A 115,343-nucleotide genomic window follows, 5' to 3' on the forward strand; every position below is an offset into this window, starting at 1 on the left:
AATACTGGGAACCCGTCGGTCTAGATGAAATGAGATCGGAACCTGCGGAGGACGAACCACTATCCACTGCTTCATCGTCGCACCTGCCAGCGGGTCAGATAGATAAAGAAGGGGGCTCCCAACAAGGGCATGACTAACCCCACGGGCAGCTCTTGGGGCTGAATTACTAACCGTGCTCCAATATCAGCGATCAGCAATAAGATGGCTCCGACAATGGCGGCATAGGGCAGAATCCAGCGATAATCGACCCCCACCCAGAACCGAACGATATGGGGAACGATTAGGCCCACGAACCCGATCGGACCTGCGATCGCAACAGAGCCACCTGCCAGCAAAATAATGCTCACTGCCGCAATTCCTTTGACCCAGGTGGTCTTTTGACCTAAACCTTGAGCAATATCTTCCCCTAGGCTGAGAGTAGTGAGCTGTTTACCCATAACTAGGGCAATCACCATGCCCACTGCCAGATAGGGTAAAACCTGAACCACTAAGTCTAAATCCCGCCCTGCGACAGAACCCGCGAGCCAAAACCGGATCTCTTCCAAGGTTCGTTGACTCAGGATCAGAATCCCGGTCGTCAGGGAGGTCACCAAAGCTGAAAATGCAGCCCCTGCAATCGTCAAATTAAGCGGTGTCAGTCCACCTCGCCCTAAGGAACCGAGAGCATAGACGGTAATGGCAGCGATTGCAGCGCCCAGCAAGGCAAACCCTGCATAAACCTTAAGAGACGTTGTACCTAACCAAAATACTGACCCCACAACGGCCAGCGCGGCCCCGGAGTTAATCCCTAAAATACCGGGGTCAGCGAGGGGGTTGCGTGTGAGTCCTTGCATAATCGCCCCTGCCATTGCAACAGCGCTACCGACTAATAAGGCAGTAAGGGATCGTGGAATTCTAACGGTGCGAATAATCAGTTGATCCGTCGATCCATCAAAGTCTGTCAGAGCTTGATACACCGTTTTGAGGCTGATATCAGCAACTCCTAGCCCTACACTGGCCATAAAACAAACCAATAGTAGTCCTATTCCTAAGACCAATCCCAATCCCAGGGGAATAGGGGACTGGAGCAACTGACGCCGAGCAGGAACAATAGACACTGACCAATTTATTGATAATTCTTCTTAGTAATACTACATGTATGTGCCTAAGATTTCTATCTAGGAACTATGAGAAAAGCTTGCTTTGCAAGCCTTTTAGGTTGACTCGTGGCTTCATGTCCGTATATTACAAAAGCGATAATTGGAGACTATCTTCAGCCTAGAGTTAAGAAACTTCTCAATAACGAAACCAGAACTGGGTTGTCCAATCCCTTCTAGCCGCGTTTTGTATTGCTCCGCAAATGGTGTGGATGCAGACTCGACCTCTATCACTTTAGACAGGTGTGACTGCACACCAATTAATCCACTTTTTTTGTGATGACTAAACTGCCTCGATGGTTACAAGGATTAGAAAATCCGGTCTGTGCCAGACTCTACTTGGCACAGACTATCAACCTTATGGGAGATGCTTTCACCTAGTTGGGCTTGGCACTCTTAGCTTTTGAGTTAGCCGGAGAACAAACAGTCAGGCACCATTCTGGCTGGCGCATTAACGCTACGAGTAACCTGTGGCTGGATCCATGGATTCGATATGCGCTAGCTCTGCAATTTATTGCTGCGATCGCAGGGGCTCAAATGCTGGTGAATACGGTCGGTTATGTTCAAAGCACCTTGCAACTGGGTAAAACAGAATATGGATGGGCGATGGCTGCTTTTAGCATCGATTGGTTTAGGACATTTCAGGAATAAATATCATCCCATTAGCCTAATCACCCTGGGGACTCTGTTGATTGTCTTGGCGCTCTTACCTGCTCATGAAGTTTTACTCGGTGGATTGTTGTTGCTTTGGGGCATTGCAGGTATCGGCCAAACCCTGGTCAATGTCACTACACAAACCGTTATTGCTGACCGAGTTGCGGTGGAGGTGCAAGGCCGTGTGTATGGGGCACATTTCGCGTTAAGCCATCTGTGGTGGGTTTTTGCCTATCCAGTTGCAGGTTGGATGGGCAGCTCTCTTGCGTCCTATTTTTTCTACAGCAGCCTGTTCGGTTTAGGGCTGTTCGTGATGATGTTCACCATATTTCGCCCCCATCAATTAATGCAGCTTAAGAGAGGTTTATGGCATGAACATGACCACGACCATAGCGACCCATCCCATCACCATCATGCCTACTCAGCCACGCAGCACACCCACCTTCACTTCCATCCCGCGCCATAATTGAGTTATGGTTTGCTTCTCAACCCAATGTTTAAGCCTGATCAGCAATGGCCTAGATTTCAAAAGAGGTGCGCTATTGTGAATGTATCGGTCTATTGTGCCGGAAGCACCTAGATGTTGTGCCCTTCCCTAACAGTCCTGAGTGCTTCACTTCGCTACCAATGGTGAGAAGTCCACTGGTGAGTTAGGTATCTGAGCTGCCTATTGTAAAATCTGCTGCATTAGGGATTGGTAAAAATCTACCCTGATTTGGTTCTGTTCAGATCGGAGATCCCTTTGAAGGTCAATTTATCACCGTTTTTGATCGGTTCCGTATCGTCTTAGCGATCGCTTCTTCAATACCCATCTGCGGATCGAAGTTCAAAGCCTATAGACCCAAGACTATATTCGTTTACTGCTCACGACTAAAGAACGTGACTGCTACGGTCATCACACTGTCTTCTCGTCTTCTCAATTACTGCGAAGTAATCAACGCAAAAAAATCGTCAAGTTGTTTGTCTAGCTTGATGAGCAAATTGATCAGATATCAGGCCGGCACAATACGTTTTCCGTCGACTCAGAGTTAGCCGGTGCCCTGAGCAGTACTTCAGAGCAAGAAATTCAAATTCGCATGGTCACAGAAATTGACGCATTGGTGGATTGGGCAACACATCACTATTCTGTGAGCCAACGGGAGTGACCTTTTCTCGGTCAGTTGAGTTAGGAATGATCCCAATCTGGCTTAAATAGCTTGCGACTATTGAGAAAGCGATCAATCGCCATGGCGGCCACACACCCATCTCCAGCTGCAACCACCGCTTGCTTAAAAGGGGTATTGCGGATGTCTCCAACAGCCCATACACCGTCTACACTGGTTGCCATCAGTTCATCAACCTTGACCCCACCATCGGGATTGAAGTGAACTTGATCGCCTACAAAATCAGTAATAGGTTTGGAGCCATTTTGATAGACAAATACCCCATCCACTTCTAAACCTATCGGTTCATCTTGATCTCTGACCTTTACCTGTACCCCTGAAACTCCCATGGCGCTACCCTGAATTGATAGCAGCCTGGACCGACTCCAATGTTTCACATTGGGTAAACTCAGCAAATCCTGAGCATGGGTATCTTCCGCTGGCGGGGTCTTTACGGTTACCCAGTGAACCATAGACGAAAATTTAGTGAGGACTTGAGCTTCCTCGATTGCTTCCCGATTCAGCCCTACAACTGCAACAGGCCGATCCTTGTAAAAAGCGGCATCACAGGTGGCGCAGTAGCTGACTCCTCGACCTAAAAACTCAGCTTCTCCATCAAAAGATGCCTTGCGACCCATTGCCCCTGTGGCTAAGACAATCGCTCGGCCCACAAATGTCCCTTCAGGGGTGTAAACCTTTTTTTGGGCACCGGTAATATCTAGACCAAAGACTTGTGCTTGCTGATAGTGCGTGCCAAACTCCATGGCTTGCTCTCTCATGACAGTCAGGAGTTCTTCGCCACTGATATCACCGGCAACGCCAGGATAGTTGGCAATTTTATGAGTGATGGCCAAAGCACCCACAGCAGGGTTTTTGTCTAAAATAACCGTCTTGAAATTCGCTCGCGATGTGTAGAGGGCACAGGTACAGCCTGCAGGACCACCACCAATAATCACAACATCAAATTCATAGGTATCCAAGGTCTTTAGTCTCCAGGAAGTAGGGCAGAATGATTCATTTCCTTGCATAACAGCTTCATCATGAGCTGTTCATGGGTGGAGGGTAGGCGAGGCATACTTGAGACCTGTTGCCAAAACTCCAGAATGATTTGGCTGGTCCGACGTGGATGATCATAATGGAAAAAATGCCGTCCTTGAGGACAGCTCCATAATCGATCGCCTGCTTTAAGCCAGGGTTGCCACTGGGCATGAGCTTGCGGGTCAACCACAGCATCATGTTCTCCATGACATACTAACAAGGGAGACGCTACTCCTCCAGGCGCTAACTCATTGCGATGGGCTAAAGAGTGGGGAGCTAATTCAGTATCTAGGATCGTTGCCAAGAGTGACGCCAATGTCATGGCTCGATGGGTGTTCATCACGCCAAACAGCATGGTTACCATTTGAAATAAAATCGCCTCTCGACTACAGGGTAAACGTTCTCTCATCTTGTAGTAATGGGCATGCCAACCCACGGATGGATTTGCCCCAACGGAGAGTAGCGTTAATGATTTAACTGCTTGGGGATGATAACGAGCATAAAGTAACCCCAATGTGCCGCTGAGACCATGCCCCAGCAGATGAATTGGCTGTGATTGCCGTTGAATATCTTGGTGGAGCAATGTTAAGGCAGTTTGTATAGAGCAAGGTTCATCCGCCGTTTGATGGTAGCTCCAAAATTTTACATTCGTACATCGCTTGAGCTGTTGGCATAAACTCCAGTCAAACCGTTTGAGACGGGGGTTAGCACATAACCAGAGTGCATCAAAAGTACTCACAAGCTAGGGGTCCATAAACTTAAATCAATAAAGGTATCTTGATGTCAGTAATAGTGAGTATCACTCCACCACCTATCTAAGATCCGGAATATGACCAGCGGCTATAAATATAGGTAGTCTAGAGCTGAGCTTCTATGCTGGTGTCAAGATAATTATTGATTAATATTCTCAACTACAGTACAGCATTTTGGCTGCGAAAGATATGGTGCGTCAAGGTTGGGGTGGACGGAATAATGCGGGATTTGGATCGCCTAAGTCATTGAGAGCTACCAAAGTGCTCTTGCAGGGTTGTGACATCCCTAGCTGATTATGCGTTGTATTCTATGGTTTCCCTTGGTGGAGGGTCTCAACAAAATGGACACAATATCGAACAGATTATTGACCATCTAAAATATTGGCTGTTCAAAGTACCGAAATCCTTGAAGGCAGAGCATTTGCTTCGAGATTTAGCGAAGATTCTTAGAGCTTAAACATCGTTTGGAGCTACACCGCAGGCTAAGCGGACGTCTTATCGTTAATACTCAATCTCAGCTTAGTGGTATAGAAAGCTAGAGCAACTGACTCAATAGATGCTTAAGCATTTTATTGCAAATGAGTATTAATAACAATATAGAGTCATGCCTAAGTTTTTTGCTAAATCATCTTGATAAAAGCCTACTCAAAAAGAATTTTAGGCTTTATGGCGTCTTCCTGTATGTATATTACAAAAGCAATAATAAGTATCTAAATTCAACGTAATATAGGAAAAATTGTAGTTAATGTAGCAGAAAAATGATTTCCTATACCTATTTCGTTAACTGACCACATTTATGTAAGTGTTAATGCTAAGGCTGACCCAGAAAGATTCAAACTTGACGGGTGGTGTTCCTGATGTGTGCAAATTTTCTTTTGAATGTTGCTACAAACGATACAAATTGTTGAGCTATAAAGCGACTGTCTTGAATCGTTTTAATAAAGAATATTTGAGTAAATTGATGAATGAATAGTCAAAGTCCATAAAATCATTTATTTATAGCTTTTTATTCTGATTTTGAAAGCTATATCTGAAAAATGCTAAATATCCTTGATTTTATCTCCTCAGCGTTGGGGATTCGATGGCAGGGAATACCGATTTAGTAAATCACTAGCTAATGATTCGAAATAATGTAAAACAACGATGTCAAATATCTATCGTGGAATTGTCCTGCCTGGGGAGACGGGCTTTGCTAGGTGTAACAAACAATGGTGTTTTGAATCTTTGAAAACCTATTTCCGATGGGGACAACGAGAATTCGGACTACGGGTTTACTATCCCCATTGGCTACAAGGGCGGCAATATCAAATTGATGTTGTAGATTGGGTGAATCAGTTCTATCACGTCTATACCTACCTGTACTGTTGCCAAGACGGTAGCGCTCTCACCGACCCGAACCCATGGACAGGGGATTATCCTGATGTTGATGAAGATGAAAAACTTAAACTTGTTCAGCTGAGGACCTTTGCTAAAACCAAACATGGCTTTTATCTGGGGACCGTTCGAGATGCCTATGAACTGCTACAACAAGGCATTACCCACTGTGAACCCTATGATTATGATACGAGTCTATTCCCTCAGTCTCGACAGATGAGCAAGATCTGTTCCATTGGGTCTGATGGAGAACGGTGGGCTGCCTTCACGGATCATGGCTTTCAATGGGTCGATATTGGGCACGTCGTCCAAGCAGGTGATCCTGGAACAAACGTTCAAGAATTTCCTACCGTAATGCAGAAATTTACTGAGAAGAACTCTCTTTCCCTTCCTGTGGGATTTAAAGTTAGGAATGTTTTAGATTCAAAGCGAGTCGCGATCGTTATTGCTTGGAGTATGAGTGAATCAATCTGAAGATATTGTTCAATCACAGATCACGATGGGGAAATGCTGATAGAAAATATTTGAGCAATGTCATCTAGGATTTGATTGGCAGCCAGAATATTACGGCCTGCTGTCCACACTTCGCTATTAACTTCATGAATTTTTTGGTTCTGAACAGCACTCAATTTTGACCAAAGCGGATCAGACACAAAGCCGTCATAGTCAAAGCTGCCTGATATTTGAGGACTATGGATTAAAATGAGCAGATCGCCATCCAAGCTCTCCAAGTCTTCTCGAGAAATTTGGACGACATATCCCTTAGTGTTCTTTTGCTTCGAAGACCGATCAAATCCTATATCTTCCAGCACTGAGCCTGAAAAGCTGTTCGACGTGTATAAGCCAATCCGGCCTTGACCTGTAGCAACCACTGAAACAACGGTTTGATCAACCTCTTCTAACTGCTGCTGTAGAGCTTTGACCCGTTGTTGATAGTCTGTCAAGACCTGCCGTCCTTCCGACTCCTTATTTAAGGCTTTGGCAAATAAGCGAAAATTGTCGTGCCATTCTCCATCCCTGCCACTTCCTTCAGTTAAAACCGTTGGTGCAATTCGGTCTAAATGTTTGTAAATTTTGCCGGAGCTGATCTTACTGCCTAAGATTAAATCGGGCTTCAGGCTAAGGATGGTTTCTAAATTCGGTTGAGTCCCTTCTCCTACGGATGCGATACCTTCTGTTTGGTCTCCCAAATAGGCAGGGAATTGACTATAAATCACGGAACCAACAGGTTTAACACCTAACGCTAAAGCGGCATCTAATGCCGCTGTATCTACTGTAATCACTCGTTGAGCTTGGATAGGAACTTGGCTGGTTCCCATCGCATGTTCTATGGATAAAAAAGTGCCCTTAGTGAGTGGGGAACGTTGTTGAGGAAGGTTCGGTAACGGATCCGATGCACAACTCATCAACAGGCTCAGGAGCAGGCAGGAAGAAACGCTGAGCCAAAGAAACCGTCGAAACCCAGGTATACATAGCCGCCGAATTCCGATTGCAAGGCTTGTCGCTAGCACTAGCCATAGTAGCAACATGATGATGAACTCCCACCAAACTGAACATTTAAGCAACTGGGTGCTGGTTTGAACTGGACTTAAAACTCAAAACTATAGCGAATGCTATAGGTCCGGCCTTGACCGGGGAAACGGCGTAGCTCTTGAATACCCAAGCGTTCTTGGGAACTCACGGGTACATATTGGGTATCAAAGACATTTTGGATAGCGAGCTGCAGTTTCCCTGGCCCTAGGTTGACCGTACTGAAGACATCAAACACCGTGTAACCTTCGACTCGAAACTGATCGACCGCGTCATTAAAGGCACGATCTCGTCCCCCGACAAACAACGCTTGAATTCGGTTTCGCCAACCAGGTAGGGTCTCATTCTCAACATAGACCGTTGCGTGAATGGGCTGGACATCCAGGGAGCTAAGGGCTGTAAAGACACCATCATCGTCTGGATCCGATTCGCCCTCATTCCAAGTAAAGACTGTCCCTAGTTTCCATGTATCGCTGGGTTGCCAATCCGCAGTGAATTCAATGCCATAGTTCCGTTGTGGAGCCCGCACAATAGAGGTCAGCCCCACGTTATCAACGACCAGAGAAGAACCAAGAGAGGAGGTACTCAAAAAGCCCGCTAGACTGAGCTGAACCGTATCAAAGTTGGCTTTTACCCCCAGCTCATAGTTATTGACTTTCTGAGGTTCTAAATTGAGGCTGTCAACCACGCTATTGCCAAATCGAGCTAGCCCTAGGGTTACCCCAACACCAGGAATCGAAAATCCTTGGGCAAAGTTGGCATAGATGCTAACTTCTTCAGTCGCTTTAAACACTGCACCCGCATTAAAAACCACGTCATCGGTTGTGATTACTCCGCCTTGGATTTGTGCCGGTGGCGCAATCCCAAAATTCGCAAAAGGGCTAGCAGCATAGTCATCGACGGACAAGCGAATATTTTCATATCGAATCCCTCCGGTGAGGGATAGCTGATCCACCACATCCCAGGTTAACTGGGAAAAAGCACCGATGCTGCGTACGGTATAAAACGGGGATTGAGTGGCCGTACCGATGATGCGGGCACGGCGGTTGAGATCAAAATCGACTGGATCTAGGGAATTGAAAAACTGCTCATTCTCTTCATAGGAAAGATCCGCACCCCACAGAATCTTGAAGCGATCTGTAATGGGAGTATCGAGCTGAAACCGTCCACCGACCTCTAAAGAATCTAAATTAGTTTGAGAAATGACAGGCAAAAATGGGGGTGTCCCCATAGGAAAGAGATTACGAATATCACCTGGAATTTGGGTTAGATCAGTTTTCCGAAAGTAAGCCTGAGTCCGTAATTCAGCACCTAATAAATTTTGATGGCGATAGGTCAAATTGACATTATGGATAGTCTGGGATGGGCTGTCATCAAAGGTAAACGGTCCCACTCTCAAGGCTTCAGCATCTTGCTCCCCTGGGATACCTAAAACAATCGGATCGGAAATGAAATCGCTAGCAAAATCGTTTTGAAAGAAGTTGTAGGAGATTTGTAGGCGCTGATCATCAGTGATATCAATCCCCGCTTTTGTAAACAGGTTAAAGGTGTTGTTGTCTGTGGTTAAGCCATCGGGCGGAATACGATCTCCTTCTCCATCAAAGATGGCACCATCTAAGTCAAAGGCTGCTCCAACTAGAAAATCGAATTTTCCTTGCTTACCTGACAGACTGGCATCCACTTTGAAGCCAAAGCCATTCTCAGATAAATGTTCAAAATCGGGACGAAGGGTGAGTCCTACTTGCCCTTGCACCCCTTCTTCGACGGGGGCACGAGTCAGAATATTAATAACCCCACCAGTTGCACCATCTCCAAAGACTGCGCTGGGTCCTCTGACCACTTCAATCCGTTCAATGACGGATGGATCAATAGCTGACAACTCCGTACCAAAGGAGGCATTGCCAGTTTGGGGGATGCCATCAATCAAAATTTGTGCAGGGCGACCTCTCAAATCTTGAACACGGGTGCGACCATCCGCTGTGGGTGGTCCAAAGCCAGGCACAAATTTACCCAGGGTTGAAGTCAGGTCATTCCTTAACAGGGCTTCTTGCTCTATCTGTTCGCGAGTAATGATGGTGACAGCACGGGGGACATCTGCGAGGAGCTCTTCCGTCCGAGTGGCTGTGACGACAATTTCTAAATCATCTTCTTCACCCTCCGCTGTGGGAGTATCCGCAGGTGGAGTCTCTGGGGGTTCTTCCGCCTCAGCTAACGTCTGGGTATTGATACTGAAAACGAGGGTCTGAGAATCGGGTTGAATTTGGTGACTTAATTCTGTCTGATCACCAATTACGGTCACCCGCACGCGATTCACATCAACAGGCATGACAGAGACTGAGCGTATACCTGGGCTTGGGTTGTCTGCTTCAAAGGTTTGCCCAGTGGGTAAATTGAGTAGGGCATTCTCAATATCAGCGATAAAGGTGGCCCCATCACCAGAAGGCGTCACCTGCAAGGTATCACCGTTAGCAACCGTCAGCACAATATTGGCCCCGCCCTCTGTAGGCTCAAGGGTCACCTGCGTAATTTCGGCTATGAGCAGAGCCTCTACTTGGGCAACACGATATTCGGACTTATGTGGATATAGAACGATAGGTTCAACTTTACGGATCCTACGGTCCGTTTGGTCAGAAATAAGCTGGAAAGGGTTTGACGAAGACTGAGCTGCTTGGGCCGCACCCAGTGTTCCTAGGAATGTCCCCAGAGCACCCAAACAGATATAAATGATGTTTAATGACGGTCTAGTACTCATTCCCCACACGGTTGCAGACGGCAAATGGCAAAGGCTCTTGAATATCTATGACCCACGTTCAACGGTGGGCTAGATAGATAGTAATTAAGAAAACTTCTCAATATAAATTACTAGAGTGGGATGTCGCTTTTTACACACTGCTGTCTTGCAAACGGACTTTTTCTGTCTGAAAGCAGGACTATTTTTTAGAAGTCAGAAAATCAAGGTATTGATAGTTGCCTTTTCAAAGTCAATGCGGGACATCGTTAAGGACGATACGTATTAGGGCTCACCTTAAACTGCTTGGTAAAGGCGGCGACAAAGGCAGTTCGACTGGCATACCCCACGGCATGGGCAGTTTCGGTCACATTCCATTGCCCAGAAGTGAGCAGCTGGCGGGCTTTGTCCATACGGTATTGGTACAAATAGTTAAATACAGACGTGCCAAAGACATCGCGAAAGCCTTGCTTGAGTTTGCGATCGTTAATACCCACTTGACGGGCTAATTCCATTAAGGATGGAGGGTTTAAATAGTTCTGAATCAAGATGTAGCGGGCTTTGTGGATCTGTTCAACATCAGTGGGATGAAGGCAGGCTGGTAGCGAAGCCTGGGGCGTGATGATTGCTTCCAACTGCAAGCCCAGAAGTTCAAGAGCTTTACCCGCCAGATAAATATTTCTGGCAATCCCTTGCAAGGAGCAAGTCGCCAGTTGTTCAAGCACTAAGTGCATTCTAGGGGTCGTTGGATTCTCACAGTACAGCTTATGGGGAGTGTAGATGGGGGTGCTTAAATTTGATGACTGGGTTGCGAGTTGTTGGAGATTAAGCTGCGGAAAATGGTCTAAGTCAAAATACAGCTTTAAACAACAGATCCGCTGATTGGCGTGATATTCCTCAATTTCAGCAGTTTGAGGTAAATGGTACAAATAGTTATTCCCAGCTCGTTCAGTCTGGGGGGTAGGCAAGGCTTCATTGGTGACAACGGCCTGACCCGATAAGTAAAAACTAGCGGTCAAGGGCATCTGGGGGGAATGTAACTGAATGCGGTTGACATGGTTGTAGTTCAGCTCAACATCTGCAATATCTAAGATCAGCCCTGGCTGTAAGAGATGTCTTCGGATATATCCACTGCCAAACTGGGCTGGGAGGGCAATACATTGTTCATCGTGGTCGGTATTGAGAAAGGTAGAGGCGTCACTATTATTCTGTAGAAAAGCAATAATATCGGCATTGGTGAGGGTTTTAGGCATACCCATTGCAGAGGCATTCATCAGAGTGTCTACACTCAAGTCTAATGTAATAAGAATAATTCCTATTTATCAAAATAGATTTTGGGCCTGATGCTGCGAATTCAGGCGTTAAGTGTCGTACCGCACAATTTGTCTAACTTCATATTGCCAATGGTCCTGGAGAGTCAGGGTGTCGTCAGGTTTTGCAGCTGATTTCACTGCCGTTTTAACCCTGCCCTTGGTCGCTAGCCGGACCCGATAACAACTGATTTGTGTGGCTTCAGGCAAGACAAATTGGAGGTTCACTTCAACCCAATTGGCTTCTTGTGTCCATTGCTCCAACCACATCTGCAACAAGTTTAAGGGAATCAACCGCAGTAAAGGATATAAAAACTGCTTGATCCCTTTCAGACCTTTCTTTGTGGTCCGTCCTGCTTTGGGATAGTCTAACCAAGCCCATCCTTCTCTCTGCCAGATTTCTCCTTCCGCCATCTGTTCAAATTTCTGTAAGCCAGACCAACCCCGATAATAGGGGCGCAGGCTGGACACCTCTCCTTGCCGTTCTACGAGGGTGGGCAAGATGGCTGGCTCAAGATGTCCCCAGAATTGTCCTGTAGGCAAATCTAGCAAGGTCGGGGCAAACTGATGACCGCCAAAATGAGTGGCTTGCCAGACTCTGAGAGAACTAGGATTGTGGCCATAGTCTTGCCTAAGTTGGCGATAAATAGGGGTTCCATAACGACCACAGGCCAAATCCACTTGGGTATGGGTACAGATCAATAGCTCCCGAATCTCGCTGGTGTTTTGCTGATACTTTCGGTAATGCTCAAAATGATTGGGTTGCTTTAGTAAGGATTTCAACAAAGCCATGGTGAAGTTGAGCCCTTCGGCTTCGGGGATGAGAAATTCCTGTTTGGCATACTGGGCAAACTGAGAACTGGGGCGATAGTAGTAGAGCACCCGTGTCCAGCCTGTTTGGGAATAGTCGTGATCGGTTGCGATCGCAGTCGGTCTGATCAAGATTCCTCTGCGAAAAATCAATTTCTTGAATAAGGGAATCAAGGGTTGAACTTGAGGATGCTCAGTTAATGAATGGGACCAGGGCTGTTTCATCTCAGTAATCAGCCAGTGGTCAGCTTTTGCCGCTGTACCGAGGGGATCGACACCATTCGCTTTAGCAATATCTGCACAATAGCGGCAGTTCATTGACTGTTGATCCATAGCGGTATGGTCTGACACAACAAACCTATATCTATTCTCAATAATTGACTTAAAAATCGATAGATATTTTCTATATTGAGAATCTTGGTAGAAAAATGAGTCTGGGTTTTGCAAGCATGATAGTGAACTGAGACCCTGTAGACCCTCATATCCTAACTCCTATGACCGAACGTAATTGCTTGGCTCTACGGGGAAAATTAGGTCGTAAAGCTGATCAGCATATTAGCTGAAGTGTATGAATTTAAAGCACTTTAAGGATTCCTTGATCTCATCATGCTTCGATGAGTTGGTGAAACTGATCTATTCAGCCCGGTATTTATTTTTTATGAAAACATAAATAAATATTGAGATTTAACAGTTTTTCTTTGACTTTTACTCTTCAGATTTTCATGAAACGCAAGTCCTGATAAATTGAGAATTAATCTCAATAGAATATGCAAGATTAGTCTGGAGAATAATCTTTATGCAAACCTATGGACAGCCCAAAGTTAACTATCCTTGGTATGCGGGAAATGCTCGTTATACCGGGTTTAGTGCCCAATTCCTGGCTGCACATATCGGCCAAATTGCGTCGATGTGTTTCTTCGCAGGAACCTTTACCATCTATGAACTCTCTCGCTACGATCCCGATTTGCCGTTATACAGTCAAAACTTTGTTTGCCTTCCTCAATTAGCTCGTGAAGGGTTTGGGGTCGGGTCTGGCGGGGTCATCGTAGATACCTATATCTACTTTGCCATTGGTATGATTCACCTGTTTGCAGCCGCTGTGTTTGCGTCAGGGGCTTTGTACCATATTGTGACTGGACCGAAGAACTTTGCAGATAGCGAGTTCCCAGGTATCAGGAGATTTCATTTTGAGTGGGATGATTTTGCTTCCCAGGGCAGAATTCTGGGACATCATCTGATCTTTTTAGGGCTAGGGACCTTTTTATTTGTGGGCTGGGGAGCCACTCATGGCTTCTATGATCCAAGTATTGGCGAAGTCAGACCCGTGGTACCTGAATTTAATATTGTCAGACTGTTCAAATATGGATGGGCTGTTCCGGGGTTCAATCCTTTCTTTGTAGACAACCTGGAAGATGTGCAAATGGGGCACCTGTTTGTCGGCTTTCTCTATACCCTAGGTGGCGTTTTTCATATCTTGGTTAAACCTTGGCCCTATACAGATCGGCTCTATCGCAAAAACGCGGATGCCATTTTAGCCTACGCTTTGGGCGGACTAGCCTTCTTGGGCTTTATTGCCTGTTACTTTACAGCCGTTAATGAAATCACCTTCCCACCTGAATTCTTTGGCCCTGTTCTAGAGCTAAGGTTTGTCTTTTCTCCTTACTTTGCGGACATTATTGATACAGCAAACGGCATGCATACCTCCCGTTTCTGGATTTGTAATTTCCATTTCTATTGGGCGTTCTTCTGTTTGCAAGGTCATCTCTTTCATGCCTTGCGGGGCATGGGCTTTGACTTCCGCAATCTTCCCAAATATTTCGAGCAATTCGCGCCTGAAGTTTAGGTGTGGATGAATCGGCCCCACATTTGACTAGGGCTGTTTGAAGAGTCCATCTTTATGATGCTCATCGTCAACCCAGTGTTAGCTATTTTCTCTAGCTTGTATTGCTTACAGTGGACAGATCTTTTGCTTGATAAGAGGCTTTGGCCATCTCTTGTCTGCGTGATGATGGCTGAAACGCTGAGAACGACAGGTTCCGAATACCCCCAATGTTTGATTTTTAGTAACTCTTTACCCTATCGAGGATTTAATTTATGACAGCATCTTTAACCAGACGCGACCCGATGGACAGGTCCGAGCTGACTGCGGGTACAGCGAGCTTGAGCGGTTATGAAGCGGAATGGTGGGCAGGCAATGTCCGCAACACCGATCTTTCTGGCACGCTTCTGGGTGCCCACTTATGCCATGCAGCTCTGATGAGCTGTGTTCCCGGCGCTTTTATTATTCAAGAAGCCGCTCGTTTTCAACCCGGCATACCACTATCTGAACAAGGGATGGTCTTTATGCCCCACCTGGCAGGCTTAGGGATAGCCGTGGGCTCAGGTGGAGAGATCTTGAGTACGTATCCTTATTTTGTGATTGGCGTTTTACACTTCTTTGTGGCGGCATTCTGTTGTGCGGGTGGACTATTCCACACCATTGCTGGAGAAGCGAAGCTAGGAGATTACCCTGAAGGTAGCTGGGCGGCTCAATTTGATTATGATTGGGACGACTTTGAGTCCCTCTCTTCTATTTTAGGCCATCACCTGCTTTGTTTAGGGGTCGCTTGCCTTCTATTCGCATGCAATGCAGCCTTCGGTAATGGCTTATATGATCCATTAGTGGGTGAAGTGCGACAGATTACCCCCAACCTCAATCCGATTACCCTACTGGGTTACTTATTCGGATTTGCCAATGGCGGATGGACACCTTTGGGAATGGCCGCAGTCGACAATATGGAAGACCTTGTTGGGGGACATTTCCTCGTCGCCATTGTTGATATTGCAGGGGCAGCCTTTCATATCATCAACAAAAAGCCGACAGCCTTTTTCAACAATCGGCTGATCTTTTCTTTCCCCAATGGTGGGGTGACGCGTGCTGGCATTTGCAATAGCGAAGCGATCCTGTCTTATAGTGTGGCTTCCGTGGGTTTTATTGCCATTAGTTCTGCCATTTTCACCCAGTATTGCGATATCGCCTTTGCCCCTGAGTTCTACGGCATTGATCGGTCTGGGGCCGCCTCCATCCAGCTGATTCTGGGATTGAACTGGATGGTCTTTGGTGGCCTATGGCACAGTATTCGTGGCGAAAGGCTCCATGCCCTTAAGAATAAATAGTTCTATGGGCCAGCATTGAGATGTGATGTTGTCCGCATTCAGGATAGCCCTCTCTAATGCTGGTCTATGGTTTTTGTCAGTCACTCATTTCTCTTATCGCCTGACTCATAAGCTGAGGGCATGAGAGTAGAAATATAGATTTTCACATTCATTTGTCGCAAGGAATGCCGTAAAGCAGTCGTTCTTGCTACATAGCTCCTTTTGAGCCGTTATTAATTATTTTTTGAATAGAACCATGCAACTCAATATCAATCAATCTGAGTTTCCTTGGTATCAGGGCAATAGTCGTCTGATTGATCGCTCGGTACAAGGCAAATGGTTAGCTGCACATATTTTGCAGATGGCCATCATCATGTTTTGGGTCGGTATCAATACCTTGTCTGAGAATCAAGTGTTTGATCCAGGCTTGCCCATGTATGACCAAGGCTTAGTCCTAATTCCGCATTTGGCCGCTGAAGGCTTTGGTGTCGGTGCTGGTGGAGTGGTGACTAACCCAGGAGTGTATGTCCAAGTTGCCTTAGTGCATATGGTGGCCAGTGTGGTGCTGTTTTTTGGTGCTTACTACCATGCCCAAATTGGACCTGCTGATCTGTCCCAAGGGGGTCGGGGAAACACAGCAAAATTTTCTTTTGAATGGGATGATCCAAAACGGTTGGGGTATATCCTGGGCAACCATTTAATTTTTATTGGTTTTGCCTCCTTGATCTTTGTGGGCTGGATGAAATATCACGGTCTGTATGACCCTACTATTGGTGAAGTCCGTGCGGTTACGCCTGCGATGGAGAACTTTACCAATGTCTATAAATATGGGTGGTCAACCCCTGGGTATAATCCATTTTTTGTTGATAACTTGGGTGACTTAGCGGCAGGTCATTTTCTAGTGGGCTTACTGGATATTGCCGGTGGTATTTGGCATATTCTTGTTCCTCCATTTCAGTGGGAACAACGCTTGGGGGCTCGACAAGATAATTACAGCGCCGATGGCTTGATTGGCCTTTCTCTGGGTGGCGTTGCCATTATGGGGTTTATCTCGGCTTATTTCTGTGCAGTCAATACCTTCGTCTATCCAGTGGAGTTCTATGGCCCCGCTTTAGAGGTAAAGTTCAACCTTACCCCTTACTTTCAGGACACGGCGGATTTTGCTGATGGTGTGTTTAGTTCGCGGGCTTGGTTGGCCAATATCACTTATTATTTGGGATTCTACTGTCTGCAAGGGCATTTATTCCATAGTCTAAAAGCCATGGGTGTGAAGTTTGAAGAGATCCCCAATGCCCTCTCACAAACTTTTGTCCAAGAGCCATCGATTATTACAGGGGCAGCTCCAACGACTGATGCTGCTCCAGAAATAAAGGAAGCGCCAGTAGAGGAGACAACTTCCATGGACTCTACCGAGTCAGTGCCAGCTGCTGAGGCTTCTCAGGCTAACGGATCGGACAGTACAGAATCACCTCAAACTTAAACAACAAGCGTTGATTTTGTAGCCTGTGGAGACGAGGTTTTTAAGAGAGGAGCGGTCAAAGTACAAGATTCCTGGATTTGACTGTACTGATTCAAAAACCTCTCCCCACTAGCATTTATTCTTGTGACTTAGCCAAGAGGTGCTGGAAGAAGATGGGGGTGCCTAGATTATGCAGGGCTGTTTTTGCGCCACCACAGGATGCCATGGAAAATTGCTCCAGCGATAAAGAGCATAAAGGCCGGAACATTGTAGAAAGGGATGTGCTGTGCTGCGGTCCCAAAGCCAAATGCCAGGGTAAAAACGAGCCAAATATACCAGAGCCCCAGTGTATATAAAACACTCAGTCTTTTTGGAACATGGGCTTGATATAGATAATCAAAAATTTCGGGTTTTACCACTTCTGTGACTGAGAACAGCACCATAATGATCCAGAGTGGAGCCGTCACTAGCCATGTTGTCCAAGAGCACGTTTTCCCTAGTTGGTAGTACAGAACAATTTGGTAGAGATGGATGAGGTGGGATATGGTCAGGGCCAGCCACAGATAGCTGCGATTGCTTTTGAGCCATTGCCCCAGTTCATCCGTTGTGGCGGTGAGGGGCTTGGTTACAAACACGAGCAAGAATGGAATAGCGGTTGTTAATGAACTCAACCTTAGAGCAGTGAGAATGTTTGCGCTGGTGATCTTGGGATAAAGGGCCAAACCTGATGCTAGCAGCATAAATACTGTCGAGATAAAGACACCAGTCCACCCCAAGAATGACTGTTTTTGGGTTCTCATAGCTTTGACTGTAGATAAAATCGACCGATAGTTTTGTTTAAGCAATGATATTGGCTTTTGAAACCTCTATCGTACCGTTTTCTCTTGTTATAGCGAAAAAGCTGCTGATTAAAGTCTAGTCAATCGGTTGAGAGTAGGGGAGTCCTGTGGTGAGTTGCGATGGTCTCCGACCGGCCTTTGGCCATCGCACAATTGATACCCTCCTTCTCTCGTTGCTATCGTTCTGCAGCAGTAGCAACTTTAGCTGTAAATCATCCACACTCAAATTCGCGCTTGATAAAGAATACCCGCAGAATCTTCCATTCAGTAGGATTATGCGGGTAGAAGCTTATGAATTGAGAAAGAAATTCGAAAACGTTGAAATGATTAAAAATCACTTGTACTGGTGTGGATTTAGCCTTGAACCGTAATGGTACCAGTCATTCCTGCGCCTCTATGGGGTTCACAGTAGTAGGCATAGGCACCGGGAGCAGCATCGGCAGGGAAAGTCACATCAAATCCACCTGACATGGCAAAACCTTGGTGAGATAAAGTCGCAATATCACCTGCAGAATTACCCGGATCAAACACCACATTATGGGGAGGGACACCGGCCACTTCATAATGCACGGTATCTCCTGGGGCAATGGTCACTTCGGCTGGCTCAAACACTAGCATGCCCGTAGACGACCCCATTTGAACGGTAGTCGTTGCAGCCAGAGCCGTTGAAGATCCTGGCAAAAAGCCACCGATGACCAATAGCACTGCCATTACGGTAGTTGTGAGCCCCAACAGTAAGGGTTTAATGTAGCGCATTGGTTTTCTCCAAAGCTGAAATGAATAAGTATGACAGCTTGTCATACTTAAACTGTAGCATCCCTTTTAGTAATTGAGAATTAATCTTAATTATTTAAATGTCAAGAGTAGAAAAAAGTGGTTCCATCTCTGACTGACTCAGGTGTAAAGGGTTGGCCTGGGTGCTGCTGAAGCTGTCCGCACTTCCAGAAAAGTCCAACTGGAATTAGCATGGAGAAGACGGGTGAACATTCTCTATAACGCCTAATGCGTGTAGCTATCAGCAGGCATTACTTGAGCCAAGGATTAGAGAGACTTCTCAGAATTATCTGGGTATCTGAACAAAGCATAAACATCCTGAAAAAATTGCTCTAACTTTTTTCTAGCCAGTAATGTTGGGGGCGATATACCATCAAAGTCCCAATCATCCGTGGTAGAGCGGCATCGCCAATAGGGTTCGGTATGGGTATAGCCCATGGATTCAATATCAATAATACGAGCATCAGCCGATTTAGGATTCTCTGAAAAGCGAATTTGAGTTAGAACACAGTGACTATGGCATGTGGGATGCCACCCTGGAAAATGGAAGCAGAGATCAATCGAGTGAGGATCGATCAAGTATCGAAGGGCAGGATCATAGATCCAGGGACTTAGATCAGGATGGGCATCCAGAAATTGCTCTTTAAATAGGGAAACAATTCGAGAGATCTTACTGAGCATTTCATAGGTCGCAGTATGGTCGGTCGCATTCACAGCTCATCACTCCTGCCAATAATTTATGAGATTTATTCTTAGGAAATAAAGTTCATCTTTTTCCTGATTCAAATAGTTAAGTCTAAATTTCATGCAAAAATTTTGTTATTTTCAGCATTTTTAGAGGCTTTTTGAGGGTCAAATGAAGATAAACACTCTCTCTTGATTCAGTCATTGATGGATGAGATGACTTGACAATCTTGCTTATTGACATTATATATCAATAAGCAAGGCAATTTTTATTCTGTCTCTGCTCTACTTAGGAGGTTCGATATGAGTACCTATGCCCAAGAGTTAAAAGCCACCGCTAAAGCATTGGTGGCAAAAGGGAAGGGCATCTTAGCAATTGATGAGAGTAATGGCACTTGTAATAAGAGATTTGCTCAGCTAAACATTCCGACGACGGAAGAGAATCGTAGAACTTATCGAGAGTTAATCTTAACAACACCTAAGCTTTCTACTTACATCAGTGGTCCCATTTTGTTTGATGAGACCATTCGACAATCCACTAGAAACGGTAAACCCTTTGTACAAGTCATTACTGAAGCGGGTATGCTTCCGGGGATTAAAGTGGACACGGGAGCTAAAGACTTAGCCGCCCATCCGGATGAAAAAGTCACGGAAGGTCTAGATGGCTTGCGAGATCGCATTGCTGAGTACTACAGCATGGGCGCTCGTTTTGCGAAATGGCGGGCTGTGATTACCATTGGAGAAGGTATTCCGAGCCAGACTTGCATCAGTGTGAATGCCCAAGCTTTAGCCCGCTATGCGGCCCTGTGCCAAGAAGGGGGTCTCGTTCCCATCGTCGAACCTGAAGTCTTAATTGACGGTGACCATACCTTAGAACGGTGTTATCAGGTGACGGATCGCACCCTTCATGCTGTGTTTAGTCAACTCTATAGCCAAGGCGTCGCATTTGACCAAATGATTCTTAAACCCAGCATGGTGGTTGCGGGTAAAGAGTGCCCACAACAGCCTAGCGTTGATGAGGTTGCTGAAGCGACCATCAATTGTCTACGCAAAAACGTGCCTGCTCCGGTTGCAGGAGTGGCCTTTTTGTCGGGTGGCCAAAGTGCAGAACGATCCGCTGCCCACCTGAATGTCATGAACGCTCGCTATGCCGATATCTGTCCATGGCCAGTTACCTTTTCCTATGCCCGAGCGATTCAGCAGCCAGCATTGGAGCATTGGCGGGGTGAGAGCCAGCGGGTATCTGAAGCTCAACAGCGACTGTTGCATCGCGCCAAATGCAATAGTGCCGCCAGTCTGGGTGAATATAGTCCCGAAGTCGAGCGAGAACTAGCCCTCGTCTAAATCATTCTCTTCTTACGCAGATCACACTGATCCTTAACACAGTCTACGTTCCCTGAGGAGTAACCGCATTTCTCAGGGATTTTCTTCTATCATGACCCGTTAACACTAATCATTGCTGTTTCAGTCTTTATCCGAGGAATGATTATGGCCGACTCTATCAATACTCTTTTTGGATTCTTGGGCGGTACCATCCTGGCGGTGAAAGGCGGCTATAAAGTGTTGCCGCAAACGCCTTCAGAAAGAATCTTTAATCGCCTGTCAGATGCTAAATGGTTTTTGGCACTGCGGTGGTGTGAGCAATGGTCAACACCCGCAGGGATTTTGACCAATGTCAGCCAAATTCCCTTCCATAATGAACAGGCTTTAACCCTGGGAGCAGATGTGTTTATCCCCCTAGAATATCGACCCGCTATCTTTAAACTTTGTTTGCCGCTAGCTCCTTTAGAGACAGCTCAGTATAGTATTCCCGTTGAGCATAGTATTGCCTGTCGCACCCTCGAAATTCAAGGGATTGAGATTGACCCTCGCTATGGCAAGGTTGCTCTGGTCCGAGAATGTAGCGTGAATGGTTTTGCAGTTGCGATGGCCGGTCGGAGACCATCGCAACTGCACTGTGAGACTTCACATCTTCCATCCTGGTAAAGCATTGAGACACTAGACCGTGCTAGTCCCCATAAATTCTGAATGTCGTTTCAGATGATTTATCTTCTCTCTGGGCAATGGTCCTCAGCGTGAGAGAAGCCAACTGTTTCTAACTAAGAATGGAAGCCAGTGTCTATCTGTGTATCATCAATCGTTTTTAGCTCATTTCTTCCGTGGACGAGAGGCACCCAAACTGGAGGTTTATATGCCATCTACCCAATCTGTAAGTGCAACACAACTTCGAGGTGTTCCTGAAACATTGATGATCACCCTCTATGCTCGCGCTATGGAACACCAGCGGGTTAACCCTATCCTTCGCGATGCCAAAGCAGCAGAAATTATTCAACAGCTCGATTACGATTTTTCTAAGTTCGAGCAAGGCTGGTCATCGCAATTAGGGTGTGTGGTTCGGGCTAGACAGATAGATCAGATTGTCCAAAACTTTATCAAAACCCATCCTTATGCCGTGATTGTCAATTTAGGGGCAGGTTTGTGTACACGATTCTCACGGTTGCAAACGGCTCATGTCCATTGGTATGACATTGATTTTCCTGATGTCATTGATCTGCGCAAACAGGTATTTGCCGCCTGTGGGGGCCAAGACGGAAGCGAGCACACCCATTTAGTCCCTAAATCTATCTTGGACTTTACCTGGATAGATGAGATTGACCGTGAGCCAAAGCAACCGATGATGGTGATTTATGAAGGGGTGGCTATGTATCTAACGGAAGCGGAGAATAAAACTCTCCTGCAGCAGATTCAAGCTCAATTAGGCTCTATTGAAGTTTTATTTGATGTGATTAGTCAACAAACTGCCCGGAGTACTGCCAAACATGACACGGTCTCTAAGACCAGTGCTGAGTTTAAGTGGGGCATCAATCAATCTCTAGATCTAGAGCATTGGGGGTTAGGCTTTATCCTCAAGCGGGAGGAGTTTTATCTACAGCATTTCTTGGATGATTTACAGCGATTACCTACCGTTTGGCGTTTGATCAGTCGAGTTTTTCCAGCTTTACCCATGATGCTATTCAAAAATTCAGGACGGATTGTGGGACTCCAAGTTGGGCTGTAGTAACTACATTGGACGAGTGGTGACGATGGCGTTACGTTGGTTTTATCTAATAAGACTCTCATGTGCCCATAACCAAAGTTATAAGCTGCTAACCGTTTAAGTAAGCGTTCTACGGTAAATATATGGATCAGTATTCTGACGAAACACGATTGTTGTGGAATCGCGTCGCGGATGACTGGGATAGACAAGTTGGTGATGATGGGGATAGCAATCGTATCCTCAATTCCGACCCCGTTCTCTGGCAGTTTGTAGGGGATGTGGCTGGTATCACTATTCTCGATGCAGGTTGTGGCACGGGGTATCTCTCACGCCAACTACACGAAAGAGGGGCTCACGTTCTTGGTATCGATTTTTCTGACGAGATGATCCGGATCGCCCGCTCGAAAGCAGCTCATATTGACTTCCGCATTGACTCTATTTCAGAATTGCATACGGTGACGGATGGATCGATTGATATTGTCATTTCGAACTACGTCTTGATGGATACCCCGGATCTGACTGAAACTGTGCAAGCTTTCTTTCGAGTACTGAAACCTGGAGGATATGGGGTAGTCGTTTTCTCCCATCCCTGTTTTCCTCAGGAGTACGCCATAGGGACAGATAGTGACGTTGCTGTTACCTACCAGTGGAATTTTCCGTATTTCCAACAACAAAAATGTATTGGACCGCCATGGGGGCACTTTACATCGGAATTTATCTGGTTTCATCGACCCCTATCCGATTACTGGAAAGCATTCCGTGAAGCAGGGTTTGAGGTCGTTGATTTCGAAGAGCCCAGGTTATCAGAGGAGCGATACCATCTCGCTAAAAATGAGCGGCAACTGAATAACGGTAAGAACCGGCCTTATTCAGTTGCGTTCAAACTGCAGAAGAGAGAGCAGTAGAACTTGTTACTGCAGAGGACACCACATCAGGATGTCCACTGAGTCTGAGCTTTCTAGATGGGATCACTAAACGAGAGCAATCACTCTATCCACTGCTGACAGTTACTGCTCAGGCTTTAAATTATTATGTTTAGAACTAAAGCCTGATTGCAGCCCTAATCACTGATCAAACTGCCGATCAAAATACTCTAATAAGAACAACGTAGAATAGGTGGCTAATGCCAAAGGCGCTAAAACGATTGAAAAACGGGGATCTAATAGTAAGTCAACAAAAATATGCATGGGATTTACTCCTGTTTATTGAGTTAACCCACTTGAGCCTTTTTTGGAAAAGAGAAATAAAATCTTAGTCAGTCATCAAGACGCCATAAAACAGTGAAAAACCATCAGAGGATTAAACTTTAAGCACTTAATGATTTAGGTTGCAACTGACTGAAAAACTGTTGGGCCTGTTCCGTAGCTTGTTTAACAACAGCCTGAGCTTTGTCAGATTGTCCTAACTGTTGATAAAACTCATAGGCTTTTAGGCTGACCATTTTTAAAGCTTTCGCCGCCTCAAAACGCAGACACTGCGAGTATTGTGTAGAACACATTGAGTCAATCACTTGATCTAGTGCTTGCTGCATGGTCGTCTCTGCCGCCGGGAACTCATCAGATTTCAGCAAATTGTCAGCTAAATTATGACAAGCAATAACATAGGCATGAATCGCCTCAGGGTGACGACGTTCTTGTTTCGCCGTCATCAACATTAGTTCTGCCAGGGAAATCGCTTTCCGATAAGCTTGCTGAGCATCTGCATACATGCCTGCCTGAAAACTTTGATTTCCTGCTTTGCTATGTAACTGCCAGCCCAGTTCATAGGATGAATAGGTCTGAGGGTCGTAGGTCATTGTTTCAAAGAATGGTCTTGAGCTGTAATTAGTTAGTTGTCCATTATTTATCAGGAATAATTATTAATTGAGTATTCATTCGATAGATTTTGAAGCTAACTGTGATTGGTGATGTCCGTCTACAAGTCAGCGGTGAAGTAGCATCTTTCAGTTTATAGATAGAAAAATCTAGCCTGATCGTTTTGTATAAAGCGTTTGATATAGAACACGATGGATTTTTTGATGTACTTGAAATTCACTCAAGTTGTATTGTTGCATAATTGAAAATTATTCTCAATAATTTTTGTGATGGCATTTACGAAATCTCTGTCAGCCTTTTTAAGATTATGTTGCTTGACATCGGCTCAACAGGCTGTTTGAGAGGTCTAGGTTCGTAGGTTTAGTCCCTTGAAGACAGCTATACCGATCTCAAGAGGCGATTCCCATAGCCACCGATGGCAATGAGCATTCCGCAGAGAGCAAAGATGGAAACCTGCAATGCCATCCCTGCTCCCAATCCTGTGCCAAACATAGATCCAAAGAGACTTACTAATGCTCCATCGGGCTGCATGGCTGGCTCAAAGAAATGATCGGCTAACGGACCTGCGATCGCATATCCGATTGGACTACTCAACTGGGTCAGCAAAAATTGCGTTGCAAACACTCGCCCTTGCACTTCCGGCTCCACCTTCGACATCCAAATTGCTTGGCTAGCACTCTCTGGAAATGGCGAACAGAATCCACAAACTAGCGCTGTGCCAATCTTAGTCACCGTTTGCTGTGCAAGAGCCAACACAATAATGCCGAACTTCCACAGGGCACTGGCAATCAGAACGCCGTGAATACGCCGTTTTGGTCCGCCGCTAACACTAATGGTGAGTCCGCCCAGCAAACCGCCCATGCCAAAGAAAGCCAGAAGCGTTCCCCAAATTAGCGGGTTATTATTGCTCCGAGCTAAAACCATCGCGGGCAGAATGGCGAATATCGTACTGCCAATTAGGCTATTGATGATCCAAAAACCCAGTAGAGCCATCAGGCTAGGCCGAACCCAGAGATACTGTAGACCAAAGGCTAAGGAAGACCAAGACGTTTTTGGTTTAGTCGGCTGTTCTGATGGCTGAGGGATTTTGACCAAAACTAGACTGGTGATCGCCATGCCAAAGGTGACAATATCGATGCTGAGAACCCCCGTTAACCCAGTGGTAGCATAGAGAGCACCCGCTAAAGCCGGAGCCAAAACATAACTCCCTGACATTTGGACAGAGCCTAGGGCAGTAGCACGGGCATAATTTTTTTCGGTCACGATTAAGGACAGAGAAGCCGAATAGGCTAGCCCTTGGATATAGCCGAATAAGCCGTTAATGGCCCCAGAAATATAGAGATGCCACACCTGCAATTGATCCATGAGAAACAGCATCAGCAGGGCGATAGTAGACAGTCCGGCGACGAGATCGCCTAACAGCATTAAGAACTTACGAGAGTAGCGATCTACCCAGATTCCGGCAAAAGGGGAAACCAAAAGTTTGGGAATCTGAGTGCACACCATAATCAAAGACAAAGGGGTCGCTTGTCCGGTGATTTCCCAGGCCCACAAAGTGATGGCAAAGTTGGTTAGTTCTGAACCCAGGAGTGATACAAACTGTCCAAGCCAGATGATCAGAAAGGTGCGCATAGGTCCTGGCATTCAGAAAATGGAACGACGAATAGATCAGAATTTCAATCGGATTAAACTGCAGGGAGGTGATAGAGATATCGAGGCGAACTGATCAGCCAGACGCCATCAGGTGGAGTCAGAATTGAGGTTAAAGGTCTCAAAAAGACTCTAAAAGTATTGGTAGTTGTTGTTTAAGCGTTGAAAGCTGTCGGACATGAATGAGTCGTTGATATCCTCCAGTTCAACTTCAAGACCTGAATCGAGCGGGGATATAGCTGGTTTTGATTTGTGAGGGTGATAGCTGTTGGTAGAGATCCTTGAGAAAAATTTCAGTGCCAATAGGCCCCAAGAGGGCATGGCATAGGTATACAGGGATGAAATAGACCTTACCTGCTTTGCTGGGTGGTAGTGATTGTGCGATCGCATTCTCGCTCCACTCGGTTTTGATGGCTTTGACCTGCTGTTTTTCTGGGTTAGGCGTTTTAGCAATATTTTGGCTAGAGAAGCCTTCGATCAATATCCAGTCCATATCCAGATTGGTCAACGATTCCAAAGAAATCACATGACTCGGTTCCTGGGATTGGCTCAAAGCAGCCGGGACTACTACCTCAAAACCAACGTCTTCAAGCAAGGCCCCACAGGCACTATTCGCGGTTTCTAGGCGCACGCCCTGACTCAGTTGCTCAGACAATAGCAGCAAGACTTTGGGATCTTTAGCCACAATAGGCTGTAACTCTTGCTTGAGTTTGGCAACCTGTTGCTGAGACTCCGCTACCACTGCGGTGGCTTTTTCAGATTTCTGGAGGGCTTGGCCGAGAGCTTTCAAATCGGTCTGCCACGCAGACCCTGCACCACTGTAGTCAAACAGTAAGGTGGGTGCAATTTTAGACAGTAGTTCATACTCATCTTTATTCTTAATGCTGTCTGCCAAAATCAAATCCGGTTTCAATTTTGCGATCGCTTCTAGGGATGGGCTTTCGGCAGTCCCCACATTGTCTGGCTGTCCCGTCAGGTACTTGCCCAAATAGGGAATTTGCTGATCGGGCTGATCAAATTGACGCTTAGGGAATGGAAAGTACTCGGCATGGGCAATTGGTTGTACCTCAAGGGCCAATAAGAGTTCCAATAAATTAGGACCAATGGTCACAACCTTTTGCGGTTGACCACAGATTTCTGTTTCACCCAGGTCATGGGCAATGGTCCGACAGTCAGTATCCGTTGAGGTGGGAGGAGATGGACGGGTACAGGCTTCGCCCGCTATCGCAAGGGCCATCAGTAGGACCATCATTTTCAATTTCAGTTGTGCCATACGCTAGCGTTCCTACAGGGGAGGGGTGGGGCTTATGGAGTTGGATCGGACACTGAAGGCAGTAAATCAGCTTGAAATTGTTCGAGCAACAGCTCGGTGCCGATGGGACCTGGTAGGGCGCGACAGACATAGGCACTGTGAAAGTACACTTGGTTCGATTTGCTTGCGGGTAACGATTGTGCGATCTCATTTTCCTGCCACTGTTGCCGAACGGCTGAGATCTGCTGCTTTTCTAGATCAGGCCCTGCATCACTAAAATCGGTATTCCAGGCTAGGAACAAGATCCAGTCAGACTTTAACTTTGGCAATAGCTCTAGGGAAATATTGTTGCGTCCTGGCCCCTCAGTACCGATATTTTTAGGCGCTAGCAACTTAAACCCCAGATTCTCTAGTAGTCCACCACAGCGACTGCCGCTGTTTTCAACTGCGAGTCCCTGTTCAAGTTGCTCAGATGCCAGCAACAAGACTTGTGGATATTTCTGGACAGTAGGTTGAAGTTTTTTGCGGGCCTCGGCTACCAATTGATTATGGGTAGCAATTACCTGCTCTGCCTTTTCAGAACGGTTTAATACCTTAGCCAGCAAGCGAAGCTGTGTCTGCCATCCCTTTTTGGCTCCATAGGAAAACAGCAATGTAGGAGCAGCTTGAGATAACAGTGAGTACTGCCCCTGATTCGCTAGAGTACTCCCGACAATTAGGTCCGGCTTGAGTTTCAAAATGGCTTCCAAGGAAGGACTATTCCAAGTGCCTACTTTTGTGACCTGGCCCGTTAGCCGTTCCCCCAGGTAAGGAATTTGGGATTGTGGTTGGTCAAAGTCTGTAAACGGCAGGGCATAGTAATCTGCATAGCCCACAGGTTGTATATCCAAAGCCAATAGCAACTCTAAAACGTTGGGGCCAATGGCAACAATGGTTTGGGGTTGCCTGCAAATCTCAGTTTCACCTCCATCATGCTTAATGCGTTCACAACCACTTGTTGGCGTGGATGCATCAGGCCGGTTACCCGTTGTGCCGCAGGCTAGAGTTAGAGCACCAACTAGTAGCCCAAGAGATAGAGCCTGGACAACGGTGACCATTACAACTCCACAGAGATAGAGCCTCGAATAGTGAACGGCTCACCTGGATAGATACCTCTGGCTCTCCCTCCATCCACAGAACGGATAAAATTAACATCGAATAGGTTGTCAATGTTGATTCTAAAATCCCACTTGTCACGCCGATAGAAAATAGCAGCATTCGTCAAGAAATAGCTATCGGCCCTAAAGCTGTTCTCCAAATCGCCAGCCCGATCATCAACGAAATTAAAGCCCAATCCAAACCCCAATCCCTGAGCGTCCCCAGATTGGATTTCGTAGGATGTCCAGAGACTAGCGCTATGCTCAGGGACGCCGCTTAGGTCATTGCCGATGGGGAAGGTATTATCTTGCGTTACTTTGGCATCAATATAGGCATAAGAAGCAATCACATTCCAGCCCGGCAAAATTTCACCGGAGATATCAAAATCAATCCCCCGACTGTTTTGCTCACCTGTCGTGACAGAAGCAAAAGGGATGACCGGATCGGCGGTGGCGACGTTTGATTTAGTGATATCAAAAAAAGCAAGGGTGGCTGACAATCGGTCTTTGATCAACTCCGCCTTAATACCAACTTCAAACCCCTCTCCTCGCTCTGCATCAAGAATTTCTCCCGTATCATCCCTTTCAAAAGTGGGATTAAAAGATTTGGAATAGTTGGCATAGAGGGCCAGATAATCCGTCGGCTGAAAGACCAAGCCAACCCGAGGGCTAAACGCTTCGTCTACCTGGGTTTCTTCAATCCCTGTGACAATACTGATATTAGAGCGATCGACGATATCATAGCGGATACCTCCCACCAAGATCAGGTTATCCAGCAGGTAGATTTGATCTTGCAGGTAAACCCCCAACCGATTGACCGAATTGTCATTGCCAAAAGCAATCGGCACCGTATCAAACGGAGGTTTTGGATCGTATACGGGGTTAAAAATATCCAGAAAGCTGAGAAACTCAGGGGTTGGCGAAAACCGTGTTGCCCCATTGTTGTCTGCACGGGATAAATCGACCCCAGCGACGACATTGTGCCTAATCGAGCCTGTTTCAAATTCGCCTTGAAGACTGGTATTGAGATTGAAAAAGGTATTCTCGTTAAACTGAGCCGCAAAAACCCGCGTCAACGTTCCAGTTGGTTCGTCTAGGCTAAAAGGCAACGCTAGAACACCATAGTCATATTTGTCGTAGATATAGCTAAACTCGTTGCGGAGTTTCCATTTGTCATTAAACCGATGCTCTAGGTTGTACCCCACCTTCAAAAAGGTTTTATCCACCGTATCATCAGGATTATTGGTCACCTGTGATAGCGGGATATTAGCAATACCATCACCAAAGGCCAGGGTCCCAAAGTCGGCAGGATTATCCTCCTTGATGTATTCCAGGCTAAAGGTTACGTCCGTTTGATCACTGATATTCCAGGTTAAAGAGGGACCGACGAAAAAACGATCAAAACTGCTTGTATAGTCTCGAAAACTATCTTCGCGACGATAAAGGGCATTGAGACGGTACAGCAAGTTGCCGTCTTTATCCAAGGGACCGGATAGATCAACACTTGGACTGACAAAACCTCGGTTCCCCCCTTGAATTTGCAGCTTATAGAACGGTTCCGATAAGGGTTTCTTGCGGATCAAATTAATCAGTCCACCGGGTTCTGACTGCCCAAACAAAATCGAGGCAGGTCCTTTCAAGACTTCTACCCGTTCTAAATTAGCCACTTCTGGCTCTACGGAGTCACCTCCAAATAGACGAAACCCATTTTGCAAAACAGGCACATTATCAAAGCCGCGAATAGAAAAATTGAGTCCTCGACTATCTTGATTGCCTAAAAAGGTGACGCCGCCCACATTCTCCACCACCTCTTCTACGCCAATAGCCTGCTGATCTTCAATGATCTGCTTGGGAATGACCTGAATGGATTGAGGAACATCCCGAATGGGTGAGTCGGTCCGCGTTCCCACGCTGGCAGTGGATGGAGCATAACCTTCTTCAGGATTGGCCGTCACTGTAATTTCCACTTCTTCATCTTCAGCCAGAGTGTCCGGGGTAGCAGCAATAGAAAAAGTGAGCCCTGAGTCTACATTGCTCACCGTCGCAGTGGGGGCAGCCTTAGCCCCTATGATTACGACTTTCACCTGATCATCAGCCAGGTTCGTGACGCTAATTTGCGTGATCTCAGGCGTTGGGTTAGCTTGCTCAAAGCTGGGACCTTCTGGCAAGGCCAATACTGCATTGGGAATAACAGAACTGAGACGATTTCCCTCGGTGGTGGGGGTGGGAATACTAAGCTGTCCTGTCTCAGATTCCAAAATAATATTGAGTCCTTCTGGGCTGGGTTCTACTCGCACAGCCGTAATCTCAACAATGGATGCCTCAATCTGGGCCTGCCATTCCTTGACACTAGTAGCGGGTTGGGAAGAAGGGGGTGTAGAGAGCTTCGCGAGATCAATATCTGGAATCTCAGGTACTCCGGCAGCTTGTTCAGCCCGAACGGGAATCGAAGCTAAAAGGCCCAAGGTAGCAATCACAGAAGGAAGGCCATAGGCAAGCAATTCAGGCAACATCGCCTTCTGAGTCAATCTTCGATACCGCTTAGACATGATTGCTTCGCCCACAGAGTCGTTATTAACTAGAAATCATAGGGGAGCAATTTTCTCGCCGTCTTTGCGATCTGGACTTTTTTCTTCGCGATCTGGACTTTTTTGGACTTTTAGGTTCGACAACTCAGTTGATACGCTTTAGGGCTTACAGAAAATTTTCGGCGAAAGGCCGTGCTAAAAGCTTCAGGATTGCGGTAGCCCACGGACAACGCCACAGAAGCAATGGACAAGTTGGCATCTGCCAAAAGTTGCTTTGCTTGTCCCATCCGATAGTCCTGTAAATACCCAAAAACAGTGGTGCCGAATAGTTGGCGAAACCCTTGTTTTAACTTGCGATCGTTCAATCCCACTTGATGGGCTAAATCAATTAAGAGAGGAGGATTATCCGATTGTTGAATCAACAGATCCCGCGCCTGATGCAAACGTTCGATATCATCTTTTCGTAAGGTAGGTACATTTAGATACTGCTGCTTCCAAGTTTCTAACTGCAGCGTGAGCAACTCTAATGCTTTACTTTCAACATATAAGGCTTGGGTTGCACCTGTGTAAGGACAGTCCACCACCTGTTGAAGCAACTGCTCCATTTTGGGAGAGATTGGGCCTAAGGACTGGTGAAAGCGATGCTGCGCCTGTCGGCCATGAAAAATATTGCGTAAAGGGGTGGGAAGTGTCTGATCATCCTGTAGAAAGTGAAAGTAATCGGTGTTGGCATAAATCATGACCACGTGGATCGCTTCTCCGCCATACCATTCTTCAATTTCTTCTAAGTCTGGCAGGTGATACAGGTAGTTAAACCCTTTACGTTCCAAATAATCTGGCTGAATACCTTGAATGCCGGGGGTCTCCACCCTGGCAGATCCAGCTAGAAAAAACTTAGAGGTTAACGGAAAGACGGGTTCATGAATTTGCTCAATCCGGAGAGTTTCTTGTAGTACGCCCTCCCGAATTTCAATCGTTAATCCACCGCGCAGGTTTAACTGGCGATAAGTGCCTTGGCCTAAGCTTCTGGGCAGCAGAGTTGAGCGATCTAATCCGGTACCAGACGAAGACTCTATTTGACCCTGCTGACAAAGCTGGGTGAACTCTGCTGCCTTCAGAAAAAGTGCCATATGCCTAGAATTCAAACGTCAGGCCAACCCCGAAATTAATGCCAGGTTGGGTAATGCGAGCCCGCCGCTGACCAAACGTTGGATCGGTGGTGGTATTGTTTGTTTCATTGTTGAGTCTGCGAGCATCTGCATAGCGCACATACTCTGCATCAAAGATGTTGTAGATGCCGCCTCGGAGGCTGAGGTTCGGGGTAACTTTGACAAAGCCCGTCAAGTCAACCACTGCAAACCCTCCCGGAATAAAATCATCCGGTTCGGAATCTACACGAGCAGTGCCCACAAAGGTGCCAATCAATTCAGCCCCCCATTGATCTTCTGGGGCTCGATACCCGAGGCCAACCACTGCTTCAAAGGGATTCACAGTTTCTAAAGGCTGATTATTTTGGTCGTCATCGCCAATAATCCAGGCTAGCCCCCCAAAGATACGGAATCCATGAGGCTCAGAGCTGAACCGATATTCACCTTGGGCTTCAATGCCATAAATACGGACCTGCTCCAGGTTTTGAGACTGGAACACCTGCACACAGCCTGGGGTAAAAGGCGGGAAGCATCCGGCAGGTTCTGTGCCTGCGGTGCTACCTTCCGCAGCCCCAAAGATAAAGTTGTCATAGATGCTGTAGAACCCAGTAACGCCAAAGGTCCCTCGTGGAAAGGCTCCTTTAACCCCTAACTCAAAGGTATGGCTGGTTTCCGGCTCTAGATTAGGGTTAGAAATGGTGCGATATCCGCTTTCTGGGTTAGAAAAACCGCTATTGATTTCAATGTAGTTGGGTCCCCGAAACCCCCGAGCATATCGACCCACTAAGGCAATCTCTGGGGTGACCTTATAAACCAAACCTAAGCTGGGAGACAGGGCCGAATCATTTAAGTCCGTCGCCTCAGCACCAGGATTATTAAAGAAGAGGGCATCCGGTTGGGTTGTCAGACTGTAGTAGTCAAAGCGCAGACCCGGAATAACCGTAAATCGGCCTTCGCCAAATTCAATCTCATCTTGTAGATAAACCCCGATGCGCAGGGTGTCGGAATCAGGAAAGTCTTTGATTGGAAACGCATCCGGTCCAACTCGGTTGGAGATGGCACCCGTATCTAAGTTAATGCGCTGTCCATCTCGGATCCGTTGGTTAAAGGTGCTAGAAATATCTAATCCATAGGTGAGTTTATGAGCGACGCTGCCCGTGCGAAAATCACTCCGCAACTGGATATCGCCACCGATAATATCTTCAACGAACAGGTTATTTAACTCTCGAAACCGTCGGGCTGGGGGCGGGGTGAAGGGCGGTGGTACAAAGGGATTAGCGAAAATATCATTTCTGGTTCGGGTCTCTTGGTAATCCGATTCTTGGTAGTAGAACTGGACTCGACCAAATTGTAAGAAACTCTCACTCTCAGGATTGTCAAATTTGTAAGCGATACTAAAGCGCGATCGCGTCGTTTCCGTATCGGTATCATCGTTCAGAATGGTCGTACCCGGAAAGGCTAAGACCAAGTTCAGGTTATCCGCCGCCGTATCGAAGTCTCCCGCTTCATTGAAATATTCACCCGTGAGTAGGACGGTATTATGGTCATTGATCTTAAATTCCAGCTTGCCCAACACATTATTGGTCACCCCGAAAAACGGATCTTCAAATCGATCTTCGGCATTGTTATCTCGTTCAGTATTTTCGCGATGGGTAAAGCGCACCAAACCAGACAGATCGTCCGTGGCCTGGAAGGCAACGGTTCCCGTACCTGAAAACCCGGAATTTGAACTCCGAAACTGGGTAGAACCGCTAATGTAGTAATCGCGATCCGTTAATGCCAATAGGTCACTGGGGTCTGGGGTCAGGTAGCTGACCACCCCCCCCAAGGCATCACTCCCGTAGAGGGCAGAGGCGGGGCCTCGAATAATTTCTGTCGTCTGCACCGAGCCCACATCGACAAAGTCGCGCCCTAAAATCGAACTGCCAAATTCAAAAAAAGTGGGGAGTCGAATCCCATCCACCTGCAGCAAAATCCGGTTACGCTCTAAGCCACGAATATTGTAGTCCGTTGCCCCATAGGTCCCATCTTCATTGACGCTCACCCCTGGCTCATAGCGAATTAAATCCCGAATATCTTGGCCTAGCTGACGTTGTAACTCCTCTGCTTTGATCACCGTGATATTAGCAGGAGAGAGTTGAACGGCCCGTGGCGTCCGAGTACCAGTCACCGTAATTTCCAGCTCTACTTCTTCATCCACGGTGTCGGTCGGTAATGCCTCTTCTTCTGCAGAAGGGCGATCGGCTTCATCAGGACCCTCTTGAGATAAGAGTTGGGCATTCGATAGAGGCAGATCTATTTCTGTAATGTCAGGAATACCCTCAGCCGTAATAACCGTTGGGACGGGTGGTTCTACTCCAGGCGTAACATCAGCAGTGACATCCAGGGGACAGTCATCTGAGGTTAACAAACAGCGTGTTTGGTTTGACTGTTTTGTTCTGTCTAACGGTTTATCTTCAACTTGGGACAAGACTGGCTGAGCATTAAGCATACCAGCACCTGTAAGGAGTAAGGCTAGAGAGAAAGCTGAGGCATGAAATCGAGTCATAGTCATCCAAGGAGGTTAAGAGATAGCAGATTTAAACCTTTTGAGAGGGGAAAACGTTACCTTTAAAGGCAAAGCTTGAAGCCAAACGCCCACAGGCATCTCAATTCCAGAGAAAAAGAGATGTCCGTCTGCACGTGCCATTTTCTGAGAGAGGAATATTATGTCTACTGCTGTAGTTCAACCTTTCGGCCAGATAGCTGACAATCCAGTCTTGCTGGATCGGTCTGCTACTGAACCGATTTGCGAGGGTATGAATACTGCCCTGGCTAGTTTCCAGGCGTTGTATTTGCAATATCAAAAGCATCATTTTGTCGTCGAAGGGGCTGAGTTTTACCAGCTCCACAACTTTTTCCAAGAGTGTGGGGATGCCACCAAAAGCCATGTTCATGATCTTGGCGAACGTCTAAATGGTTTAGGAGGGGTACCCGCCGCTAGTTTTAGCAAGCTAGCGGAGCTATGTTGTTTTGAACCCGAAGCAGACGGTGTGTATAACTGTCGAACCATGGTGGAGCATGACCTAGCTGCTGAACAGGCTGTGATCAAACTACTTCGTAGCCAAGCGTCCCAGGCAGAAAGTCTAGGAGATCGCGGTACTCGCTACTTGTATGAGCAGATGCTGCTAGCGACAGAAGAGCGAGCCTACCATTTGGCCCATTTTTTGGCCTCTGACAAGCTGGTTGTGGCGTGATCCGGTAATCGTCATGGTTTCTTTGTGGCGGCAATGGCCAGCTTCGCACCTTCAATTTCGCGAATGCGGTCCATCACCGTCACAACGCGGCCATGCCCCACTTGCTCATCCGCATGGATGACCACTACGACCTTTTTGGCTGTTTCCGTTAAGTCTTGAACTTCTGTTGCTAAAGCATCCAGCTGGATCGGTTCTCGGTTGAGCGCTAAATCCCCCGTCTCACCAATGGTGACCGTCACCTTGGTTGATAGCTGCGGCTTCACTGTTTTTGCCTGGGGCAAATTCACAGGTAGAGCATCACTGCGGTTGAGGAATAACGTGGCAATGATAAAAAAGGACAGAATTGCAAAAATAACATCAATCATCGGCACAATATTGATCTGAGCCGGTGGATTGGGATCATCGGGTAAGCGCATGACTGCCTCTTTGTCGTTCATAGCGATGGCGATAGAGCAACTCCAACTGTCCCCCGTACTCTTGAATAAAAGCCAACTGTCGTTGATATAAACTGCGGAACGCATTGGCGAAAATAAGTGTTGAAATCGCTACAATCAACCCTGCAGCTGTTGAGATTAAGGCTGTACTAATCCCCCCCGTCACTCCTGCTGTTTCACTCCCCCCGATATTGCCCATATCGAGTGAAGAGAAGGAGTTAATTAGACCCAATACCGTTCCCAGTAGGCCAAGTAAAGGGGCAATGCTAATAATGGTGTCAAACACCGTGGTAAACCGCTTTAACGTAGGTAGCTCAGCTTGGGCTTCACTCTCCAACGCCAAACGGAATTCATCCGGTGTGGGCTCCTCTAACGATAGAGCTGCTAAGAAAATGCGCGCGATGGGATACTTTGTCTGCTCCTGCACATACCCCAACGCATCATAAATATTATCGAGCCGATAGAGCTGCAGCGTCCGCTTGACGATTCGCAGTTGATTGCGATTTAGCCTGGCCCAAAAGATCAATCGCTCAATCACCAGAGCCATGGCAATTAGTGAAAATACCATGAGAGGGAGCATTACAATTCCCCCCGCCGTAATGATTTGGCCAAATTGCATGTATGTATACCACTCCATACTGCGATAGGGAAGACCGATTGCTGTGACCGAAACCTGCACTGGCTCTAAAAAGCGCTAATCCTGTGAAGACTCACAACTAGAGACCCTGACACAGCAATCACCCTTGCTGAACCTAAGCCATCTAGTTCATTAGAGATGTCGGCACAATCAGCCATAGATGAGACCGTATCTTTAATGATATATATTGTCAAGTAATTAAAAGCAGATCGGGTAATAAATAGAAATTCCTTATTGATGGGATAAAGAAGCAAATTGCCTAAATTTTCCTGAAAACTCTATTTTTATGAGATCTTGAGAATTTTATTTACCTTGATAAAGTTCATAGATAACTTTCATTTACTAAGAATATTGTGTATCGTTTAAACCGATCTATTCTCAGTTATTCACATGAGTCTCAATCCGTTCTCTAGCACTCATAAAGAGAACGAAGAGCGCTTTGTCCGCACCGTTCTGGCATGTACTTTGCCAGGGTCCCTAGTGTTGCACTCTTTGTTTTTCGGAATTAGTGTCGGTTTACCCTCCTCTGAAGAGATTGATCTAGCCGAGGACGATGCCATTGAAATTGCAGTCGTAGATGCGCCAGTAGAAGAACTTGAAGAAGAAGACCCGATTCTGGAGGATCTAGAACCTGAACCGTTGGAAGAGCTGGAAGACCCAGATGCTGCTGAGCTAGTAGAGGATGTGCCGGAACCTGTGGCATTGAATTCAGTGCCTGAACCGCCGCTTCCAGAATCAGAAGAACGCCCAGAGCCACTGCAAGAATCTGAGCCTCCTGAAGAACCATCTGAAACGCCACCAGAAGGACCAGAAACTAGTGACACAACAGAGGAATCTCCTTCCACCGCCAAAACAACTGACCAGTCTGAACCCACGTCCTCTGCTTCAGAAGAAGATGCTCCGTCTCAGGCACCTGTAAAAACTGGAGAAGCTACGCCTGCCGATCCAGGCTCGTCAGCTGAGAAAACTGCAGCCAAATCGACCGCTAAGCCATTAGGAGCTGCGAAACGCAAAGTATCCAAATCTGGACTATCGACAGCCAAGACATCCAAGGGCAAAACGTCTTGGTCTAAGTCTAGACGAGGAAAAGCCAAACCGACTAAGGGGCCGAAAAAAACAGCGGTGAATACTCAACCCAAAGCCCCTATCAAGCCCAAAAAGGTACAGAAAAAAGGGCGCTCGAAAAAACTGGGCATTGGGTATAAAAAAGACGCGAAATCGAAAACGACCGCTGGGTTATCAGAACGGTTTATTCCAGTTCTCAAGAATGGCAAGGTGGTGGATCTACAGCTTGAGCGATCTACAGGCGATCCTGAACTGGATAAGGCGATTGAAAAGGATAAGAAGAAATTTCTTAAGCAGGTTAAGAAACAGCTGAAGTCTGTGCCAGAAGAAAGGCGGAGTAAACCCATTAAAATTCGGTTTGAAGCGAATGATTTGACGGCAAAAGAGCGAGAACAAGCTCGTAAAAATCGAGCTTTATCCCAGCAGCGGGCTCAAGAGCGAGCAGCCGCTAAAGCTCGTCGAGCAAGGCAGCAGGCCCCAGCTGCAGCCCCAGCTGCAGCCCCAGCTAGACCAGCAGATACACCAGTGAGTGCTCCGAGCACTCCAGCTCCGGCAGCAGCTACCGCTCCAATATCGACTCCGGCCCCAGCCCCAGCTCCAGTAACCTCTCCAGTGGCTGATCCGGCTCCAGGTCCCGTTCCGGAACCCGCTTCAGCCCCAGCACCAGCTCCAGTTTCTGCCCCAGCCCCAGCTCCAGTACCCGCTCCGGTTCCGGCCCCTGCCCCACCTCCAGCCCCGGCTTATGTACCGCCTGCTCCGGCCCCAGCCCCAGTTCCGGCTTATGTACCACCCGCTCCAGCTCCAGCATATGTACCGCCGCCCGCTTCGGCTCCAACCCCGGCTTATGTACCACCCGTTCCGGCTCCAACCCCAGCTTATGTACCGCCCGCTCCGGCTCCAGCATATGTACCACCACCTGCTCCAGTTTCTGCCCCAGCTCCAGCTGCTCCACCTCCTTTAGAGTAAAGAGATAAGCGCTTACCTTATGTTCAATTCACCCTCAACGTTTTAGGCGGACTCAAAAGCTGTGCAACGTGCTTCATTGATGGGCATCTTAGGTGCCGGACTCGTCATTACTATTTTGCTGTCCTTAGGCCAAGGCTCTGTGGATATGGGCTTGCAAGAAGTCTGGCAAGCCCTGTGGCACCAAGGACCTGAACTAAATCAAACCATCCTATGGGACCTGAGATTGCCTCGGATTGCCGCTGCACTTCTGGTGGGATCTGCCTTGGGAATGTCGGGAGCCTTATTGCAAGGAATGCTACGAAACGGTCTGGCCGATCCGTTTATCCTAGGGATTTCGGCAGGGGCTGGTTTGGTTGCGATCGCACTTCTTACCCTTAATATCTTCCTAAGCTGGTTGCCCGTCGCTGCCTGGGTTGGCGCTGTTGTGACTTCGGCCTTAGTCTATCGTTTAGGCCATACTGCCAACGGTATCGCTGTGGAACGTTTGGTCTTAGGTGGGGTTGCGGTTAGCTCTTTATTAGGTGCAGTACAAACCACCCTGCTGTTGTTGTCCGATGATGGTCGGATTCAAGCCGCTCTGAATTGGCTGATTGGCAGTTTGAATGGACGAGGCTGGACAGAAGTGGTGAATGCTGGCCCCTATATTGGCGGTGCGCTGATAGCAGGCTGTTTGCTGTCCCGCAATATTAATATCCTCAATTTGGGAGATGAACTAGCGGTAGGCTTGGGGGTATCGTTGACGCGATCGCGCCTCTTAATCGGTGGAATAGCCACCCTATTAGCCGCTAGTGCCGTCAGCATGGCGGGATTAATTGGCTTTGTCGGTTTAGTCGTCCCCCATGGTGTCCGCCTCTTAGTCGGCACAGACTATCGCTGGGTCGTCCCTTTATCTGCTCTTGGCGGAGCCTGGGTGTTGATTTTAGCCGATCTGCTGGCTCGGTTAGGATCCGTTGAACTGCCTGTAGGTGCAGTCACTGCTCTCTTAGGTTCTCCTCTGTTTATTTGGCTGCTGTATCGTCGTATGTCTCCGTTAGGAGTATGACCATGCTCCTAGACCTGCAAAAAATTAGCGGTGGTTATGGCCAAACCAGCATTGTTAAAGATATTGCTTTTACCTTGCAGGAGGGCGAGTGGCTGAGTTTATTGGGGGCGAATGGCTCCGGGAAATCGACCTTATTAAAACTGATCAGCCGCATGTTGCCCCTGCAAGCAGGCACCATTCTCCTGGATGGCAAAGCCATTCAACAGCAATCCACCCAGGCCGTCGCCCAACAGATGGCCGTCTTGCCCCAGCACCAAACGCTACCTGCAGGGCTAACCGTTCACCAACTGGTCTGCTTAGGCCGGACCCCCTATCAATCCTGGTGGCAATGGTCGCTGACACCCACAGATCATGAGCATATTAAACGAGCCTTGGCCCAAACGGGGATGTTGTCATTTCGCAACCGCCCCCTGGAAAACCTGTCAGGTGGCGAACGCCAGCGAGCTTTTTTAGCCTTGGCGTTAGCTCAAAATCCCAAAGTCTTGCTGCTAGATGAGCCTACGACTTTTTTAGATTTACACCATCAGCTCGAATTGCTAGAGCTTCTGAAATCCCTCAATCAAGATCGCGGGCTGACGATTCTGACCGTTCTCCATGATGTTAATCTCGCGATTCGCTATAGTGCTCGCCTAGCGCTGCTGAAACAAGGACAGCTCTTTGATTTGGGGTCTCCCCAACAAGTGCTCACCCCCCATAATCTGGCTCAAGTTTTTGGCATCACCGCTGCCCTGATGGATAGCCCTGTGGGCTTACAAATCTGTGCCATCCGCGCAGCCGATACACCTGTTCCTTCAACCGTTTCGTCCCATGACTAACCGTTCTCGGCTACTCCTAGCCGCACTACTGCTCAGTAGCCAACTGTTCGCTTGTTCTAGCCCACCTCCCTCTGCCAATAGCGAAAAACCTGCGACAGCGGATGCCACAACCAACGAATCGGTCAAGGTCGTAGCCTTGACTTCCCTCACAGCCGATATTATTCATCATCTGGATGACACCAAGCTGGTGGGAATTCCGGGTAGTCGATTAATTGGAACCGATCAGCGGTTTAAAGATCTCCCCCAAGTCAGTCAAGGACGAACCGCCCCTGATTTAGAAAAAATTGTTGCCCTGAAGCCGACGCTGGTGATTGGTGCGAAAGGGTTTCATGATCAGCCCCTCAGCAAAGTAGAGGATTTGGGCATTGCTACATTGACGACGGAAGTCAAAGGCTGGCAGGATTTAATCGCGTTAACGGAAGAGATAGCGGACCAAATCGGAGCCGATCCCGCCCCTTTATTAGCTCGCTATCAACAATGCCTGAGTAAATTACCTGAAGAATCAGCCTCAACCCTGGTTCTGGTCAGTCGACAACCAATCTTAGCTCCCAATAGAAATAGCTGGGCTGGCGATCTGCTTCAGCAATTTAAGGCCAAAAACCTAGCAGCAGATCTACAAGACCAAAGCCCAGTGGAAGGCTATGTTACCCTCTCAGCGGAAAAGGTGTTAGAGGCAAACCCCGATATTGTCCTGGTGGTGGACCCGGAGCAGGATCCCGTGGCAGCATTCGAAGCTGAACCGTTTTGGAGCAAGCTGAAAGCGACGCAAAATAAGCGGGTGCATGCCTTTGATTATTACGGCCTTGTCAATCCTGGCAGCATTAGCAAGATTGAGGCTGCTTGCACCCAACTGCAAGAGATTTTGCAGTGAGAACACCGTACTGAACGCTGCGATCGCAACCCTAATCCGGCAAGAGACAACCTGCGATGCCAGTGATGGTGTTCGCTTTGCCAAAATTCTATAGACACTTATTGCAATCAATTGATTTTATTTCTCAATAAGTGATATGGTATCGATTGAAATTTACGACCACCTGAGGTCCTTTACGATCAAAAGCTGTGGGGGATACAACAGCTCTATTTGATTTATTTTCTTCTTGGCTATCTTAAATAAATTTCACTTACATATACTGAACTGTTGCAAGTATATGGAGTGGTTTTGCACCTTGTCTGCAATCTATTTGCAGTGTCGTACTGATTACAGAGCCCATGATGATTTCTCCAAGACTTTCTCAAACCCTGAGTTGTTTGCTTTGCTGTTCCGTTACCTTGACGACCGTCGGTGTTGTCAATGCCCATCACCACGACAAGGCAGGTCGTCAGCAGACCATCGCTGCGAAAAATGTTGATCTCACCCCCTATGTAGAGAACTATGCAGAGGTCGTCTTTCGGAATTATCAGGATGCTCGTACCCAAGCGGCCATGATGCAGGTGGCAATCACAGCCTTTTTGAATAATCCGAATGAAACGTCTCATAAAGCCGCTCAAGATGCTTGGGTGCAAGCGAGACAGAGCTATCTGCAAACGGAAGCCTTTCGTTTCTATGAAGGCCCCATTGACTTTGTGGATGCCAAAACTGGAGAAGAAGGCCCCGAAGGTCGGATCAATGCTTGGCCAATGAATGAAGCCTTTATTGATTACGTCAAAGAAAAGCCTGACAGCGGTCTGATCAACAATCCCAAATTTGAACTTTCCATTGCTGCCATTATGGAAAATGACCAAGTCACAGATGAAGCGGATGTGACTACGGGCTGGCATGCGATTGAATTCTTACTATGGGGCCAAGACTTCAATAATGAAGGGCCGGGCCAACGCAGTTTTACGGACTTTGTTCCCAACCAAAACAATAACGATCGTCGTCGCCAATACTTAACCCTAGTCACTCAACAGCTGGTGAGTGATTTAACTTTCCTGGAAACAGAATGGAAGCCCAATGCTGAGAATTATCGGGCTAAGTTTCTGAAGGGCGATCCCAAAGCCACCGTGGGCAAAATTTTTACAGCACTGGCCACCTTAAGCGCTTTTGAAATGGCGTCGGAGCGGATGACGGTTGCCTTAGATAGTGGGAATCAAGAAGACGAGCACTCTTGTTTTAGCGACACCACCTACCAAGACTTTGTCTTTAATGCCAAAGGTATTAGTAATGTTTATTTTGGTGACTATGCAGGATATCAAGGCAAAGGCTTTGATGAGCTGCTGGCGCAAATGAATCCTGATCTGAACCAAAAAATAACGGCAGCCCTCACTACAACCGAAGAATCAGCTTCTCAAATCGATCAACCCTTTGATCAAGTTCTCGCTTCTGCCCAGGGCAGTCCTCAGCGAGCTGAAGTTGAAGCAGTAGTGACTGCTTTAGAGAACCAGGGAGAAGCCTTTAAAGAACTAGGCCCAGTACTCGGTACCTCTGTAGAAATCTTGGCAGAATGAAGTTTAAACGCCTATTCCTATTCGTCTGGGCTGTTTTCACAGCCCTGATGATTTTGATGGTTCAGGGAGGAGTAACTTCTCAAGAAGCCTTCTCTTCTGACAATCGCACTGAGCTGTCTGGTGGTACTGCCGCAACGGTGAGTAAAGCCACCAAAACGGCCTTTGCCCAACCGATTAAAAATCTGGATCGGAAGCGAAGGCGGGTTTTTGTCTTTGGCGATCACCTGTTCAATACCCAATGGGTGCAGGCCCCTAGTTCAGTGGCAACCCTGGATGGCTTGGGGCCGCTCTTTAATCGGAATTCTTGTGCTGGATGTCATGTGCGCGATGGCAGAGGTCGTCCACCCCTGCCCCATGAAAACCGTATGTTGTCCAAACTGATTCGGCTCAGTATTCCGGGGCAAACAGAAGAAGGGGGGCCTCTCCCTCATCCCTTGTATGGCGGACAACTCCAAGAACAAGGAATACTTGGTGTCCCCTCTGAAGGTCGCACTCAAATCACTTGGGAAGAGGAACCCGGTACTTTTGCGGATGGTAAACCGTTTAGTGTGCGACAGCCTAGCTATCAGTTCACAGATTTGGCCTATGGACCCCTAGGGGATGAGGTCTTATTCTCGCCCCGCGTCGCGCCAGCCGTATTTGGCCTGGGCTTGTTAGAGACGGTTCCCAAAGCAGAGATTTTAAAACAAACAGATCCTGAAGATCAAGATGGCGACGGTATTTCAGGTCGCCCCAATTATGTTTGGGATTTTGCCAAGCAAGAAAAACAATTGGGCATTTTGGGCTGGAAAGCCAATCAACCCAATTTAAAACAGCAAATTGCTGGAGCCTTTAATGGAGATATTGGTCTCACCACCTCCCTGTTCCCTAAACCCAGCTGTAATGCAGGCCAAGCTGATTGTCTCAAGGAACTCAAATTTGGCGAGCAGCCTGAAGTCAGTGACGAATTTTTGGATAAAATTACCACCTATATGCGTTTGTTGGCGGTTCCTGCCAGACGCAATATTGAGGGTGTCTCAGAGCAACGGGGTGAAAAGCTGTTTTACCAAGCGCAATGTGCCAGTTGCCATACACCCAAGCTAGTGACGGGCCAGACCTCGGAGCATCCAGAATTCAACAATCAGGTGATTCATCCTTATACGGACTTGCTGCTCCATGATATGGGGCCAGGGCTGGCAGATAATCGCCCCGACTTTGAAGCCGAAGGGCAAGAATGGCGCACACCACCCTTGTGGGGAATTGGTTTAGTTAAAAACGTGAATAAACATACGTTTTTCCTCCATGATGGTCGGGCGCGGGATCTGATGGAGGCGGTTCTCTGGCATGGAGGAGAAGCCCAAGCGTCGAAGGAGGCGGTTCTCCAGTTATCTGAAACAGAGCGAACTGACCTGATGGCCTTTTTGCAATCTCTCTAGTCCTTTTCAATCCATTTTTAGTCCACAAGCGTTACTAACGCTTGTGGGCTGTCGCTTTTTTGGCTAGAAGTGCTTTGCTGAAAAAAGATTGGGGGAAGGTCAAAACCTGGTGTTTGCAATAGCGCCATTTGAGGCTAGAAAGTTCTATTTTTTTCTACTTACTCTGAGCCAAATTTCCACTTAAGTTGACCTGGTTTTAGACTGACATGCTTGCCATCATATTGAACACTAACTTTGGGGGAAATGCAGGTCTCATTTGCCGAAATATGACTGCTAGAGCCCCAAAAGGCTTGCTTATCTCAAGTTAGTTTATTGGATATAAGCCTATGACTGCTGTGCACGCTACTTCGCTCAGTCCTGCGCCAACTCTTTTACCATTCAAACCCAAACAAGTGATTCCTGATGAGCCAGTGGGCCATTTATGGCGTATTGAGCAGGGAGTGGTTCGTACGGTCACTTGGGATGATGAAGGGGATTTAGTCACTTTAGGACTATGGGGGGTCGGAGATTGTATTGGGCAACGCTTTACCAGCATGGCCCCCTTTCAAATAGAAAGTGTGAGTGATGTTCAAGTTCGAGCAGTTCCAGTCTCCAGCCAAGAGTTGGGATTAGTGCTGCGATCGCATATTCGTTTCATGGAGGATCTCTTCCTCATCAATAGCTATAAACTCGCTCCCCAGCGCCTGCTTCATTTCTTAACCTGGTTGAGCCATCGATTTGGTCAGCCGGTGGAGCAAGGGCAACTCCTGGATATTGGTCTGACCCATCAACTGATTGCTGAGCTCACTGGGATTAATCGAATTACGGCCACACGCATACTGAACGAATTGGAACGAGAAGGACAGTTGATCCGACTTCCTAAGCAACGGCTCATTATATCGTCCATTGCTATGGGCAAAGCCCTGGGCTGCTGAATAAAGGTCTGACGAGTGCCCCTGGAACTATTGTTGACTAAAAAAATAGCGTGAGGAGTTGTACGTTCCTTGAAACTTTTGTCCTGACAGGCTAATAAGAGTTTTGTCCTGTGCTAAAGGTCCATGTCAATAGAGTCACCCATATGCGATCGCAATTTGTCGTAGGACTAAAATAGCAATAGTCAAGGCCATCACTGAGGATGCCCATGGTGCTTCAATACGACCCCAGACAATGTCTCCCCTCCTCAGCTGAGTTACCGGACTCAGACGATACGCCCGTTGATAATGAACTGCAAAATCTCATCCCCAATTTGCTCGACGGCATTTTGGCAATGGCATGGCCTCAACGAGTCGATTGGTTCTTTGGCGTAGATATGGGCATCTACTATGACCCCGACCAGCCAGCCATCGTGCCAGATGGCTTTCTTAGCCTTGGCGTTGAACGGTTTATTGGTGAAGATGTCCGTTTAAGCTATATGTTCTGGGAGGAGGATCACATTCCTCCGATTTTAGCCTTAGAGGTTGTATCAAAGACCTACGGCGGTGAATACGAACGGAAAAAGACAATCTACGCGGATTTAGGGATTCGCTATTACGCCGTTTATCTACCGAATCACAAGTCTCGACGGAAACGTCAGTCTCTTGAAGTGTATATTTTGGAGAATGGCACTTACCAACAATTAGATGGAAATCCAGTCTGGCTGCCCGAAATTGGCTTAGGGCTAGGGCGAGAGCGCGGCACCTATCTGGGGCGAGAACGAGAATGGCTTTACTGGTTTAATCAGGACGGCGATCGCTTACTCACGCCAGAAGAAAGGGTGGAGCAAGCCGAGTCGCAGGTGGAGCAAGAAAAAAATCGTGCTGAGCAGGCAAAGGCTCGGGTCGAGCGATTAGCCGAAAAGTTGAAAGCGCTGGGGGTGGATCCTGATTCTATTTAATCCAGCAGTCAAGCTCCATCTAAGGTGCCCCAACCCCAGCGGTTGATAGTAGAGATTAACCAGGGAATCCACGCCGTGCCGCTTGGTGTCGCTAGTGGGAATGGCTGGGATGGGGCAAACTACGGTGACTCGGCTCGTGGAAAAGAATGTGGACAGTTTCGCAGAGGGGTGTGGCGATCGCTTAACCTATCGTCTAACTTTATGGGCTGTAGGGATAAACTGCAAAAATCGTTCTGCAGGAATGGCCCAACTAGACTGTTTCATCACTTGATGTTCGGCAGAATTAGGTTTGGAACCATCTATAAAAATGTAAGGATCACCCCAAAGGGGGTAGGCATGCATTCCATTCATCGCAATCACCTGTCCCCAACGATTTAAAACAGGGCCACCACTCATTCCTTTCTGAATGGGATTGGTATAGCCAATCTGATAACCACCCTGCAATACCCGATCAGAGATCAGAGAGACCTGTCCTGATGTGAAGCGAAATTGAGGTTGGCTGGCTGAGGTTTGAGCAATGGGAAATCCGGCTGCAAAAACAGGAACTCCAGGGACTAGTGACAAAGAGGGAGCGAACTGAGCGACGGGATAAGCAACGTTAGGACTCTGAAATTTTAGTACCGCCAGATCGTTCTTTTCCTGGTTTGGGGATGGCCTTAGTTCGGCGTCATAACGCTGCCCATCTGCCAGCACCACTTGATAGCGTTTGCCAACGGCGACGACATGCTGATTCGTGATCACCGTGTAGGTCCGACCTTGGCGATGGACTAAAATCCCAGAACTCCATCGATCATCTACCCACACCGTTACGGTGATGGTTCGCGCATAACGGCGTACCCGTTCAACCGAGACGGTGTGCGGTTCAGTCTTCGCAGGAGCTGCGAGCAACGGCACCCCAGGGACTTGAGTACAAAGTTCAGCACTAGGGGGTATGCCCGGTAGCCATAGCGCTATGGTGCATAGGGAGTACAGACTTAACGTGGGAACCATGCTATCTAATTGCTTTACGTCCTGATTCATGACCCATATTGATAGCAATCATACGCTAGCGGCCATCGTCGGTGGGTTGATAGTCTAAGGCTATGCTGTAAGATCTGCTGTATCCAGCGTGAACCTCAGAACACTTGCTTGTAACCATCTGGTTGCTCTTAACCATAATTGGCCTCACCAGCGCTGCGCGTTAAAGACACAGCTCTTAAATAAGGCAAATGCAGGTTAACGCCAAGCTAGAGAAGCTCTCTTGCCCAGGTTAGCCTGCATTTATAGCTGTTATCTAAATCATCCGTGTCCAACCGGGATGGGCCACGGATTTAGAGGATTACCACAATCCCAAAGGCTTAGTTGCAGCAGGGGTGGTTGTAGAGCTTGGAGTCGTGGATTCAATCTTGGGTTGAGGGGTGCTTGGGGTTGCCCCTGCTTCTTTCTCAACCGGTGCCTTACTCAAGAAATCTTCCATGTCAATATAAACGCGGGCCGTAGACTCATTCAGAGGCCCTGATGCACCGACTCGAACGCTGAGAAGCTGTTGCAAGGTTCGCCCAGGATTGCTGCCTGGCTTGAGGGTAAACAATAACCCACTGCAAGGACCCCCGTTATAGTTCGCGACACAAACGACAGACTGGCGATTCATCCGACCAGTGGTGAGAAAGTTCAGGGTGTCCTTTTGATAATAGGAGTTGAAGCGATCCGAAACCTCGGCACAGCGAGCTTCTGGAGACCAACCGGAAGCGCCAAAATATTCAGAGGTCCAGCGAATGACGGGTACATAACCTCGCTTGGTTTTTGCCATGGTAGTAGGGGTGCCACTGCCTAGGGCACAACTGAATCGTGCTTCACCGGCTTGTGCAGGTTGAGCTCCCATAACTAAGGTTGCACCAGCCACGACGGACAACGCAATCATAGATGTGATCTGGTGGCGCTTCATAATGCCTTCAAAGCCTCATTGAACGTAAGAGTTACAATTCAGGTATATCACTCCTATCCTTAGTATGGCAAAACCTAGATCACAGCCTACTTCCCTCTTCGATCACACCGATTGATTTCAAGGCTTATACCAACCTTCTCTGCTCAGCAATAGACTCAGCTCAACCTTTTATGAAGCTACAGAAATCTTTAAATTAGCTACAGAAGTATCAAATGCAAACAGAATCATTTAAAACAATGCATCAGGCATGTTTTTAGCAACCATCATCGCAAACAGCTTGCCATTTCTGAAATAGATGACTGTGGAGAAAACTATGCAAGGGCTTTGGTTAGAAGACAATCAGCTTCGTCATCGCACGGATTTGCCCCTGCCCCAACCCCAAGCGGATGAAGCCTTGGTCCGAGTGCGACAAGCAGGCATTTGTAATACTGATCTGGAGTTAATCAAGGGCTATTACCCCTATACCGGTATTCTGGGCCATGAATTTGTTGGGCAGGTTGAACAGGGACCTGCTCATTTGCAAGGTAAGCGAGTGGTCGGTGAAATCAATGCAGCCTGTGGCAACTGTGACTATTGTCGTCGTCATTTAACGACCCACTGTGAACAACGGTCTGTTTTAGGTATCGTCAACCGTCATGGGGCTTTTGCCGAATATTTAACGTTACCTGTTGCGAATCTCCATCCTGTCCCCGATCATCTTCCCGATCAAGTGGTTACGTTTACGGAACCCCTCGCTGCGGCCTTAGAGATTCAGGAACAAATCGCCATCAATCCTTCCCACCGCGTGCTGGTTGTCGGTGATGGCAAGCTGGGGCAGCTGGTTGCCCAAACCTTAGCGCTGACGGGATGTCAACTCTTTGTTGTGGGACGTCATGCCGAGAAATTAGCGAATCTCTCAGCCCGAAATATTGCAACTGGCTTTGAACCCGATCTCCAGGCTCAGCTACGGTCTTTTGATATTGCCGTTGAATGTACAGGTAATCCTCAAGGGTTTGACCTGGCGCGTAAAGCTCTGCGTCCCCGAGGAACGTTAGTACTCAAAAGTACCTATGCTGAGCATTTAACCATTGATGCGGCTGCTATCGTCGTCGATGAGCTGACCGTGTTGGGGTCTCGCTGTGGACCTTTTGCCAAGGCTTTAGATCTATTGGACCAGTCAGCAGTAGACGTTACCTCTTTGATCCAAACTACCTTTCCCTTGTCTCAGGGCATTCAAGCGTTTGCAGTGGCGCAACAGCGAGGTACCCAAAAGGTTTTGTTATCGATGAACGATTAGAGGCGAATGGCTTTTCCCCTCGTCGCTTTTTAGGCCGTCACGATCACGGCACTTATAGCTGTAAACGGACATTCTCGCCTTTGACCCAACCTTGGGCTGTCGGCTTATCCTGCACTTTGACCGAATACCAAGCATAGCCATTGTTACCCTTAGTCTGTTTTAAAACCTCTACAGCTTGACCTGAGATGCCGCGAAGGGGCAACGCTGTTTTCTCAGTGGGCTGGGCATAAAAAGAAATGATCTGGCCTGGGGAGGCGCTCAACTTAGCCGCTTTGGGTTGGGTATAGCTCACCAGCCATCTCACCTGATCGCCACGAACCCACCCTTTGGCCTCAGCATTATCGAGAAACTGAACGTTGTACCAAGCCAATCCATCTTCGCCTTTGACCATTTTGAGGAGTTCAACGCTCTGGCCAGAACTAGCCCGATACTGAGTGGCGGTTTGCTGAGCTGGGGTCGTTTGGAGAGCGACAAATACACCAGGGGGGGACGTAATAGCACCTGGATTTTTAGGCGGAGCGGCTGTGCTTTGAGGCTGAGATTTTTGAGCGCGGATTTTGACAAAGTCACCGCGCATCCACCCTTCTGCTCCCAATCGAGTGAATTTCAGTTTGTACCAGGTATAGGAATCTTTGCCCAAGGTTTGTTTTAAAACCTCAGCAGGTTCCCCTGACTTAACGGCTAGCAAAGATTTTGAGTCAGTAGTGGGTTCTTCTCGGACATTAATGGCAACGTCTGCGTCCTTGGCAATCACCTCTGCCGTTCGTGGGGTTTTAGTAACTGGAGCCGCTAGAGGTTTTCCTTTGGGTGCTGAGGGTGTTGCTGGCGTTGAGGGCTTAGAGGGTTTTGAAGGGGACTCAGGGGGCGGTGAAGGCGGCGAGGCAGGTGGAGTCGGGGGCTGTGCTGCGGCAGGGGGTGGACCCTCTATCACCCGTAATGAAGCTTCAGGAATCCAATGGTCGCCTACTTTTAACCAAATTTGCCCTTCATTGCTAAAAACGCGCAGGGTTGGATTGAGAATGACCCCAGCTTTATATTCTCCAATCACTTCCCCAGAGTTTCTGGGCTGGGCAAAAATGCTGGCTCCCCCCGGCTTCACTTGCACTGTTTTGGGATAGGTCAGGGTTTCGGCTTGGCTATGTCTAATGGGAAGCACACCCGCAAGAACCATGACTGTTCCGCTTAGTAGTGCTGTGGACACCGATTTGAAACGCATCATCAGAGCCGCTCCTTAACTCTTGCAAACCTGACACAAAAGTCAGTCTGTCAAACTTTTGGGGGAGTTGCTAGAGAAGCACTAGAACTATTTATTTTTCTGATCGATTTTATCAAAGCGCACCATGTCGATTTTATTCACTGACTTCTGTGGGGAACCAACTGGCTCGCCATGCTGCTGTGGCTTCGGCAACCGTTTTTTCTCGCTGTTTTTTTTGAAAAGACTCTCGTAGGATTTTGAGCTGTTGCCAGAGCTGGCGAAGTTGATGTCGCTCATTCATGACTTCTGCATCGGTAAATTCTAAATCGGATAATTGCAGGAAGATGGCGACGACTGGATCGGAACGATCGTCCGATGAGTCGTCGTTTTGATCATCCATCAGAGCTTTGATTAAATGGGGAGCGCTTGTGATCGGTCGCCCTTGCTCAGCTGCTTTGCTGGCAATGTCAAACAGTAGATCCATGGAGGTGATGTTAACAATGCCATATTCCTGCAAGCACTCATTGGCCTGCTGAGAAATTTGACGTAAGGCATCTAGAATGGCCTGTTCCATATCTTGCAAGAGGTGGGACAAGTGTTCAGGGTCCACACTCTCTTGCTGAGTTATATCGGTTAAAGGTTGGGTGACGGCTTTTAACGCTTCCTGTAACTTGGTGCCCAGTCGCTGCACCTCTTGCTGCAGAGTTTGTTGTTGATTCAGAGACAGTTTCAAAAAGCTAGTTGGGTTGACCTGAGTACAGAGATGATAGCTAGCCTGAATGAGCTTCTGGGAGACGGCAGGGCCAAGCAGGGCTAAGTACTGCCCATACTGCTCATGCACTTTGTGAGTTAATTCAACGGTTTTTTGATCGAGCTGATCAAGGCTTTGCTGAATTTGCGTAATTTCTGGGACCATCATTACCAATCGGTGCGTAGCCACTAAAATAGCGAGTATCGCAGGTTGCGATCGCATCGTTATGCAATTGTACCCAGCTTCAATTGAGACCAAATATCAATCGCTGGATTATTTCACGTTGAAGAGCTAGATATCACCTTTTTTACGATGGTAGCAGCCTCAAACATGGAACGGCGGGCAGCACGCTGTAATCGCTCAAACTAAAAAGGTAGACCAAGGTCTACCTTTTTAGTTTGTTTACTTCTTCTTACCTTTTTTCTTCTTAGAAGTAGCCTTTTTGGCCGCAGGCTTCTCTTCGGCAGGTTTCTCTTCTACTTTAGGCTTGGTTTGGGCTGCCACTTCTTCGGCTAAGTTAGACTCAACTTTATCAATGCCTTCGCCTAGGACAAAGCGAGTAAAGCGACGAACCTTCATGTTCTCGCCCAGCTTAGAAATAGCCTGCTGCAGCAGTTCTTGGACTGTGATGCTTTGGTCTTTGATATAGGGTTGATGCAAGAGGCATAGCTCTTTTAAGGTCTTGTCTAACTTGCCTTGGACAATTTTTTCTTTAATATTGTCGGGCTTACCCTTGAGGGCGTCAGAGCCCATGGCCACTGCCTTCTCTTTTTCCACAAAATCCTGAGGGATTTCATCGGTATCAACATATTGGACATTGGGGCAAGCGGCGATTTGCTTGGCAATGTCTTGGACCAGTTCTTTAAAAGCTTCGTTGCGGGCTACAAAATCAGTTTCACAGTTGACTTCGACCAACACACCAATTTGACCACCGAAGTGGATGTAGCTATCAACGAGTCCTTCAGCAGTGACGCGACCGGACTTTTTACCCGCCTGGGAGAGGCCTTTTTTGCGCAGATAGGCAATGGCTTTTTCTTGATCGCCATCATTTTCTTGCAAGGCTTTCTTGCAGTCCATCATCCCTGCGCCAGTTTTATCACGCAGTTCTTTAACATCTTTTGCTGATATTGCTGCCATGGTCTTTTCTCGGTGTATCTATGATGGTGTTTATCTTGAAGCTAAAACGTTAAGGGACATCTAAGAGCGAGCAGTAGGCTTCCCTTAGATGTCCAGCAGGGTTCTGGTTCTATTCAGCCGCAGGCTCTTCTGCCTCAGCCGTAGGAGCAGCGTCTTCAGCAGGAGCTTCTTCAGGGGCAGCTTCAGCCGTAGGAGCTGCTTCAGCAACAGGCTCGGCTGCTGCGACTTCAGCGTCTGCTGCGTCAGCAACGGGTTCCGGCGTCTCATCCTCGAAGTCAATGGCAGAGGGAATGTCGTCGCCTTCGAAGGTTTCAGCACTGACTTGTCCATGCCGGCCTTCATAAATGGCGTCAGCGAGCTTGCCGATGATCAGTTTGATGGAGCGAATCGCATCATCATTGGCAGGAATGGGAATATCGACCCAATCGGGGTCGCAGTTGGTGTCTAACAAAGACACAATGGGTAGTCCCAATTTCTGACACTCTTGCACCGCGTTGTATTCCCGGCGGATATCGATAATCACGACCACATCAGGGATCTTATGCATCTGCTTCAGACCACCGAGGTACTTCTGCAATTTATCCAGCTCTCGGCGCAACATGGACGCTTCTTGCTTGGGCAAGAGGTCAAAAATACCGCTCTCGTAGCGTCTTTCCAAATCTTTGAGACGCTCAATTCTGGTTTTAATGGTGGTCCAGTTGGTGAGCATACCTCCCAACCAGCGCTGGTTGACATAGTAGCCACCGCATCGGGCAGCTTCTTGGGCAATAATGCCAGCGGCTTGTCGCTTCGTGCCTACGAATAAGAATTTCTTGCCAGATTCTGAGGCAGAGCGGACGTAGTGGTAAGCTTCATCCATCAACTGGGCGGTTTGCACCAGATCAATGATGTGAACCCCGTTACGCTCTGTAAAGATATAAGGGTCCATTTTGGGGTTCCAACGGCGAGCTTGGTGGCCGAAGTGAACTCCTGACTCAAGCATTTGAGCCAAACTAATAACAGGCATATTTTTCTCCTATTCGGGTTTCAACCTCCATCTGAGTGCATTTCTTGCGACCAATGATTTGGCGAGAAACACCCGAATTCTCAGATGTGTGAAGTGTTAACAGCCTTTACAAAATAGCACAACTCCCGAGGTCCCACATGGCTTTTTGTCGGGACTTGGCTGGATACATCAGCGACCCCCGCTTTTTGCAGTCTTAAGGAGGTGGGTCCCAGTGCGATAGCCCAGACATTGATCTGTTTAGGTTGACTAGAATGACAGGGGTGGAATAGAGCAAGATCGCTCCCTCCCTTTTTTTGGGTTTAATAGTTTTTATATACCCGTAGCGATAGTTGCCATCGCAAAATTTCCAATACCTTAGGTAAACCTAAACTTGTGGACCAGAGTACGGCCCAGTTGCAGCGGTTAGCGATAGCCCCTGAGCAACGCCAAAATCATCAGATTTATTTGACGAGCGATCAACAACATTATTTGTGTGATGTGTTGCGGTTGGGGCATGGTGATCGTTTTATTGCTATGAATGGCCAGGGACAACTCTGGTTAGCGGAGCTTCAGCCCGATGTTAGGTCAGCCAGGATATTGCACGCTTTAGGTGAACAGACTGAGTTGGCGATGCCGATGATGTTACTAGCTGCCCCTCCGAAAGGGAATCATTTTGACCAAGTGGTTCGGAGTGTAACGGAATTAGGGGTCAGCCATATTGTGCCGCTTATTAGCCAGCGAACGCTGCTGAAACCGAGTTCTAATCGTATTCAGCGATGGCAGCGGATTGCCACAGAAGCAGCTGAGCAGTCCCATCGGCAGATTATTCCTAAAGTGTTGGAGCCGGTCTCCTTTGAAAAAAAAGTGATGCAGGATGATCAGGGCGCCTGGCAACGATATATTTGTACTGTAGAGCCGTCAGCACCGAATTTCTTGCACTGTCTCAGCCAAGCTTTAGATCAAGAGAGCCAATCGGGTGTTGCTGTTATGGTAGGGCCCGAGGGCGGATGGACCGAGACTGAAACCCAGCAGGCCCAAACAGCCGGATACCAAGCAGTCTCTCTAGGCCAAAGAACCTTAAGAGCGGTCACCGCAAATTACATGGCAGTATCCATTGCGATCGCACAAATAGAACTACACACTGCGTACCCAGGGGGAAAAGTATGCACCAAGAAATCGCCATAGCATTGGATCGTCAAGACTATCAGATGGCGTCTCAATTGATTCAAGCCATCCCCACGAGCGATCCATGGGGCAAGCTCTATTTGGGGAAACTGCAAGCGGCTCAATCTGACCATGAGCAGGCCGAGCAGACCTTCCGTGCTTTATTACAGGAAGATTACGGTCCCAAAATTGCCCAAGCGGCTCGCGAAGGTCTCAAACAACTTCAAGATCATGCTCAAGCGTTACGAAAAGCCAAACTGAGCCAAGCGACTGCGAATCCAGAGCAAACGCAAATAGGAGCCCTGATTTTAGAACCCTTACCGACGGACGCTAAAACTGGAGCAGCTCTTAAATTTGCCAAAATCATGCAGGTTGAACCCTATACAGCCCGTATGTTAATCCCCAGCCGCGGGTGGCGTCTCTATCGGATTGGCCCGATTGGAGAGTTAGAGATGTATGGCCAAGACTTGCAAGCAGCAGGAATTCCTAACTTTGCGGTCACCATGGCTCAGGTTCAAACGCTTAAGGTCCATCAGGTCTGCTATATTCAATCCTCACAGCCCGCACCAGAAGTCCTGGTGTCTGATCATCACTCGCAACAAACGAGTTCATTCCGATTTCAGTGGTCTGATGTAACTCAACGGGTTGAAGGTCTAGTTCCCATTTTTGAACAGGTTGTAGATCGCGATCCGCGTGGCAAGCTACAGCGGAAAGAAAAGACGCAGGATCATGCTCAATTCTGCGATCTGCACTTGCCCCAAAAAGGCTGTATTTTGCGATTCTATGATGCAGCCTATCAATTCAACCAAGGCATCAAGCTCACGGAAGTAGATCAGGAAACTTCTTGGGCGAATTGGCGTGGCTTAACCACCTTGCTGACCCAAAACTTGCCCCATGCAACCACTTGGGCAGATTTCACCTCTTTTGCCGATACTGCGGTGGAACAGCTTGAACTATTGGGGGCGTTTGAGTCCTACATCAATTTGTTACGCCGAGAAGATAGTCAATGGGATCAGGCCTTCCACTTGTACAGTAGTTTAGCCATGCTTAAACAACAGGTCGATCAGCGTCTTGGGCAATCTAGGTAATCTGGTATGGACAAACATGACCTGCAAGACATAGAAGTTCTGCCATGGCCGGAGCCAATTCGACGTCGGTCACATCTGTATGTTGGTGATCTGTTGGATCCTGAGGTGTCAACTATGTTTCTGCTCCAATCGCTTTGCCATGCTATCGATGAAGCGATTGATGGACATTGCAGCACTGTAAAAATTTTAGTTCAAGAATTTGGTGCGGTTATTGAATATGATGCGGGGCTTCCCTTGCATCCTGTGCGAAATGGACAGGTTCCTGCTGTAGTTATATTGATGAGTGGACCGAGAGGATGCAGCAATATGAAGAAGCATATTGAAGTCGGTTCTGAATATTGTGAATTGGGGATAGCAGTACTCAATGCTTTGTGCTGCAACTTCTCCGTGGTGACCTATGCAAATGGGCAGCAAGCTACGTTGAGTTTTAAGTCAGGGAAACTCCAGCATCCGGTCAACTTACAGAAATCTGAACATGCTGACTTCACCCGCATGGCCTTCCAGCTAGATGACACAATCTTGCCAAGATTTACTTTCAGTGAAGAGGTTATCCGCAAGCGTGCCCGAGACATTAGTGTCAAATATGGCATTAGCATTGATGTTTCTATGGCAGGTTAAGGTTGTTTGATCTTCTTGGCTGGCAACCATTTAGAACGCCGTAGATGAAATAACTTTTTTAAACAGCGCAAACTATAGTTCCTTGTTTGCATTTAGGGCAAATGTCATTGCTCGCAAAGCTCAACTTTATCGTTCCTGAGAAGTTGCAAATAGGACAATGAACCTTAGCCAGATCGAGGTGTATCATCCCCTCTGTTTCCATCACGGAGATTGCGATTCCAGAGACCACCTCAGAAAGCATCGAATTCCAAACTTTATCGTTTTTCATTTGCATTAGAGCTAGCCTGAGTTTTTTCTTGAGTGGTTTTTTGGCGCGTTTGATGCGTCGTTGCCAGGCTTTTTGTTGAGCTTTATCAAATACTGGACGCTCAAAGGGCAAAGCTTGAGAATGCAAAAAACACAGCTTTCCTAATTGTGGATAGTTTAAATCCTCGCTGTATATAGGCAATAGAGTGAAACAGTGGGTACAAATCGATCGAAACTCAATAGCTCGATAGGTTGAGAGATCTACCACCCCATGACCACCCAGAAATTGAAAATCGCAGTGGTTGCATCGACAGTCCACATGAAGGCTCATAGCGTTTTTCAGCTAAAGCTATATGAATAAAGATTAACGTTCTCTTCTCGTGGTTTGTACATGCTGATAACTGATTTGCTCTACATAGGGTGAATCAGCTTAGTGACCTTAGGCTGATTCGTGGGCACAACGGGATGATGAGTATGACCAGCCTTTGTGAGTTTCTCTAGCAAGTTGATCTAGGATGAATAGGTGACTTGAAGGATGGATCCTTAGTGAGATATAGAGTTTAGTGGTCTCAGGTTCACACTTCCCCCTCTTGAGTTGAGTGAATGCATGAACGCTCCCGTTTCTAATTGCCCTGTGCCCCTTGAGCAACAGCCTCTGAATGAGTACCAAAGTCTGCAAGAATCCTGTTTTTTTCGATGGGCAACTTTAGAAGACGCAGCATATCTCAATAGAGGTTTTCAGTTAGGCAGTATTGCCAGTGTGATTGCTTCTCCCTTTGCGGCCAGTAGCTTCTCCTTGGCCGAATCCCTGGGCCAGTTTGTCTTGACGATCTCGGTTGTTGCCACAGGCTTACTGGTATTGCTGGTCTTGCGGTTGTATCTGGGATGGTCTTACGTGTGCGATCGCCTATTACGCGAAAAAATCTTTTATGAAGAAACTGGCTGGTATGACGGTCAATATTGGACCAAGCCTACCGATGTGCTGGATCGAGAACGGTTAATTGGGACTTATGAAGTACAGCCCATCCTAGAGCGTTTGCGGCGAAGTCTCTTAGGGCTAGGCTTAACTTTGGCAGGAGAATTTAGCCTTTGGTGGCTGATTACTGCTTACGCTTAACCCCCTAGTTAAAAATATATTTACCCAATCAGCATCTGATGCTAGAGTCTTACGCATGACCATGGGAAAACGCAATCATAGCCCTGCACTTGAGATCCATCTACTGCGGGAAGGGATTATTGAATCCAAGCATCAAGCTGAAGCCGTTGTCTGTGATACCAGGGGCAGAATGCTCTCTATTGCTGGGCAGACAGATACCTCTTGCTTTATTCGCTCCGCCTTAAAACCTGTGCAGGCCCTATCGGTTGTGACCAGTGGCGCAATGGAGCATTTTGATCTCAACGATCGGGATCTGGCGGTGATGTGTGGGTCCCACCACCATACTGTCGAGCAGGTGCGGCAAGTCTTTAATATCCTTTGGCACTGCGATATCGATCCGACAGCCTTGCAATGCCCGACTCCCCAAGGTTTAGATAGTCCTTTAGAACATAATTGTTCGGGTAAACATGCAGGGATGTTGGCGGTTTGCCAACAATGTCAGTGGCCCTTAAATACCTATATGGAGGCCCGGCATCAGGTTCAGCAGTTGATTCTCAACCAAATGGCGGAATTGCTGAAAATGCCAGCGGCAGAATTTATGCGCACCCACGATGACTGCGGTGTACCGACCTACTATATGCAGTTAGAGCAAATCGCGACCCTCTATGCCCATCTTAGTGCGGGTAATAATTTAAATATTGAGCGGGTGATGCGGGCAATGATTCACCATCCCACGTTGGTGGCAGGGCAAGGTCAATTTGATACGGATTTAATGACGTTATCTGCTGGAGAATTAGTCAGTAAATCTGGAGCTGAAGGTGTGCAATGTGTAGGCCGCATCGGTGAAGGCTTAGGCTTAGCGATCAAAGTTAAGGATGGGGCAAAGCGGGCGAAATATGCCGTCGCCATTCACTTGCTGCGAGAGTTAGGCTGGCTAGAACCCAGCCACGCCGATACCCTAGCCGATCGCTATTTATGTTTGAGCAACTATAAACGCCTAGAAGTGAATGGTGAGCTGGTGATGCTTTAGGCTAGATGAGTTTCAACCGCACTGACTAATCGGTCTGTCCAATGGTTGACCATTCCCATATTGCGGGCTTCTACCATGACGCGAATGAGAGGTTCTGTGCCGGAGGCCCGGACTAGAATTCGACCTTGATCCCCCATGTCATCTGTGGCTTGATCAATTAGGGTTTGGAGGGGTTGGCACTCTTGCCAGTTGCGCCTGCGATCGCGATCTTCGACGCGCACATTCTTGAGAAGTTGGGGATAAGTCTGGAAGCTGTCATCCACTAAACAGGAGAGGCGGGTCTTGTTTTGGCAAATAATGGTTGCTAAATGCAATGCTGTCAACAAACCATCGCCACTGACACCATAGTGGGGACATAAAATATGACCAGATTGCTCACCCCCTAACATGGAGCCGTGATTGAGCATCTCAGCATGGACATTTTGATCCCCCACGGCTGCTCGTAAGAGAGTGCCGCCTTGCTGTTGCCAAGCCAATTCGAACCCTAAATTAGACATTACGGTTGCCACAATCAAGTCATTGGGCAACTGATTTTGCTGCTGTAACGCTTTGCCCCACAGGTAGAGAATATAGTCGCCATCCACGGTTCGGCCTTGACAGTCAATCGCGAGCACGCGATCGGCGTCGCCATCAAAGGCAAAGCCGACATCAGCCTCATGTAAGTTAACGGCTGCTTTCAAGGGTTCTAAATGTGTAGAGCCGCAATTGACATTAATACGATCACCATCTGGCTGATCGTGTAAACAAATGACCTCAGCCCCCATGGCTTTAAAGACAGCAGGGGCTAACTGAGTGGCTGCGCCCCAAGCCAGATCCAGGACGACTTTCAGCCCTTGGAAATCGACTTGAGCGTGTAAGGGGGTCTGAATTGCATCGGTATAAGATTTTGTCAGTTCAGGCCGATGGAAATGATGTCCCCAGGTGCCCGAGGGCTGTTGTTGACCATAGGCTCGAATCCGTTGTTCAATTTTCCCTTGAGTGGCGGGAGGGAGCTTAGTACCGTTGGCTTGAAAAAATTTAATGCCATTATCTGCTGGCGGGTTATGACTGGCAGAGACCATCACGCCACCTACTGCTTCGGTGTGATGAGTTAAGTAGGCAACGGTGGGGGTTGGACATAATCCGATATGCCAAACATCTAGCCCAGCGGCGGTCAGACCTGCCGACAGGGCCATCGCTAACATATCGCTGGAGTTACGAGAGTCTTGACCCAGAATAAAAGGCTGACGGGGTGATGAATCTTGTCCCAACTCAAGTCCTGCACAAAAGCCTACTTGCAGCGCTAATTGAGGGGTGAGATGTTGACCGACATGGCCTCGAATCCCATCCGTTCCGAATAAGTTCACATCTTTTGCGGCTGCCACAACTTTGCGCGCTAGTTTGGCAGGTTGAACCGTGCGATCGCTTTTGATAACACTTTTCTGCTTAGATTGAGAAGTAACAGACATTGGACAATACACTCCACACCATGGCTGTACGATCCCCAAAGACGGAATACCTTATCTACGGGTGAGTAGATATACACAATGGATCCCTGCTTGGGTGTTCGTAAGCTTAACACTTAGGATAGAAAATAGCATGTTCACGGAAAGAGCTGCTGTACGCTTCTGGGATGTAATGGGCTAGAATATCGCGGTAGCCTTAGCTAGAGCTTTTTTTGAAGATTAGGCGCTTCCTACCGATGTCATGCGGATTATGCGAGTGTGCCCTATCCAATAGGATCAATGTCCCTTTCTAATCAATCATTTTCTTTACCACGACGTCAGCGTTCTCAACGCAGTGTCGGATCCGGCCCTCGAAAGTTTGTTTTTGGTGGCTTTATCAGCCTTTTATTGTTTGGAGCGATTGTTCCGCGCCTCAGTTTTTTGCAGATTACTGAAGGGGCACTGAATCTTCAGAGAGCCGAAGAGAATCGAGTTCGTTTAATTCCAAAACGGCCTGAACGGGGCAAAATCCTAGATCGTAAAGGCCGGATTCTGGCGAACAGCACCTATACCTATTCCGTTTTTGTTTGGCCCATTGCTCAAAAAGACGAAAAGTGGTCCCAAACGGTGGATGTCCTGTCTTCGATTCTTAAAATTCCTGAAGCAGAAATTCAGGAAAGAGTAGAGGTTGAAGGACATAACTCAACCTCTCTAGTCCGTGTGGCTCAAGGGTTGACCTTTCCCCAAGTGGTGGCGCTGTCGGAACGGATGAGCGACATTGTAGGTGTCGAAATTGATAAGGAGGCTATTCGCTATTACCCCCATGGTGAACTCGCTTCTCAAGTGATTGGCTATATCGGCGAAATTAGTGAAGAAGAGTTAGCCCGTAAACAAGACAAACCCTATCGCCTAGGAGATGTGGTTGGCCAATTAGGGATTGAAGCCTCCTATGAACAAAAGTTACGGGGCACGTGGGGAGGGAACCAAATTGAGGTGGATGGTGCAGGCCGGATTGTGCAAATCTTGGGCCAAAAATTGCCCATCGCTGGCGAGGATGTCAAACTCACCCTCGATTTAGAGGTGCAAAAGGCAGCCGAAAAGGCGTTAGGCAAACGGCAAGGGGCGGTGGTTGCCATCAATCCTAAGAACGGCGCTATTATTGCCATGGCCAGCTATCCAGGATTTAACCCCAACTGGTTTGCCAAGCGCGTCACAGAAAAGCAATGGCAAGAGTTACAGAATCGCAAATTCCCCTTTGTTAATCGGGCCATGCAGGCTTTTCCACCGGCGAGTACTTTCAAGATCGCCACTGCGATCGCAGGAATTGAATCCGGCAAATATTCTCCCAACGCCCTGGTAGCCACCTCAGCATCAGTGCATGGTGTGGGGGATTGGAATGGGGCAGGCTTTGGCGTGATTGGTTTTCAAACGGCCTTGCAGTGGAGTAGCAATACCTTTTTTGGCCGTGTGGGCGTGGGGACCAGTCCCAAAATTCTAATTGAGTGGGCTAAGCGTTTAGGGGTTGGGGAGAGAACGGGCATTGATATCCCCGGAGAATCTTCTGGGTTTATTCCTGATCCAGCTTGGAAAAAAGAGGTGTTTAAAGACGCCTGGTATCCTGCTGACACCGTTATGGTTTCTATCGGGCAGGGGGCAGTACAACTCAGTCCCCTCCAAGTCTCCCTCATTTTTGCTGCCATTGCCAATGGGGGGTATAAAGTCACCCCTCACCTATTCCAGTCCGATCAGCCCGATGACCAAGGGCGGACCTCCCTGAATTTAAAACCCAAGACCTTAAATACGATTCGTTCGGGTTTACGAGCGGTGGTCACCAGCGGTACAGGTCAGGCGTTAAATGTGCCTAGTATTCCCCCGGCAGCGGGCAAAAGCGGGACGGCTGAAGACCCCCCTCGTTCATCCCATACTTGGTTTGGGGCCTATGCTCCCTTTAATAACCCGGAAATTGTAGTGGTGGCCTTTGGTGAAAATACGGGCGGGGGTGGGGGATCTACGGCAGGCCCCATTGCCTTAAAAGTCTTGGAAGCCTACTTTAAGGCTCAGAAGAAATAGCCCTCATTAAGGATCGTTGACGACCATTGCCAGTTTTTTTTGGGTAACTCTACAATTGAGGGGCAATGATGTCGTCTTGCTTTGGCAAGGCAGGTAAGACTTATCGAAACGATTTACGGTAATCTCAAAGGCTTAAAGTCTAATCAAATCAAGCAGCTGCGGCGACTCTACCATCAGCGACTTCCGAGTGATCGCATCACGACTTCTGACTTTGCCCAACGATTAGCTGCCATCAGTACGGATATTCATCAGCCCATCAGCACCTATCTCAACCGTCGTGGCCAGGTGATTCGGGTGGGTGTGGGGTCTCCCCGGCAAACCCAAATTCCGCCTTTAGAACTGCCCCGATATGGTGCAGATCGCTTGAGCGGCATTCGCTGTGTTGCCACCACCCTTAAACAAGAGGTTCCTAAGGAGTCTGCGTTAACGGCGATGGCCTTACAGCGCTTAGATGCGTTGGCAGTGCTCACCATGACGGGCTCTGGTTTTGAGCGGCGCGGTGGTGGAGCCACGGGATATGTACGGTCGACCTACCTGGCTCATCTCGTGCCTGATCCAACCACCCCTTGGACCATTTCTTCCCCGTTGAGTCTCGAACAATTGGCTCAACAGAATTTGATGGATTTGGTGGAAGCCTTAGAGTCTGAATTTGGACGCTCTCTCAATACCCGCTCGTCAGGGACATCTGAAGCTGAGCAGGTGTTAATGGTTGGCGTTATTCCTCAAACCGTCTCCACAGAAGAGATGAAGGCTAATTTGGCTGAGGTGGCGCTCTTAGTGGAGAGTGCAGGTGGAGTCGTGGTAGAGACAATTCACCAAAAGCGCTCTCATCCCCATCCCCAAACGGTTGTGGGAGCCGGTAAAGTCAAGGAAATTGCCCTAAGGGCCCAAACCTTAGGGGTGACGCTCATTGTTTTTAATCTGGATCTTTCTCCGTCTCAGGTGCGTAATTTAGAGACCCAAATTGGCATTCGTATTGTCGATCGCACAGAAGTGATCTTAGATATCTTTGCCCAGCGGGCCCAATCCCAAGCGGGCAAATTACAGGTGGAGCTCGCGCAACTGGAGTATATGCTGCCGCGACTGGCAGGTCGCGGCCAAGCCATGTCTCGCCTTGGAGGTGGTATTGGCACCCGAGGACCGGGAGAAACCAAGCTGGAAACGGAGCGACGGGCCATTCAACGCCGAATCAATACCTTGCAACAGGCGGTCAACCAGCTCCAGGCTCACCGTTCCCGTCTGCGTCAACGTCGTCAGCATCAGCGAGTCCCATCCGTTGCTGTGGTGGGCTATACCAATGCTGGTAAGTCGACGCTACTGAATGTGTTGACCAATGCTGAAGCCTATACGGCGGATCAACTCTTTGCCACTCTCGATCCTACGACCCGTCGCCTTAGCATTCCCGATCCTGAAACTCATGAGATGCGAACTCTGGTACTAACGGATACCGTGGGATTTATCCATAACCTCCCTCCTCCGTTGATGGATGCGTTTCGAGCCACTTTGGAAGAGGTGACGGATGCTGACGCCTTGTTGCATGTTGTGGATTTGTCCCATCCCGATTGGGAAAATCATTTGCGGTCGGTGATGGATTTGCTAGGAACTATGCCGATTACACCGGGGCCGGGATTGATTGCCTTTAACAAGATGGATCAAGTCAGCAGTGAAGCCTTGGCGCTTGCCCAAGATCAGTTTCCCCAAGCTGTCTTTATTTCGGCGCAAGAGCGTTTGGGGTTGAACACTCTCCGACACAAATTGTTGGAATTAATCGATTATGCAGATTGTGCTATTTCGTCATTGTAATCATTAACCCCAATCGATTTATATGGATGGCTACCCAATCTGCTGCTTGAGATCCTGCTTGGCAAGCTATAGGGGATGATTCACGTGGTAACTGCTTCACTAGAAGACGAACTAATCAGGGCTATTTCCCATGAGAATTTTGCTGAAATTCAACGACTGTTGCAAATGGGTGCAAATCCAAATGTGCCAGCGAGCAATGGTATAACAGCTATCCATACTGCTGGCGAACATGATGTAACCGGTCAAATTGTGAGCATACTGGTTGATGCGGGGGCCAACATCAATCTTCAAAATTTACAGGGTTGGACTCCCCTGCATGTTGCGGTAGATATGGCCATTGATGGTGCAAATCAACAGAATCTCTCAGATATTGATTGGTCAACGGTAAAAATGATGCTTAATTTAGGTGCTGATCCTGATCTTAGGGATCACCATGGCGTAACTGTTGCTGATTTAGCATCAAGTTACGGTATCAAAGCGCTGAAATTATTTGAGAAATTGGTGGTTGAGTGCTCCCAAAGCCGCGATTAACGTGATCAATATCACTCGTCTCAACTCATGAGATCACTGAGTTATAGCTGCATTGGCAGGACACTAAGCTCAGTAATCACAACAGTCAGGGAGCAGACGATGTGGATTCGACGTAGCCGTTGGCAGGAAGAACAGCCTCAACTGCAAGTTCAAGCAGAGTGGACCCTCGTGGATGGACAGCTGCAGTGTCAGTGGCAGCCCGCTACAGTTTTTGCAGAAGTGGAACAGCCTCTTTCCATGCCTAGGCGACCCAAAGCTGCCTAACTCTCGTAGGATTTGTAATGATGGGAAGTGCTATGGCCCTGCTCATCGTTCTGTCCAAATTGGGAGTCTAGAAAGATGATTCAGCTGACCATTTCTGATATGGCCTGTTCAGCTTGTGTTGAAAGAATCGAGGCTGCGATCGCAGCTTTGGATTCACAAGCGATGATTGAAACTCATCTAGACAAAAAGCAGGTTCAAGTTACTTCTCAGCGATCAGAAGCAGACATTCGCCAGGCAATTTCCGCTGCCGGTTACACACCCACCTAGCTTTTTGGGCCTTTAGCTTACGGTGAGCACAAAGATGTTGAGGCAGATCGTTGCCATATCACTGATAAGTTAAGCAGATGGACAAAATTAATTACATAGAATTTCCAGGTTGTAAACTACCTGAGTCCTCTTTTTTACATCCATTGATTTGATGTCATTAGTCCGTCCTATCTCCACCGAAAGCTTACGCTTATTGCATCGGATTTATCACTGTAGTCGCCATCATCAGGTCAGACAACGCGCCCATTGCCTCATTTTGTCTGCCCAGGGTTGGAGTCCCTACACCTTAGCCTCCCTTTTTAGTGTGAGTCCTAAAACCGTGTACAACTGGCTTAAGGCTTGGAATAACCGTGGTTTTGCAGGACTCTATAATCGCCCAGGCCGAGGTCGAAAACCGATGTTTAATCCCGACCAACAACAGCAGATTTATGAGTGGACTCAGGCATCTCCCATCCAACTCAATCGGGTGCTAGCTCAGATTGAACAGCAGTGGTCAGTACGCGTGTCAAAGGCCACCGTTAAACGCGTCTTGAAGCAGATGGACATGAGCTGGCATCGCTTTCGCCAAGGGACATCAGGCCAGCCTTTATATGCCGACTACCTCGAAAAAAACAGCAGTTAGAACATCTCAAGAAACAAGAAGAGAAGGGAGACATCCACCTATTCTTTATGGATGAGAGTGGTTTTTCGTTAGTCCCCTGTATTCCCTATGGATGGCAACCCATAGGGACTTATCTGGAAATCCCGACTCGTTCAAGTAAACGCTTGAATGTTCTGGGGTTTTGAGTCGACGACAAGGGCTATATGCTTATACATCAGAACAGACCATCACCAGTGAGGTTGTCAGTCATTGCATTGATACCTTCTTTGCTGACGTGGAGTTGCCCACCGTCATTGTGATGGATCAAGCCCCTATCCATACGAGCCAAGCAATCTATGAGATGAAGGCAGAGTGGGCCGAACGGGGAATTACCTTGTTTGAGTTGCCAAGCTATTCTCCCCATCTAAATTTGATTGAGCGTCTGTGGCAATTCATGAAATATCAGTGGATTGAAATGAGTGCCTACTGGGGGTGGTCATCTTTGGTCGAATATGTGGAAAGAGTTTTGAAAACCTACAGCGATGATTATGTAATTAATTTTAGCTAAGTGCTTATTGGCGGGCATCGCCACGGTTTGGTTCAGGTACAGACCATGTTGGGTTGCAAGATGGCTGACTTCTGCTAACGATCGAATCCCCCATTCAGGATTACGATGTCTTAGAGACTGATCGAAGGCCAGATTACTAGGAGCGGTCGGCTGGTTTGCTTGGAAAAACGGCCCATAGAGATATAAAAATCCTTGGGGGGCAAGGAGGCGGGCAGATCCTGCTATTAATCCTTCTGTGGCTTGCCAAGGCGCAATATGAATCATATTGATATTAATGATAGCTACTACCTTAGAGTGCGTTAATCCATAGTGATCTAAGGTCTGAATAACAAACTCAGGCCAATGTGGCTGGCAAACATCTAGGGCAATCGGTTCATAGAGATTGGCCGCACGAGCTTGGTGTCGCCAAGCTGTGATACTAGTGAGAGATGCAGAAGACTGATCGCTGGGTAACCAGTCCAAATGGGGTAACTGTTGGGCCAAAAAAGCAGCATGCTCCCCTGTCCCACTCGCAATTTCTAAGACAATTCCTTGCTGGGGTAATACTTGTTTGAGAATAGTGAGGATAGGCTGATGGTTCCGCTGGAAAGCAGGAGTGTATTGCCGTTGATCACCATTGGGCATAGGTTTGCGTTGCCTCGGGCACTTTGATCCAGTGTGTGCGTCTTCAGTGGGTAGGTCAAAATGAAGTTGTGTAACGGCACTACCTTAACCCAGCTCTGAAATTGTCACAATTTCGACCAATCTACAGAAGGTTGGCTGTTAGGATATGCTAAAAAGAAAAGATTTTATTAAGTAATATTTACTCACCCTCTCTTTGTTCACCCTCAAGTCTTGGTTTAAATTACCCATGTCAACCCTTAAACGCTCCGTAAGACGTTTCGCCAGCATCGCTCTTTGTGCAGGTTCTCTGGCTGTTGGAGTGCCTTTAATTAGTGAGGCACAAACCAACCCCGGCTTCAGTTTTGTCTGGGGTGATGGTCCTTCCCAAAAGCAGCAGTTGGGTTATGTTCTAAGCTATGGAACCCCAAAACATTTGAGCGATCGCTGGCGACTCAAAATTAAGCGCCAGAGTGTGGCCATTGATCGCATCAATATTACCTACCCAGACTACTTTGATGGCAAATTCAAAGCAAAAAAGATTGAACTTCGCCATGCCCCCAAAAGTCGATTGTTTAATCTCAAAAAGGGCAAAAATATTCCTGTAGATTCTGTCACCGTCGATCCAGATGGTGGTGTCATTGAAATCATTCCTACGGAAGTCATTCCAGCTGATACGCCTATAGAAGTCGTCGCTTCAAATGTTAGGAATCCTAAATCTGGTGGGACATACTTTTTCAATTGTCGAATTTCATCTCCTGGAGATGTTGGCTTAATGAAACAAGTAGGCACCTGGATTATTTCTATTTATCGTAATTAATTTCAGGCATTAGCTAATTTAGCTACATGCTCTTTCCCCTTTCCATTGCAAGGTAACTCTTGCAATGGAAAGGGGTTATTAATGCTTGTAAAAATTGTGACGATTCTTTAACTGTCCTTGCCTATCGTCACAGGCTTACAATCTCTATATACAGTTATAAAATACTAAGAAAATCCATTTTGTGGTCGAATGAGTTTTCTGACTAAGTATTTAGCGTTTTTTAGTTGAATTCTGGCCTGAGATACTGCTGTGTCACCATCAGCAAAGATTACATCCATAACATCTTCCATTTCATATCCCTTTACTTCATTTATTTATTTCTTTGGGCGTTCGATTGTTATACCTGCTTATTTCAGCAGTATTAAAGTTTCGGGTTTAGAAAATTTTCCTCAAGAAGGGCCTGTTGTCATTGCACCTACGCATCGTTCTCGCTGGGATGGCATCATGGTTGGCTATACCTTTGGTCGACCTGTCATTGGTCGAGACCCCCGCTTCATGGTCACGGTCAATGAAATGAATGGGTTCCAAGGATGGTTTATTCGTCAGTTTGGTGGATTTCCGATTGATCCAGATCAACCTTCCATTGCGGCGCTGCGGCACGGACTTGATTTATTACAAGCCCATGAAGTCCTCGTTATTTTTCCTGAGGGAGACGTCATGCGCGATCGTTATGTCCAATACCTCAAACCTGGTTTTGCTCGCTTGGCCATTCAAGCTCAGAAAAAACTAAAAACTGGCCCGGCGATTAAAGTTGTGCCTGTAGCCCTTGACTACGGCTGTGAAGTGCCAAAGCAAGGCTGCGAAATTCATGTCAAAATTGGTTGCCCCCTCAGCGCCACTGACTATCCAGGGCCGACTAAAAAAGCGGCAGCCAACCTAAGCAGCGACCTAAAAGTTGCCCTCAATGGCTTACTGGAACATGCCACTCTCAATCCGGAAGTGACAACATCCGTATCGTCGTAAATAACTGCCTAGGCCAAGTTCATCTTATGACTCAGCCTAAGCCAGGTTCTCGAAAACTTAACGTGCAGCTGTTGCTTTACTTCTCTCCGTATACTTTGCTTTCAAACCGATAGGCTGTTGTGGATGTTGTAAAAGCATTAGCAGGGTGGCATTGGTTTTTAGTTCCCGCCTTAATAAGCCTTGGAGCTCTCGCTCAATATAGCTTTTAAGACCATCCCAGTCTATGGAATGGTCCGTCGATTGGCTAAACTGGTCCCAGCGGTTTCTCAAGGCCAATTCAACCGCGCTTTGTACCCACGCTTGCCATTTATCACTTGTAATTGTGGTGACGACTCCTCGCAAATGAACTTCAGGCGCTGTCAATAGTTGACCATCCAGTCCGATGGTGGCAGCGACCGTCACGAGCCCATCTTCGGCGAGGCGTTGGCGTTCTTCCAAAACATGCGCTTTTAAGATACCGGCTCGATCCATGAGCTCAATCCCAGAAGGAACCTTACCATCAATCTGAATGGAGTCAGGTGTCAAAGCCACCATATCTCCATTATTAATGATCACCATGTTTTCTTCGGGAATCCCCATACTCTGAGCAGTTTGAGCATGTTTGATTAACATACGATGCTCACCATGCACTGGCAAGAAGAATTTGGGGCGAGTTAAGTTCAACATCAGCTTTTGATCCTCTTGGCAACCATGGCCTGAGACATGAATGCCATGATGGCGACCATAGATAACGTTGGCTCCCTGCATCATCAACTGATCAATGGTGTTGACAACCGCAATAGTATTGCCGGGGATGGGGTTTGCCGAAAAGACCACGGTGTCACCTTGGCGAATTTGGATTTGACGGTGCTCCTTACGAGCAATCCGAGATAAGGCCGCCATGGATTCCCCTTGGGATCCTGTGGTTAAGATTAAAATCTTATGATCGGGAAGATTCCGAATTGCTTTTAAGGGCTCAAACAAACTATCGGGACATTTGATGTAACCCAGATTCCGAGCATGAGCAATCACATTCAACATGGATCGGCCAACGACGGACACTGTTCGCCCCTGTTTTTGAGCAATGTCTAAAATCATGTTGATGCGATGTACAGACGACGCAAACGTCGTCACCAACAAACGTCCTTTCGCTTGAGAAAACACCCGCTCCAAATTGGGATAAACCGAGCGTTCAGAAGGTGTAAAACCGGGGACTTCTGAATTGGTTGAATCGCTAATCAGGCATAATACGCCCTGCTCTCCATGTTCTGCCAACTTTTGTAAGTCGAAGTTTTCGCCATCCACGGGCGTGTGATCGATTTTGAAATCCCCTGTGAAAATCACCACACCAATAGGGGTATGAATGGCGACGGTAAAGCTATCAGCCATAGAGTGCGTATTGCGAATAAACTCCACAAAGAAGTGAGAGCCTAAGCGCACAATATCTCGGGGAGCAACCGTTTTAAGCTCTGTTTTACCCGCCACCCCTGCTTCTTCTAGCTTGCGCTGCAATAAGGCCATCGCGAGGCGGGGGCCATGAATGACTGGAATATCGATTTGCTTTAAGTGAAATGCAATGCCTCCAATATGATCCTCATGACCATGGGTCACAATCATGCCCTTAATTTTGTGACGGTTTTCACGCAAATAGGTCATATCTGGCAGCACAATATTGACCCCGTGCATACCATCTGTGGGAAATGCGAGCCCAGCATCTACTAAGATAATTTCATCTTCAAATTCAAAGACACAGGTATTTTTGCCAATTTCATGAAGGCCACCCAGAGGAATAATCTTGAGGGCTTGTTTCGTGTCAGTTTCCGTCATATGTTTCCTTAGCTATAAAGTCTTGTGCTATGTAGTGGGCAGACGGTGTAATGGACTGTCTGCATTGAAGTGCGATTGATTTTGTTGTGGAGCGTTGGGTTAGTAGAGGTGCTCCATGCCTATAGCAATGCCAAATCTGTTAGAGAGTTTTTCAATTTTTGAATGATGGGGTCAGGTGCTTCGGGAAGCGGTAAACGGGTAGAGCCCACTTGCCATCCTTGTAACCGAAGTGCGGCTTTGACTGGGATAGGATTAGTCGTTGCGAACAATGCTTTACATAAAGGGAGTAATTTAAGATGAATCTCTGTTGCGACTTGTGGTTCCCCTGATGCAAAAGCAATCACCATCTTTTGAAGCAATTCCCCTACCAGATGACTAGCGACGCTCACTACGCCTGCCGCACCAACGGATAGATAAGGTAAGGTCAAGGAGTCATCTCCCGAGTAAATGGAAAACTCAGATGGAGTTAAACGACGAATTTGGCTGACTTGATCAAGGTTGCCACTCGCTTCTTTAATGGCGACAATATTGCTAATTTCTGCCAGCCGAGCGACGGTATCAGCTTCCAAATTCTGCCCTGTACGACCCGGTATGTTATATAACATCAACGGGAAATCAGGAACAGCCTCTGCAATGGCCCGAAAATGTTGATATAAACCTTCCTGGGGTGGCTTGTTATAGTATGGCACAACTAACAAGGCACCATCTAGTCCTAACTTTTCAGCTTGTTTCGTAGCTTCAATGGCCTCTCGGGTGGAATTAGATCCAGTTCCAGCCATCACTTTAGCTTTACTGGCAACAGCTTTATGAACCACTCGAAACAGTTCATATTCTTCTTGCCACGTTAAGGTTGGGGACTCACCTGTTGTACCGCAAACTAAGAGTGTATCTGTGCCGTGATCGGCAAGATGAACGGCTAGGGTTTCGGCCACAGAAAAATTCATCTCCCCAGTGTCAGTAAAGGGAGTAACCATGGCTGTCAGAATCTGTCCGAAGAAGGTCACGCGCTGTCCGCTCCGATATTAAGGTTCAATGGGCTCATGTGAGTGAGAACTGGCAAACTCCAGTATTCATAGTTGATTTATCGTAACAAGCTGTATTGATGCTTTTAGTAATGTTGGCTCAGGTGGCTATCACTCTTGCCTCTTGCATAGGGGGGGTGTGTCGGCGGATTAGGCCTTCTTCTAGTTTTTGGCTATGAATTGGCGCGGCCCTATGCAAGGAGGGCAAACGGTTAGGCAGATGCCACAGCAGCGGGCCGTAAGAGTTGTCGTTTTACCAGTAATTCTGCAATTTGGACGGCATTTAAAGCGGCCCCTTTGCGAATTTGGTCGCCGCTTAACCACAACTCTAGGCCGTTGGCATGGGAAATATCTTGACGGATGCGGCCCACTAAAACGTCGTCTTGCCCGCTTGCATCGATGGGCATCGGAAAATAATTGGCTTGCCAGTCTTCAACTAACTTAACCCCTGGAGAATCCTGTAGAATTGACCGGGCCTTCTCAATTGGAAAAGGTTGGGAAAACTCAAGATTAATAGCTTCTGAATGTGCTCTAAGGACTGGGACGCGGACACAGGTAACAGATACTCTTAAGTCAGGTGCGTTAAAAATCTTGCGAGTTTCTTGCACCATTTTCATCTCTTCTGTGCAATAGCCATTCGCATTCAGATCAGAATTGTGCGGAAATAGGTTGAATGCGAGGGGATAAGGAAAGATTTCGGTGGGAGGGGAATCACCATTCAAGATTGCTTGGGCTTGGACTTTAACTTCTTCCATAGCCCGCGCGCCAGCGCCACTGGCAGACTGGTAGGTGGCAGCCAGAATTCGTTGTACAGGTTGCAATTGGTGTAGAGGCCAAACCACAACATTCATCAGAATAGTAGTGCAATTAGGATTGGCAATAATCCCTTGATGTTGAGTCACCGCGTCGGGATTGACTTCAGGCACGATTAAAGGAACCTGAGGATCCATACGATAGGCGCTGGAATTATCAACAACGACTGCTCCAGCCTGTACTGCCTTGGGTGCCCAAGCTTTGGAAACGCTTCCACCGGCTGAAGCTAGGACGATGTCAATATCCTGAAAAGCCGCTTCGCTAACCTCTTCAACCTGAATAGTTTCTCCCTTAAACGTAAGGGTTTGCCCAGCTGAACGAGGAGATGCTAAGAGTTTGAGGGTGGATAGCGGGAAATTCCGTTCTTCTAGTAGGGTGATGAGCTCTGCACCCACTGCTCCCGTGGCCCCTAATATGGCTACTCTGTATGCTTGACCCAAATTTGATTCCTCCAACGTCTGTAAAATTAAAGGGCTAATAAAATAGTTTGATGTGTATGTTCAGGATTTAATGATCTGAGACGATTGATTTGAAAAAGGCTCAGCTTTCAAAAAAGCGAGACCGTCTGCTCTGAAGCATGGATTGAGCTGGGCAGAAAAATTGGAGGGTTACGATAATGTTGCGTTTGGATTGAAGTAACCTCTTACTCTAGTTTAGAGCATCAACCTCCGGTCTTTGAAATTTTTGATTCATTTTTCGCTTTTAGGTCAATATATTTAGACAATGCCGCTAGGAACGTGTAGGAGGAAAGGCCAAGTGCTTCTACTCCACTAGGGTTCCCAGTTAGAGCTCATTATATCGTTTGCAAGGGAAGGATTAAGGACGTGAACTGGAGCAAAATTCGCTAATCTAGGTTTAGCTGCATTCACAACTTGAATTAGAATAGCTCTACCAATATCAAGCAATCCTGCTTGATTAGTCATTACATTTTTACTCACACATTATTTTTGGTCCGCTGGGAGAGGGAATCGATTTGTCTAAAACTAAAGAGCTACTAAAGGTAACACAGGAAAAGCTCCCTGGCAGTCAAATCAGTCTGGAAATAGAAATTTCTCCTGAGCAATCGCGTCAAGCGTATGAGCAAGTGATTACGAAGTTCATGCGATCGGCTAATATTCCTGGTTTTCGTAAAGGTAAAGTCCCCAAACAAGTTATTCTCCAACGGTTTGGCACAGATCAGTTAAAAGCCTCTGCGTTGGAAGATTTAGTTCAAAAGAATTTTGAAGCTGCGGTTAAGCAAGAAGAGATTGAAGCTTTAGGTAACGTTCAGTTCCGTTCGTCTTTTGATGAACTCGCTGCTGAGTTTGAACCCGGTAAGGCGATTGTATTTGCCGTTAGTGTCGATGTCCCCCCGGAAGTCACCCTTAAGAAGTATCAAGACTTTAAAGTTACGGCTGAAAAGATAGAATATGAGTCCTCTAAGGTCGATGAAGTGCTAGAAGAACATCGATCCTCGAATGCAACCTTGGTTCCTGTCGAAGATCGAGCTGCAGCGGCTAATGATGTTACTCTCGTCGATTTTGAAAGCCGATTCTTACCCGGTGAGTCAGGCGCTGATGAAGAAGGTGAGACGCCAGAGGGAGAGTCCGTTCAAGACTTCCAACTGGAGCTTGTGAAAGGGAAGTTTATTGACGATTTGATCGATGGCATCATCGGTATGCAAATTGGGGAAACCAAGAATATTGCAGTGACGCTGCCTCAAGAATATTTCCAAGATGAGTTGGCTGGCCGCTCTGCTGAATTTACTGTCAGTCTCAAGGATATTAAAGCGAAAGAGCTACCACCTCTAGATGATGATTTTGCCCAAGATGTTAGCGAATTTTCGACCTTGGCAGAATTGCGCCAGTTTTTAGAGGAGCAATATCAGCAAGAAGCCCAAGATAGTACGGATGCCAATGTGGAAGCAGCTCTTCTAGAGGCATTGATTGAAGAGCTAGACGTTGATCTGCCTGAAAGCATGATCGACGATGAGCTGAATGTCATGATTCGAGAAACGCTCAGTCGCTTGCAGTCTAATGGTTTAGACATTAACAAGCTGGTGACCAAAGAGATGCTCGGGGAGATGAAAGAACGCATGCGATCGGATGCAATTCCTCGTTTGAAGCGAACTCTAGCCTTGGCCGAAGTGGCGAAAGCAGAATCGATCACAGTTGAGGCGGATGCGATTGAAGATCGATGCCAAGAAATTCTAAAGGATCTGCAAGGACAAGATATTGATCGGGATCGCTTAGAAGCTGTTGTTGAAGATGAGTTGTTGCATAAGCAGGTGGTAGCTTGGCTAACCGAACACTCTGAGGTGGAATTGGTTGAGCCAAAATCTGAGGAGGATGCTGCAAAAGCGGAGGCCAAAGCAGAGGAAGAGGCTACTGCTGAAGAAGGAAAGCTATCTGAAGCTAAGAAATCGGCTAAATCAACAGCAAAAAAAGCATCTACAAAAAAAGCAAAGTCGGCTAAAGCAGCTGAGGAAGTCGCTGATGAGACTAAGGAAGAATCAGCTGCTAAGAAAACAACGGCTAAAGCTAAACGGTCAACGGCAAAAACCACTAAGAAAACGTCTACTAAGGCGAAAAAAACATCTGATAAGCCCAAAGCAGATGATTCAACCACTGATTCTGAATAGCCCGTTTAAGAACGGGAGCAGCTTTTTCCAAAGGAGTTAAGGCATAATATAACTGGTTGACCAGGTGAAAGGGTAATCGCCTTAGATCCCCACACCTAGATATCGCTAACACTACCCATTGATACGATTAACGTTGAGGTCCATGATCTTGTCTCATTCTTCTGATCACTTCTACCCTGGTCTGTCTGGTGAGTCCAGTCCTACCTATATGCCGCCTCGCAATATCGTACCGATGGTTGTTGAACAGTCTGGTCGAGGCGAGCGGGCGTTTGATATATACTCTCGCTTGCTCCGTGAGCGAATTGTCTTCTTAGGCGGAGGGGGCTCTGCCAATGGGGGCGGCATTGATGATGCTGTTGCTGATGCCATTGTGGCTCAGCTCCTGTTTCTAGAATCAGAAAACCCCGAACAGGATATTTACCTTTACATTAATTCACCTGGCGGTTCGATCACGGCAGGAATGGCTATTTACGACACCATTCAGCATATTCGCCCCGATGTTTGTACCATTTGTTTTGGTTTAGCAGCTAGTATGGGTGCGTTCCTTTTATGTGCAGGTACTGCAGGCAAGCGAATGGCATTGCCAAATGCGCGAATTATGATCCATCAGCCTTTGGGCGGTGCTCAAGGTCAAGCGGTAGATATTGAAATTCGAGCTAAAGAAATTTTGTACCTCAAAAATAATCTTAATCATCTTATGGCAGGCCATACAGGTCAGCCGTTTGAGCGGATTGAAGCAGACACCGAGAGAGATTTCTTTATGTCTGCAGAAGAGGCACAAAAATATGGTTTGATTGATCAAGTCCTCACTAGACAAAATCTTCCTAACCACTCTGAAGCCGTCAGTGAAGTCCACTAAGAGAAAGCCATGTCTAAATATGACTCCCATCTCAAATGTTCATTTTGTGGGAAATCTCAAGAACAGGTCCGCAAATTAATTGCTGGGCCGGGGGTCTATATCTGCGATGAATGCGTAGATTTGTGCAATGAAATTCTGGACGAAGAGCTATTCGATACGGCTAGTAGTATGCCTGCTGCCAGTAGAGCTCCGGTTGCAGAGCGTAAACGGTCTCAATCTGCTCCTCTGTCTCTCAACCAGATTCCTAAACCACGGGATATCAAGTCATATTTAGATGAACATGTCATCGGACAAGACGAAGCGAAAAAAGTCTTGTCCGTTGCTGTATATAACCATTACAAGCGTTTGAGCATTAGCCAAGCTTCGGCAGAGTCTGTTGCTGAATTGGATGATGCCATCGAATTACAAAAATCCAACATTTTGCTGATCGGTCCTACAGGATGTGGCAAAACGCTGCTGGCTCAGACATTAGCCCAAATGCTCGATGTTCCGTTTGCGGTGGCGGACGCTACAACCTTAACCGAGGCTGGTTATGTAGGCGAGGACGTTGAGAATATTCTATTACGACTCCTGCAGGTTGCCGATTTAGATGTAGAAGAAGCCCAAAGAGGGATCATCTATATCGATGAAATTGATAAGGTGGCTCGTAAGAGTGAAAACCCTTCGATTACGCGAGATGTCTCTGGCGAAGGGGTGCAGCAGGCTCTATTGAAAATGTTGGAAGGGACAGTGGCTAATGTTCCTCCCCAAGGTGGGCGCAAGCACCCTTACCAAGACTGTATTCAAATCGATACCACTAACATTCTATTTATCTGTGGTGGGGCGTTTGTTGGTCTCGATAAAATTATTGAGCAGCGGACGGGTAAAAAAGCCATGGGATTCATCCAAGATGGTGAACTCCGGGCAAAAGAACAGCGTACTGCCGATATGCTGAGAGATTTGGAGGCTGAAGATTTAGTCAAATTTGGGATGATTCCTGAATTTACGGGTCGGATCCCGGTGATGTCTGTGATTGATGCTTTGGATGAAGATGTGCTCTGTCAGATTCTGACGGAGCCACGCAATGCTTTGGTGAAGCAATATCAAAAGCTATTGCGGATGGATCGGGTAGAGCTCGAGTTTCAGCCCGATGCAATTCGCGCCATTGCTCAGGAAGCCTATCGACGTAGAACGGGAGCTAGAGCTCTGCGGGCCATTGTCGAAGAGATTATGCTGGATGTGATGTATGAGCTACCGTCCCAATCTCGTAAAGAGCTGACCCAATGCTTGATTACCCGCTCGATGGTGGAACAGCGGTCGACGGCTGAGTTGTTGGTGCATCCTTCCGCTATTTCGACCCCAGAATCTGCATAAGTTCGTTTCGGTCACATTTCATGCCTCAGGCTCTCATTCGCGGTCATGATCACTACTATGAATGGGTGACGCAAGACCCTCGTCAGTTGAGATCTGGGAAGCCTGTGATGGTGTTTCTCCATGGTTGGGGCGGCTCAAGTCGCTATTGGCGACCTATCGCCCAAGCGCTGGCTGCCGATTTTGATTGCTTACTGTATGACCTCCGTGGATTTGGGCAATCCCAAGATTCACTACGGGCGTCTAGAGCGGTCGAGACTTATACGATTCAGTCCTATGTTGAAGATTTAGAGGCTTTATTGAATGCTTTGGAGATTCCGACAGTGTGTCTCCAGGCCCATTCCATGGGATCGACAATTGGTGCCTTGTTTCTCAATCGATATCCTCAACGGGTGCAGCAAGCGATCCTCGCCTGTAGTGGGTTGTTTCAATATGATGAGCAAGAATTTCGTCAGTTTCATCAGGTGGGTGAGTGGGTGGTGCGATTACGGCCTCGTTGGCTGGCCCAGGTGCCCTTCTTAGATCGACTGTTTATGGCCCGCTTTCTCCATCGGCCCATTGCATCTGACCAACGTCGAGGGTTTGTGTCAGACTATGTGGGGGCAGATGCAGCCGCTGCGTTGGGAACCTTATTGTCCGCTGTGAGTGAGTCAGTGGCAACGGCCATGTCTGCAGAATTTGCCCAGCTCCAAACACCCACGTTAATTGTGTCGGGAGATAAGGATCAGATTGTCCCAGCGGACTCGGGGGAGGAGGCTGCCGCTTTGAATCCCAATATTGACTATGTGAGGATGGCCCAAACGGGACATTTCCCCATGCTGGAAGATACTTCCACCTATCTACAGCATATTCACCACTTTTTAACGCCGGTGACCTGCTGAGATGGTAGAGTGCGCCCCCGATCTTCAGATTCAGCCTCTGGGAACTAATTTGGTTCATCGGATTGCGGCAGGAGAGGTGATTGATTCCCTCGGGGCTGTCGTGCGGGAACTACTGGATAATGCCTTAGATGCTGGGGCGGATCGGATCAGTGTGTCCCTCTGGCCTCAAGATTGGCGGATTCAGGTGGTTGATAATGGTCAAGGCCTCACTGCTGCCGATTTATCCCAAGCTGCGACGCCTCACACCACAAGCAAACTGCAGCGGGAAGAAGATCTGTGGGATATCCAGACCCTGGGGTTTCGAGGCGAGGCCCTCCATAGTTTGGCTCAAATGGGACGGTTAGAGATTTGCAGCCGACCTTTGGGATCGGCTCAGGGATGCCGAGTTCGATACGATCACCAAGGTCATGTGGTGGCCCAAGAGACGGTTGCGATCGCAACCGGTACCGTTGTCACCGTGGCAGATTTATTCCAGGACTGGCCGACCCGCAAACAGGCCCTCCCCGATCCAGCGCGACAAATGCGGGGGGTGCAAACCATCATCCATGACTATGCCCTGTGCCACCCTCAAGTCACCTGGCAGGTGCAGCAAAATAATCGCCCGTGGTTTAGTATCGCCCCAGCTGAAGCCGCTCAAGATATTCTTCCCCAGCTCCTGGCGACCCTGCAGCCAGGAGATTTATGTCATCATCGCTGTCAGATTCCCGATTTGCCGGGAAATAATGCGGTGGAAGTGGTGTTGGGCTTACCCGATCGCTGCCATCGCCATCGTCCTGATTGGGTAAAGGTGGCGGTCAATGGTCGCTGTGTCCAAGTCAGTGGTGAAGATGCAGGCCAGTCTCACCCTTTGGAGCAAACCATCCTAGCGGCGTTTCGACAAACCCTACCCCGCCATCGCCATCCCCTGTGCTTTATTCATCTCCATGCTGACCCTCAGCATGTGGATTGGCATCGGCATCCTGCTAAAACTGAGATTTACCTGCGGCATTTAGACCAGTGGCGACCTGCCGTAACCACGACGATTCAGGAAGCCCTGCAAATTCCTGCCGATATTCGGGACTCAGGTCATACTCAGAAAATTCGCCAATTGATGAAAGTGGCAGAGGCCAAAGGAGTTTATCACTTACAGCAGCCCTCCCTGTTATCCCCCCAGTCTGAGCAAGCAGCAGGGGAGTCCGGCTTTAATGTCCTGAAGGCCATTGCCCAATTGCACCGGACGTATATTGTGGCAGAGCATCCTTCGGGAGTTTGGCTGGTGGAGCAGCATATTGCCCATGAGCGGGTTCTCTACGAGCAATTAGGCCAAGACTGGCATTTAGTGTCCTTGACCCCACCGATGATGCTGCGAGATTTAACCGAGAGACAGGTAGAGCAGCTCACGGATATTGGTATTGATATTACGGAATTTGGCCATCAGCTGTGGGCCATTCGCTCGGCCCCACAACGGCTAGCAGAACGCCCGGATTGCGAAGCGGCCCTGATTGAACTCAGTCAATGTGAGAGTATTGAAGCAGCCTTAGCCGCCACCGCTTGCCGGAGTGCCATTCGCAATGGCATGGCCCTTAACCTGTTGGAGATGCAAAACTTGTTGGATCAATGGCAGCAAACCCGTCATCCGCGCACCTGCCCCCATGGACGACCAATTTACTTATCGATGGAAGAAGCGGACTTATCTCGGTTTTTTCGTCGGCATTGGGTGATTGGTAAAAGTCATGGAATCTAGATACCAATGGTGCAAGTCAGTAAACAAGGATTGATTCTAGGATTAGGTCCGTTAGCCTTTGCCATCGCCTTTGGGGTGACCTATCTATCCGACCGCGATGCTCGGCGAGCTTCCGTGACAGGATTGGCAGCTCTCTCTGCGACCTATGCCACAGGACTGATTGCGACTGAAGATCGCCGCCGCCCTGCCGCCCTGGCGAATGCTGACTCTCTGCCAATGCAGGGTCTATCTCAGATGACTCCATCTCTGGTATCTTCGACCCCTGTGCCTGTATCTCAATCAGCGTCTGGCGAGGTCGCTGTGTTTTGGGATTATGAGAATGTCAAAATTGCTGCCCAAGGTATCCAAGCTCCTCTGGCTGAATCTTTGGTGGAGTATTCCCAATCTCAAGGTCATACGCGCCTGAAAATCGTCTACTCCAATTGGCGACGAGAAAAAGAATCTTTAGTGCAGGCCCTATATAGTCTAGGGTTTGAGCCTATTCATGTTTCCACGGGTAAAGAAAATGCGGTTGATGTTAAGTTGACCGTTGACTGTTTAAATACGGCGTATCAATATCCTGATGTCGGCCACTTTATTATTGTCACGGGCGATCGGGATTTTGTGCCTTTGGTGAATGCCTTAAAAACCTTGGAAAAGCGGGTGACCTTAATTGGTCGGGCTGAAGTGGCTAGCAATCAGCTGTTACTGAGTGCAGATGAATTTATTGATTTAGAAAAGCTAGATACTGAAGACACCGAAAAGGCCGCCCCCGCCCAACGGCTCACCCAAACGATTAGCTATGAGGATGCCGTTGCCTGCTTACTAGCGGCTATTAACCTAGCCCGGGATCAAGGCAAAAGCACCCGCTTTGGTGCGGTGGATCGCCTGATGCGGGCCAATGTTAAATACACCTATGCAGGGGTGGCTTCGATTACGCGCCCAGATGCTGCGCCATTTACGAACTTCAGCGCCTTTGTTGATGCAGCTGCTACGGCTGGACAAGTTCAAATTAAAACTCTGTCTGGATTTAAAGAACTGTTTTTGCCGGACGAAGATCCGGAGGCCGAGTCTGAATTTAGCTCTCAAGATTCGGGTCCTCTGACCCGGGAACAGTGGAAAATTATTCTGGATCAGGTACAAAGCGCCTTCAAAGAGACGGATCCGGAGCATAATTCCTATGGTCGGTTTATGTCTTTGTTCTTTTATGTCCGGTTGGCGAAGAAAGATGGTCGTTTGCCCCACAGCAATGAGCGACTGAAGCAATCCCTGAGTCGCTTGGTGGATCAAGGGATTCTAATGGAACAGGCCAATCGCAGCTTTCGCGTAGCGGAAAATTGGGAGGACAAAGCTGAGATTTGGCTTGACCAATTGATGCAACCAGAAGAGACCTCCTAAAAACGGGGCTTGGATCGGTTTGAGGGATTAAGCGTAGGTTAGAGAACAGGGTAAGGCAATCCCATATCCCTGAACATAGTCTATGCCCATACTCTGGAGCTGTTTCCGGGTGGAGAGATCGCCAACGGATTCAGCAATGGTTTGTAAGCCCATAACATGGCCAATGTGGTTGATTGACTCCACAATGGCCTGAGTGGCAGGGTCGTTGGCCATATCTTCAATAAAGTGACCATCGATTTTCAAATAATCGACGGGTAAGGTCTTTAAATAGGCAAAAGACGATAATCCACTGCCAAAATCATCCAGGGCAAATTTGCAGCCCAATTGTTTGAGTTCATTAATAAACGTAATGGCCTGATTGAGATTAGAAATCGCTGCCGTTTCCGTAATCTCGAAACAAATTTGGGGAGCAGCATGGGGATAACGTTGGAACTGCTCTTGCAGGAACTGCAAAAACTGCTCATCGCCAATACTGGCCCCGGAGAGGTTGATCATATAGGGTAATGGCTGATCGCCCCCAGTTTGCGCTATTTGGGGTGGGTTAAAGTGATCCACTAAAAACTGACTGATCACCCAACGATCAATTTCCGGCATCAGATTGTAGCGCTCAGCCGCAGGAATAAAGGTGGCGGCACTGATCACCTGATCTTGCTCATCCACCATGCGGAGGAGTACCTCACAGCACTGGTGAATCTCTGATTGCTCTGGGTCGGCGGGGACAATGGCTTGACCGTAAAGACGAAACCGATTCTCTTCTAAGGCCTGCTTAATGCGACGGCTCCATCGCTGGGTTCCCCGCTGTTGGACGAGCTCTAAATCATCGAGCTGATAGACATGGATGCGATTGCGGCCTCGCGCCTTGGCTGCATAGCAAGCGGCATCGGCTGCACTAATAAGACTAGACAGATTGTGGCTATCGTAATTAATGGCCACTAGGCCAATGCTGAGACCAATGCTAAAGGTCTGTTGATTCCAGTTAAACCGGAAGGTTTGTAAGCGTTGCCGGAGTTGTTCGGCAATGACTTGGGCTCGCTCTATGGAACATTGGTGCAGGAGTAACCCAAATTCATCTCCTCCTAAGCGAGCGATAATATCGGTGCTGCGAATGGTGTGCTTGAAGAGTTCTGCCACCTGCTGGAGCAGTTCATCCCCGGCGGCATGACCACAGGTATCATTGACAATCTTGAACTGGTCGAGATCGAGATAGCACAAGACATGCTGGAGCTGATCTCGATGGGCAGACTGTAAGGCTTTCTGGAGCAGCTGCTCAAATTGATAGCGATTGACTAAGCCGGTGAGGGAGTCATGGCTAGCTTGCCAGGTCATTTGCTGGGAGAGTTGACGAGATTGGCTAACATCACGAAAGACCACAACGATACCGAGGATCTTGGTGTTGCGATCGCGAATCGGTGCCGCCGAATGATCAATGGCATACTCTTGACCATCCTGAGCAATTAAGAGGGCTTGATGTTCGGAGATGGCAATTTCGCCGGTCGTTAAAACGGAATCAATCAGCTGAATATCTGGACGGCGCGTTGTTTCATCTACCACCTGAAATACATCATGAATGGGATGTCCTTGGGCTTCAAAACAGGACCATCCCGTCAGCTGTTCAGCCACGGCGTTGAGATGCCGAATTTGGCCCTGGGCATCCGTTGTAATCACCGCATCACCAATGGATTGTAGGGTGACCTGGGCGAGTTCTTTTTCTTGGAACAGTTCTTGTTCCATATACTTGCGATCCGTGATGTTATGGGCCACCCAGATGGCAGATGTTGGCGATAGGGGCGTAATACTGGCAACATACCAATCCGGTACCGATGCTGAGGGCAATTGATACTCAAAGGTGACGGTTTCTTGGCCGTTGATCGCGTGCTGAATATGCTCGTGAAAGGCTTGAGCTTGCTCATTCTCGAGAAGCAAGACTTCAGCCGTTTGATTGATCATCTCCACCATATCGGGGGAGACAAGGGAGGGGGGAATCGCATTAATCTGCTGAGTTTCCGTATCAAACACGAACACAATATCCGTCATGCCATCAAACACGGCTCGAATCTGAGCTTCGCTGGAGCGGACCTTATCTTCTAAAATCTTGCGCTCGGTAATGTCTACACAGGAACCGATATAGCCGATAAAGTCACCATTAGGCAAAAAACGGGGGGTACCCATATCGATCAGCCATCGATAGGCACCATCATGGCGTCGGAGACGATATTCCATACAAAAGGGTTCACGGGCATCAAAGGCAGCCTTACAAATGTCTAGAGAGGTTTGACGATCCTCAGGATGTATTCCTTCAGCCCAACCCTTGCCCAGCTCGTGGGCCATAGTCTGTCCCGTAAATTCAAGCCATTGTTGATTGAAAAACGTGCATTGTTTATCCACCCCTGACATCCATAGCAGCACGGGGGCACAATCTGCCATTTGCTGAAACCGTTGCTCACTCTCGCGCAAGGCAGTTTCTGCTTGCACCTGATCGCTAATATCTCGTTGAACCATCAAGATATAGGGCTCTTGACTGGCCGGATCTGTCACCACATTGCAGGAGCAATCGATAACTAAAGGAGTCCCGTTTTTGTGGATGAATTCCAGGGTTTGGTGATAGCTACCCTGGTCCACTAACTGGGCTACATAAGTCTCACAGGCGGTTTGACTGGCTTCACTCAAGTAGGTCTTGAGCACACTTCCCAAGAGTTCTGAGGCTTTATATCCAGATTGTTGAATCGCTGCCTGATTCACTCGGCGAATCACACCCTGGAAATCAACGACGAATAAGGCATCGGGAGCAGCATTAAACAACATGCGAAAGCGTTTCTCACTGGCTCGAAAGGCAGATATCCCCAAGGAAACTCGGGTTTCTAGCTCTCGATTCAGTTTTTGTCGTTCTAACTCTGCCTGTTTGCGATCGCTAATATCTTGCACCATCACAATGAAGTAATCGGGCGCCCCCGTGGAAGTTGTGGCGAGAGAGATGGTCAAATCTAACCAGGCTGAATGGCCCTGGGGATGTCGATAGTGATGTTCTAATTGAATTGCATCTTGCTGTTGGGATTGCAGTGTTTCCTGCCAGTTCCCTCCTGCATGGGGCATTTGCAGGACATCATGCATGGGAGTGTGGGTGACTTGGGCGGGGGTGCTATGTATGAGGTCACAGAACCGTGGATTGGCCAGCATCACTTGTCCCTGTAGATCAACATGGGCAATGCCGATCACGGCTTGTTCAAACATGACGCGGAAGCGCTCTTGGCAAAAATATAAGGTGGCTGCATCCGCCTCGACTTTTTTCTCGAGATTGAGGTTTTGATACTGGAGGGATAAGATGCGGTCGTCTCGGATCTGCTCTACCTGATGATGCAGAACCTCGGCGGTATGATGGGCTTCCGGCACATTGAGGGCATCTAAAATACTCGCTTGAGTCAAAATACCGGCTAAATCACCCTGCTGCCCCATCACCACCAGACGGCGAACCTGCATGTCTTGCATGGTTTGATGAGCGTCCCAAAGTTTGTCATCTAATTTGAGGCAGACCAAAGGTTGACTCATCACGGTTTCAGCCAAGGTAGTCTGGAGGTCGAGACTGAGCGCCTGGAATTTGACGATATCTCGCTCGGTGATAATTCCCAAAGGCTGAACCCGGCTGGCTTGAGACTGCTGCTGGGCAATCACCACACAACTCATCTGGTGCATGGCCATCCGCTGAGCCAATTGCTGAATCGTGTCTGAGGGAGGAGCTGTGACCACCGTTGGGGTCATCACTTCACTGACATGCCGCAATTTCAGCAACATGGTCGGTTCTAAGACTTTACGCAGGCTCTCGGTGGTAATAACACCGATCAGCCCACCCATCTCGTTTAGAACTGGTAAATGGCGGATGTGGTGCGTTTGGAGGAGGGTCAGCGGGGTGAGGATATCTTGCAGTTCAGTCTCTAGCAGGGTATAGAGTTCCGTACTCATGACCTCACTGGCGCTGACCTGACTAAAGTCTGTTGGGGTTGTACTGAGCTTAACGATGTCTCGCTCTGTCAAAATGCCCACTAACTTCTGCTGGTGTTGGACAAGGACATAACTAGAGCGCTGGGGTCGAGCGGCGTTCGCTTTGCCTTCCCGCCCTAGGCTCATCAACAAGACCACCTCTTTTAAGCTGGCTTGGGGGGTGACAATTAGGGGATGACGCTCCAAACTGGCTTGCACAGCCGCAAGGCTTAACCAGGGCTGTTTCACCTGGGTGCTCGGTTGCCTCGTCATAAATCGCAATCCTCAGCAGGGGAAATCAAGTCTGGGAATTAGGTTAGACGCTTAATTTTCACACAAAATACCCAGAAAATGCCCTTTTAGGTTGCCCTAAATCCTTGTGAGGCCTAACATTCGATTACAAAACATCAAGGCTTTCTGTTTGAGTGGTTAAAAGGCTACAACCTCAGACACCACAATAAGCAATGGTTACGCCTTTCCCACCATCAGCCTGCTCGGCAAATTCATAGCGAGAGACAAGGGGATGTTGCGATAGATAGGTTTGGACGCCTTGACGGAGTTTACCGGTACCATGACCGTGGATAATCCACAGGGGCCCTTGAGCCTTTGCGATCGCATCTTCAATCACCACTTCGGCATCGGCGACTCTAGACCCCCGGATATCTAGGGTGTTCTTGGAGGTGCGAACCATGAGGGCCGAATTGTTAGGTGTATTGTCTTCTTTTTTAGGTGCGCTATCCGTTTTCTTGGGGGGAGGGGTGACCTTCTCGCCCGTTAAGGACTCCACTTCCGTGGGCTTGACGGTCATTTTCATCATCCCAAACTGTACCACTAGCTCGTTGGTGGGCGTAATCTTAATCACGTCTGCCTTCTGGCCAATGCTGGGAATGCGAACCCGATCCCCTACTTGAGGTTGAAATCCTGTGGGAGGCGGCGCTTTGGGCTTAGTGCGAGAGGGGAGTCGCTGGCTGGCAATTTTTTCTAGACGTTCGGTGGCAACCTGGGCAGCAGGGGCGGACTTGGGCTGTTGTTGGAGGTCACGAATCACTTGTGCGATCGCTTGCTTGGCCCGGCGAATTTCTTCTTGGATTGCTTTTTCTTGCTGCTGCCGCAGTTTTTGCTCTCGCACTTTTAGATCTGAGGCCTTCTTTGCCACTTGCTGATGCAGTTGCTCCGTACTCTGCAGTAGCTTGGCGGCGGCTTGAGCCCTAGTTTCCTGCTGCCGTCGCTCCGTTTCTAATCCGGCAATCACCTGATTAACATCATCCGTCTCGCCGTCCATCTGGGCTAGGGCTTGGGCAATCACCTGCTCATTCAGCCCCAACCGCTGGGCAATAATCAAGGCATTGGAGCGCCCCGGAATTCCCCAGAGCAACCGATAGGTAGGCTGCAAGGTGGCATCATCAAATTCCACCGAGGCATTTTCAAAGCGGGCATCGGTGTACTTCAAGGCTTTGAGTTCACCAAAGTGGGTAGTGGCAATGGTGAGCTGAGCCTGATCGGCCAAATATCGAAGTAGGGCAATGGCCAGAGCACTTCCTTCTAAGGGGTCAGTACCTGCACCCACTTCATCCAGCAGCACCAAAGATTGGTCAGTCAAGGCGGCAATAATCTCTTGAATTCGGCGAATATGACCAGAGAAGGTGGACAAACTTTGCTGCAACGACTGTTCATCGCCAATATCGGCCAAGACCTGATCAAACCAAGGTAGCTCTACGGGTTCTTGGGCAGGAACAAAGAGTCCCACCTTGGCCATCAGAGTCGCCAATCCTAGGGTTTTCAGGGTAACGGTTTTACCGCCAGTATTCGGACCTGTAATTGCCACCACGCGGATCTCGGGTTGAATGGTTACATCAATGGCCACCACTTCGGGGCCTTGCTCATGGTGCTGCTGCCAGACCAGTAAAGGGTGGCGCAAACGTCTCAGGGTAAGGGTTTCCGCTGCGCGGTTAACAAATTGAGGGCGATTGGCCCCTAACCAATAGCTATACCGGGCGCGGGCAGTGGCGAGATCCACTGCTGTCACAATTTGGAGCAGGGCATCTAAGTCTTCCTGTACCTCCGCCACTTTTTCGGTGAGGGCTTGGCGAATGGCTTCTGCTTCTGCTTGCTCTTGGCGAGTGAGTTGGCGCAGTCGATTATTCAGCTCTACCGTCGCCTTCGGTTCAATATAAAGAGTGGCTCCACTGGTGGAAGCATCATGGACAATACCGGGGACAGCATCTTTTTGAGGCGCTTTGACGGGTACCACAAATCGATCGCTACGCTGGGTAATCAGCCGCTCTTGCAGCGCCGCTCCCTTCCGCTGTAAAATTCGCTGCAAAATCGTTTGGACGTCATTGCGGACCTGCCGCTGCCGCTCGCGAATCACCATTAATTTTTCGCTGGCCCGGTCAGCCACTTCTCCCTGCTCATCGATACAGTGGCGAATCTCTTGTTCTAATTCAGGGTAGGTCCGCAGGTCAGCGACCAACTGATTGAGGCTCACTAGTTCGGGATAACGGTTGATGAGGCGACGGAGGTTGCGGCTGCCTAACAGGGTTGTGGCAACCTGCAGTAGCTCTTCACCACTGAGAATGCCTTGACGTTGCGATCGCACCAATGCTGCTCGAATATCATGAATCCCCTCAAAGGTCAGTGCAGTCAAAAGCTGAGTTTCTAGGTCATACACCTCTTGGGTCTGCTGCAGTAGGGTTTCACTGCCCTCAACCGTTGTCGGAATCGGCAGCTCAATTGCTGCGGCTACCCCTAACTTGGTTGCCGCAAAAGTGGACAGATGCTGGCATAATCGCTCCCACTCCAGCAGTTCTAGGGTTTTTTCAACAATCACAACGTCTTAATTTCACGGGTCATTCTCCACTACTGTCATCGTAACAAGCAACTTCTCTTATGCGGCTTCGAAGTGGGTGGGGCAACAATTGGTGTTTGCTTGGGTGCGGGCTGGTCGCGTTTATTATGACTTCCACCATGAGCCAATAGAACAGTAGTGCCGTCTTGCTCGAAACCATAGGGGGTAGTCATCGTATTTATCTCCAAAGGATAGGGAGTAGATGCGGCTTACACCTCAGCTAAAGAGAACGCTGGATTCCCAAGGTGACACGTACATCAGGAGAATCACTAGTGAGTCCCGCACCTGCTCCTACAGAAAATACCGTCAAAGGATCCAGTTGATGTCTTATGCCTAATTCCAGTAAATAAGCATCTGTATCAGCGTCTTTTTCCTGTTCAAATACCAAGTCTGACACCAGCATGGTATCGGAATTAATGCGGCGACTATAGCCCAAAATGGCAGAAAATTGATCTCGACGCTCTCCGGCTTGAGGCGCAAAGTTACGGCTATAGCCAAGATTTAAGTGCAGGCGATCCATATTGGCATTGCCAATTGTCTTAGTGGCAAGTAGCCGAACAGTGGGATCAACACTGGCACTCTCTGGTCCTGTCGGTAAATCCGCGCTCACAGAAATAGCAAAAGCTGGGACCGAAACTGACTCCGTGTTGAAGTTATAGAACAGTTCTACGCCTACATCTTCAATATTGTCTTCGCCCCCATCCCCAAATGAAAACGGGACCGAGATACGGGCTTGGGTATTCGGAGCAATTCCATATTCCAGCCTGGGTTCTATCAGCAACCGATCTTCATTGCCATTGCGTTCATAGCGGAGTAGGCTTTGTACTTCTAAGCCTTTGTAGGGGATTGGGTAGGCATCCTCAAATTCCGTAGGTAACCCTTCTTCTAGATTCAAGTGGTCGGCAGCCTGGGCTGGACTCAGACCCCAGATGGATAATGCCAAGCAGCTCACCAGTAAAGACAGTGAAATACGCAAAATCAGTACACTCCTTGTGTTACAAAACATGCAAGCTTGAAGCCCAGACACCGCTCTGGACCTGACTTATTGAAACTAAATTGCTTACTGAGCTAGAGCAATTCCCGAAGGTTCATCGCTCATGGGCATGGGGTCAACATCGGGCAGATTTCCATACTTCTGTTGCCATCCCTTGATCATCGCTTCTACCATTACTGGGTTGATTGATCCAGGTTTCATGCCTTCATGGTTCATCTGCATTTGGGGCATCAGTGCCATCATGGCGTCCATAAATGATCCAGGAAGTTCGCCGTCTTGGATGCCTGGGGTGAGCTTCAGTTTGAGCTGGGCTTTCAACTGCTGATGCATCTGATGCATTGCTGGCGACATTCCATGCTGAGCCATGTTGTCGCTCTGGGACGTCATGCCCTCATGCTGCATGCTGCCATGCATCTCACTGTGGGAACGCTCGGTTCCTTTGTGTTTCATGGTTGAAGGCATAGGATACTGAGACATTTTGTCTTTATGGTGAGCCATGCCCTGATGCTGCTTTTCACTGGAGGGGGAAGACTTGTGCTGCATCATGACGGGCATCATTTCATCCAGCATCTCGGTCATCATCCGGGTCATTTCACCATCAACCCCCTGGACCCATTCGTTGTAGTCCAGTGGGTTTACTTCGGGTTTCGTCAGTTCAAATTTACGAACTAGGTTTTCATCTCCTGGCTGATAGGCCATGGCATCCAAAACGCGGTAAAGCTCTGCCCGTTTCTGCTCAACGGTCCAGCCATCATAGGCAAAAATATCGTAGGTAATGCCGTGAAGCATGTGGAGGTTATCAAAGACGTTGGCGGTCTCAGGGGATAAGCGACTGTAGCGTGGTGATAATTCCCGACTCAACAGCATCCGCCCCGGCGGTGTAGGAACGACTTGTTCACCAAACAGGTCTTCCATCTGATTCATAAATTTATCTTGGGCATCGCCATTGCCGCTCATCATCATGGTCTCGTAGAGGGCCGGATGCCACCAGTGAGCAGCATAGAAGAAATTATTGTTCTTGGGATAATAGTTGCGGGTCAACGTGAAGTAAGGCTTCATCATCACTGCTGCGCGCCGCATGGTCACATCTAAGGGCGCAGGACTTAGGGCAATATCCTTGTAGGTCTTGCGATAGTAGTCGTAAGTCTCCAGTAACTTTTCTTCTTTCTCATTCCAAGCAATATCTTTGTCAGACATCACATCTTCGGTCATCTCATGTAAGAGATGGACGGAATCTATCGTGCGGAATAATCGCCAAGTGGCACGGGCTGCAAAGGGTGCAAACAACTCCATCGGTGGTTCAATCCGAGGAGGGCTTTCATAGTAATCCAACACTTCTTGGTAGAGTTTGGCATCTTCTTGGATGTGTTGTTTGAAGGGGGTCAGTAAGAGCACATCATGCAATTTACTATGGGCAAAATGTAGTGCACTGGCTACCCGATAGCTACGGCGATGCCGATTGTAGAAGGACATCTGATAGGACGTGCGGGGATGGGCAACAAGATTCCGTTGCTCAGCCGCTGCTGGGTTTGGGATTTGGCCAATGGTTAAGGCTGTAGCAAAGGCTAAGGCCGCCAGTCGTTTGCGGGATTGTTGAGAAGGCATATCGTTATTCAGGTGCTATGAGTCGTCTTGGGGCGTAATGGATCGATCCCTTCTAAAATCCTGGCAAAACAATATGAAATCAGAATGAGATGGAGAAAGGCAGAGATCTTATTGGAGAAATGGCAGCACTTCAAACCCTTGGATCAACGAGTAAGTTCCGCTCAGGTAGGGAGAATCGGTAGATGGATCGTAAAAAGGCTGCCTTTACTAGGCTGGCTCTGCACCGTTATCCGTCCTTGATGTTTTTGGGCAATTGCCCAGGCAATCGCCAATCCCAACCCTGAACCGCCTGTTTGACGGTTGCGATGGCCGAAGGCCGGTCGAAGACCATCGCAATCCACCCGATAAAACCGATCAAAAATCTTGGATTGATACTCAGGTGCAATCCCTACCCCCGTATCTCTCACCTGAATCACTGCCTGCTGGTCTTGCTGACTTAACGCAAGAGTGACTTTACCTGCTTCAGGGGTGTACTGAATCGCATTGATCACGAGGTTAAAGACGAGTCGATAAAGCTGTGCTTCATCCCCGCTGACCCATAAGGGCTGATCCATTTGAACATCGGTTTGGAGCTGGATCTTTTTGTTTAAGGCTAGAGCCGCTAACTCTTCGGCCATGTCGCTCACTAAATCCTGAAGGCAGCACGAATCATTCTGCTTCAGTTGTTTTTGGCGGTCCAACCGAGTCAACAATAGCAAGTCCTGAATCAATTGGGACAAACGTTGATGCTGGCGATCCAGGGTTTGGAGCGTTTCGCGGGCCTCTGCAGCCGATAGTTGAGGCATATCCAAGACGGATTCCACTATGGCTTGGGCTGCAGCGATGGGAGTGCGTAATTCATGGGCCGCATCTGCTGTAAATTGCTGTATTTGCTGGTAGGACTGACGAATCGGTTGCATCGCTCGTCCAGCAAGCCACCAGCCTGCAACACCGATAAAAAACAGAGCTAAGGGCAAGCCCGCAAATAGAACCAATCTAACTGAGGAGAGATATTGATCAGAATGCTTGAGAGAGCTACCGACTTGCAGATATCCCCAAAGGGGCGCATCAGGATTTTGCACAGGGATAGTGATTTGACGGTAGCGAATATTGTCCTCGTCCTGAATATATTGCCATGCTGTCATAGACGAAGAGGACGGTAGACCCTTGGGTCTCAACCCAGCCAAAGCAATCAGGTTTTGGGAGGTATCTAAGAGCCGAATGTAATAGCTGCCCTGGAACATCTCCCCTGGTGAATGATCTGCGGAGCTAGCAGACGTTATGCAGGGTTCTGAGGTAACGCAGGAATCCGGCAAAAAGCGTTGGGTACTGGTGGGAAGTTTGCCAGGTTGAATGAGCATTGGCTCTATATTGTCGTGTAACCGACCTGCGATCGCTTGCAATTCCCGATCCGCAGCCGTTCGATGGGCATGATCAATCGCCTCATAGACACCAAAGCCACTGAGGGTCAAAATAATACCCATCACCCCGGCATACCAGCTTGCCAACCGCCAGCGAGTCTGACGAAATAGCGTCCGCTCATTCATGGGTTAGATGAAGACGATAACCCACTCCATAGACGGTCTCAATGGCTTGATCACAGCCCAGGTCAGACAATTTTCGCCGCAGTTGCCGCATCAGGGCAGCTACCACATTACTGATGGTGTCGGCGTCCGCTCCCCAAAGCTGATTAAGGATCTGATCACGACTGACAATTTGTCGAGGATGCTGCATAAAATACTCCAATAGCTGAAATTCTTTATGGGTCAACAAGACACTCTGACCTTGTCCCTGATCCAGGATAGAGACATTGTGGGTGCCATAGTCCAACGTGAGCGGCCCCACCTGGAGTTGTTGGGGCTGAAAATGGGGCGATCGTCGCTGTAGTGCCCGCAAGCGGGCCAGTAATTCAATTTTGCGAAAGGGTTTAACCAGATAATCATCTGCTCCCGCATCCAGCCCGGTTGCGGTATCTTCCGGTTGATCCTTGGCGGTCAACATCAGGACGGGCAAAGGACTCTGCTGAGCCCGAAGGCGTTGGCACAGATCAATCCCGGATAATCCTGGCAATAACCAGTCGAAGATCGCCAGAGTGTACTGGGTCCACTGGCTTTCTAGATAGCCCCAAGCCTCCCTGCCATCTTTCGCCCAATCGACAATGTAAGCTTCCTGGGTGAGGGTTCGCTGAATGGCGGCTCCCAGATCCGGCTCATCTTCGACTAGTAATACTCGCATAAGCGTTACAAGGAAACGGTTGAAATCAACGGGCAGATATCACCGGGTTGAGGTCGGGGCTGATTAGTGGCCCAGCGATCTCGATATTCTTCCAATTCAGATTTAAAGGACATCATCTGTTGGATTTGATGGTCAAGCTGTTCAATCTTGTCTTGCAGCATCGACTGCACCCGTTCACAAGGGATGTCCCCTTGTTGGTGAATATTGAGGATTTCTCGAATTTCCTCTAAGGAAAACCCCAAGGTTTGTGCCTTCTTGATAAACTGCACCTGCTGCACGGTCTCTTGGGGATAATAGCGGTAGCCATTGTCTCCACGATCCGAGTGAATTAACCCTAAGCTTTCGTAGTACCGCAACGCCCCAACAGCAACCCCAGTTTGCCGTCGAACCTCACCAATTTTCAGGTGTGTGGCTGTAGTCATCTTTTCGTTGAGTAGAAAACTACCTTTACTTTAAACCCTACAGTTGACTGTAGGGTCAAGCCCACCACCCAGGTGCGCGATATTTGCCCCTTGACTCTTTAGTTAACTGTAGGGTTTAGCCTATGAATGACTCCAATTGTACAGGGAGGTGAGTGATGACGACCTTAAACACAACCCAGACACCCGTTAAGCTCTATCGCATGTCCACCCCAGACCATGACTGTCCCTGGGGCCTGAAGGCTATCCATTTGCTCAAGGAGCAAGGTATTGAGTATGAAGACCACCCCTTGCGCTCTAAGGAAGAGGTGGAGGCATTTAAAACAAAACATGAGGTCCCCACCACACCACAAATTTTCATTGGCGAGGAACGCATCGGGGGTTATACCGATCTAGCACAACATTTTGGTGTGGAAGTTGAGGCTGCTGACTACTCCTACACCCCTGTAGTTGCCCTCTTTTCCACGGCTGGCCTGATTACCCTTGCAACCTCGTTAGGGATGACCGGTTTTATGGGAGTATCACTTTCAATGCTGGCATCCCTGAAGCTAATGGACCTGGATGCCTTTGTCGAAGGATTTCAGAAGTATGACCTGATTACCCAAACATTCAAGCCCTATGCAAAGTCTTACCCCTTTGCCGAACTGCTGATTGGCCTGGGTTTCTTGTCTGGAGTGGCACCACTATTAACTGGGATCAGTTCACTGTTGATTGGAACCAGTGGTGCTATCTCTGTGTTCAAAGCAGTCTATATCGACAAACTGGCGTTGAACTGTGCCTGCGTAGGCGGGAATACTAAGACGCCATTGGGTATTGTCAGCTTTGCCGAAAACGCGATTATGGCTGGTATGGGGGCTTTTCTAATATTTACGTCAGTGGGTGACAGAACCCTGGAAACAGTGCAGACGCCAGATTCGTTATCTTCTGCTGTGGTGCAGCTTAGGGATGACGTGTAAAAAATTGACCTGCACGGCTCAACTCATGCAGATGGCGTAAGAATCTTGTCGAGTTTTTAACCTTCTCCGTTCAAAGTATCTGCGAAAGCAGTTTTCTCTATCGCTGGCCCACGTTCATGCGGGTGAGCTGATCTCTTGTAGAGAAATCGATGCAGATTTCTGGGTAGGTATGTCTTTTAAGCGGCGTAAGTTTCTCTCTCTAGTCAGTCTGGCTGGCTTGGGAGTTGGCGTTCTGCATCATCAGGCTCAATCCCAGGAGCCAATTCAGGAAAGATTGGTTAGAAGAACCCATATATTGGGTTCAACCCCATCTCATCTACGATTCGTCGCAGTGGGGGATGTGGGCACAGGAAAACGGTCTCAGTTTAAGGTTGCTCAATCCATGATGGCGTACTGCAAGCAATATCCCTTTTCTCTGGTTTGGCTTGTGGGAGATAACATCTACAACTCAGGAGATATTCACCGAGTTAAGAGCGTATTTGAAAAACCCTATAACGCTTTACTGCAAAGTGATGTGACGTTTCATGCCGTGTTAGGCAATCATGATGTTCGATCCAACGAAGGTAAGGATCAGCTGCGCTATCCGGGGTACAACATGCTGGGGCGATACTATACGTTTGGGGATGAACTGGCTCAATTCTTTGCCCTAGATACCAATCCTGGCCATCATTGGCCCGCCCAACTCGAATGGCTAGAACAAGCATTATCTCGATCGCAAGCAGCCTGGAAAATTGTGTTGGGACACCACAATATCTATTCTTCAGGTTGGCATGGTGCATTTCAGCACTGGGTTGAATCATGGGGACCATTGATGGGCCATATTCCTAGTCAACCGATGCTTTTAAAGCAGCTCCCTCCGTTGTTTAACAAATATAGCTGTATGTCAATGGGCATGAACACCATTACGAACGAACTCAACCTATTCGTGGCACCACCTATCTAACCTGTGGCATTGGTGGGGCAAAGTCATCGGCACCCGCGTCTAAGCCCATCACTTTATCGGTCAAGGTATCTTTGGCAGTTAGCATTAACACAAACCCGCTATACCCTGAACGACGTAGTTGTTGACAGAGACTAATCCCATCCAAACGCGGCAGCATGATATCTATATAGAATCAGCTCATAGTCAGCCGTTTGGGTATAGTGCCAGCCGAGTTCACCATCTGCCGCTAAATCGACAATGTAATGTTGATGACGCAAATCTTCGGCTAGGGGCTTGGCAATCCGATCATCATCCTCAACCAGCAGAATTCTCATGTGGTGGTTCTCACTGGATAATGATGCATTGTGTTTATTTCCCAGATGGTAGCCATGAATTGCTCCTTTCTGCTCTGGATCCTGTTGGGTGAGTCAGCAGAACAACTTGGCTAGGTATGGTCTGTGGAATGTTGAGTTGTCCGAGTACTCGTTTCATGACTGCTCTGAGGTGAACCAAGGGGGTTGCTCGTTGTAGATGGCTCAATTTGTCCAGAACATCATATTGATGAGCAACCTGCCAACCCCAAGTTTGAAAAAATCCCGGTCCTTGATGGGGTGCAAATTTAAAAGCAGGTTCTCCATTGGCAACGTATTGATCATAAAGGGTGTGGTTGTATTGCATATGCTAACCCCTTAATACGGTCGGTGCAGCTAATTCTAATATCCACCAGCTGATACAGGGCTGTTGCCTTAAATGGGCAGCGAGTTTCGAAACCTGATGCTCAGACCAATACCCTAAGAGCCCTTCAATGATTACAAGAGCGGGTTTTGAGAGTTGATGGGTAATAGAGAAAAGGGAGCGTCTGAACGTTGAATCAGCTAAATCCCCCTTAATTCGCTTAAGGATGCATCGAGATTTTACCCCCAGGAGCTGTTGGTGTTTGTACTCTAATATGCCTGGCAGATCGACGTCTAACCAGATCAAAGATGATGGAAGGTTCAGCCGATAAGGCCGAGTATCCAGACCTGCTCCTAAGTTCATCACAAGACCAATATTTTCATGGGCAATTCGCTCTTGGACCAGCTTGTCAATCAGATGAGTTCGAATCGCGATCGCATCTGCATACGGTTGAGCATCTCCTGATAGGGCCTGAAAAAGTTGCCCTTGCCCACCCGCCAACTGTCGTGCCCAAGGATCTTGAAAGAGTGCGTCACTGCGCTCTGATTCCAAGGCTCGAGATAAGGCTACTAGGTAGGCAGATTCTGAAAGTTTGCTCATGGCAAACGTGGCATAAAGCCCAAAGAAACAGCCTTTACCGTAGGCAGTGAATGTCAAGAACTCGACAAGATATATTTTTACGGTGTCAGGGGTAGGTCGCTATTATCGAACGCCAATCAGAATCATAAATTGATAAGGATCTAGCATCAGCTTTTGGGTCGCGGTGATCGTGGTTCCTGACACAATATCTGTAAAAGTTTTGCGCATACCGAGTAGCCGTAACTGCCTCCCCACAATGGCCTGCTCACGTTCCGTAAAGTTGCCGAGCACCAACACACTTTGATCATCATGGTGGCGGAAATAGCCAAATACATGATCATTGCCTGGATCCATCAAGACCGTTTCTGACCCCGTAAAAGCCCGGTTTTGCTGACGAATATGAATCAGCCTCAACAGTCCCAAATAGATTCTCCCCCAGACTTCTTCTGAGTTTCGGCGCGAGTCAGCCCGTTCCCAATCGAACGTGAGTCGATGCGTCCATCGACTATCTCCATCCTTCTCGGGGGATTGACCATAGTCATAGTCGTTGAGGATACCTAGCTCATCTCCTAAATAAAGCAGGGGAATGCCTCCAATAGTTAATAAAATGCCGTGAAGCAGCAGAATTCGCCGGATGGCCAGCTCCACTTGGGCTAAATCCTGTTCATAGAGCCCTTTCTCAAGACCACACAGAGAAGCTGTAGTCCCAGAAATACGGGCGAGTTGGGTTTCTAGGTTTTCTTGGAAAGGCAGGCCGCGGGCAAAACTATTTTCAAATCGATTGGTATAAAAAGCCGTCAAGAACTGCCGATGGTGCAACGGATTGATATTCAGTTCCCAGGCATCATTATCCGAAAAGGTCCAGCCAATATCGTCATGGCACCGGATATAGTTAACCCAAGCACAGCCGTCGGGCAGATCAAACCGCTTTTGCATGGCATGGCGCAACAATTGAGTATTCCGAGTTGCTAGCGCTTCCCATAACAGGGCCATCAACTGTGGATTGTAGGATAGCGGACATTCTTCTTCACTGATATAGCGTCTGACTTCATCGGGATGGACGATTGCTTCCGATTTGAAAACCATCGCTGGAGCCGCAATTTGCAGCACCACATTAAAGGCTTGAATCAGTAAATGGGCTTCTGGGAGATTCTCACACGAACTCCCTAGCCGCTTCCATAAAAAGGCGACGGCATCTAGCCGTAGAACTTCGACCCCCACATTGGCCAGGAACAGCATTTCCTCAGCCATATGGCTAAAAACTGTGGGATTTTCGTAATTGAGGTCCCACTGATAATTACAAAACGTCGTCCAAATCCATTTGCGAATCTTGGTGCGGTAGGTAAAACAACCCGGATGCTCATCGGGGAAAACTGAATTAACCGTTTGTTCAAACTGATCGGGTAGCTCGCGATCGCGATACATCCGGTAGTACTCCTGATGCTCCCGATCGCCTGCCATAGCTCGCTTGGCCCATTGATGCTCATCGGACGTATGGTTAAACACGAAGTCCAGGACCAGACTAATGCCATGTTGCCGCAGTTCAGTGGCGAGATCAGCCAGTTCCTCCATCGTGCCGAGGGAGGGATCGACCTCGCGATAGCTACTCACGGCATAGCCCCCATCATTGTCGCCTTCTAGGGTTTTGAATAAAGGCATCAGATGAAGGTAGGTGATCCCTAGTTCCGTGAGATACGGGATGCGATCGCGGATGCCACTCAAATCACCTGCAAAGAGATCGACGTAACACATAGCCCCTACCATCCGATGGGACTGATACCAGTGGGGGTCTGCTTCTCGCATCACATCCAAGGCCTTCAGTTCATCGGGCCGTTTCATCCACATATGGGTGGTTGAATCTAAAATCTGTTCTAGATGATAGAAAAAGTCATACTGATGGCCATACAGCTGATACAGCAAGCCAAATAAACGGGGAAAGTGGGTTTTAATGCGCTGAACATAGCTTTGCCATGTCCCTTGATCAATTTGGTCCGCATAGCGAACTTCTAAACGGGGCATTAACCGGGATAGGGACTTGATACTGTGTCGCTTGAGGGCTACAGCATCCATGGCTTCTTGCATCGGCATGGGTAATGGAGTGATATGGCAATAGTGTATCGGTAACCAGGATGTCTGCAGGGAGATGAACCGCCTATAGGTCCAGCTGACCCCTTGCATATAGTGCCCAAAGATGAATCATTCCAGCGTAATCCCACGATTTTCTGGGGTATATTTCTATATCTCTGCCCAAACTGCAACCTGACGTTCCATGTCAGAGAATAGAGATGTTCTTGCTCGCCATTAACAGATTGCTCCTTTCGATATCCTCAACCGATCAAGCCTGTCTAGATCTGCTGAGATAGATCTGCTGAGAAATGTGGGCCTGGAACGTCGGCACAAAATTGTTTTAGTAGGGAATTCAACCCTCAAGCGGCTATCAGCTAAAGTCACGGAGCATCTTTTTGATTTCCAGATTATGCATCTCTTCCTGGCCAATTTTGGTGCGGGCATATTCTTCCAGGTAAATACTGGCGTTTTCTACAACATCTAAGAGCTGTTTGTAGAGATTCAGGGCCAACTGCTCATGGTTCAAGCTTTCTTGCAGCAAGTTTCTGACGGCATGCTGATTGGTTTCTTCGATGGGAGCAATCTTTTGGCTCGGATGCCCTTCCAAGCCAGTGATGATTTCTCCCGCTTCCTGGGCATGAGTAAGGGATTCACTCGCTTGCGATTTAAAGAAGTCCACAATGGGTAATCGATTTGGCCCCGTTACCATCAACCCATAGTGGGTATAGCGGACAACCCCTGCCAATTCAAATTCCATAATGCGATTAAGAAGGGCAATGGTTGCTGCGGTATCGAGATCTCTCATAGGTAGAAGAAATTTAAACGGATTAGGATGTCTCTGTAGCACCCTGAATGCCTGACTGTCGTGACATTGCGGTGGCAGAGAAGAAACCCAAGTGTAACACTTGTTTTTGACCAGACTAGGCTGATCAACGCAAAAGCGTTACAGACAAAATATTGAGATAACCGGCAGGGTGGATGGCCGCTATGATAGGTGACCCTCAAAGGCTATCCCATTTGCCGTAGCCACCTGGGAATCTGTTCTGAGAATTTATGATGATAATTCTGGGCTTCACTGGCGCTCATGCCTTCATGGCGGGCATCTTCAAGCAGCTTGCTCATGGACCGCATACGGTCTTCTACGTCCACCCAAGAATCCGGCGATGCTTTCAAGAGGGCATTGAGCTGAGAGCGGATGCGATCCGCTGCAGGCGTACCATTGACGGGAGAAGCCGCTGGACTTGAAGACGCTGACTGCAGTCGAGGGGCCGGCACTTCACAAGCGACCGGCGGTGCATGGGTGCTAATCAGATATTGCTCTAAGCGAGACGGCAAGCTGGGGGGAGGGTCTAATAGCTGGCTTTGAGGGGGGATGTAGGTATGGGTCTGGTCGTCATAGGCCAGAACTTCTCCGGTTTCGATGTGATAAATCCAGCCATAAATTTGCAGTTTGCCCTGCAGCAGCCGCGATCGCACAATGGGATACGTCTTCAGATTATCAATCTGTACCAAGACATTTTCGGCTACTAAAATTTCAACCCGCTCTTCCCCTTGAGATTCGGGGTAGTTCTCTGCCACCAATCGTCGGGTGGTTTCGGCATGTTGTAACCAGTCATAGACCAAGGGCATATCGGCTTGCAGCTTATTCAGCTTCATCAGCCCTTTCATCGCCCCGCAGTGGGAATGGCCGCAGATCACCACTTGATCGATCTCTAGAGCAGCAATGGCATATTCAATGGTGCCGCCTTCGCCGCCATTGGCCGCTCCATAGGGAGGCACAATATTACCGGCATTGCGAATCACAAATAATTCCCCGACGTCTGTCTGAGTGATCAGATTGGGGTCAACCCGCGAATCAGAGCAGGAGATAAATAAGACACGGGGCTTTTGACCGTGAGAGAGTTCTTCTAAGAGTTCTTGATTTTGGGCAACATAGCTTTGCTTAAACTCTTGTAGACCACGAACTAGCTTTTTCACGACTCAACTTCCTTGACATGACTTGGCGCGAACCATGTCATCCGGCTTAGTCCACGCAAGTTCTGGGCTTGTAATCTTCTCAAGACTTCAGTTTAAACTATATTCAAGCAGTCAAAAGATATAAAAAATTTATCGTTCCCATCATGCCGTGATCCGTTGGCGATTCGGTTCGGTAATCTTCTCATAACCGGATGTTTGGGGTCCTAGAGGCAGCATGCAAGATAGACGCTACCCTTATCAAGCTTTTGATCCAACCTTAATTCGCTCCTTTTTTGAGTCGGTGGGCCCGCATCTGACCCTCCATTCCGTAGAGCTGTGCACAGCGGGAAAAAGCAATACCAACTTCAAGTTAACCTTGAGCGATGGCAGTGTATATATCCTGAGGTTGTACGTCAACAGCAAGCCTGAGCAAGACGCCTATATTTTTAAACTCGTGAAGGATATTGTCCCTGTACCTGAGCTACTGGCTCAAGGACCCCAGTGGGCCATCTTGTCGTTTTTGCCTGGGCAGCTGTTGACTGAGACACCAGACCATGTGGAGCAGACCGCCACGGCTCTTGCCCGTCTCGCTGACCTCAAATTCAATATGCCGGGTCAGCTACAGACAGATGGATCGATCACCCCCTTCGACTTTGGCGGACTCTCGGACTATATGGCGCAACAGCTCCATCATCCAGAGGTTCAGTCTTGGCTCGGCTTAGACGGGCTGAAACGTCTGCAGCATCTCCTAGCTCAAGAGGCGCATCGCCTCCAGGAACTCGATACCTCAGCCTGTCTTGTTCATGGAGACTTCAATCCCACCAATATTCTGATTCAGGACGGTCAGGTGAGTGGCTTACTCGATTGGGACTATTGCCATTCGGGAACGCCCTACATGGATATTGGCAATCTGCTCCGGCATACCCCCATCAACCAGCACCCACAAATTAAGGCAGGACTGGAACGGAGAGGGATGAGGTTGCCGCCGGATTGGCAGCGACGGGCTGAGCTGGTTGATTTGGCCAGTCAGTTAGAATTCTTGACCTCTAGTCGTTCTGACACCTTTAAACAGCAATGTGTCCGTCGAATTGATCGGACGGTCTGTGGGTGAGCCTGCTGAGCCAGCGGATGCCGTCAGGATAGATTAGGGCGTAGGGACGCCTGTTCCGGGTCTGACCATGGGGGGAGATTTAGACTTATTGAGTTGGCGCAACCACATCCAGCCGATGACGGCAATAACCAAGGAGATCCAGCCCGTTGTCGGTTGCAGTAGCAAAAAGCCGCCCACCGTAAACATGGAACCAAACAGAATTAAGCTGGACGCGAGCACTCGCAGAATATCTTTGCCTAAATCTTGTAAGGGAGCGAGTCCAGTCTGAGATTGTTGCCGCGTCCACCCAGGTCCACCGGGACGAACTTTGGCGTAAAACTTGTTTAAGGTTGCCTCCGATTCGGGGGGCGTTAGCAGCATGGCGGCAACCCAAATCACGGTAGTGATGGAGGTAGTGACGAGCAGCTTCAAACCAAAATCATCGATTTTAAGCACGGGAATGATAGTAGTGAGTAAGCCAATCAGGAAGCCTCCTAGCATAGACGCTAATTCAGCTGCTGCATTAATCCGCCACCAATACCATCGCAAAATTAAGACCAGACCTGGTCCGGTGCCAATGGCAATCACAAGTTTGAAGACATCCACCACGCTTTCAGAGTAGAAGGCTGCAATGGCACCAATTAGGGTGACCAAGACTGAGGCAACGCGGCCTGCAGAAATGAGTTGAGCTTGAGAGGCCTGGGGATTCATAAACCGCAGGTAGAGATCATTGGTTAAATAGGAAGCGCCCCAATTGATGGAAGTGGAGACGGTACTCATAAAGGCGGCTACCAGAGAAGCGAACACTAGACCCAGTAAGCCTTGAGGGAGATAGTCTTTCATCAGGAGGAAGTACCCCAATTCCTGATCTTTGGTATCGGGATAGAGCACTACTGCCGCTAAACCCACCAAAATCCAGGGCCAGGTGCGCACTACATAGTGCATGATATTGAACAACCAAGCGGATTTTTCAGCTTCTTGTTCATCCTTAGCTGCCGCGAGCCGTTGAACAAATTCACCGCCGCCATCACTACGGCGAAAGGACCACCATTGCAGAAAGATGTAGGCGAAAAAGGCATTAATACTAATCCCTGCCGATTCACTCCACTGCAGCCAACCCCCTTCGCCTCCTATCTTTAAAGGGACGAAAGATAAAACATCATGATTCGTGGCTTGCTGGGCTTGCTCGACCAGGAGGTTGATACCGCCAATTTGCTGGACAGCGGCAACGGCAACGATTAAAGCCCCCACTAAGGCTAAGAAAAACTGGAAGAAATCAGTGGCGACCACCCCCCATAAACCGGAGAGGCCAGCATAGATTAAGACAAAAATACTGACGGCGATGACTGTCCACAGTTTGAGATCGCTGTCGGCCCCAATGCCTATACTTTGCCAAACGCCCAGGGCATCCACCATTTTCACCATGGCTAACATGGCATAGCCGATGCCAATGCAATTGATGGGAACTGCAAATAGAAAGGCTTTGGTGCCCCGTAGTACGGCCGCCGTGTTACCGCCGTAGCGCATTTCCGTTAACTCAGCGTCAGTAATAATTTCTGAGCGCCGCCATAATCTCGCGAAGATATAGATCATGACGATATGGGCAAAGCCAAAACTCCACCATAGCCAATTGCCAGCAATGCCTTTAGTGGCGACTAAACCTGCCACCACTAACGGGGTATCGATTGAAAAAGTTGTTGCGGCCATACTGGTTCCAGCCAGCCACCAAGGTAAAGAACGACCCGATACAAAGAAATCAGCTAGACTACCCGATGCTTTCCGAGACAAATAGATGCCAACGAAAAGAGTAAACACCAAGTAGGCTGCGACAATAATCCAATCAAAAAGCTGCATAAGTGATGGTGTATACAATTTTGCTTGCCGTCATCATGCCATAGACTGGCTGGATTACAGGATGTTCCACGTGGACGATGCCTGGGTTAGATATCCCCGTCTAGCGGTAGCATTCCCCCTAAAACGGCAACTCAGTGGAAACCTATCGGCAAGCTGACTTTTACATCTCTTTAAATAAGCCAGTCAATCAGTCAAGGAACGTTGAGTGCATAAACCCATCGACCCAACCCTACTGAGTGAAGGAAGAGATTGGCGTCTCTCATCAAAATTCACTAGATAAGGAACATCACCATGCAACGCTCTACTCTCATGCACTTGACTCAGACCGCAACTCAACGCCTGTTGACGTTAGGAGCCTTAGTCACTCTCTCTGCCAGTAGCGTGATGGCAGCGCCGCAGCAGTCTCAATGCCCGGACGGTTGGGAACCCTCTCCTAGTCCCGCCACTCAATGTCAACCCGGCAGTTTTACGCATCAGACTCCTCAACCGCTGCGTTTTCGCAGAGCGGATCTAAAGGTTCGGCAGTATCGATTTAGTCGCAGGAGTACCAAACGAATCAAGATTCAGGTGGCGAATGCCGGACTTAGAGCAGCACGGCCTACGGTGCTACGCCTGACAGTTCGCCGTATTGATGGCACACCGGTCGGGCGGATGATGAAGATCAAAGTGCCCGTTATTAACGGTCGGCAAACCCAATGGGTGAGCTTGAATGCCGCTCAGATTTTGCCCAAAACAGTGGCCCTCAAAGACACCACCTTTCGCATTGATGTGGATTCAACGAATTTCGTGAAAGAATCCAACGAAAAAAACAATACCACTTGGCACAACCTTTAGGGGATGTGGATCGGGAGAGAGTGTTGTGTCTAGGGCTCTCTTCCTGCGGCTTTTTGCCTGAGAATACACCGTCCACATGTGATGGTTATCACTTCTCCAGACTTGAACTATCACAGCTGCTATAGACCGGTATCACGGCTATCAGCATGATGAATGGCTAATAATTTTGTCATTCCAGTCTAACTCTGTGGCTGCCCGACTCAATTCGCCACGGGGCACAAGAGGAGATTTTGATAGTAACGCTTGTTTATTCTGTTGTTGCTGAGCAATAGGTTATGACTCATCCCCAAGATTTTGAGCAGAGTTCCCAATTCGATCGCTACGGTGCTGGATCTACCCCGAACCTCACGGTTGAAATTTCTAGTCGTCCACTCTATCGTCAAGTTCGGAGACAGAGATCTGGGATGACGCCTATGGACTCTATCGAGTTTGAAGGTACGGCATTGGATCAGTTATCCCATGGCAAGGTTGCTTGGTGGGTTGCGATCGCAAGTTGGTTTGTCTATGGCATACCCATGGGAATCTTAGCGTTTCCGGTTCTGGGAGAGCAGGTCAAGGTAATGGGAGACCATCTCATAAAACTCTTCCATTCCCCTTTGTCTGGCACGCTGTGGTTTCAATTTTTGATGATATTGTTTGCCACTGCATTTCTAGTCATGGTGTGTCTTTGTACGCTGATGATTCTGGTGAAAGGGACGATCCGGAAACTCCAACATCGCCGTTAAACTCTCTGGACCCATGATTGAGCTGAGTTTAAAGAGATTGAACCGGCCATACCTATCCCCACTTTTCTTTTTCTAGAGACTCACAAGTTCCTCAACATTCATCCATAAGCTGAAAATAGAGGCTATGGAACAGGAGTCTGAGGATGAGAAAACACCATCATCGGGGGGATGAGCGCCAAAAAATTATTGCCTTATGGACGGCTTTTCTATTGGGCATGCTCTTTCATACCCAACTGGCTTTAATGCCGTTGTTTCATGGGCTGAGTGTGGCCCACTCCCATATCAATGATCTACCCCTCACTACCCTCTTTTGGCTGATGTTGGGCGTCTTTGGCATGGCGATGGCTGCCATTATTGCCACCGCTTTTGTGAAAGGACAACGATACAAAACGCTACATTTTGGCTTGACGTTGCTTTATACCGTCATCAATATTAGCCACCTAGCCCTGGATCTAATCGTTGGAGTCCCCAGCTATCAGCTGTGTCTGATGGGGTATCTGCTGTTGATTGGTCTCCTGCTTAACCTTGTCGCTTTTCAATGGTTTCACTCAGAGTTGGATAAACAACCGGTCTTGAGGTCAGCTCGTTGACTGTTAAGACCGGTTTTCCTGACCGTTCGACCGATGTCTTCCTGGTGCGATCGCAAAAATACGCCCATAATTGGAGTAGCGATTCCCTAAGTGATTCAATCGGACCTAACGTCGGGAGGCCGATGATGCGAATACTTGTTGTTGAGGATGATCAGCCCACCGCTGAAACCTTAACCACGCTCCTAAACCAGTGCAGCTATGCAGTGGAAACTGTGGCGGATGGTGAAGCCGCTGCGGATCTGGTGAATGCCTTTGAATATGACTTGCTCCTGCTGGATGTGATGCTGCCTAAGGTGGATGGCATTACCCTCTGTCGCCAACTGCGAAATCAAGGCCATACCATGCCGATTTTGCTGCTGACGGGCAAGGGGGACAGCCATGACAAAGCGGTGGGTCTCGATGCCGGGGCGGATGATTACGTCGTCAAACCCTTTGACCTAGAAGAATTAGAAGCTCGTATTCGGGCCTTACTGCGTCGGGGACATCTCCATACCTCGCCGATTTTGGAATGGGGTCGCCTGCAGTTGGATCCCAGCTCCACTCAGGTGAGCTATCACCAGCAGCTCCTAGCGTTGACGCCCAAAGAGTATGCGCTGCTGGAATTGCTGATGCGTAACCCTCGGCGGGTCTTTAGCTGCGGCATGTTGCTAGAGCATCTATGGACCTATGAAGACATGCCGGGGGAAGAGGCCGTTAGAACCCATATCAAAGGTTTGCGCCATAAGCTCCGGGATGCGGATGCACCGGCCGATATGATCGAAACGGTGTATGGCATTGGCTATCGTCTTAAACCATTAGCAGAATTAGAAGCAGAAACCCCTTCCTTCCAGCAGGAAAATCAAGCGGCCATTGCCAATATTTGGCAGCGGTATCATGCTCGGATTCGTCAGCAGGTTCAGGCATTGGAACAGGCCAGCGTTGCCTTTCAAACTCACCAGGGCCACCTCAACGCCGATCAACAGCAGCAAGCAGAGCAAGAGGCCCATACCTTAGCAGGGGCCTTGGGCATGTTTGGCATTCATGCGGGGACTCACTTAGCGCGCCAGATTGAGCAACTCCTGCACCAGCCCCAACCTCTAGGAACAGAGGATATTGGAGAATTTCAGCATCAGGTAGAGACGCTCCGACAGACGATTGAGGCCCATGGCCCGGTCTCACCTACCGACACCTTGGATTCCCTAGGCACCCTGCCGTCTTTGCTGGTGATCGATGCCGATCAAGACTGGATAGCTGACTTAACGGACCAAGCTCGATATTGGGACTGGACCGTCCAGACGGTGAAAGATCTAGACGCCGCCCATCGGTCCCTGACTCAGGATGTGCCCCAGGTGATTCTGATGGATTCAGCCGTAGCCGACTGTAAAGATCAAACCCTGGCTTTCCTAGAGCAGGTGACCCATCATACGCCTCCGATTCCGGTCTTGTTCTATGGTCTGCCGGAAGGACTCCATTCGCGGCTAGAAGTGGCTCGTTTGGGGGGGAAAGCTTTTTTAGAGAAACCGATCGCTCCCATGCAGGTGCTCCAAGAGGTGGAGCGGGTGCTGCACCAGTCTCAATCCATCACTGCCAAAGTCATGATTGTGGATGATGATCCGAGTTTGCTGCAGTTACTGCCTCCTTTATTGGAGCCTTGGGGGTTTAAGGTGAGTACCCTTGCTGATTCCAGGCTATTTTGGCAAACCTTAGTGGCGGTCTCTCCAGATCTCCTGATTCTCGATATCGAAATGCCCCATGTGGGGGGGATGGACCTTTGCCAGATCGTCCGCAATGATGCCTACTGGCATAACCTGCCGATTATCTTTCTCACGGCTCATACCGAAGCCGAGACGGTCAATCAGATTTTCGCCCTGGGGGCGGATGATTTTGTCAGTAAACCCGTTGTCGGCCCCGAACTGGTGGTGCGGCTCGTCAATCGTCTGGAGCGCATGCAGCTTTCTCAGCAGCTCTGGCAGGTGGATACCCTCACCAAAGCCTATAAGCGGCAACCCGCCATTGCTCGCTTGGACCAGATGATGAAGCGAGCGCAAGATCTACAGCAACCCTTGAGTCTGGCCTTAGTTAAAGTGACCAATCTGCGGCAGATTAATGCTGAATTTGATTTGGAAACTGGAGACTCGATTTTGCGTCAGGTGGGATATACCCTAGGTCAAGGCTGTGGGAAAGATGATGTGGTGGCTCGCTGGAGTAGCAATGAGTTCTTGATGGGGCTGCAGGATGTCCAGTCGATGGAAGCAGAGGATCATGTCCAACATCTGTGCCAGGACTGTTTGCAGGCCCACGCTCTGACCCATGCAGCTGTGCCCATGCACCTCGACTTAGGGGTGGTGCAATATCCTGAGGCGGGTACGACCTTATCGGCCCTGTACAAAGCTGCCGATTGCCACCGGATGGGGAGGCAAGTGGATGATTGAGCAAGTTCACCTGCTGCCTGAGCAACAGAGCTGGATGACGTCTTTGCTGAATACGTTGCCTGCGCTGGTGGTGATTCTGGATGTCCAGGGACGGATTGTAGGCTTTAATCAGGCCTGTGAACAGGTGTCTGAGTATACCTTTGCGGAGGTGAAAGAGCGATTTCTCTGGCAGGATTTGCTGTTGTCAGAGGAACGGGCTGGTGTACAAGCCGTTTTTGAGCAGTTGTTGTCCCATCAAGGCCCCAGTCAACATCAAAATCACTGGCGAACAAAGACAGGAGGGCGCCGCTTGATTGCTTGGTCGAATTCCGTGATTCAGCAGGGGCATGCGGTCCAATTTGTGATTTGCACGGGCGTTGATATTACGGAACAGCAGCAGTCGGCATTGGCCTTGCAGCAGCAGATTGAGCATGAACGACTGTTGAGTGGTATTGCTGCCCGTATCCGCCAATCCTTAGATCTGCGGACCATCCTCAACACCACCGTGGATGAAGTTCGGCAGCTGTTAGAGACGGATCGGGTGCTGATCTTTCGGATCGAACAAAATTGGGACGGTATCGTGCTAGTGGAATCCGTCGATACGGCCCAATGGCCCTCGATCCTGGGGGTTAAAATTCACGATCCGTGTTTTCCCGATATTTATGGGAGGCCGCCAGAGCACATCCATGCCAGTGCGGTTGATAATATCTACACCGCCAATCTGTCTCCCTGTCATCAAGAGTTACTCCAACAGTTCCAGATTCAAGCCAATTTAGTGGTGCCCATTATTTTGGAGGATCGAGTCTGGGGCTTATTGATGGCCCACCATTGTCGGGAGCCGCGCCATTGGGAGTCCCTAGAGATTAAGTTACTGAGTCGATTGGCGATTCAACTTGCGATCGCAATTCAGCAGTCCGAACTGTATTGCCAACTGCAGGCGGAATTGACGGAGCGTGAACAAGTTGAAGTGGTTCTGCAAGAAGCCAAACATAATCTAGAGCAGCGGGTTGTGGAGCGCACCGCAGCCCTCCGTCAGGCTAACCAACAATTACGGTCTGAACTGCAGACCCGTCAGCAGGCAGAAGCGGCTTTACAGCATTCGCAGAAGCGGATCTCTGGCATTTTGGAAATTGCCGATGATGCCATTATTTCTGTGGATGGCTCCTTTACCATCACCCTGTTCAACCAGGGGGCAGAAAAGATGTTTGGATATCGCCGTCAAGATATCCTCGGTCAGCCTCTGCATAAGCTCTTGCCTGATGATTTAGTGATCTCTCATCAGTCTCAGATGCAGCAGTTTGGTGACCCATCAGTCGATCCATCTATGGCCACCCAGATGGGGACCCGGCGTCGCCCGATCACCGCTCAACGTCGAGATGGCACTTACTTTACGGCGGAGGCCTCTATCTCTAAACTGCAGCTGGGGGAAGAACAGGTCTTTACGGCCATTCTGCGAGACATTACCGAGCGTCTAGAAGCCCAAGCGTCCCTGACCCAGCTCACCCGCCAAAATGAATTGATTCTCAATTCCATGGGGGAAGGACTCTGTGGGCTGGATTTGCAATATCACATCACTTTTGTGAATCCCGCAGCGGCGGAGATGTTGGGCTATGCGATTCCGGACCTGATTGACCAACCCATAGAAATCATTTTGGGAACCCACCCTCAACTCCTAAAAAATGATGAAGATGCCACATATCCCTTTGAAGATTCCTTAGTGTCGGGTACCACCCATCGCTTTATCACGGATGAATTTCGACGGCGAGATGGCACCCTATTCCCGGTGGAATATGTCAGTACCCCCATTCGCGAACAGGATGGGATTACGGGGGCGGTGATCACCTTCAAAGATACGAGCGATCGCCAGGTGGTGGAACGGATGAAGGATGAATTTATTTCCGTGGTCAGCCATGAATTGCGTACGCCGTTGACCTCCATTCATGGGTCTTTGCGTATGCTCACCAGTGGCCTATTATCCCCTCACTCCGATAAGAGTCAGCGCCTCCTCAACATTGCCGTCGATAGTACGGATCGCTTAGTGCGATTAATCAATGACATTCTCGATGTGGAACGGATTGAATCGGGTCAGGTCAGTATGACCAAATACCCGTATAATATTTCAGATTTGATGACCCAATCTGCCGATACGATGCAGGGAATGGCTACTCAAATGCAGGTCACATTAAAGGTGACACCTCTATCAGTGCTAACGGATGTGGATGGCGATCGCATTGTCCAAACAATGACCAATCTTCTGAGTAACGCCATCAAATTTTCTCGTCCGGGAGGCATTGTGGAAATGAACGCTCATCTTATGCCTCAGCAGTCCCCAAGTTGTGCTTTGGCTACCGAACCTGATGCCACATCCCTCTCGCCTGCAGACGCCCCGCAGGTCTGTATTTGGATTCGAGATCAGGGCAGAGGCATTCCCCCGGATAAAATTGACACCATTTTTGAACGGTTTCAGCAAGCCGATTCTTCGGATGCTCGTGACCATGAGGGCACAGGGTTAGGACTTGCCATTTGCCAGAGTATTGTGCATCAACATGGCGGCCAAATTTGGGTAGAAAGTCAGCCAGGGAAAGGGAGCACCTTTTCCTTCACATTACCCATTCAGCGAAATGATACATAAAGGTAGAACGGATACATGACAGCAAAGTGCATCCTCGTAGTGGATAACGAGCTTTACATTCAAGAAGTGGTTCAGATTGCGTTAGAAACGATCAACAACTGGCGTGTCGTCACGGCCAGTTCTGGTGCTGAAGGGCTTCTGAAGGCGGAGAAAGAACGCCCTGATGCCATTCTTTTGGATATGATGATGCCGGATATGGATGGGGCCACTACCTTTCAAAAGTTGCAGGCTAATCCAGTCACGCAAACCATTCCAGTGCTGTTACTGACCGCTAAAATTCAAACAGCGGATCAAAAGCGTTATCAAGCCATGGGTGTCCATTCGACGATTGCCAAGCCCTTTGATCCACTACAGCTCCCCACTCAGATTGCAGATGTATTAGGCTGGCAGTTATAGCCGCCCGATCAAGGGCTTGATCCTTACTCTCTCCTAGTATGAAGCCATCCGAACCTTCTCTTACCCTGTCGATTGCCAGTTTAATGCGTATAGGGGTGATCAGTTTGGGGCTGCTGTTACTATGGCAACTCCAAAATTTAGTCGTAGTGCTGATGATTTCCATCGTCTTGGCCTCTACCCTGGCTCCAATTATTCAACAGGTGGAATCGTTACGAGCGCCTCGATGGTTGGCGGTGCTAGGGGTCTATATCAGTTTGATTGGAGCGGCTATCACTGCCGCGCTGGTGATTGGTCCGACGATCACAGAGCAAATTCAACGTATTGTTGCCGCCCTACCGGGTTATTTAGATGCCCTGACGACGCTGATCGAAGACTCGATTATGCAGTTGGGCATCAGTAAGCCAGAAGATTTAGGCATGATCAATCAGGTATTGGATCTACAAGCTCTGACGGCTTGGACCTTTCGTTCGAGTCAAAAGCTGATTCTCCAGTCCGTAGATATCACCAAAGGCTTATTGGGAGGGGTCTTTAACTTGCTGTTAGCGCTGATTTTGTCAGCCTATATGTTGTCCGATTCCCAACGCTTGCTGCAAGGGCTGGCCGCGCTCTTTCCTCAGCCCTGGGAACAGCGGCTGGCGGATCAAGTCCCTCCCGTGAGTCAACGGATGGGGGCCTATATCCAGGGTCGCCTACTGGTCTCGCTGATTTTGGGAACCACGGTGAGTATTGGCTTGAAGCTGATTGGCATTACGGAAGTGGCGTTGGGACTGGGAGCCATTGCAGGGCTGACGAATTTGATTCCCTTTTTTGGACCCGTACTCGGGGCGATTCCGGCGTTGCTGGTGGCGGTTGCCCAAGGGGGCTGGACGGTGGTGTGGGTGTTTTTGTTGTTTGTGTTGATCCAAAATCTAGAAACCTATGTCCTTGATCCGTTGGTGGTGAGTCCGTCGGTGAATGTGCCGCCCTTGTACCAGCTGTTAGCGGTATTGGGAGGTACCCAAGTTTTGGGAATTATTGGGGCCTTAATTGCCCCACCCTGGGTCGCGGCAGGAGGCGTTCTGATCGAGAATTTATATCTGCAACCCAAACGCGATGCAGAGCAGCAGACTCAGCCTGGGTCAGAGACGGGGTGACTGACGGCTGAGTTCAGATCCTTCATTGCCAAACTTGAGGGGTGATCCTCACAGTTTCCCCAAGTTTGGAGAGTATTCTCCACATAAAGGATACTGGCTGACTTCTGTGATGGAAGCAGTACCTGAATCTGAATAACTGCGTTCGACCCCCCTAAAGACTGATGACGAAGACCTTAATTAATCTCACGTTAGCTATCGTTAAAGAAGAGGCGGAGTTACTCGCAGAGTATTGTCCCAACCCTATCTACCAGGAGGTGCTAGGGAATCCCGCAACTAAACAGGAACTGATGACCTATGTTTTAAGTCGAGTTCCCAATACCTATGTACTGACTGCGGAACCAACGGCCCTGTCTGCTCGTGGACAAACCACTGCCTACCGTCTCCACATTGAGACACTACTGAAGCAAGGCATGGACGCACTTGGCAGCCATCGTCCGATAACTGCCCTTCGAGAGACTCAAACTGTTGGATGAGCGGCTTAATGTCTGTTTTACCTTGCTTAGATGACTAGCCTGACTGTTTGTACTTGTAGATGAGATTGTTTAACCAAGCATTAACGATGCTGGGGGACTGGAGATGACTGCCAACCGATACCAACAACTGATTGACTTTTTGACCCAAGAAGTCGGGATTTCGACAGAGTCGATCAATATTGCCCTGAAGTCTTGTCAACAACAGCAAGGGCCTTTGCCGATGATTCTGTGGCAGTACGGTTTGATTACATTAGAGCAGCTTAATGAGGTCTTTCATTGGATCGAGACATCCTTTGGTCCCGATGAAACCTACAACATTACAATCAACTGTGAAAAATGAGGTTTTATATGTTCTCTTTAACCACTCGACATCAACCTTGGTGGGTCCATATTCAAACCACGATTCCTGATTGTCACTATTATTTTGGTCCCTTCGACAGTATCGAAGAGGCAGAGGCCCATCAATCAGGATATGTAGAAGATTTAGTCCAAGAGCAAGCTTTAGAAATTGTGGTCAAAGTCAGTCGCTGCCAACCTGAAATGTTGACTCTTTGTGATGAAGACGATCTGTATCCTATGGACTGGCGGGATCTGTCTCCCCATGACCGACCGACGGTGCTATGCCATTGCTAGCCTTTAATCGGTGGTAATCCAGAAAAAGCCTGGATCCGTGCGCCGCTGATCATCCAATAATTCAGATTCCCAAATATCAGGATTGGCGGTGGCTTCTAAGGGACGCTTGCCCGACATCTGTAGCTCCAGGTCGGAAGCTGTAGTGGAAGCCTCGCTATTCTCAGAAAAGAGGGTAATCGACGGCTTCACTTCACCCCCCAATGCATCAGCGGATTCTCGTGGTGCAGGGGTAGAGGGAGTGGTTCCGGCCCAGGCAGGACTGGTGAAGGTTGTCAGCAGACTGGCAACCAGGATGAATTTGAGAGAAGTCATGGTAGGTGTGAGGGTTTCAGATACTGGCAGTCTAGAAACTCGCGAGAAAAGTTGGGGTGTCTCAGCCCAGCCTGTAATGGCGATCTAGATCATTGCTAGGATGCCCACTCTCTCGTGAGAGAGATCTGGAAGGATGGGCGTGCGATCGCACCCTCTGTATCACAAGAACCGCAGCTAGACCTTTTAACCCCGGCGACCGCTGACATAGGCTGCCGTCAGGGGATCTTGGGGACGGGTGAAAATCTCTTGAGCGGAGCCAAATTCAATCAATTGGCCCACATCATGCTGCACCCAGAAAAAAGCCACATCATCGGCAATACGGGAGGCTTGGCCGAGGTTGTGAGTGACAACCAGAATCGTATAGGTGCCTTTTAACCGCAGAATTAAATCTTCGATCACTTCGCTGGAGAGGGGATCCAGGGCGCTACAGGGCTCGTCCATGAGTAAGACTTGAGGTTTTAAGGCCAGTGCCCTCGCGAGACAGAGGCGCTGCTGTTGCCCTCCAGACAGGGAGAGGGCAGGGGCTTTGAGGCGATCTTTGACTTCTGCCCACAGACCCACATCGGTGAGAGTGGTTTCGATGATGTGGTGGATATGGGTGCGATCGCAAATCCCATGCTCTTTTAAGGGAAATGCCAAATTGCGGTAAATAGAGAGGGGAAAGGGATTTGGCTTTTGGAACAGCATGCCCACTTGGCGGCGCAGGGGTGTTAGGGGCATCGTCGCCGTATCGCAATCATTTAAATAGACCTGGCCGGAAAGTTGGGCTTTCGGCGTGAGTTCATGGAGGCGATTTAAACAGCTTAAAAAGCTGGTTTTGCCACAGCCCGATGGACCGATTAAAGCCGTAATTTGTCCGGCTCGGAACTGAGCATCCACATTGGCGAAGGCCACCTTGCGACCATACCGTAAACTCAGGTTCTCCACCCGGACGCTAGGCGGCTGGTGATGATCGGCGGTGAAGGATGGCGGGCTTAAGGTGGGAGAGGTCATAGAATTTGCAATTTGGATTGGCGAAAGCGTTCGGCGAACCAGGAAACAAGAGTATTAATCACAATGAGCAGAATCACGAGGACTAAGGCCGTCCCATAAGCATTCTGTTCACCCCCCGGAATATTCATCACCAGGTCGAAAATATGAATCGATAGTACCCGGCCAGAGTCGAGTAGTGATGTCGGCATCCGATCGACATAACCACTAGTGAAAATTAAGGCAGCGGTTTCTGCAATGGCCCGTCCAATTCCCAGCAAAATCCCCACGGCAATCCCCGGTAGCGCTGCGGGTAAAATCAGGGTTGTCAGGGTGCCTAAACGAGATAATCCTAATGCTGCCGCTGCTTGACGATACTCGCGAGGGACATTAACCAGGCCCACCTGAATGGAACGAATAAGGATGGGCAATACCATACAGGCTAAGGTCAAGCCCCCAGACAGAATAGAGAATCCCAAGCCTAAAACCTTTGAGAAAAAGGCATTGCCAAACAGACCAAACACAATGGATGGCACCCCCGCCAAAATATCTAAGCTGAGACGAATGGCCTGATGGGAGCGCTGTGGACTGAATTCCGTTAAAAATAGAGCCGTGCCTAATCCTAGGGGGAGGGATACGCCCATACAAACCCCTAACACTAACCCCGTGGAGACCAGAATGGGAGCAATACCGCCTTCTAGCCCAGCTTTATTGGGGGCTTGAGTTATAAAAGCGCCATTGATGGCTTGCCCTCCTTGCCAAACCACATCGCTGAGTAGCCAGAGGAATAAAGCGGTAATCCCCAAGGCCACCAACCAAACCATCAGGGTTGCCCCTTGCTCCTTGCCAACAGGGATAGCCAGACGACGGACCATCTTAATCCTCCGGTGCATCCGTCCAGGGATCGGTGACGAGGACCAACCCAGTCACCACCAGCATCAGAACAAGTCCGCTGGCAAACAAAGCTGAGCGGTGAAGATCGAGGGCATAGGCCATTTCTAGGGCTATATTGGCGGTCAATGTCCTCACGGGGGCAAAGATCGAATCGGGGAACTGGACAACATTCCCGCAGACCATGAGGACCGCCATGGTTTCACCGAGGGCGCGGGCAGTGGCGAGCATGACAGCCGTTAAGAGACCCGAACGAATAGCAGGTAAACAGACGCCCTGGATGGTGGCCCAGGTTCCTAGGCCCAGGGCAGCTGACCCGCGCCAGTAAGTAGGCGGTAAGCTGGCTAGACTGGCATCAGTCACCAGGGCAATGGTGGGCAAAATCATCAGAGCCAAAATCAGAATGCCCGCCAGGAGGCTAGAGCCAGGCGGCTGAACTTTGGCAATTAAGGGTACGAGAACCACCAGTCCCCATAAGCCATAGACCACAGAGGGAATGCCAGCTAGTAACTCGATTAGGCGTCGATAGAGTTGGGCCACGCCT

The 115,343-nt window shown here is 48.4% G+C and carries 101 protein-coding genes and 2 pseudogenes (2 of these 103 only partly in view); 52 read left to right on the forward strand and 51 right to left on the reverse strand.

Annotation, left to right across the window (positions count from 1 at the left end):
• Positions 1 to 75 carry the 5' end (the start) of an iron ABC transporter permease gene (locus ON05_RS18620; protein ID WP_010472595.1) on the reverse strand. 969 nt of this gene lie to the left of the window's left edge, so only the first 75 of its 1,044 coding nucleotides appear in the window; the start codon lies at positions 73 to 75; the stop codon falls past the left edge of the window.
• On the reverse strand, positions 72 to 1,097 hold the full coding sequence (locus tag ON05_RS18625; protein ID WP_010472596.1) for an iron ABC transporter permease: 1,026 nt from the start codon (positions 1,095 to 1,097) through the stop codon (positions 72 to 74). The genes ON05_RS18620 and ON05_RS18625 overlap by 4 nt, the downstream gene beginning before the upstream one ends.
• A gap of 426 nt (positions 1,098 to 1,523) precedes the next feature.
• Between ON05_RS18625 and ON05_RS18630 the strand changes: the two genes are divergently transcribed.
• Together ON05_RS18630 and ON05_RS18635 are read left to right on the forward strand one after the other, a co-directional pair.
• The gene (locus tag ON05_RS18630) at positions 1,524 to 1,787 is read left to right on the forward strand and encodes a hypothetical protein (RefSeq protein ID WP_236618932.1); all 264 of its coding nucleotides are present in this window, start codon (positions 1,524 to 1,526) and stop codon (positions 1,785 to 1,787) included.
• Positions 1,732 to 2,256, forward strand: a complete 525-nt coding sequence (locus tag ON05_RS18635) for an MFS transporter (RefSeq protein WP_236618933.1) — start codon at positions 1,732 to 1,734, stop codon at positions 2,254 to 2,256. The genes ON05_RS18630 and ON05_RS18635 overlap by 56 nt, the downstream gene beginning before the upstream one ends.
• 699 nt (positions 2,257 to 2,955) lie before the next feature.
• Here ON05_RS18635 and ON05_RS18640 read toward each other — a convergent pair.
• The gene (locus tag ON05_RS18640; protein WP_010472597.1) at positions 2,956 to 3,912 is read right to left on the reverse strand and encodes an NAD(P)/FAD-dependent oxidoreductase; all 957 of its coding nucleotides are present in this window, start codon (positions 3,910 to 3,912) and stop codon (positions 2,956 to 2,958) included.
• A gap of 5 nt (positions 3,913 to 3,917) precedes the next feature.
• Positions 3,918 to 4,709 (reverse strand): alpha/beta fold hydrolase, encoded by a 792-nt coding sequence (locus ON05_RS18645; RefSeq protein ID WP_010472599.1) that lies wholly within the window; start codon positions 4,707 to 4,709, stop codon positions 3,918 to 3,920.
• Positions 4,710 to 5,865: 1,156 nt separating this feature from the next.
• Here ON05_RS18645 and ON05_RS18650 point away from each other — a divergent pair.
• Entirely contained in the window at positions 5,866 to 6,570 is a 705-nt protein-coding gene (locus ON05_RS18650; protein ID WP_010472604.1) for a hypothetical protein, read from the forward strand.
• 20 nt (positions 6,571 to 6,590) lie between these two features.
• On the opposite strand, the gene ON05_RS18655 is transcribed toward ON05_RS18650, so the two are convergent.
• From ON05_RS18655 to ON05_RS18670, 4 genes are all read right to left on the reverse strand, one after another.
• Positions 6,591 to 7,625, reverse strand: a complete 1,035-nt coding sequence (locus tag ON05_RS18655; RefSeq protein ID WP_029315154.1) for an ABC transporter substrate-binding protein — start codon at positions 7,623 to 7,625, stop codon at positions 6,591 to 6,593.
• A gap of 59 nt (positions 7,626 to 7,684) precedes the next feature.
• On the reverse strand, positions 7,685 to 10,378 hold the full coding sequence (locus ON05_RS18660) for a TonB-dependent receptor domain-containing protein (RefSeq protein ID WP_029315155.1): 2,694 nt from the start codon (positions 10,376 to 10,378) through the stop codon (positions 7,685 to 7,687).
• A gap of 245 nt (positions 10,379 to 10,623) precedes the next feature.
• The gene (locus tag ON05_RS18665; protein ID WP_010472610.1) at positions 10,624 to 11,628 is read right to left on the reverse strand and encodes an AraC family transcriptional regulator; all 1,005 of its coding nucleotides are present in this window, start codon (positions 11,626 to 11,628) and stop codon (positions 10,624 to 10,626) included.
• Positions 11,629 to 11,715: 87 nt separating this feature from the next.
• Entirely contained in the window at positions 11,716 to 12,792 is a 1,077-nt protein-coding gene (locus ON05_RS18670) for a sucrase ferredoxin (protein WP_262561961.1), read from the reverse strand.
• A gap of 478 nt (positions 12,793 to 13,270) precedes the next feature.
• Here ON05_RS18670 and ON05_RS18675 point away from each other — a divergent pair, with 478 nt between their 5' ends.
• The 3 genes from ON05_RS18675 (at position 13,271) to ON05_RS18685 (ending at position 17,089) form a co-directional block, all read left to right on the forward strand.
• A complete protein-coding gene (locus tag ON05_RS18675) occupies positions 13,271 to 14,317 on the forward strand; it encodes a chlorophyll a/b binding light-harvesting protein (protein WP_010472615.1) in 1,047 nt (348 codons plus the stop codon).
• Between the two features lie 251 nt (positions 14,318 to 14,568).
• Positions 14,569 to 15,630: a high light inducible protein gene (locus ON05_RS18680; protein ID WP_010472617.1), complete on the forward strand. Its 1,062-nt coding sequence runs from the start codon at positions 14,569 to 14,571 to the stop codon at positions 15,628 to 15,630.
• A gap of 235 nt (positions 15,631 to 15,865) precedes the next feature.
• Positions 15,866 to 17,089: a chlorophyll a/b binding light-harvesting protein gene (locus tag ON05_RS18685; RefSeq protein ID WP_010472619.1), complete on the forward strand. Its 1,224-nt coding sequence runs from the start codon at positions 15,866 to 15,868 to the stop codon at positions 17,087 to 17,089.
• Positions 17,090 to 17,256: 167 nt separating this feature from the next.
• On the opposite strand, the gene ON05_RS18690 is transcribed toward ON05_RS18685, so the two are convergent.
• From ON05_RS18690 to ON05_RS18700, 3 genes are all read right to left on the reverse strand, one after another.
• Positions 17,257 to 17,868 carry a hypothetical protein gene (locus ON05_RS18690; protein WP_029315156.1) on the reverse strand — a complete coding sequence of 204 codons (612 nt, stop codon included), beginning with the start codon at positions 17,866 to 17,868 and terminating at the stop codon, positions 17,257 to 17,259.
• A gap of 393 nt (positions 17,869 to 18,261) precedes the next feature.
• Positions 18,262 to 18,663 (reverse strand): plastocyanin, encoded by a 402-nt coding sequence (gene petE / locus ON05_RS18695; protein ID WP_010472623.1) that lies wholly within the window; start codon positions 18,661 to 18,663, stop codon positions 18,262 to 18,264.
• A 285-nt stretch (positions 18,664 to 18,948) separates the two neighbouring features.
• Entirely contained in the window at positions 18,949 to 19,395 is a 447-nt protein-coding gene (locus tag ON05_RS18700; RefSeq protein WP_010472625.1) for a hypothetical protein, read from the reverse strand.
• Positions 19,396 to 19,668: 273 nt separating this feature from the next.
• On the opposite strand from ON05_RS18700, the gene ON05_RS18705 reads away from it, so the two are divergent.
• From ON05_RS18705 to ON05_RS18720, 4 genes are all read left to right on the forward strand, one after another.
• Positions 19,669 to 20,709 (forward strand): class I fructose-bisphosphate aldolase, encoded by a 1,041-nt coding sequence (locus ON05_RS18705; RefSeq protein WP_010472626.1) that lies wholly within the window; start codon positions 19,669 to 19,671, stop codon positions 20,707 to 20,709.
• A gap of 144 nt (positions 20,710 to 20,853) precedes the next feature.
• Positions 20,854 to 21,351, forward strand: a complete 498-nt coding sequence (locus tag ON05_RS18710; RefSeq protein ID WP_010472628.1) for a hypothetical protein — start codon at positions 20,854 to 20,856, stop codon at positions 21,349 to 21,351.
• A 205-nt stretch (positions 21,352 to 21,556) separates the two neighbouring features.
• Positions 21,557 to 22,423, forward strand: coding sequence for a class I SAM-dependent methyltransferase (locus ON05_RS18715; RefSeq protein WP_029315157.1), 867 nt, complete (start codon positions 21,557 to 21,559; stop codon positions 22,421 to 22,423).
• A 122-nt stretch (positions 22,424 to 22,545) separates the two neighbouring features.
• Positions 22,546 to 23,307 carry a bifunctional 2-polyprenyl-6-hydroxyphenol methylase/3-demethylubiquinol 3-O-methyltransferase UbiG gene (locus tag ON05_RS18720; RefSeq protein WP_010472632.1) on the forward strand — a complete coding sequence of 254 codons (762 nt, stop codon included), beginning with the start codon at positions 22,546 to 22,548 and terminating at the stop codon, positions 23,305 to 23,307.
• 159 nt (positions 23,308 to 23,466) lie between these two features.
• Here the strand turns inward: ON05_RS18720 and ON05_RS18725 are convergent, their stop codons facing one another.
• The 8 genes from ON05_RS18725 to ON05_RS18760 all read right to left on the reverse strand — a co-directional run bounded on the left by ON05_RS18725 (position 23,467) and on the right by ON05_RS18760 (position 34,478).
• Positions 23,467 to 23,589, reverse strand: coding sequence for a hypothetical protein (locus ON05_RS18725; RefSeq protein ID WP_010472634.1), 123 nt, complete (start codon positions 23,587 to 23,589; stop codon positions 23,467 to 23,469).
• 119 nt (positions 23,590 to 23,708) lie between these two features.
• Positions 23,709 to 24,197 (reverse strand): hypothetical protein, encoded by a 489-nt coding sequence (locus ON05_RS18730; protein ID WP_010472636.1) that lies wholly within the window; start codon positions 24,195 to 24,197, stop codon positions 23,709 to 23,711.
• A 397-nt stretch (positions 24,198 to 24,594) separates the two neighbouring features.
• Positions 24,595 to 25,848 carry an MFS transporter gene (locus ON05_RS18735; RefSeq protein ID WP_010472637.1) on the reverse strand — a complete coding sequence of 418 codons (1,254 nt, stop codon included), beginning with the start codon at positions 25,846 to 25,848 and terminating at the stop codon, positions 24,595 to 24,597.
• A 229-nt stretch (positions 25,849 to 26,077) separates the two neighbouring features.
• Positions 26,078 to 27,139, reverse strand: coding sequence for an iron-siderophore ABC transporter substrate-binding protein (locus ON05_RS18740; protein ID WP_010472639.1), 1,062 nt, complete (start codon positions 27,137 to 27,139; stop codon positions 26,078 to 26,080).
• Positions 27,140 to 27,171: 32 nt separating this feature from the next.
• A complete protein-coding gene (locus tag ON05_RS18745) occupies positions 27,172 to 28,215 on the reverse strand; it encodes an ABC transporter substrate-binding protein (RefSeq protein ID WP_010472640.1) in 1,044 nt (347 codons plus the stop codon).
• A complete protein-coding gene (locus ON05_RS18750; RefSeq protein ID WP_039779811.1) occupies positions 28,215 to 30,803 on the reverse strand; it encodes a TonB-dependent siderophore receptor in 2,589 nt (862 codons plus the stop codon). The genes ON05_RS18745 and ON05_RS18750 overlap by 1 nt, the downstream gene beginning before the upstream one ends.
• Positions 30,804 to 30,913: 110 nt before the next feature.
• Entirely contained in the window at positions 30,914 to 31,912 is a 999-nt protein-coding gene (locus ON05_RS18755; protein ID WP_010472646.1) for an AraC family transcriptional regulator, read from the reverse strand.
• Positions 31,913 to 31,916: 4 nt separating this feature from the next.
• Positions 31,917 to 34,478 carry a TonB-dependent hemoglobin/transferrin/lactoferrin family receptor gene (locus ON05_RS18760; RefSeq protein ID WP_010472647.1) on the reverse strand — a complete coding sequence of 854 codons (2,562 nt, stop codon included), beginning with the start codon at positions 34,476 to 34,478 and terminating at the stop codon, positions 31,917 to 31,919.
• 160 nt (positions 34,479 to 34,638) lie between these two features.
• On the opposite strand from ON05_RS18760, the gene ON05_RS18765 reads away from it, so the two are divergent.
• On the forward strand, positions 34,639 to 35,166 hold the full coding sequence (locus ON05_RS18765) for a Dps family protein (protein ID WP_010472650.1): 528 nt from the start codon (positions 34,639 to 34,641) through the stop codon (positions 35,164 to 35,166).
• 11 nt (positions 35,167 to 35,177) lie between these two features.
• Here the strand turns inward: ON05_RS18765 and ON05_RS18770 are convergent, their stop codons facing one another.
• Both ON05_RS18770 and ON05_RS18775 read right to left on the reverse strand, forming a co-directional pair.
• The gene (locus ON05_RS18770; RefSeq protein ID WP_010472651.1) at positions 35,178 to 35,582 is read right to left on the reverse strand and encodes a biopolymer transporter ExbD; all 405 of its coding nucleotides are present in this window, start codon (positions 35,580 to 35,582) and stop codon (positions 35,178 to 35,180) included.
• Complete coding sequence (locus tag ON05_RS18775) at positions 35,566 to 36,219, reverse strand: MotA/TolQ/ExbB proton channel family protein (RefSeq protein ID WP_010472653.1); 654 nt, start codon at positions 36,217 to 36,219, stop codon at positions 35,566 to 35,568. The genes ON05_RS18770 and ON05_RS18775 overlap by 17 nt, the downstream gene beginning before the upstream one ends.
• A 408-nt stretch (positions 36,220 to 36,627) precedes the next feature.
• Here ON05_RS18775 and ON05_RS18780 point away from each other — a divergent pair, with 408 nt between their 5' ends.
• The 8 genes from ON05_RS18780 (at position 36,628) to ON05_RS18815 (ending at position 45,819) form a co-directional block, all read left to right on the forward strand.
• The gene (locus tag ON05_RS18780) at positions 36,628 to 38,268 is read left to right on the forward strand and encodes a hypothetical protein (protein WP_010472654.1); all 1,641 of its coding nucleotides are present in this window, start codon (positions 36,628 to 36,630) and stop codon (positions 38,266 to 38,268) included.
• A 79-nt stretch (positions 38,269 to 38,347) separates the two neighbouring features.
• On the forward strand, positions 38,348 to 39,310 hold the full coding sequence (locus tag ON05_RS18785; protein WP_010472656.1) for an iron ABC transporter permease: 963 nt from the start codon (positions 38,348 to 38,350) through the stop codon (positions 39,308 to 39,310).
• Between the two features lie 2 nt (positions 39,311 to 39,312).
• A complete protein-coding gene (locus ON05_RS18790) occupies positions 39,313 to 40,125 on the forward strand; it encodes an ABC transporter ATP-binding protein (protein ID WP_010472657.1) in 813 nt (270 codons plus the stop codon).
• On the forward strand, positions 40,118 to 40,996 hold the full coding sequence (locus tag ON05_RS18795) for an ABC transporter substrate-binding protein (protein WP_010472658.1): 879 nt from the start codon (positions 40,118 to 40,120) through the stop codon (positions 40,994 to 40,996). The genes ON05_RS18790 and ON05_RS18795 overlap by 8 nt, the downstream gene beginning before the upstream one ends.
• Before the next feature lie 338 nt (positions 40,997 to 41,334).
• Positions 41,335 to 42,552: an imelysin family protein gene (locus ON05_RS18800; RefSeq protein ID WP_010472659.1), complete on the forward strand. Its 1,218-nt coding sequence runs from the start codon at positions 41,335 to 41,337 to the stop codon at positions 42,550 to 42,552.
• Positions 42,549 to 43,967: a di-heme oxidoredictase family protein gene (locus tag ON05_RS18805; RefSeq protein ID WP_010472660.1), complete on the forward strand. Its 1,419-nt coding sequence runs from the start codon at positions 42,549 to 42,551 to the stop codon at positions 43,965 to 43,967. The genes ON05_RS18800 and ON05_RS18805 overlap by 4 nt, the downstream gene beginning before the upstream one ends.
• A 326-nt stretch (positions 43,968 to 44,293) precedes the next feature.
• On the forward strand, positions 44,294 to 44,881 hold the full coding sequence (locus ON05_RS18810; RefSeq protein WP_010472661.1) for a Crp/Fnr family transcriptional regulator: 588 nt from the start codon (positions 44,294 to 44,296) through the stop codon (positions 44,879 to 44,881).
• Positions 44,882 to 45,087: 206 nt separating this feature from the next.
• On the forward strand, positions 45,088 to 45,819 hold the full coding sequence (locus ON05_RS18815; RefSeq protein ID WP_085945169.1) for a Uma2 family endonuclease: 732 nt from the start codon (positions 45,088 to 45,090) through the stop codon (positions 45,817 to 45,819).
• A gap of 186 nt (positions 45,820 to 46,005) precedes the next feature.
• Here ON05_RS18815 and ON05_RS18820 read toward each other — a convergent pair whose 3' ends face one another.
• The gene (locus tag ON05_RS18820) at positions 46,006 to 46,809 is read right to left on the reverse strand and encodes a serine protease (RefSeq protein WP_139025704.1); all 804 of its coding nucleotides are present in this window, start codon (positions 46,807 to 46,809) and stop codon (positions 46,006 to 46,008) included.
• Positions 46,810 to 47,137: 328 nt separating this feature from the next.
• A complete protein-coding gene (locus ON05_RS18825; RefSeq protein ID WP_010472667.1) occupies positions 47,138 to 47,743 on the reverse strand; it encodes a COP23 domain-containing protein in 606 nt (201 codons plus the stop codon).
• A gap of 313 nt (positions 47,744 to 48,056) precedes the next feature.
• Here ON05_RS18825 and ON05_RS18830 point away from each other — a divergent pair, with 313 nt between their 5' ends.
• Positions 48,057 to 49,019: an alcohol dehydrogenase catalytic domain-containing protein gene (locus ON05_RS18830; protein ID WP_010472669.1), complete on the forward strand. Its 963-nt coding sequence runs from the start codon at positions 48,057 to 48,059 to the stop codon at positions 49,017 to 49,019.
• 52 nt (positions 49,020 to 49,071) lie between these two features.
• On the opposite strand, the gene ON05_RS18835 is transcribed toward ON05_RS18830, so the two are convergent.
• The 4 genes from ON05_RS18835 to rpsB all read right to left on the reverse strand — a co-directional run bounded on the left by ON05_RS18835 (position 49,072) and on the right by rpsB (position 53,108).
• A complete protein-coding gene (locus tag ON05_RS18835) occupies positions 49,072 to 50,238 on the reverse strand; it encodes an SH3 domain-containing protein (RefSeq protein WP_236618937.1) in 1,167 nt (388 codons plus the stop codon).
• A 130-nt stretch (positions 50,239 to 50,368) separates the two neighbouring features.
• The gene (locus tag ON05_RS18840) at positions 50,369 to 51,187 is read right to left on the reverse strand and encodes a hypothetical protein (RefSeq protein ID WP_039779815.1); all 819 of its coding nucleotides are present in this window, start codon (positions 51,185 to 51,187) and stop codon (positions 50,369 to 50,371) included.
• A gap of 180 nt (positions 51,188 to 51,367) precedes the next feature.
• On the reverse strand, positions 51,368 to 52,102 hold the full coding sequence (gene tsf, locus ON05_RS18845; RefSeq protein WP_010472674.1) for a translation elongation factor Ts: 735 nt from the start codon (positions 52,100 to 52,102) through the stop codon (positions 51,368 to 51,370).
• 109 nt (positions 52,103 to 52,211) lie between these two features.
• Entirely contained in the window at positions 52,212 to 53,108 is an 897-nt protein-coding gene (gene rpsB / locus ON05_RS18850; protein ID WP_010472676.1) for a 30S ribosomal protein S2, read from the reverse strand.
• Between the two features lie 372 nt (positions 53,109 to 53,480).
• Here rpsB and ON05_RS18855 point away from each other — a divergent pair, with 372 nt between their 5' ends.
• From ON05_RS18855 to ON05_RS18865, 3 genes are read left to right on the forward strand one after another with little or no spacing between them, the layout of a single operon-like run.
• Positions 53,481 to 54,272, forward strand: a complete 792-nt coding sequence (locus ON05_RS18855) for a 16S rRNA (uracil(1498)-N(3))-methyltransferase (RefSeq protein ID WP_010472678.1) — start codon at positions 53,481 to 53,483, stop codon at positions 54,270 to 54,272.
• A complete protein-coding gene (locus tag ON05_RS18860) occupies positions 54,251 to 55,339 on the forward strand; it encodes a hypothetical protein (protein ID WP_010472680.1) in 1,089 nt (362 codons plus the stop codon). Before ON05_RS18855 ends, ON05_RS18860 begins: the two co-directional genes overlap by 22 nt.
• Positions 55,340 to 55,345: 6 nt before the next feature.
• Entirely contained in the window at positions 55,346 to 55,957 is a 612-nt protein-coding gene (locus tag ON05_RS18865) for a hypothetical protein (protein ID WP_010472681.1), read from the forward strand.
• A gap of 58 nt (positions 55,958 to 56,015) precedes the next feature.
• Here the strand turns inward: ON05_RS18865 and ON05_RS18870 are convergent, their stop codons facing one another.
• A complete protein-coding gene (locus ON05_RS18870; RefSeq protein ID WP_010472682.1) occupies positions 56,016 to 56,351 on the reverse strand; it encodes a hypothetical protein in 336 nt (111 codons plus the stop codon).
• A 459-nt stretch (positions 56,352 to 56,810) separates the two neighbouring features.
• Between ON05_RS18870 and ON05_RS18875 the strand changes: the two genes are divergently transcribed.
• Both ON05_RS18875 and ON05_RS18880 read left to right on the forward strand, forming a co-directional pair.
• Positions 56,811 to 57,320, forward strand: coding sequence for a CGLD27 family protein (locus tag ON05_RS18875; protein WP_010472684.1), 510 nt, complete (start codon positions 56,811 to 56,813; stop codon positions 57,318 to 57,320).
• A gap of 55 nt (positions 57,321 to 57,375) precedes the next feature.
• Positions 57,376 to 58,329 (forward strand): asparaginase, encoded by a 954-nt coding sequence (locus tag ON05_RS18880; protein ID WP_010472686.1) that lies wholly within the window; start codon positions 57,376 to 57,378, stop codon positions 58,327 to 58,329.
• Here ON05_RS18880 and glmM read toward each other — a convergent pair.
• Complete coding sequence (gene glmM, locus ON05_RS18885) at positions 58,326 to 59,777, reverse strand: phosphoglucosamine mutase (RefSeq protein ID WP_010472687.1); 1,452 nt, start codon at positions 59,775 to 59,777, stop codon at positions 58,326 to 58,328. The two genes, ON05_RS18880 and glmM, sit on opposite strands and share 4 nt — an antisense overlap.
• A gap of 276 nt (positions 59,778 to 60,053) precedes the next feature.
• Here glmM and mrdA point away from each other — a divergent pair, with 276 nt between their 5' ends.
• From mrdA to ON05_RS18915, 6 genes and pseudogenes are all read left to right on the forward strand, one after another.
• Entirely contained in the window at positions 60,054 to 61,823 is a 1,770-nt protein-coding gene (gene mrdA, locus ON05_RS18890; RefSeq protein ID WP_010472689.1) for a penicillin-binding protein 2, read from the forward strand.
• Between the two features lie 81 nt (positions 61,824 to 61,904).
• On the forward strand, positions 61,905 to 63,626 hold the full coding sequence (hflX, locus tag ON05_RS18895; protein WP_010472691.1) for a GTPase HflX: 1,722 nt from the start codon (positions 61,905 to 61,907) through the stop codon (positions 63,624 to 63,626).
• Positions 63,627 to 63,710: 84 nt separating this feature from the next.
• Entirely contained in the window at positions 63,711 to 64,157 is a 447-nt protein-coding gene (locus ON05_RS18900; protein ID WP_039779820.1) for an ankyrin repeat domain-containing protein, read from the forward strand.
• Positions 64,158 to 64,256: 99 nt separating this feature from the next.
• Positions 64,257 to 64,421, forward strand: a complete 165-nt coding sequence (locus tag ON05_RS18905; RefSeq protein ID WP_010472694.1) for a hypothetical protein — start codon at positions 64,257 to 64,259, stop codon at positions 64,419 to 64,421.
• A 75-nt stretch (positions 64,422 to 64,496) separates the two neighbouring features.
• Complete coding sequence (locus tag ON05_RS18910; RefSeq protein ID WP_010472696.1) at positions 64,497 to 64,688, forward strand: heavy-metal-associated domain-containing protein; 192 nt, start codon at positions 64,497 to 64,499, stop codon at positions 64,686 to 64,688.
• A gap of 151 nt (positions 64,689 to 64,839) precedes the next feature.
• A pseudogene (locus ON05_RS18915) lies at positions 64,840 to 65,836 on the forward strand (IS630 family transposase).
• Here the strand turns inward: ON05_RS18915 and ON05_RS18920 are convergent.
• Entirely contained in the window at positions 65,765 to 66,460 is a 696-nt protein-coding gene (locus ON05_RS18920; RefSeq protein ID WP_010476609.1) for a DUF938 domain-containing protein, read from the reverse strand. The pseudogene ON05_RS18915 and the gene ON05_RS18920 sit on opposite strands and share 72 nt — an antisense overlap.
• Before the next feature lie 226 nt (positions 66,461 to 66,686).
• On the opposite strand from ON05_RS18920, the gene ON05_RS18925 reads away from it, so the two are divergent.
• Both ON05_RS18925 and ON05_RS18930 read left to right on the forward strand, forming a co-directional pair.
• Positions 66,687 to 67,256, forward strand: coding sequence for a DUF2808 domain-containing protein (locus tag ON05_RS18925; protein WP_010476610.1), 570 nt, complete (start codon positions 66,687 to 66,689; stop codon positions 67,254 to 67,256).
• 249 nt (positions 67,257 to 67,505) lie between these two features.
• On the forward strand, positions 67,506 to 68,219 hold the full coding sequence (locus ON05_RS18930) for a 1-acyl-sn-glycerol-3-phosphate acyltransferase (protein WP_029315403.1): 714 nt from the start codon (positions 67,506 to 67,508) through the stop codon (positions 68,217 to 68,219).
• A gap of 57 nt (positions 68,220 to 68,276) precedes the next feature.
• Here ON05_RS18930 and ON05_RS18935 read toward each other — a convergent pair whose 3' ends face one another.
• The 3 genes from ON05_RS18935 to ON05_RS18945 all read right to left on the reverse strand — a co-directional run bounded on the left by ON05_RS18935 (position 68,277) and on the right by ON05_RS18945 (position 72,300).
• The gene (locus tag ON05_RS18935) at positions 68,277 to 70,025 is read right to left on the reverse strand and encodes a ribonuclease J (protein ID WP_010476612.1); all 1,749 of its coding nucleotides are present in this window, start codon (positions 70,023 to 70,025) and stop codon (positions 68,277 to 68,279) included.
• Between the two features lie 119 nt (positions 70,026 to 70,144).
• Entirely contained in the window at positions 70,145 to 71,029 is an 885-nt protein-coding gene (gene dapA / locus ON05_RS18940; protein ID WP_010476613.1) for a 4-hydroxy-tetrahydrodipicolinate synthase, read from the reverse strand.
• A gap of 230 nt (positions 71,030 to 71,259) precedes the next feature.
• Positions 71,260 to 72,300 carry an aspartate-semialdehyde dehydrogenase gene (locus tag ON05_RS18945; protein ID WP_010476614.1) on the reverse strand — a complete coding sequence of 347 codons (1,041 nt, stop codon included), beginning with the start codon at positions 72,298 to 72,300 and terminating at the stop codon, positions 71,260 to 71,262.
• Positions 72,301 to 72,833: 533 nt separating this feature from the next.
• Between ON05_RS18945 and tig the strand changes: the two genes are divergently transcribed.
• The 6 genes from tig to ON05_RS18975 all read left to right on the forward strand — a co-directional run bounded on the left by tig (position 72,834) and on the right by ON05_RS18975 (position 80,670).
• A complete protein-coding gene (gene tig, locus ON05_RS18950) occupies positions 72,834 to 74,480 on the forward strand; it encodes a trigger factor (protein ID WP_010476615.1) in 1,647 nt (548 codons plus the stop codon).
• Positions 74,481 to 74,622: 142 nt separating this feature from the next.
• Positions 74,623 to 75,339, forward strand: coding sequence for an ATP-dependent Clp endopeptidase proteolytic subunit ClpP (gene clpP, locus ON05_RS18955; RefSeq protein ID WP_010476616.1), 717 nt, complete (start codon positions 74,623 to 74,625; stop codon positions 75,337 to 75,339).
• Positions 75,340 to 75,348: 9 nt separating this feature from the next.
• Positions 75,349 to 76,692, forward strand: coding sequence for an ATP-dependent protease ATP-binding subunit ClpX (gene clpX, locus ON05_RS18960; protein WP_010476618.1), 1,344 nt, complete (start codon positions 75,349 to 75,351; stop codon positions 76,690 to 76,692).
• A 20-nt stretch (positions 76,693 to 76,712) separates the two neighbouring features.
• A complete protein-coding gene (locus tag ON05_RS18965) occupies positions 76,713 to 77,570 on the forward strand; it encodes an alpha/beta fold hydrolase (protein ID WP_010476619.1) in 858 nt (285 codons plus the stop codon).
• A 1-nt stretch (position 77,571) separates the two neighbouring features.
• The gene (gene mutL, locus ON05_RS18970; RefSeq protein ID WP_010476621.1) at positions 77,572 to 79,293 is read left to right on the forward strand and encodes a DNA mismatch repair endonuclease MutL; all 1,722 of its coding nucleotides are present in this window, start codon (positions 77,572 to 77,574) and stop codon (positions 79,291 to 79,293) included.
• Positions 79,294 to 79,299: 6 nt separating this feature from the next.
• Complete coding sequence (locus tag ON05_RS18975; protein ID WP_010476622.1) at positions 79,300 to 80,670, forward strand: NYN domain-containing protein; 1,371 nt, start codon at positions 79,300 to 79,302, stop codon at positions 80,668 to 80,670.
• 27 nt (positions 80,671 to 80,697) lie between these two features.
• On the opposite strand, the gene ON05_RS18980 is transcribed toward ON05_RS18975, so the two are convergent.
• The 7 genes from ON05_RS18980 to ON05_RS19010 all read right to left on the reverse strand — a co-directional run bounded on the left by ON05_RS18980 (position 80,698) and on the right by ON05_RS19010 (position 92,725).
• The gene (locus ON05_RS18980) at positions 80,698 to 84,915 is read right to left on the reverse strand and encodes a PAS domain S-box protein (protein WP_010476623.1); all 4,218 of its coding nucleotides are present in this window, start codon (positions 84,913 to 84,915) and stop codon (positions 80,698 to 80,700) included.
• A 172-nt stretch (positions 84,916 to 85,087) separates the two neighbouring features.
• Positions 85,088 to 87,472 carry an endonuclease MutS2 gene (locus ON05_RS18985; protein ID WP_010476624.1) on the reverse strand — a complete coding sequence of 795 codons (2,385 nt, stop codon included), beginning with the start codon at positions 87,470 to 87,472 and terminating at the stop codon, positions 85,088 to 85,090.
• Between the two features lie 238 nt (positions 87,473 to 87,710).
• The gene (locus tag ON05_RS18990; RefSeq protein ID WP_010476625.1) at positions 87,711 to 88,466 is read right to left on the reverse strand and encodes a hypothetical protein; all 756 of its coding nucleotides are present in this window, start codon (positions 88,464 to 88,466) and stop codon (positions 87,711 to 87,713) included.
• 84 nt (positions 88,467 to 88,550) lie between these two features.
• On the reverse strand, positions 88,551 to 90,089 hold the full coding sequence (locus ON05_RS18995; RefSeq protein ID WP_010476627.1) for a hypothetical protein: 1,539 nt from the start codon (positions 90,087 to 90,089) through the stop codon (positions 88,551 to 88,553).
• 161 nt (positions 90,090 to 90,250) lie between these two features.
• Complete coding sequence (rppB, locus tag ON05_RS19000; protein WP_010476629.1) at positions 90,251 to 91,615, reverse strand: two-component system sensor histidine kinase RppB; 1,365 nt, start codon at positions 91,613 to 91,615, stop codon at positions 90,251 to 90,253.
• On the reverse strand, positions 91,608 to 92,303 hold the full coding sequence (rppA, locus tag ON05_RS19005) for a two-component system response regulator RppA (RefSeq protein WP_010476631.1): 696 nt from the start codon (positions 92,301 to 92,303) through the stop codon (positions 91,608 to 91,610). The genes rppB and rppA overlap by 8 nt, the downstream gene beginning before the upstream one ends.
• A 5-nt stretch (positions 92,304 to 92,308) precedes the next feature.
• Positions 92,309 to 92,725: a heavy metal-responsive transcriptional regulator gene (locus ON05_RS19010; protein WP_010476632.1), complete on the reverse strand. Its 417-nt coding sequence runs from the start codon at positions 92,723 to 92,725 to the stop codon at positions 92,309 to 92,311.
• A gap of 155 nt (positions 92,726 to 92,880) precedes the next feature.
• Here ON05_RS19010 and ON05_RS19015 point away from each other — a divergent pair, with 155 nt between their 5' ends.
• Together ON05_RS19015 and ON05_RS19020 are read left to right on the forward strand one after the other, a co-directional pair.
• Positions 92,881 to 93,678 carry a glutaredoxin gene (locus tag ON05_RS19015; RefSeq protein WP_010476633.1) on the forward strand — a complete coding sequence of 266 codons (798 nt, stop codon included), beginning with the start codon at positions 92,881 to 92,883 and terminating at the stop codon, positions 93,676 to 93,678.
• Between the two features lie 169 nt (positions 93,679 to 93,847).
• Positions 93,848 to 94,621, forward strand: a complete 774-nt coding sequence (locus ON05_RS19020; RefSeq protein WP_010476634.1) for a metallophosphoesterase — start codon at positions 93,848 to 93,850, stop codon at positions 94,619 to 94,621.
• Between the two features lie 19 nt (positions 94,622 to 94,640).
• On the opposite strand, the pseudogene ON05_RS38625 reads toward ON05_RS19020, so the two are convergent.
• From ON05_RS38625 to ON05_RS19055, 6 genes and pseudogenes are all read right to left on the reverse strand, one after another.
• Positions 94,641 to 94,935: pseudogene (locus ON05_RS38625) on the reverse strand (response regulator); the annotation flags it as partial.
• A gap of 34 nt (positions 94,936 to 94,969) precedes the next feature.
• On the reverse strand, positions 94,970 to 95,278 hold the full coding sequence (locus tag ON05_RS19035) for a hypothetical protein (RefSeq protein ID WP_010476637.1): 309 nt from the start codon (positions 95,276 to 95,278) through the stop codon (positions 94,970 to 94,972).
• 3 nt (positions 95,279 to 95,281) lie between these two features.
• On the reverse strand, positions 95,282 to 95,875 hold the full coding sequence (locus tag ON05_RS19040; RefSeq protein WP_010476638.1) for an SAM-dependent methyltransferase: 594 nt from the start codon (positions 95,873 to 95,875) through the stop codon (positions 95,282 to 95,284).
• Between the two features lie 102 nt (positions 95,876 to 95,977).
• Positions 95,978 to 97,924, reverse strand: coding sequence for an amylosucrase (locus ON05_RS19045; RefSeq protein WP_029315404.1), 1,947 nt, complete (start codon positions 97,922 to 97,924; stop codon positions 95,978 to 95,980).
• A gap of 367 nt (positions 97,925 to 98,291) precedes the next feature.
• Positions 98,292 to 98,726, reverse strand: a complete 435-nt coding sequence (locus ON05_RS19050; RefSeq protein WP_010476640.1) for a bacterioferritin — start codon at positions 98,724 to 98,726, stop codon at positions 98,292 to 98,294.
• Positions 98,727 to 98,929: 203 nt separating this feature from the next.
• Complete coding sequence (locus tag ON05_RS19055; RefSeq protein WP_010476642.1) at positions 98,930 to 99,898, reverse strand: carbonic anhydrase; 969 nt, start codon at positions 99,896 to 99,898, stop codon at positions 98,930 to 98,932.
• 214 nt (positions 99,899 to 100,112) lie between these two features.
• Between ON05_RS19055 and ON05_RS19060 the strand changes: the two genes are divergently transcribed.
• The gene (locus ON05_RS19060; protein WP_010476643.1) at positions 100,113 to 100,988 is read left to right on the forward strand and encodes an aminoglycoside phosphotransferase family protein; all 876 of its coding nucleotides are present in this window, start codon (positions 100,113 to 100,115) and stop codon (positions 100,986 to 100,988) included.
• Between the two features lie 33 nt (positions 100,989 to 101,021).
• Here the strand turns inward: ON05_RS19060 and ON05_RS19065 are convergent, their stop codons facing one another.
• Complete coding sequence (locus tag ON05_RS19065) at positions 101,022 to 102,821, reverse strand: sodium:solute symporter family protein (RefSeq protein WP_010476644.1); 1,800 nt, start codon at positions 102,819 to 102,821, stop codon at positions 101,022 to 101,024.
• 291 nt (positions 102,822 to 103,112) lie between these two features.
• Between ON05_RS19065 and ON05_RS19070 the strand changes: the two genes are divergently transcribed.
• The 10 genes from ON05_RS19070 to ON05_RS19115 all read left to right on the forward strand — a co-directional run bounded on the left by ON05_RS19070 (position 103,113) and on the right by ON05_RS19115 (position 112,627).
• Positions 103,113 to 103,655 carry a CARDB domain-containing protein gene (locus ON05_RS19070; RefSeq protein WP_010476645.1) on the forward strand — a complete coding sequence of 181 codons (543 nt, stop codon included), beginning with the start codon at positions 103,113 to 103,115 and terminating at the stop codon, positions 103,653 to 103,655.
• 275 nt (positions 103,656 to 103,930) lie between these two features.
• On the forward strand, positions 103,931 to 104,380 hold the full coding sequence (locus ON05_RS19075; protein WP_010476646.1) for a hypothetical protein: 450 nt from the start codon (positions 103,931 to 103,933) through the stop codon (positions 104,378 to 104,380).
• Positions 104,381 to 104,523: 143 nt separating this feature from the next.
• Entirely contained in the window at positions 104,524 to 104,970 is a 447-nt protein-coding gene (locus tag ON05_RS19080) for a hypothetical protein (protein ID WP_010476647.1), read from the forward strand.
• On the forward strand, positions 104,967 to 107,381 hold the full coding sequence (locus ON05_RS19085) for a response regulator (RefSeq protein ID WP_139025953.1): 2,415 nt from the start codon (positions 104,967 to 104,969) through the stop codon (positions 107,379 to 107,381). Before ON05_RS19080 ends, ON05_RS19085 begins: the two co-directional genes overlap by 4 nt.
• Positions 107,374 to 109,992, forward strand: a complete 2,619-nt coding sequence (locus ON05_RS19090; protein WP_010476650.1) for a PAS domain S-box protein — start codon at positions 107,374 to 107,376, stop codon at positions 109,990 to 109,992. The genes ON05_RS19085 and ON05_RS19090 overlap by 8 nt, the downstream gene beginning before the upstream one ends.
• 15 nt (positions 109,993 to 110,007) lie before the next feature.
• Entirely contained in the window at positions 110,008 to 110,388 is a 381-nt protein-coding gene (locus ON05_RS19095) for a response regulator (protein WP_010476652.1), read from the forward strand.
• Positions 110,389 to 110,426: 38 nt separating this feature from the next.
• Positions 110,427 to 111,521, forward strand: coding sequence for an AI-2E family transporter (locus ON05_RS19100; RefSeq protein ID WP_010476653.1), 1,095 nt, complete (start codon positions 110,427 to 110,429; stop codon positions 111,519 to 111,521).
• Between the two features lie 161 nt (positions 111,522 to 111,682).
• Positions 111,683 to 111,994: a hypothetical protein gene (locus ON05_RS19105; RefSeq protein WP_010476654.1), complete on the forward strand. Its 312-nt coding sequence runs from the start codon at positions 111,683 to 111,685 to the stop codon at positions 111,992 to 111,994.
• Between the two features lie 103 nt (positions 111,995 to 112,097).
• Positions 112,098 to 112,334: a DUF2949 domain-containing protein gene (locus ON05_RS19110; protein ID WP_010476655.1), complete on the forward strand. Its 237-nt coding sequence runs from the start codon at positions 112,098 to 112,100 to the stop codon at positions 112,332 to 112,334.
• 8 nt (positions 112,335 to 112,342) lie between these two features.
• Positions 112,343 to 112,627 carry a DUF1816 domain-containing protein gene (locus tag ON05_RS19115; protein ID WP_010476656.1) on the forward strand — a complete coding sequence of 95 codons (285 nt, stop codon included), beginning with the start codon at positions 112,343 to 112,345 and terminating at the stop codon, positions 112,625 to 112,627.
• 3 nt (positions 112,628 to 112,630) lie between these two features.
• On the opposite strand, the gene ON05_RS19120 is transcribed toward ON05_RS19115, so the two are convergent.
• The 4 genes from ON05_RS19120 to pstC all read right to left on the reverse strand — a co-directional run.
• On the reverse strand, positions 112,631 to 112,939 hold the full coding sequence (locus ON05_RS19120; RefSeq protein WP_010476657.1) for a hypothetical protein: 309 nt from the start codon (positions 112,937 to 112,939) through the stop codon (positions 112,631 to 112,633).
• A gap of 183 nt (positions 112,940 to 113,122) precedes the next feature.
• Positions 113,123 to 113,932, reverse strand: a complete 810-nt coding sequence (locus ON05_RS19125) for a phosphate ABC transporter ATP-binding protein (protein WP_010476658.1) — start codon at positions 113,930 to 113,932, stop codon at positions 113,123 to 113,125.
• A complete protein-coding gene (gene pstA / locus ON05_RS19130) occupies positions 113,929 to 114,783 on the reverse strand; it encodes a phosphate ABC transporter permease PstA (protein ID WP_010476659.1) in 855 nt (284 codons plus the stop codon). The genes ON05_RS19125 and pstA overlap by 4 nt, the downstream gene beginning before the upstream one ends.
• 1 nt (position 114,784) lies before the next feature.
• On the reverse strand, positions 114,785 to 115,343 hold the 3' portion of the coding sequence (gene pstC / locus ON05_RS19135; RefSeq protein WP_010476660.1) for a phosphate ABC transporter permease subunit PstC. It continues 293 nt past the right edge of the window; 559 of the gene's 852 nt are visible here — the last part of the coding sequence; its start codon lies off the right edge, out of view; the stop codon is at positions 114,785 to 114,787.

This window comes from Acaryochloris sp. CCMEE 5410 (genome assembly GCF_000238775.2).
Classification (GTDB): domain Bacteria; phylum Cyanobacteriota; class Cyanobacteriia; order Thermosynechococcales; family Thermosynechococcaceae; genus Acaryochloris.

Bases quoted from the DNA above. Each gene is read 5' to 3' on its own strand.
- ON05_RS18635 (WP_236618933.1), top strand. From the start codon at position 1,732: ATGGATGGGCGATGGCTGCTTTTAGCATCGATTGGTTTAGGACATTTC.
- ON05_RS18650 (WP_010472604.1), top strand. From the start codon at position 5,866: ATGTCAAATATCTATCGTGGAATTGTCCTGCCTGGGGAGACGGGCTTT.
- ON05_RS18655 (WP_029315154.1), bottom strand. From the start codon at position 7,625: ATGTTGCTACTATGGCTAGTGCTAGCGACAAGCCTTGCAATCGGAATT.
- ON05_RS18660 (WP_029315155.1), bottom strand. From the start codon at position 10,378: ATGAGTACTAGACCGTCATTAAACATCATTTATATCTGTTTGGGTGCT.
- ON05_RS18665 (WP_010472610.1), bottom strand. From the start codon at position 11,628: ATGAATGCCTCTGCAATGGGTATGCCTAAAACCCTCACCAATGCCGAT.
- ON05_RS18670 (WP_262561961.1), bottom strand. From the start codon at position 12,792: ATGAACTGCCGCTATTGTGCAGATATTGCTAAAGCGAATGGTGTCGAT.
- ON05_RS18675 (WP_010472615.1), top strand. From the start codon at position 13,271: ATGCAAACCTATGGACAGCCCAAAGTTAACTATCCTTGGTATGCGGGA.
- ON05_RS18680 (WP_010472617.1), top strand. From the start codon at position 14,569: ATGACAGCATCTTTAACCAGACGCGACCCGATGGACAGGTCCGAGCTG.
- ON05_RS18685 (WP_010472619.1), top strand. From the start codon at position 15,866: ATGCAACTCAATATCAATCAATCTGAGTTTCCTTGGTATCAGGGCAAT.
- ON05_RS18690 (WP_029315156.1), bottom strand. From the start codon at position 17,868: ATGAGAACCCAAAAACAGTCATTCTTGGGGTGGACTGGTGTCTTTATC.
- petE (WP_010472623.1), bottom strand. From the start codon at position 18,663: ATGCGCTACATTAAACCCTTACTGTTGGGGCTCACAACTACCGTAATG.
- ON05_RS18705 (WP_010472626.1), top strand. From the start codon at position 19,669: ATGAGTACCTATGCCCAAGAGTTAAAAGCCACCGCTAAAGCATTGGTG.
- ON05_RS18710 (WP_010472628.1), top strand. From the start codon at position 20,854: ATGGCCGACTCTATCAATACTCTTTTTGGATTCTTGGGCGGTACCATC.
- ON05_RS18715 (WP_029315157.1), top strand. From the start codon at position 21,557: ATGCCATCTACCCAATCTGTAAGTGCAACACAACTTCGAGGTGTTCCT.
- ON05_RS18720 (WP_010472632.1), top strand. From the start codon at position 22,546: ATGGATCAGTATTCTGACGAAACACGATTGTTGTGGAATCGCGTCGCG.
- ON05_RS18725 (WP_010472634.1), bottom strand. From the start codon at position 23,589: ATGCATATTTTTGTTGACTTACTATTAGATCCCCGTTTTTCAATCGTT.
- ON05_RS18730 (WP_010472636.1), bottom strand. From the start codon at position 24,197: ATGACCTACGACCCTCAGACCTATTCATCCTATGAACTGGGCTGGCAG.
- ON05_RS18735 (WP_010472637.1), bottom strand. From the start codon at position 25,848: ATGCGCACCTTTCTGATCATCTGGCTTGGACAGTTTGTATCACTCCTG.
- ON05_RS18740 (WP_010472639.1), bottom strand. From the start codon at position 27,139: ATGGCACAACTGAAATTGAAAATGATGGTCCTACTGATGGCCCTTGCG.
- ON05_RS18745 (WP_010472640.1), bottom strand. From the start codon at position 28,215: ATGGTCACCGTTGTCCAGGCTCTATCTCTTGGGCTACTAGTTGGTGCT.
- ON05_RS18750 (WP_039779811.1), bottom strand. From the start codon at position 30,803: ATGTCTAAGCGGTATCGAAGATTGACTCAGAAGGCGATGTTGCCTGAA.
- ON05_RS18755 (WP_010472646.1), bottom strand. From the start codon at position 31,912: ATGGCACTTTTTCTGAAGGCAGCAGAGTTCACCCAGCTTTGTCAGCAG.
- ON05_RS18760 (WP_010472647.1), bottom strand. From the start codon at position 34,478: ATGACTCGATTTCATGCCTCAGCTTTCTCTCTAGCCTTACTCCTTACA.
- ON05_RS18765 (WP_010472650.1), top strand. From the start codon at position 34,639: ATGTCTACTGCTGTAGTTCAACCTTTCGGCCAGATAGCTGACAATCCA.
- ON05_RS18770 (WP_010472651.1), bottom strand. From the start codon at position 35,582: ATGCGCTTACCCGATGATCCCAATCCACCGGCTCAGATCAATATTGTG.
- ON05_RS18775 (WP_010472653.1), bottom strand. From the start codon at position 36,219: ATGCAATTTGGCCAAATCATTACGGCGGGGGGAATTGTAATGCTCCCT.
- ON05_RS18780 (WP_010472654.1), top strand. From the start codon at position 36,628: ATGAGTCTCAATCCGTTCTCTAGCACTCATAAAGAGAACGAAGAGCGC.
- ON05_RS18785 (WP_010472656.1), top strand. From the start codon at position 38,348: ATGGGCATCTTAGGTGCCGGACTCGTCATTACTATTTTGCTGTCCTTA.
- ON05_RS18790 (WP_010472657.1), top strand. From the start codon at position 39,313: ATGCTCCTAGACCTGCAAAAAATTAGCGGTGGTTATGGCCAAACCAGC.
- ON05_RS18795 (WP_010472658.1), top strand. From the start codon at position 40,118: ATGACTAACCGTTCTCGGCTACTCCTAGCCGCACTACTGCTCAGTAGC.
- ON05_RS18800 (WP_010472659.1), top strand. From the start codon at position 41,335: ATGATGATTTCTCCAAGACTTTCTCAAACCCTGAGTTGTTTGCTTTGC.
- ON05_RS18805 (WP_010472660.1), top strand. From the start codon at position 42,549: ATGAAGTTTAAACGCCTATTCCTATTCGTCTGGGCTGTTTTCACAGCC.
- ON05_RS18810 (WP_010472661.1), top strand. From the start codon at position 44,294: ATGACTGCTGTGCACGCTACTTCGCTCAGTCCTGCGCCAACTCTTTTA.
- ON05_RS18815 (WP_085945169.1), top strand. From the start codon at position 45,088: ATGGTGCTTCAATACGACCCCAGACAATGTCTCCCCTCCTCAGCTGAG.
- ON05_RS18820 (WP_139025704.1), bottom strand. From the start codon at position 46,809: ATGGTTCCCACGTTAAGTCTGTACTCCCTATGCACCATAGCGCTATGG.
- ON05_RS18825 (WP_010472667.1), bottom strand. From the start codon at position 47,743: ATGAAGCGCCACCAGATCACATCTATGATTGCGTTGTCCGTCGTGGCT.
- ON05_RS18830 (WP_010472669.1), top strand. From the start codon at position 48,057: ATGCAAGGGCTTTGGTTAGAAGACAATCAGCTTCGTCATCGCACGGAT.
- ON05_RS18835 (WP_236618937.1), bottom strand. From the start codon at position 50,238: ATGATGCGTTTCAAATCGGTGTCCACAGCACTACTAAGCGGAACAGTC.
- ON05_RS18840 (WP_039779815.1), bottom strand. From the start codon at position 51,187: ATGCGATCGCAACCTGCGATACTCGCTATTTTAGTGGCTACGCACCGA.
- tsf (WP_010472674.1), bottom strand. From the start codon at position 52,102: ATGGCAGCAATATCAGCAAAAGATGTTAAAGAACTGCGTGATAAAACT.
- rpsB (WP_010472676.1), bottom strand. From the start codon at position 53,108: ATGCCTGTTATTAGTTTGGCTCAAATGCTTGAGTCAGGAGTTCACTTC.
- ON05_RS18860 (WP_010472680.1), top strand. From the start codon at position 54,251: ATGCACCAAGAAATCGCCATAGCATTGGATCGTCAAGACTATCAGATG.
- ON05_RS18865 (WP_010472681.1), top strand. From the start codon at position 55,346: ATGGACAAACATGACCTGCAAGACATAGAAGTTCTGCCATGGCCGGAG.
- ON05_RS18875 (WP_010472684.1), top strand. From the start codon at position 56,811: ATGAACGCTCCCGTTTCTAATTGCCCTGTGCCCCTTGAGCAACAGCCT.
- ON05_RS18880 (WP_010472686.1), top strand. From the start codon at position 57,376: ATGACCATGGGAAAACGCAATCATAGCCCTGCACTTGAGATCCATCTA.
- glmM (WP_010472687.1), bottom strand. From the start codon at position 59,777: ATGTCTGTTACTTCTCAATCTAAGCAGAAAAGTGTTATCAAAAGCGAT.
- mrdA (WP_010472689.1), top strand. From the start codon at position 60,054: ATGTCCCTTTCTAATCAATCATTTTCTTTACCACGACGTCAGCGTTCT.
- ON05_RS18905 (WP_010472694.1), top strand. From the start codon at position 64,257: ATGTGGATTCGACGTAGCCGTTGGCAGGAAGAACAGCCTCAACTGCAA.
- ON05_RS18910 (WP_010472696.1), top strand. From the start codon at position 64,497: ATGATTCAGCTGACCATTTCTGATATGGCCTGTTCAGCTTGTGTTGAA.
- ON05_RS18920 (WP_010476609.1), bottom strand. From the start codon at position 66,460: ATGCCCAATGGTGATCAACGGCAATACACTCCTGCTTTCCAGCGGAAC.
- ON05_RS18925 (WP_010476610.1), top strand. From the start codon at position 66,687: ATGTCAACCCTTAAACGCTCCGTAAGACGTTTCGCCAGCATCGCTCTT.
- ON05_RS18935 (WP_010476612.1), bottom strand. From the start codon at position 70,025: ATGACGGAAACTGACACGAAACAAGCCCTCAAGATTATTCCTCTGGGT.
- clpP (WP_010476616.1), top strand. From the start codon at position 74,623: ATGATCTTGTCTCATTCTTCTGATCACTTCTACCCTGGTCTGTCTGGT.
- clpX (WP_010476618.1), top strand. From the start codon at position 75,349: ATGTCTAAATATGACTCCCATCTCAAATGTTCATTTTGTGGGAAATCT.
- ON05_RS18965 (WP_010476619.1), top strand. From the start codon at position 76,713: ATGCCTCAGGCTCTCATTCGCGGTCATGATCACTACTATGAATGGGTG.
- mutL (WP_010476621.1), top strand. From the start codon at position 77,572: ATGGTAGAGTGCGCCCCCGATCTTCAGATTCAGCCTCTGGGAACTAAT.
- ON05_RS18975 (WP_010476622.1), top strand. From the start codon at position 79,300: ATGGTGCAAGTCAGTAAACAAGGATTGATTCTAGGATTAGGTCCGTTA.
- ON05_RS18980 (WP_010476623.1), bottom strand. From the start codon at position 84,915: ATGACGAGGCAACCGAGCACCCAGGTGAAACAGCCCTGGTTAAGCCTT.
- ON05_RS18995 (WP_010476627.1), bottom strand. From the start codon at position 90,089: ATGCCTTCTCAACAATCCCGCAAACGACTGGCGGCCTTAGCCTTTGCT.
- rppB (WP_010476629.1), bottom strand. From the start codon at position 91,615: ATGAATGAGCGGACGCTATTTCGTCAGACTCGCTGGCGGTTGGCAAGC.
- rppA (WP_010476631.1), bottom strand. From the start codon at position 92,303: ATGCGAGTATTACTAGTCGAAGATGAGCCGGATCTGGGAGCCGCCATT.
- ON05_RS19010 (WP_010476632.1), bottom strand. From the start codon at position 92,725: ATGACTACAGCCACACACCTGAAAATTGGTGAGGTTCGACGGCAAACT.
- ON05_RS19015 (WP_010476633.1), top strand. From the start codon at position 92,881: ATGACGACCTTAAACACAACCCAGACACCCGTTAAGCTCTATCGCATG.
- ON05_RS19020 (WP_010476634.1), top strand. From the start codon at position 93,848: ATGTCTTTTAAGCGGCGTAAGTTTCTCTCTCTAGTCAGTCTGGCTGGC.
- ON05_RS19035 (WP_010476637.1), bottom strand. From the start codon at position 95,278: ATGCAATACAACCACACCCTTTATGATCAATACGTTGCCAATGGAGAA.
- ON05_RS19040 (WP_010476638.1), bottom strand. From the start codon at position 95,875: ATGAGCAAACTTTCAGAATCTGCCTACCTAGTAGCCTTATCTCGAGCC.
- ON05_RS19045 (WP_029315404.1), bottom strand. From the start codon at position 97,924: ATGGATGCTGTAGCCCTCAAGCGACACAGTATCAAGTCCCTATCCCGG.
- ON05_RS19050 (WP_010476640.1), bottom strand. From the start codon at position 98,726: ATGAGAGATCTCGATACCGCAGCAACCATTGCCCTTCTTAATCGCATT.
- ON05_RS19060 (WP_010476643.1), top strand. From the start codon at position 100,113: ATGCAAGATAGACGCTACCCTTATCAAGCTTTTGATCCAACCTTAATT.
- ON05_RS19065 (WP_010476644.1), bottom strand. From the start codon at position 102,821: ATGCAGCTTTTTGATTGGATTATTGTCGCAGCCTACTTGGTGTTTACT.
- ON05_RS19070 (WP_010476645.1), top strand. From the start codon at position 103,113: ATGCAACGCTCTACTCTCATGCACTTGACTCAGACCGCAACTCAACGC.
- ON05_RS19075 (WP_010476646.1), top strand. From the start codon at position 103,931: ATGACTCATCCCCAAGATTTTGAGCAGAGTTCCCAATTCGATCGCTAC.
- ON05_RS19080 (WP_010476647.1), top strand. From the start codon at position 104,524: ATGAGAAAACACCATCATCGGGGGGATGAGCGCCAAAAAATTATTGCC.
- ON05_RS19090 (WP_010476650.1), top strand. From the start codon at position 107,374: ATGATTGAGCAAGTTCACCTGCTGCCTGAGCAACAGAGCTGGATGACG.
- ON05_RS19095 (WP_010476652.1), top strand. From the start codon at position 110,008: ATGACAGCAAAGTGCATCCTCGTAGTGGATAACGAGCTTTACATTCAA.
- ON05_RS19100 (WP_010476653.1), top strand. From the start codon at position 110,427: ATGAAGCCATCCGAACCTTCTCTTACCCTGTCGATTGCCAGTTTAATG.
- ON05_RS19105 (WP_010476654.1), top strand. From the start codon at position 111,683: ATGACGAAGACCTTAATTAATCTCACGTTAGCTATCGTTAAAGAAGAG.
- ON05_RS19110 (WP_010476655.1), top strand. From the start codon at position 112,098: ATGACTGCCAACCGATACCAACAACTGATTGACTTTTTGACCCAAGAA.
- ON05_RS19115 (WP_010476656.1), top strand. From the start codon at position 112,343: ATGTTCTCTTTAACCACTCGACATCAACCTTGGTGGGTCCATATTCAA.
- ON05_RS19120 (WP_010476657.1), bottom strand. From the start codon at position 112,939: ATGACTTCTCTCAAATTCATCCTGGTTGCCAGTCTGCTGACAACCTTC.
- ON05_RS19125 (WP_010476658.1), bottom strand. From the start codon at position 113,932: ATGACCTCTCCCACCTTAAGCCCGCCATCCTTCACCGCCGATCATCAC.
- pstA (WP_010476659.1), bottom strand. From the start codon at position 114,783: ATGGTCCGTCGTCTGGCTATCCCTGTTGGCAAGGAGCAAGGGGCAACC.